Here is a 112,973-nt window from a genome sequence, read left to right as displayed (position 1 = left end):
CGCGCCCTTGCCGAGCATGCGGATGAGGCGGTACTTGCCTGCGAACAGAGGCTGGGAGCCAATGGAGCCGATGCTCATACGCGCCTCAAGGTGCCGCCGGGGGCTCGGGCTCGGGTAGGATGGCCATGCGGATCGTGGCCGACGTTTCGTCCGTCTCGAGCCAGCCGACGAAGAGCTTGCCCGAGCTGAGGACCGCATGGAGCGCGCCGATGGTGCGCGTCGAGAGCCGCGGAATCGAAGCCACGCGTGTCGTCGCGGCGCTCGCCGGATCCACGAGGTAGACCATGAGCTCGGGGGCATCGACGGCCTCGCCGGGCGTCACGAGGATCGGCTTTGCGCCTTGCCGTCCGATCCACGCGGGGCGCGGCGTGTCGCGCAGGCCCGGCAGCGCGCCGATCGAGGTCTCGGCCGGCGGCATGGGATCCCCGATCACGGGCGCCGCGACCGTGCGCAGCGCGGCCGGCCCCGACACGGGATCCGTCGGCTGTTTGTCTCCCGTGCGCGCCGAGGGCTCGATGTACGTGAGCGACGTGTCGTCGGCCCCGACCGGCACCGCGAGGCGACCGAGCTTCACCTCCGCCTCGCCGCCGCCGTCCGGTAGCAGCACCGCGCTCGGCCGCTCGTTGTCGAGGATCCACCACGCGCCCGTGCTCGTGCCGAACCCGCCGAGGACCCCCACGGCGACGGGCAAATTCGCGCGGGCCGGGTGGTACGTGGGATCGGGCGAGAAGAGCGTCCCGTCCTCCTGCATCGAGAAGATCGCGAGCTCCGCGATCGTCTCGAGGTTGTTGTCGATGGTCGTGGTCCGTGATCGGACGTAGCCGAGCTCGACACGATTGCTGCGGTGAAGGAGCTTCGGAAAGCTCACCGCGCCGTAGCCCACGGTCGCGAGGCGCTCCTCCTTGGCCCACGCGGATTCGAACGCGGCCGGTTGATCCTCGCGCCCCTCCGGCGGCAGATCGACGCGGTACGTGACGAGGCGCGGCTCGACCGAGGGATCCTCCGGGAGCGAGGGCGAGCTGATCGCCACGAGCACGCGATCCCCGCTCACGGGCAGGACGTCGAAGTAGGGTTCGAGCGAGTCGCTGTCCGCGACGAAGCGGCCCACGATGTCCATGCGCGGGCTCACGGCGCCCGCGGGCGAGACGCGCGCGCCCACGAAGCGCTGCCCGTCGTCGGAGTACGCGTACGTCTCCCACACGACGAGCACGCCCGACGCTTGCGGCACCACGCGCATGTCCGAGCCACGCAGGTAAGGGACGGAGCCGACGGTGACGGGCACCGGCGTGCCCGGCAGCGCGCAGACGCCGTGGATGCAGTCGTATCCCTCGGGGCAAGCGCCGTCCTCTGCGCAGAGCGCCGGCATCTCCCCGAACGAAGGTTCCCCGCAACCTGCCCCGAACATCCCGAGCGCGGCCACCATCGCGCCCGAAAGAACCCGTCCCCTCGATCCCCTCAAGGTGCCCCCTGCCCTTCCGCCTTCTCGACCTGCGGCCCTCCGACCGGCCGCGAGAGACCCCGCACGTGGTTCGATCGACCGAGGAGCATCCCCATGCCCTCGCGACGCAGATCCGACACGCCGATCCAGAGGTCCATGTTCGACTCGTAGAACTCGGTCCACGCGACGTATGCCTTGTCGCCGAGCCCATACGCGCGCGACGAGAAGATCGATCCGGTGCTCGTGCGCGGCACGCTCGCCACGATCCGCAGCGGCTCCGTCGGCGAACGCCACGCGACGTCGACCGTCGGCAGCTTCGGATCACGCGACACCGGCGCGACGAGCGCGCCTCCCTCGAACGGCGTGCCCACGAAGGGCGTCGTCGTCTCCGGCATCGTGAAGCCCTTGTCCTCCGTGGGCATGCCCATCGCCGGGGTGAACACGTAGCTCACCGCGAACGCCGCGTTCGCCGGATCGTAGTCGCCGCGCCGCATCGCAAAGACGCCGTCTTTCCAGCCGAAGAGCGGCTCGTCGGTCGTCGGCGCGAAGGTCGTCATCGAGACCATGCCGTCCATCGCGGTCGCGGGATCCAGCGTCGAGAGCGCGTAACTCTCGAAGCCCACGCGCACCGTGAGCACGCCGCCGTCGTCGCGGAAGAGCTGGCAGTCGCCGGAGAGCGGCGGCACGTCGGGCGGCAGGCTCGCCGACGCCTTCCACGTGGGGTTCCAGAGCGAGCCTTGCCGTTCGAGGTGCAGCACCTCGACACGCCCGCCGCCGGAAGGCACGGTCCACGCGATGTTCAGCGTCGTCCCGTCGATCGCGGCGCCGACGTATGGAGGCTCCACGCCGCCGAGGAACGGCGTCGTCGTGGAGAAGAGCTTCTCCACCGCGGGCGTCGATCCGCTCGCCGACGTGCGCTCGATCCCGAGCAGCTCGAGCGTCGTCTCGTCGGAGTCGACGTTCGGGAACCGCACGAGCACCACGCCGTAACGACCGTCCGGCAGCGGCACCACGGCCGAGGAGATCACCGCGCCGCCGTAGGTGAAGATCGCGCGCGGCTCGGACACGTTGCCGTCGGGCGCGACGTGGATCTCGTAGATCCCGCGCGCGCCCGGGGTGAAGCCGTCGTTCACGAGGAGCGTCGCGCCCCCGCCCGGGGCCGAGAGCCAGAACATCTCGGGCGGGTTGATCCAGGCGACGCGCTTTGGCCTGCGGCTCGTGGGGCTCGCGCCGTCACGCACGCAGACCGTGGCCTGGCACGAATACCCTTCCGGGCAAAGCCCGCCTGTGCCGCACGCGAACGGCACATCGCCGAGCTCGGGCGTGCAGCCCGCGCCGAGGAGCGCTGAAAGGACCCAAACGTAGCGGGCCGTCCGCCCGATCATGCGAGCAGTCTACCCCCGGACCCGGCCGATTTGCGTCGGAAATGCGCGCTGTCTGGCTCAGCCTTCGTGCGCGCCGCCGGACGCGGGGGCAGCGGAAGCAGGCTGCTTCGGCCCGCCCGCCTCGCGTTGTGGCCCATCGAGGTGGGGAAACCACTCGAAAAACTGGTGCAAATGGGCGTGCCTCGCGGGCTCGATGTACTCGAAGACCACACCCCGATCGTTGATCTCCCAAAATTCGTTGGTGGTCACGGCGAGCATCTCGTTTTTGATCGAGCGCAGCCGATCGGGCCGCTCGTCGCGCATGTCGCGATGGATCCGCCGCGCCAGATCGATCTCGCCCTTCTGCAGGTAGTACGTCGCGAGCTTGACCTGGGCCTTGCGCACGCCGCGGAGCGACTGCTCCTGCTGCGCCACCTCCGCCTCCTTGTCGACCTCGAGGAAGTTGTGCAGCAGCTCGTCGCGCACGTCCGCGCCGAGATCGTAGGCGAGCTCGTTCAGCGCGCAGAGGTCGAAGGCCACGGTCTCGGTGACGAACGCGAGCTTCATCGCGTGCGCCGTCTGCGCGTAGTACTTGAAATGCCCCGCGATCCGCAGCGCCTCGTCGCCCCATCCTTGCGAGAGGATCTTCTCGCCGAGGTAGCGGTACTGGTTCAGGCAGTTGTAGGCCGCGGGCACGTCCCGCGCGTTCAGCGCGCGGCGCATGTACGTGTTGAAGAACTTGATCACCGTCGCGAGCGCGGCCCGGTCCTCCGCCGCGAGCGCCGCGAGCCCGATGTACCGCGTGCCGATCGCGATGCGGTTGACGATGTCGGGCATCTCCGTGAGCGCCTCGCGGAAGACCATCAAGAACTGCCGCAGCGCCTTGTATTCGAGCCAGGTGCGATCGCTCTGGAGCTTGCCGAGCGCGACCTCGTTCATGCTCACGAAGTCCGCGTCCTTGAGCAGCCGCCCGCGGATCGAGAACCAGCGATCGTCGAGCTCGCTCTTGTGCGGCATGTACGCGACCACGAGGTCGCAGATCGCGTCGACCGTGTTCGAGGCGATCCCCTTGTCCTTCTGCTCGATCGCGTTGAGCCCGATGTCGGCGAGGTGTTCGAGCGCCGAGAGCGCGGTCATGCGCCGGCCGTCGACCTCCTCCTCCGACTCGCCGCGTGAGCGCCGGAGCGCCTGCGCCACGCCGCCTCGTCGGATGCGCTCGACGATCTTGTCGGGTTCGAGGAAGTCGAAGACGTAATTGAAGTACGGCGCCATCACGAGCAGGCTCAGCGTGAGCAGCACGATCGAGCCGATCACGCCGAAGCGCGGGACGAACGATTGCGCCGGATCGGCCGCCTGCCGGATCGCGTAGTTCACCCAGAGCGAGAAGACCGCCGAGACCACGAAGAACGCGATCACCGCGCGGTTCGTCCGGTCCCGGAAAAACATGTCCGTGATACGCGGCGTGTACCGCGTCGCCGCGAGCTGCACGATGATCGACGCGACCGTGATGACGATCCCGAGGATCGCCGCGATCACCTCGCCCGTGCCGCCCATGATCCGGCTCGCGTCGTCGGGCGACATCTCGCCGAAGAGCGCGGTCACGCCGCCGGGCTGTGCGTGCGAAAGATCGAAGAGCCGAAGCGCGACGAACGCCGTCACGCTGACGATCGCGAGGATCGACAGCGGGTAGAGCCACAAGCTGTTCGAGAGCGCGAGGCGAGCTTTGCGCACGAGCCTCCTCGAAAGGACGAGAGCGCGGCTACGGGCTCTCGCCGCCCTCGAGGTCCTCGGCCAGGTAGCTCAGGATGACCTCGTCGAGCGATTTTTCGCTGATGAGATCTTCCCCGAAGATCGAGGTTCCCTGCGCGGGACGCGCGGTCGCGAAGATGGCCGGGGGGCGCGTTTGCGCGTATCGACCCGCCGACGACGACGGCGACGACGCGGGCTCCGGCGTGCCGAGCGCGCGGTAGACGCCCGCCGTGAAGAGCGCGCCGCCCTTCTTGATCGACGCGGGCGGCGGCGGGACGTCCTGCGTCTGCTGCACGAACGCCGGCGTTTCAGGCGCCTTCGTCTGCTGTTCGAGCGCCGCGAGCTGCAGATCGATCTCCGCGCTCGACGGCACCGCGGCCTGCGACGCGGGCGGTTTTCCGCGGAGCGCGGCCTGCAGATCCGCCGCGTTCATGAGCACGGAGGGGCGCTGCGGCAGCGCCGGGTTGTAGCTCGGCGGAGGCGCAGGCTCGGGCGGCGGCGGCGGTGCAGGCGCGGGCGCAGCAGCGGCCGGCGCAGGCGCAGCGGCGGGGGCCGCGGCCTCCACCTTGTCCTCGAAAATGTGGTCGAACTGCCCGTCTCGCAAAGCGACGAACATCGCTTTGTGCTGATCCTTCATCAGTTGACGGACCGTCTCCTGCACGTTCGCCTCGTTGAGGTGCTCCGCGTAGGAGGTCTTCAGGGTCTTCAGGATGCGCCCGCCGTCCGCAAAAAGATGCGTGATCACGTGCGGGTGACGGTGCCCCGAGTCTTCCGTTTGAATATGGAAGACACGCCCCTTGTGCTTGACGTTGTTGTTGAAGCCGAGAAGCGGTGAGATGACTTTCACGGCGATCGATGAGGCTCCTGAAGGCCCGAACAGAACCTACCATAGGGGCCGCCGATGCGACCAGGAAACGACGTGTAGATCGACACGACCGCTGGAATCCTGCGCGCCCACGGGCGCCATTCTTCTGGCTTGTCGGACTTCATCACGGAAGACATCGCTCGAACTCGTCGGCATTGTTCGCGCGCATCGCGCACTCGGCCTCGTCGACAGTGAGGTAGGTCGGGCAGCGAGCGAACGTGGGATCCGTGGAGGCGAGCGTCCGCGCCTGCGCCTTGCGCGTGGCGAGCTCGGAGGCCGGCGGCTTCTCGTCGATCGCGTGGATGATGTGCTCCACGTAACGGTCGAGCAGCGCCGCGCACGCGTCCGGGGAAGGATGCGCCGAAAGCGAGCGACGGACCGGCTTCGACACGACGAACCCCACGACGAGGAGCACGATCCCGAGCGTCGTGATCACCTCGGCGCGGGTCGCCGGTTTGCTCATTCGAGACACCGATCGACCTGCTCGGCCGTCGTGGCCTTGCGCACGCACTCCATCGCGCGCTGCGTGATCCGGCGGCCGACGCACTTGCTGACGAGCTCCTCCCCGCGCGCGGCGCGAACGGCGGCCGTCCTCTTCTGCACCTCGGCCGGGTCCGTCACGTTCTGCGAGGCGAGCTCGATCGCGGCGCTCTTGTCGAGGATCTCGTCGCACTCGGCGCGCGTCGCCGGGCGACCACACCCGACCCCGACGAACCCGAGCGCGAGCATCAGGGAGGCCCCGGCGAGGCCCCTCCTCGCGCTCGAACCACCCTGCTCCGTTACCCGCTGGCCCATGGCGTCGAGACCTTGGCGTGCCTCCGCCCGAGGCGCAACCTCGCCGCGCGAGGGGGCACGGCCTCGTACAGAGGTGCTGTCGAATTCTGGACGCTTGGATGGGCCTTGCTAAGCTCGATCCGTGAGCAAGGCGAAGGACAACCCAGCTTCCTTCGCGCCCGCAGGAGCGGGGAAGACGGCCAAGCCAAAGGCGCCGCGCCGCACCTCGCGCGAGCGCGCGCCGAAGGCGGACATCGCCGCTGCCGTCGCGAAAGAGCCCTCCGCGCGTCGCGAGCGCGCCAAGGCCCCGGCGAAGAAGCGCCCCGCGCGGCCGAAATCCGTGCTCGCCGAGGACATGCTCCGCCGCGCGCTCGAAGCGCCGACGCCGCGCTCCCGCGCGCTCTGGGCCCGCCGCGGCCTCGCGACCCGCGCGCAGCTCGATCGCACGACGCAGGCCATGTTGCTCCGCCAGCTCTACCTCGCCTACTACGAGGAGGGCCGCTTCCCGCAGGCCGCCGCGATCGCCGAGCAAGCGCTCACGCTCGACGTCTTGCCCGACGTCGCCCACCAAGACGCGGCGCGCGCCAAACAGGCCCTCGGCGACGTCGAGGGCGCGGCCGCGCACCTGCGCCTCGCCGCGCGCATCGGCCCCGCGAGCCGCAAGGCGTTCCACTACTGGACCCTCGGCAGCCTTTTTTATCTGCATCACCGCTTCGCCGAGGCGATCGCCGCGATGTCGCGCGCCGCGCGCTGGGGCACGACGGACAAGCCTCTCTACCAGGGGCACCTCGCGCTCTCGCGGCTCGCGCTCGGGCAGGACGTCGATGGGATCGGCGATCTCATCGAGCGGCTCGCCGTCGCGCCCGCGGGCAACGGCTACGGCCGCTTCGTGCTCGGCCTGCTGGCCTTGCATGCTGGCCGACCGGACGACGCCCGCCGCTGGCTCGAGGCCTTCGTCGAACGCACCACGTCCGGCCGGAGGGCCGCCGCCATCGCGCTCCGCGACGAGGTCGAGGCGGCCCGCCAGGCCCTCGCTCGCCTGCCGGCCGATTGACGCGGACGTTGCTCGCGGTTCGGGCCGAACGCCCGACCCTTTGGTAACATACGCGCCGTGCGACCCGCCTTCCGACGTGCTCAACCTCCTCTCCCTGCGCCTCGATCGCTCGCGCCGCTCGCCCTCGCCGTGCTCGCGCTCGGGGTGCTCTTGCTCTCGCCCTCCGCGGCTCTCGCGGCGGAGGACAGCCGCGATCTCTTCACGCGCCTGCGCGAGGACTACGGCCTCGTCGGCGGCGCGGTGGGTGCGTTCGCCGGCGGCCTCCTGACGTGCCTCACGCCCTGCGTCTACCCGATGATCGCGATCACGGTCAGCGTCTTCGGGGCCAAGCAGGCGTCGAGCCGAAAGCAGGCCGTTCTGCTCTCGCTCTCGTTCGTCATGGGCATCGCGGTCCTCTTCACCACGCTGCTCGTCGGCGCGGCGCTCACGGGCAACCTCTTCGGCGCGGCGCTCCAGAAGTGGTGGGTCAACGTCGGGATCGCGATCGTCATGGGCGCGATGGCCGCGTCGATGTTCGGCGCCTTCGAGCTCACGCTCCCCGAAGGCTTGATGCAGCGGCTCTCCAGCGTCGGCGGCGTCGGGTATGGCGGCGCGTTCGTGCTCGGCCTCGTGAGCAGCCTCATCGCCGCGCCGTGCACGGGCCCCGTGCTCACCGGCGTGATCCTCTGGATCGGCAAGACGCAGAGCGTGCTGCTCGGCGCGCTCGTGGGCTTCTGCTACGCGCTCGGCCTCGGCCTGCCCTTCTTCCTCGTCGGCGCGTTCGCCGTTGGCTTGCCGAAGGGCGGCAAGTGGATGGTGTCTGTGAAGTCGTTCTTCGGCACCGTCCTGCTCGTCTGCGCGCTCTACTTCCTGCGCTACGCCATCCCGGCGATGACCAAGGTGGCACGCCATGACACGATCTTCATGGTCGCGGGCGGCGCTGCGATTCTGTTCGGCATCCTGCTCGGCGCGGTGCACCTCGACTGGAGCGACGGCGGCCTCGGCGTGAAGATCCGCAAGGCGCTCGGCATCACGGCCGCGACGGCCGGTGGCTTCATCCTCTGGATCAGCATCGAGCTGCCGCCCGAGATGCCGCACGTCGTGGCGACGGCGGAGGCGGCGGCCGGCAAGCAGCTCCTCACGTGGGAGCACTCCGAGAAGGAGGCGATGGAGAGGGCGCAGCGTGAAAAGCGGCCGCTGATGGTCGATTTCACGGCCGACTGGTGCGGTGCTTGCAAAGAGTTCACGAAGCACACCTTCTCCGATCCGCGCGTCATGGAAAAGGCGGGCAACTTCGTCGCGGTCAAGGTCGACGCGACCAACGACGAGGATCCCGCGGTGGAGCAGGTGAAGGGCAAGTACAAGGTGGTTGGGCTTCCGACGGTCGTCATCTACGACTCGACCGGCAAGGAGCGGCAGCGGTTCACCGAGTTCGTCCCTGCCGACAAGTTCCTCAAGGCCCTCGAAGGCATCGACTGACGGACGCGCCCACGCCACCTCGCATCCTCTCCCGTCGCGAGGTCCGTCATGCCTATCGTCGTCCGACTTCTCTCCCTCCTCGTCCCGCTCCTCCTCCTCGTCTCTGGTTGCTCCGGCGGTGAGCCCCGCCGGGGCCACCTCGTCGTCGGCGTCACGAGTGATCTCCGTGTCGGCGTCGACGTCCTGCGCTTGCACGTGATCCGCAAGATCAACGGCGCCGTCGTCCGCGACGAGGAGCTCTTCTCCGACGGCGCGTCTCCCTTTCAGATCCCCCTCGAGATCGGCTTCTCGGACCTCGAAGACGGCGACGACGTCGACGTCGAGATCGAGGCCTTCGGCGGCACGAGCTTGCCGCTCGTCGTCCGCACCGCGGGCAGCACGATCCGCGCGGGCCGCACGCTCCTCTTGCGGGTCGACCTCGCGGCCGCGTGTGCCGGCTCGATGGCGCCGAGCTGCGAGGCGCCGCAGACGTGCACCGGCGGCGTCTGCGGCGCTTCGTACGTGAACCCCGCGATGCTCGAGGACTACAACGCCGGCTGGTCCAAGGGAAAGGCGGACATCTGCAAGCCGAACGATGGCCCGCCGACGCTCTTCGTGGGCAAGGGCCAGGCGGATTATCTGCCGACGAGCGACTACGAACTCGCGCAGATCGAGGCCGGCCCGCAGGGCGGCCATCACATCTGGATCGCCCTGCGCATGAAGAACCTGCGCCAGTCCGGGAGCATCACGACGCTGACGGGCCACGTCGACGAGCTCGATCTCGACATCAACCCGTTCACCGTGATCTTCACGTTCGACCCTGACGAGGGCGGGTTCTGCAAGCTCTACGGCCTGCGCTTCCAGATCGACGGCGGCACGGACATCGAGCAGCTCCTCGGCAAGACGCTGCTCGTGAAGGCCAGCGTGAAGGACAAGGACGGCGACGTCGGCACGGCCGAGCGCTGGGTGAAGTTGTCCTCGGACATCCTCTAGTCCCGAGGGGGACGCTTCGCGATCTCGGCGCCGACGCATCGGCGCACGATCACCGCGTCGCCGTCGCGTCCTCTCCGAGCCGCGCCGCCTTCCACCGCGACCAGAAGCCCCCCGTCAGCACGTCGAGCGTGCTCTCCGCCTCCAGCACCACCAGCGTCGCGCGCGTCCGCGCCTCCGGCTCAAGCGCTTCGTCGTCTCGCTCCACGCATGCGCGTTGCCACGTGAAGAGCGCTTCGAGGACACGCGCTTCGAGCTTGTGCCTCGTGGCGGCGCGCTCCTCGCGCAGCCGTTCGAGCGCGACCTCCTCGTCGGCGAAGACCAGCCGATCGAGGCGGAACGTCGCGCGTGCTTCGAGCCACAGGCTCGATCCGCCGGACGCCGTCACGCGATCCGGATCGTACTCCGTCGGCGCGAGCGCGCGTGCTTCGTCGAGCAGGCGCGTCACGCGCAGCCGAAGCTCGGGCAGGAGGGCGGACGCGCGTGCACGGGACGCCACGCGGTCGACGCGCGCGACGTGCTCTTCGAGGCGCGCATGCTCGATCGCCGCCGACACGACGGCGCGCGCGACGGACGGCGAGAGCACGAGCCGCGGCGCTTCCCGTGGCGCCACCGCCTCGGCCGCCGGTGCGGCAGAAGGCTCGGGCTCCGGTGCGGGCGCGAGCGCGACCGGATCCACGCTCGTCGCCTTGGAGACGCGGCCTCGCGCGCGCCGTGCCCCCGCAGGCTCGGCGATCCGCTCGATCGGGACCCCCACGAGCACCATCGCGCCGAGATCGTTTCTCCCCTCGTCGCGACGCACGAACGACGCCTGCAACGAGACCCACAACGATCCCCGCGACGCGCCGTCGCTCCAGAGCTCGTGCATCGAGGCGTCGTCGAGATCCGCGACCGCGTGGAACGCCCAGTCGTCGTCCGGCAACGTCGACGCGGCGCGCGCCGGCGTCACGTGGAGAAGCACGACGAGCGCGGCGGCGAGGGCCAGGGGAATGGAGGACCGTACTTCAGAGCCAACTCGTTGGACCATGCGCGTACATCGACGCGAGCCGCGACGAGTTGCGCACGATCCGACGATTTGTCGTCGTGACCTACCGTTCGCGGGGTCCGGGACGAACCTGCTCGCTCGCGCCGCCACGAGGCAGCTCGCTCGCGCCGCCGCGCGCGGGCGCGCTCGACCTCGGCGCCTCGGCGGGCGCGCCGCGGTCGCCGAAATCGAGCGTGGGCCATCGAGCGCCGATCGCCTCGATCCGCCCGGCCGCGCCCTGCTGCGCGGGGGCCATGGTGCCCGTGAGGATCGGCCCGAGCATCGCCTCGATCTCGGCGGGCGCGGGGGCCCCGGCCGCCGCGCGCACCGGCGCTGCGGCCGCGACACCGGCCGGGCCGTGTGCGCCTCGCTCGGGCGTCCATCGCGCGACGCGCGTCGAGACCGACGTCGTGGGCTCGCTGCGCGACGTCATCACCTCGGCGCCGATGGCGAAGGGCTCGAACATGCCGTGCGCGAGCCAGCCGATGCTCACGCGCACGTTGGACCCGTGCTGCAAGTTGCGGAGGTAGGCGTCGCCGAAGAGCGCGTCGATGCGCAGGTCCCGTTGCTCGATGATCGGACCATCCCAGCTCGGGGTGACTTGCACCATGCGCACCACGAGCGCGCCGTCGGTGTGCCGCGACCGCGCGCGCGCGAGGCTCACGGGCCGCACCTCCCAGTAGAGGTAGATCGTCGCGGGATCGACGGCGATGGCCACGATCTCGTCGACGTCGTAGCGCTCGGGCAGCGGCAGCTCCTCGATGGCATCCGCCTCGGGCGCCGACCACGCAGGCGCTTCGGCTTCCGCTTCTGCCTCCGTGACCGCTTCCGCCTCCGTGACCGCTTCCGCAACCGGCGCCGCTTCCGCTTCCGCGACCGCTTCCGCGACCGCTTCCGCTTCCGCGACCGCTTCCACAACCGGCGCCGCTTCCGCTTCCGCTTCCGCGACCGGCGCCGCTTCCGCTTCCGCGACCGCTTCCGCAACCGGCGCCGCTTCCGCCGCGACCTCGACCTCCGCGGCTTCCGTCGTTCTCTCGTCCTCGGTGGGCTGTTCCTCGCTGTCCGTCTTGCTCGGCGTGGTCACGGCTTCCCTCCGCATCTCTTCCTCGACTGCGGGCGCCGCTCCTCCTGCGACGAGCCGCTGCCTCAGCACGCGCGCCTCCGTGTGCTCCGGCTCCCGCGCGAGCACCTCATCCAGCACGCCGATCGCTTTGTCCACGAACCCCTGCGCCGCGTAGATCTCCGCGAGCGTCACGGTCGCGAGCGGCGGCGGCGCCGTCGGCCAACCTTTCGCCGGCGGCGGCGCGCTCCGCACGGCGCTCGCCACGTCGGGCAGGTGCAGACCTCGCTCGATCACGCCTGCGAGCAGATCCCTCGCTCGCCCCATCCATCCACGCGACCGCGCGCGGTCCCGCTCGCTCCGCGCCGTGCGCGTCACGATCTCGTCGACGAGCTCCGGCATCGTGAGCGCGCGCGGGCGGGCCATGCCGAGCTCTTCCGCCAGCGCGATCAGCTCCTCACGCGTCAAACCCTCGAGCTCGTGCCGCTCCATTTCGCGCGCAACCTAGCACGAAGCTCGGCGCGACGAGAGCGTCCAAGGCGGGGGGATTTCATGGCGTCCGTTCGTCCGGAGCATCTCCGCAGAATGCCTTCGGAAAAGCGCGGAGGCACGGCGGCCTCGCACTAGACTTCGAGCATGACGCCGCCGCACGTGCTCGCCTTCCGCGGCCAGGACCGCGCCGAACGCAGGCCGGGCACGCGCGCGTCCGGCTGGGCGCATTTCACGTTCACGAGCCTCGCCTCGCTCGGCGTCATCGTGTTCGCCATCGCCCGCGTCGAGCGTGTCCGCCTCCTCGAAGCGCTCGTCGTCCCGAGCACCTTCTTGTTCGCGAACCTCGTCGAGTACCTCGTGCACCGCGGCCCGATGCACCGGAGGAAGAAGCTCCTGCCGATCCTCTACGAGCGCCACACCCTGCGGCACCACCGCTTCTTCACGCACGAGGCGATGGCGTGCGAGTCCGCGGCCGACTTCTCCATCGTCCTCTTTCCCCCCGTGATGCTCCTCGTGGTCCTCGGCGGCGTGGCCCTGCCGGTCGCGCTCCTGCTCTTCGCCGTCGCCACCCCAAACGCCGGCTGGCTCTTCGTGGCCACCGCCATGGGCTACTTCCTGACCTACGAGTGGCTCCACTTCGCCTACCACCTGCCAGAGCGCTCGCGCCTCGCGCGAAGCCACCTCGTCCGCGCCCTGCGCGAGAGACACGCGCTCCACCACGACCTCGGCCGCATGGCGCACGAGAACTTCAACATCACGTTCCCGCTCTGCGACTGGCTCTTCGGGACGCTGGCGAGGAAGCACAACGACGCGTGAGGGGGTCGCCACGAGGCGACCCTTCCGCGTCACGATGACGCGAGCCCCCTGACGCCGCGGCGACCCGCTCGCGTCACGGTGACCAGCGACCGTCGACGCGAAGCGACCCGCTCGCGTCACGTCGACCAGCGACCCTCGACGCGAGGTGACCCGCTCGCGTCACGTTGACCAGCGACCGTCGACGCCGTGACGACACCCTCGCGTCACGTTGACCAGCGACCGTCGACGCCGGGGCGACACCCTCGCGTCACGTTGACCAGCGACCGTCGATGCGCGGCGAGGGGCGCGAGACACGATGTTCGGGGGATCGGGGAGTGGAAATCAGCCCGCCGGGCGCCGGGAGGACGGGGCTCCGTCGTGGCGCCGCTCGTATTGCGCCATGAAGAGAAGCGCGACGAATCGGTACGGCCCCCTCCGGACGAGCGCGTCGAGGCGGGCGTGGTTGGTGGGGGGCTTGGCGACGTCGAGGAGCGTCTGCCAGACGTCGTAACGAGCCTGGCAACGCGTGGACTCGTTGAGGCCGAACATCCCGATCGTGAGGCGCACCCGCGCCTGCTCGGCGCGTTCGAGGTGCCGGGCCGGCGCGAGCTTGCCGCTGCCCGGCTCGAAGGAGAACCAGCGCAGGAACGCGTGGAGATCATCCGCCTCCGCGGAGGCGACGTCCCCGTCGGGCCGGAGCAAGCCACACGACCACTTCGACTTCTTCAGGCCGCTGTTGCAGAGGGAGCACGAGGGGTAGAGGTTCTGCCAGGAGAGGCCCCACGCCGGGACGGCGTGCTCGGGGACGAAGTGGTCGATGGTCTCCGGAGACGACTCGCGCAGGCGCGCGTCACAGTAGGCGCAAAGGCGCGGCTCGCCCTCGGGGCGGACTTCCTCGTGGAACCAGCGCGAGAGCTTCTTGTTCTGGTGCTGCCAGCCCTTGAGGGCGTCCTTGGCCGAGACGCCCGCGCGATCGAACAAGTACTTGCGCTCCTTGTCGCGCCAGAACGCGGGCGCGCTCCGGCGGCGAAACGCCATCATGGAGCGGCGTCCTCGGCCTGCTCGATCTTCTCGTCGATGGAGTCCTGGACCTCGACCTCGCGCATGGCCACGAGCGTGGCGACCTGCTCGTTGAGGTCCATCAGCCAGCGGCGAAGGGCCAGAAACGAGGGCCAGTCGATGGGGTGCCCCGCGGCGAGCGTGTTCACGGCGCGCTCGTGCTCTTCGAGCTTCCGCTCGGTCTCCTCGTCGAGGAACCGCTGCTCGATGCCGAAGACCTCTTTCACGACCCAGGCGAGCGACTGCCCAGGCTCCAGCTTGATCACGGTCTGCGGCCCGGCGACGAGGCGGTCCTTGCGTGGCCGGATGGAGAAGACGGTCCCTTCCCCTGCGGCGGCGACCGCGAAGGGCGAGTGGACCGTGGCGTAGATGCGCGCGTTCGGGAAGAGCTTGCGGAGCGTGGGGAAGAGGCGCGCCTGCATCGCGGGGTGCAGGTTGACCTCGACCTCGTCGAGGATGAGCCAGAACTCCTGATCGAACGGGGAGATGTCCTTGCGCTCCCAGGGCGTGAGTTCGAGGCGCACGAGCAGATCGGCGAGCCAGGAGAGCGTGCTCCGTAGGCCCTCGCCGAGCATGTCGAGCGGGATCTCCTGATCGTCGAAGAGGATACGCGGAGTGATGCGGCCGAGCTCGAAGCGGATCTCGACGCGACGATCGAGGACGCGGGAGAGGGCGACCTCGAAGCGACGGATGGCAGCGTCGAGCGACTGGTGTGAAGCTTCGAGCTTGGTGCGTTCCTCACCGATGGCCCGCGGGATGAAGGCGAACGTGCGGGCGCGGTCGTAGTCGAGGTTGATGAGGAGCTGGCCGAAGAACTGGGCGGCGGGGTCTTCGCCGAAGAAGAGGTCGCGTCGTCGGATGTGCTCGACGTCGAGTTCCCGCGGGCCGGGGCTATCGAGCACGGGTGTGGGTTGGTGTCCCCGGAAGGCGTAGGCGTGGCATCGCGGGACGGCGGGCCCCGGCGCCCCCTGCGTGACGCGATCATTACCCAGGTGGAAACCCGGACCCGACGCGACGCGCACGTAGTCCTGGTCGATTTGCACCACCCCGACCGCATCACGAACACCGAGCAGAACTTGCGCGCGCGCCTGGACGAGCCGCCGGAAACGCCGCATCCACGCGTTCGTCGGCAGCCGCAAATCCTGGCGCTCTCGATCGACGAGCACCCCCGGACAAGCCGCGAGCGCGATCGCCTGCGCGATCGTCGTCTTCCCGCAGCCGTTCGGCCCTTCGAAAAAAACAAGCTCGCCCGAGCTCCCCGCGGGTGGCTCGGGCACCTCGAAGACCGCGTCCTCGAAGGGCCCGATGCCGGAGAGCTCCAGGCGAGCGACTCGCATACGCGAGGAGCCTACCCCACCGACTTCATCATCGCGACCGGCGCCGTCGCCGCGCTCGCGCGGAACCCGCCTGCCGAGAGCGTGTCCACCGGCGTCTTCCGGCGCGCCGGCTGGGCGAGCTTCGCGCCGTCGAGCACGGTCTCGCAGAGCTCGCCGAAGTCGTAGCCCTTCGTCGCCGCCGCTCGGGCGAGCAGCCCGTCCGGCGAGAGCGCCGGCAGCGTGTTCACTTCGAGCACGTACTCGTTCTCGCCCGCCGTCACGAGCAGATCGACACGCACCGCGCCCGTGCAGCCGAGCGCGCGCGCCGCACGCTCCGCCAGGTTCTGCACGCCGCGCTCACGCTGCGGCGAGAGCTCCACCTTCACGAGCTCGGCCGAGGGATCCTCCAGCATCGCCGTCGGCGTCGCCACTTCCACCGAGCCGAGCACCTGCCCGTCCAGGATCGCGACGTTGATCTCCACGCCCGTCACGAACCGCTCCACGAGCGCGATGTCGTCGTACTCGAACGCCTGCTCCAGCGCCGCCCGCAGCTCGTCGAGGTTCGACACCCGGCTGACGCCCTGGCTCGACCCCTCGCCGCGCGGCTTCACGATCGCCGGGTACCCGAACGAGCCGTGCAGACCGTCGAGGTCCGAGAGGTCCGTGTCGACCGACACCGTGTAGTACGGCGGCGTGGGCACGTTGTGCAGGCGGAACATCTCCTTCGCCTTCAGCTTGTCCATCGCCAGCGCGCTCGCGAGCACGGACGAGCCCGTGTACGGGATGCGCAGCAGCTCCAGCAGCCCCTGCACGCAGCCGTCCTCGCCCATGCGGCCCGAGAGAGCCAGGAAGGCCACGTCGATCCGGGCTTTCTGAACCACGGACGCGAGGTCGGGGCCGTAGCTCTCGCCGAGCGACAGGCGGACCACCTCGTGGCCGCGCGCCGTGAGCGCCTCCGCCACGGCATGTCCGGCGGACAGCTCCGACGACGATCCACCCATGATCACGCCGACCCGCCTCCGCATCGATCGCCTCTTCATCGAATCTACCTCCGTCGACGTGAACGCTCGGACCACGTCACGACCTTCTTGCCGGCGGGTATCAGACAATCGAAGGAGGGGTCAACAAAACGGACAACTTCGGATCTGCACGGGATGATTCGGGATCTAGAACATCGGAACGATGTTCTAGGGAGATCGCAACGCGAGCTCCCTCGGGGGGTGAATCGGCCGGGCTCCGCCTGGCCGAGAGGGGGACGCGAGGCGTCCTCCTCCGGGACTACACAACCTCGACAAGAACGGCGGTGATGTTGTCTTTCCCCCCACGCCCGTTCGCGAGGTCGATGAACCGCGTCACCGCGTCAGCGCCCCCGAGCGCCGTGACCTCCGGGATCTCCTCGGTGTTCAGGTAGCCGTGCAGGCCGTCCGAGCAGAGCAGGTACCGATCCGCCGCCCGCACCGCGAGCACCGCCGTGTCGACCTCCACGTAGTCCCGGTTGCCGACAGCACGCGTGATCACGTTCTTGTGCGTGGCCTTCGCCGCCTCCGCGGGCGTCAGCAGGCCTTGCTTGATCTGCCAGGCGAGCAACGTGTGATCCTCGGTGAGCTGCACCGCGACCCCCTCGCGGATCTGGTAGATGCGGCTGTCGCCCACCTGCCCCAAGACCAGCGATCGGCCGAGGAAAAGCGCCGCGCTGATCGTCGTGCCCATCCCGATCTTGTCGCGCTCGAGCTCCGCCATCGCGTAGATGAGGTACGTCGCCGCCTGGATCGCCCCCTCCATGATCCGGCAGGCCGCGCGCGCCTGGGCCTCGTCGAGCTCCCCGTCGATCGGACCGAGCGTGCCGAGCCCGCGCTTCACCATCCCGTGGATCGTGTCCACCGCTTGATGGCTCGCGACCTCGCCCGCGGCATGGCCCCCCATCCCGTCCGCCACGATGTAGAGCCCGAGCTCGTCATCATGGAAGAAGGCATCCTCGTTGCCCTTGCGATGCTTACCGACGTCGGTGCGCGCCGCCGAGCGGACAGGCCACCGCCCTCGAAGCGTCGGCGCTTCATTTTGACGCAAGGCGTCGTTCCGGTCGTGCGGTGTGCCCATCGTGGAGCTCGTACCATTCCGACGATAATCCGCCCCGGCCCCCCCTGTCGAGAGGGCCGTCCGCTCGGGTAGACTCCGTCGTCATCCCTATGGCAGCGCGGAGCTTCTGCACCAGCGTGACCTCCCCCGACGGGCTCTCGCGCGTCCTCCGAGAGGCGCGCGGAGCCGTCACCTCCCCGACCGGGGGGCTCGTCTTCGTGACGGGCCCGCTCTTGCCGCACCTGCGCACGCTCGCAAGTCGCGTGGCGGCCGCATGGAGAGGCGTGCCGACCGTGCTCGTCCCCAGCGCCGGCGTGCTGCACGAGCGCGCCGAGCTCGAAGGGGTCCCCGCCGTGAGCGGCCTGCTCTGGAGCGGAGGGCAAACGACGCCGTTCGCGCTCGACGGCGCAGAAGACGCGCCCCGCGCGCTCGGCGAATCGATCGGGCACGCCCTCGGCGCGCGCCCCTCCTCGGCGCTGCTCTTCCACCGGGCCGAGGGCTTCGACACGAGCCTGCTCGAAGGCCTCGCAGCCGCGGCGCCCTCCGCGTGTGTCTTCGGCGCCGGCACCGTGGGCGCGGGCGGCATGGTGGTCACGGCCGACGGTGAAGAGCGCACCGCGCGCGCCGTGGGGATGGCGATCAAGGGGCTCGCCTCGCCGATCGTCGCGACCTCGCCCGCGTGTCGCCTCGTCTCCGATCTCGCGCCGATCGACGAGGTCCACGCAGGCCTCGTGACGCGCGTCGGCGGCCGCAGCGCGCTCGACGAGCTCTCGCGATGCGCGCCCGGCGCCGACAACCCCGGCGCGCCCTCGCCGCTCGTGTTCGCCGCGCTCGCCGAGCCGGACGACGTCACGGAAGACGGTCGCCCGCGCTTCATGATCCGACCCGTGCGCGGGATCGATCCCTCGCGGCGAGGCGTGATGATCGGCGCGGACGCGCGCCCCGGGCTGCGCATGGCCTTCGCGGTGCGGGACGCGCAGACGGCGAGGACCGAACTCGAAGCGATGGCGCGTGTCGTCTCCAAGAACGCGCTCGGCGCGGCGCCGCGCTTCGCCCTCTACGTGACGTGCGCGAACCGCGGCCAAAGCCTCTACGGCGTGCCCGACGCCGAGGTGCGGATCCTCCGCCAGCGCTTTGGCGATCTCCCGATCGCCGGCATGCACGCGGCCTTCGAACTCAGCCCACGCGAAGGCCGTCCGTCACGGCTCGACCTTTACACGAGCGTGCTCGCGCTCTTCCGCTCGCCGAGCTAGCAGCCTGTGGACTTATCTGCTGCGCGCCCCGAATCGTCGGTCGACATCGCTCGAAATCCTTGAGGATTCCTCGCTCCGTCGCCCTAGCTTCGGGGCGCTCGCGACGATAAGTCCACAGGCTGCTAACCGGCGCGCAGCGCTTCCAGCATCCGCGCCACGCGCTCGTCGACGATCACGCGCGCAGCTTGGAACTCTGGTGTCCCGCGGAGCGGCGCGAGCAGCGGGCAACGATCCATCCACAGGAGATCGATGAGCCCGCTTTGCGCGCAGGGCAGGATCGAGCCGATGGCGCGCGCCACGTCGCCCACGTAGAGCGCGAGCTCGACCTCGACCTGCCGGAAGTACGCGGTCCGCCGCCATCCGCCTTCGTTGTTCGCCATCGCCTGCTGAAAGGTCGGCGAATCGAAGGGCGAGATCTTGTCGAGCAGCGCGTCGCGGATCGCCCGCTGGATGGGCGCATCGATCTTCACGTTCCGCAGCCGCTCGGCGACGCTCCTCAAGAGCGCCTCGTCGCGGTACCAGATCGCGTACCGCGAAACGCCTGCGAAGTACGCGAACTCGCCCTCGACCGTCCGCACCTGTTCGAGGAGCTGCTGCGCGCCGTCCCGGTCGCCGCGCAGCATGGAGACACGCGCGAGGTTCCGGGACACCGAGGGCGCCGCCGGATCGAGCGAACGCGCCGTCTCGAGCACACGCGTCGCTTCGTCGAGCGGACCCGACTCCGAGAGGATCATCCCGATCAGCCCATAGGCCTCGGCGAGCGCGGGCGCGCGTGTGATCGCCTGGCGCGCGCTCCGCACCGCGCCGGCCCCGTCGCCGGCCTGGAAGAGCCCGTGCGCCATGGCGAGGTGCGCCTCGGCGAGGTGCGGGGCCGCCACGAGCGCGCGCTCGGCGGCTTGTTTCGCCAGCACGGCGTTGTCGCCGTTGAAGAACGACATCCGCGCGAGCGCGCTCGCGTAGCCGGACAGGATCGTCGGGTCCTCGGGCGCGCGCGCGAGCGCTTGTTCGAGCAGCTTCACGGCTTCGCGCACGTGCTCCACCCAGAACTTCCGGTACTCGACGCGCGCCTTCAGGTAGAGCTCGACGGCCACGGGGTCCGTCGGCGACTCGCGCGCGGGCTGGGCCATGTCGACCGTCAGCGCGTCCGCGATCGCCTTCGCGACCTCGTCGTTCACCACGAAGAGATCTTTCTCCGGCCGGTCGAATCGCTTCGCCCAGAGCTGGAACCCGTCGGCCACGCTGAGGACGCGCGCGCTGATGCGCACGCCCGCCGGCGTCCTGCGCACGCTGCCCTCGACGACGACCTGCACGGCGAGCTCGCGCCCGATCTCGCGCGGGTCCTGATCGACGCCCTTGAAGCGCATCACCACGCCGCGGGGCCGCAGCTTGAGGCCACGCGTCATCGACAGCGTGTCGATCAGATCGTCGGTGAGCCCTTCCGCGAGGTACTCGTCGTCCGGCGGCCCGCTGTTCCGAAAGGGCAACACCGCGACCGTCTTCTCGGCCGCCGCCGCCGCCTGCGCGGCCGGTGTCGGCGTGCGGGAGCTCGTCGTGGGCGCGACGAGCGTCGTCACCGGCAGCTTGTTCATGGCCGGCAAGGTCAGGCTCGTCAGCTCCTCGGCCACTTCTTGCGCCGTGCGATATCGCTCGTCGCGATCACGCGCCATGCACTTGAGGACGATCGTCCCGCACGCCGTCGGCAAATCGGCCCGTTTGACGCGAGGGTCCGGCGGCGGTTGCACGAGCCGCGCCGCGGCGACGCTCACGATCGACTCCCCGCGCCACGCTTTTTCGCCCGTGAAAAGCTCGTACAGCATCGCGCCGAGGGCATAGATGTCCGCGCGCGTGTCGATGTCGGCGAGCCCCTGCACCTGCTCGGGCGCCATGTACGCCGGTGTCCCGATCACCGCGCCGACCTGCGTCCGCGCGCCCTCGGGCTCGTGCATCCGCGCGATGCCGAAATCGGTGATCACCACGCGCCCGTCCTTCGCCAGGAGCACGTTTTCGGGCTTCAGGTCCCGGTGCACCACGCCGGCGGCGTGCGCGGCGGCGAGGCCCGCGCAGATCGCCGTCGCGATCTCCACGACGCGCGCGACCGACATCACGCCTTGCCGGGCGAGCGCCACGTTGAGGGGCTCGCCCTCGACGTATTCCATGGTCAGGTACTTGTCGGCGCCGTGCTCGCCAATGTCGAAGACGCGGGCGACGTTCTTGTGGGTGACGCGGCGCGCGAGCTTCACTTCGCGGCGGAACCGCTCGAGCATCCCCGGCTCGTTCACGAGGTCTTGCCGCAGCACCTTCAGGGCCACGAGCTCTTCGAGCTCCTCGTCGCGGGCGCGGTAGACGCTGCCCATGCCGCCGACCCCGAGCAGGCCGAGCAGCGTGTATCGACCGGCCACGCGATCGCCTGGGGCGCTCGAAAGGACCAGGCCTGTCGGCGCCTCGCTGAGGGGATCGGGAAACGTTGGGGTCGCCTTGAAGTCGGTCATGTACTGCTGCGACGGAGGCTAACCGATCTGGGCCGCGTTCGGTGCTACCCTCCGCCGCCCATGGACGCCGCCGTCGCGGTCCGCGCACTCACGAAGGTCTATCGTGTCCACGAGCGCCAGGCCGGCCTCGCGGCCGCGCTGCGCAGCGTTTTCCGCCGAACGTACAAGGAGGTTCGTGCCGTCGAGGACCTCTCGTTCACGATCGAGCCAGGCGAGCGCGTCGGCTTCCTCGGCCCGAATGGGGCGGGAAAAACGACCACCTTGAAGATCCTCTCGGGATTGCTGCACCCGACGAGCGGCGACGTGACGGTCTCGGGCCACGTCCCGCGGCGCCGCGAGGCCGGTTTTTTACGGGCGATCACGCTCGTCATGGGCCAGAAGCAACAGCTCCTCTGGGACTTGCCGCCGGCCGAGACGTTCGACCTGAACCGGGCCATTTACGGCATCCCCGACGCGGCGTTCGCGGAGACCCTCCACGAGCTCGAATCCCTGCTCGACATCGGGGCGCTCAAGAAAAAGCCCACGCGCCAGCTCTCGCTCGGCGAGCGCATGAAATGCGAGCTCGCGGCGGCGCTCCTGCATCGCCCGGGCATCCTCTTCCTCGACGAGCCCACGATTGGCCTCGATGTCTCCATGCAGCTCGTCGTGCGGGAATTCATCCGCAAGTACAACGAGAAGCGCGGGGCCACGGTCCTGCTCACGTCCCATTACATGGACGACGTCGCCTCGCTCTGCCCGCGCGTCATCGTCATCGACCGGGGCAAGCTCCGCTACGACGGCGACCTCGCCAAGCTGGTGAAGACGATCCGCCCTGACAAACGGATCGTCCTCGTCTTCGCCGCGCCGCCGGATCGCGCGGCCCTCGAACGTGTGGGGACGATCGTCGAGCTCGAAGGGACACGCGCCGTCCTGCGTGTCCCGCAAGCGGACGTGCGCGAGGCGGTGAGCCACCTCGTCGCGAGCGCGCCCACGAGTGACCTCACGATCGAGGATCCACCGCTCGAAGAGGTCATGCGGGATCTCTTCGCGCGCCCCGCCGAGGAGCCGGCCGAGGCGACCCGGTGAACCTGCTCCAGGTCTATCCGACGCTCCTGCGGGTGGGCTTCTCGGCGGCGCTCGCCTATCGCGCCGAGCTCGTGATCTGGATGCTGACGACGACGATGCCACTCGTCAGCCTCTCGATCTGGACGGCCGTCGCGCGCGAGGCGCCCGTCGGTCGATATGGCCCTGGCGAATTCGTGGGGTATTTCCTGGCCGCGCTCATCGTCCGCCAGTGCACGGGCTCCTGGCTCGTCTGGCAACTGAACCAGGAGATCCGCCAGGGCACGCTCTCCCAGCGCCTCTTGAAGCCGATTCACCCGCTCTGGATCTACAGCGCAGAGAACCTCGCCGCCTTGCCGCTCCGGGCCGCCCTTTGCCTGCCGGTCGTCGTCGTGGCCGTCGTGTATGCCGACATCACGCGGAGCGGCCCGCTCCTCGCGATCTTTTTCGCCTCCCTGCTCGGCGCGTGGCTCATCAATTTCTTCACGATGGCCATCATCGGCTCGCTCGCGTTTTTCCTGGAGAGCTCCACGAGCGTCTTCGAGCTCTGGCTCATCACGTTCATGTTGCTCTCGGGGTATGTCGTCCCGCTGGAGCTTTTCCCCGGCTGGGTGCGCGGCGTCGCAGAGGCCTTGCCTTTCCGCTACACCCTGGGGTTTCCCGTCGAGGTCGTGATTGGCCTCATGGACCTGAAATCCGCCCTGCGAGGCCTCGCCGTGCAATACACCTATGCCGCCGCCGCCGCGGCCACCGCCATCCTCGTGTTTCGCGCGGGCGTGCGGCGGTTCGGGGCGTTCGGCGGCTGAGCTACCCGAGAAACCCGCCCGCCGCCGCCCGCGAAAACCCCGCGTGCTGGCTCGCGCGCATCGCCGATTGCGAGAACATCCGAAACGCCCGCCGGATCTCCCCCACATCACTGCGCGGCGTCAGGATCCAGCGATCCTCGATGCCCATCGCCCGGAACACGTCGCGGAACGGCGTATGCCCATCGTCGATCCCCATCGCCGCCACGATGTGCTGCTCGCTCGCCAGCATGTCGCGCACGAGCACCCGCACGTCGCTCGCCTTGGCTTTGCACGAGCCCTGATCCGCCCCATCCGTGAGGATCAACGTCACGCTCCGCACGGGCACGCCGCTCTGCGCAAACTCCTGCGTTTTGGCGATCACCGTCCCGAGCAGCACGACCGTTTGATCGTAGAGCGGCGTCCCGAGCGTGGGATCGTAGTTCTTCACGGTCATTCGCTCGGCGAGCGCGACGGGCCTGTACGGATAAAGCACGAATCCATTCAGGTACCGCGTATGCGCCAGGATCGAATCCTTCTGCTTCGACGAAGCGAGCGCCTCGACCACCGTGTTGTGCCCTTCCCGCAGGAGATCGGCGTTCCCGGAGAAACGGATCGACCCCGAGTCATCCGGCATGATCGTCACGAGCACGACCTCGGACGCTTGCACGTCGTCCACGCCCACGCCGAGCCCGGCCTGGATCTGCGCCCCGATATCGAGCGCCGCGAGCGCCGCGAGCGCCTCCGGCGAGAGCGACCCTTCCTCCTCCGCCGCCTCGAACAGCCGCCGGATCTCGTGTCCCTTCCCATTCCCGTTCGTCATGACGTCCTCCTCTCCTATTTCAACCAGCGCCCGATCTCGTCCGTGCTCTTCACCAGGTTCATCCCCGCCGCCGCGAACTTGGCGAGCGCCTTGTCGGCCTCGGGCGTGAAATCCGCTGCGAGCCCTCCCTTGCCGTCCGGCACCGTCACGGCCGACATGCAATCGGTGAGCAGGTAGATCTTCCGCGCGAGCGCGGCGTCGACCGAGGCGATCTCGCTGAGGATGTCGTCGATCGAGCTCTTCACACAATGGCTCGCCGCCTGCCCGGCGATGATCACCACGTCCGCCGCGAGCAGCGTCTTCAAAAAGAGCGTGTTCTTCTGCCCGAGCGGCTGCCCGTCGAAGCGCGTGAGCACCTCCGGTGAGAGCACCGAATAGTTCTCCGTGAGCGGATTGCCGCCCTTCACCTCCACCCACGACTGCGCCCCGCGCACGTACGAATGAAAAAGCCTCGCCTCGTGGATCGCCCCCACGAGCGCGTGCCCGTCGCTCCCGAGCAAGCAATGCGGCGGCCACAGATAGAGCGTGTACTTCCCGGCCTTCTCCAGCTCCTCGCAATAATGCCGCACCTGCTTCACGAGCCACGGGTAGTTCCCGCCGCAGAGCCATTTCGCCATGGCCGGGTTCGGCCGCACCTCGCCCGCGTCGACGTCCCGCGTCGTGATCACCCGGTGCGCGGTCAGCGGCTTGCCCTCGCGATCCACCCAGAACGACGGGAAGAAGATCTGGTGCGAGAAATGCGTATCCATCGTCGTCGTGATCGCCGTGAGCACGTCGAGGTTCTTGTAAATGAACTCGGCGATGCGCCGGTTATCGTCGATCGCGCCCCGCCCGCTCCTCCCCGCCACGAAGAGCGCGCCCTCGGGGTGGCAAAAATCCTTCTGCACGTCGATGAGCAAGAGGTGCACGTTCGTCTTGTCCGCGCCCGCGGGACGGATGTCGAGCGCCTTGCGCCAGTCCTCGGCGGCCACGAAGAGCAGCTCCTCCTTGGGACGATGCCCCCATTTCTCGGCGCTCTTGTGATCGTAAAAGACCGGCAGCGGAAGTTCCTTGTGGTTCATGATGTCGCCTCTCGTTTCTTTCTTCGAATCAACCCATCCCGAGCGCCGTGATCTCGCGCGCCCCCACGACCCAGAGACCCGCGGATCCCGCGAGGATCCGCGCGCCTTCCTGCACGAACGGCTCGGTGTCCGGAAAACGCCGCGCCTCGGCCGGCCCGCCTGGGCCGAGCTCGACCCGCACGAGGCCGCTGTCCGTGGCCACGAGGAGCGCGCCCCCGATCGCCGTTTTCCCCGCAATCGACCCGAGCCACGAGCCGTCGCCCGCCTCGGCCTCGGCCACGCCGAGCAGCGCGCCGCTCTCGGCTATGACGGCGCACCGGTTCATCGTTCGACCGGCGCGCATATACGTCACGAAAAACCAGACCCGCTCTTTATCGATCGCGGCGTCCGCGGCCACGATCTGCCCGCTCGGCCAGGGCAGCTTCACCGAATCACGAATCCCGCGGCGCTCGGTGTCCCACGTGAACACGACCGAGACCGCGCCCGCCCGATAAAACCCGAACCCGAGCCGCTCGCCGGCCCAGATGCGGGTCTGTCCCGCCAGCACCTCGCCCCAGGGCTCCGCCGCGCCTTCCGCAAGGCCCGCGAGGGGCGAACCGAAGGGTCGCGCGGCGCGCCGGAACAGGCGCCCTCCATGGACGAACCATCGATATCGATCATTCACCACGAACGCGGGCTCCTGCCCCAGGACGTCCACCACAATCGCCTGCTCGGTTTGCCCGGCCTCGAATGCCACGACCCGCCCGCGCCGCCCGATGAACGTGGTTTTTCCCTGGATCCAGAATCGCAAGGCCCCGTCGAGGGGCCCCCGCGCGAGCTCCGCCCCGTCTTCCCGCTTGTACACGCCCCCCTCGTGCACCACGTACGCCGGCGCGTCGCCCACGAGCGACGCCGCGACCACCGTGCCGGACGTGGCGAATTTGCGAGACGCCTTCACGTGCCCCCGCACGACGATCACCTCGCGCGCCGCGCCGTGATCACAGACCGGACAACGCACCCGCGCATGCTCGGCCCCGCACGACACGCACGCCGTGAAGCGCAGGCTCTCCAGGAGCGCGAGCGGAAACGGCGCCCGCGCGTCGCGCTCGAAGATCGACGAGAGCGTATGCAAAAGGTCGTCCGGCAACACCCCGTACGGGATCGCTGGCTTCGGATAACGCACCTCCGGGTCGAACACCGTGATCCGCCGGAGCGGCCGCGCCGCCTCGGGGACACGTTTCGCCGGATCCCGCGGCCGATACACGCCGCCATAGGGCCCCACGCAGAGCAATGTGCCCATGACCATCACGGCGAACGCATACCAATCCGACGCGGCCGTGAAGGGCCGCGCGGGCCGCGGACGCGGCTCGCTCGTCTCGCAGAGCAGCGGATCGACGAAGCGCTCGGTGTACACGGGGCACGGAAACCGGCCGAATTGAAAGCTGTCCGCGTCCACGATGTGCGCCTCGTCGTCCCGCACGAGCACGTTCAGATCGTTGAAATCGCCGATCACCATACCGGCGTGATGCAATGCCGCCACGGTCGCCCGGAGATCCCGCAGAATCCTCGCCGCGCCCTCCCCCCCGAGCGCCCGGCGCCGCGCCGGCTCGCCGAGGCCCATGAGCGGCTCGGCGCCCGCGATCAAGCGCATCGTGTATCCGAGGATCGTGCTGCCCTTCCGATCCTTCGCGAGCGCCATCGGCGAAGCGACCCGCGCCGGCAATCCCGCCGGAAACAACGGCATCTTCTCCTGCACGAGCGCGAGCCTGTCCGCCGCCGCGCGCGCCTCGACCGAGACCCCGGCGACGTCCGGATGATCCGGGCCTTTCCAGAGCTTCAGCGCGAGGCCGCCGCCGAGGTCGAAGACGTCCGCCTCGCCGCCCTTGCCGATCGAGGCCTGCGGGCGCACGCGAAAGCGTTTGTCGTCGATGTACACTTCCATGGCACACGTCTCCCGTCCTCGCCTCGCGGCGAGCCCGAACGGCCATTTCATTGAAATCCCTCTGCTAGTCCGGGGCGCTCGTCTTCTTGCGGCGCACGACGAGCACCGTCGTATCGTCTTCGAGCAGCCCCGGCTCCTTGTGGATCCGCCGCTCGTCCCAGAGCGGCCGCGTCACGTCCCGATTGACGAGCGCGAGCGACCGCCGCACCGCATCGGCATTCCGAAAGTACCGATCCTCCGACCAGAACGCCCGGAGCGGCGGCACACGCTCCCCGTGCGCCCCGGGGATCCCCGCGCCTGCGAGCGCATCGAAATCGGCCGCGCCGTCCGTGCCGACGAGCACCGAAGTGAGCGCCGAGGCGGGCAAGACCCGATGCATCAAAAGTCGCGGCCCCGCCCCCGCGAGCCCATACCCGAGGTACGGCGGCGCATTGCCGGGGAAAGGCCCGAGCCGCACGACCTCGTCCCCGACGACGAAGATCCCGTCCCCGGCGCCGAACACGACCGCCCGCTCGGCGGAGATGGCCACGCCGAGCACGGTGAACAGGAAAAACTCGGCCACGCCACGCGCGTGCGCGATCCCCATGTCCTGCGCGGCCGAGGCGAGCGCCACGAGCAGACGCTCCCGCACACGCTCGAACGTCGCCTCCTCGCCGATCGCTGCGCCGGCCTCCATCTCGCGGAGCACCTGCGATGCGAGGATCCGCGCCCCGATCGCCGCCCCGATCTCGTTGTGCGCGCCGCTGCCGCACCCGTCACACACGACGCCGACGATCCCGCATTCGGCCGAACGAAACGCGAATGCGTCCTGATTCGGCTTCCCGGCGAGGACGTGCGAGCGCCCCGTCACGCTGCCCGCGGCCACCTCGAATCGCTCGTCGACGCGCATGACGACCTCCCCGGCCTCAAATCTCGAACAAAAAGCCCTCTTTTTCGAGCTTGCGGTACGTCTTTTCGTCGAACGTATAAAGCCGCGCCGCCCGGTGCGCGACGTCCTGCTCGACCTCGTCGAGCTCGACCAAGAGCCCCGTCGCGGCCACTTTCTTGCGGAAGTTTCGCTTGTCGAGCTCGTACCCGAGCACCTTCTCGTACACGCGCTGGAGCTGCGTGAGCGTGAACTTCTTGGGCAAGAGCTCGAACCCGATCGGCGCATACCGCACCTTGCCGCGTAGGCGCGTGATCGCCTTGTCGACGATGGTTTCGTGATCGAAGGCGAGCTTCGGCAGGTCGTCGATCGCGAACCATGCTGCCTCCCGCGCGTCCGTGGCGGCGCGGACCCTGTGCTCGGAGAGCTTCACGAGCGCGTAATAGGTCACCGAAACGACACGCTCGCGCGGATCCCGGTCGACGGCCCCGAACGTATAAAGCTGTTCGAGGTACACCTTTTCGATGCCCGCCTCCTCGCGCAGCTCACGCCGCGCGGCCTCGTCGAGCGTCTCTTCGAGGCGCACGAACCCGCCAGGCAACGCCCAGCGCCCGGCGAAAGGATCGACGCCGCGCCGAATGAGGAGGACCTTGAGATCCTCCTCGTCGAGGCCAAACACGACGCAGTCCACGGCGAGCGCCGGGCGCGGATAACGGTAGGTCACGCTCATGATTGGTCCGTGTAGGATGTACACGAACCTTAGTGTCGAATCGACACCACGTCAAGAGCGCGCGTGATCACGCCTGGAAGATCGGCGAGACGTGGAGGATCGTTCAGGTCTCGACCCGCTCCACCCGCCCATCCGCATGCCGCGCGAACCGCCCCTCCTCGCGCCCGTGCACCGGATCGTCGGCCGTTCACGGCCACGGGCTCGACCCGAAGTCGCGATCCCGACCTTCACCACGCGCCGACGCTACCACGGTCGCCCCACGACCACCGTCGAGCCCGCGTGGACGACGGACAGGACGGCAGGGTTCTGGCGGGTTCGCTCATCATCAAACGAAGGACGGTTTTGGGGAGTTCTGGACGCCAGGAAAGTCCGATACTGCGGCGATGAAACTACGACTCCGCGGTATCGCGTTCGGAGCCGCCACGCTCTTCGCGAGCATGGGCTCTGCACACGCAGATGGGCCGCCCCGTCTGACGAAGACGTATCCTCATGACGCGTTCCTGGTGACCGTGGCGGACGCTGCGACGTTGCAGGACGCCCTGGACACCCACGGCATCGTGCGCCTCGAGCGCGGGAGCTACCTTGCGTCGCCGCCCCTCGTCTTGCGCAGCGGGCAGCAACTCTACGGGCTGCGGAGCGAGCTGCCTCTGCTCACGATCGAGCCGGGCGCCACGGGGATCATCCTGGCCAACGTGCTCCTGGACTTCGCAAAGGGGGCCGTGTTTCCCCCGTCGGATCTGGTCACGCGACACAACCTCTTCTTCGAGCTCCGCCGCGGCATCAGGGTCGAGGGCGCGACGCTGGAAGAGAACACCTTCCTCGGCATGGAAGGTGGGACGATCCACATCGACACGAGCGCGGGTGGGTGGCTGCGCAACAACCGCTTCATCCGCATTCGCACGCAAGGGGATGGGCCGCTCCTGACGATGCTCGGAGACCCCGGGCACAAGTCCTATGGAAACGTCTTCCTGTGGGGCAACCACCTCACCGGCCCGAACAATACGGCGTCGGTCTCGGGACAGCGAGACGTGACCCTCGTGGGCTGGGACGACGAACCCTACGCCTCCAACACGGCCGATCCGATGTATCGCTTCGGGGACGTCGAGACGCTGAGGCTCTGGGCGCTGGGCGGGTACAGCCCCACCACGAATCAGCCGCTGTTCGACATCGACGCGACCGAGGTGCAGCTCAGTTCGGTGAATATGGGTGGGGTATCTCCCACGCCCATCACGCTGCGCGCTTCCGTCGCGCGCGCCTTCGCGTTCGGCTCGCGCCCGATCGAGGACAAGAACCCTGCGGGCCTGCGCCTGTTCGGGGACAACAGCATCAACAACAACTCGGGCTCCACCCTGAAGGATCACGACGAGCTCGTCACCGGACCTCTGCCCCAGGCGACCGCGGACGCGCTGACCGCGATGTACACCACCCACACGGGAGAGGTCTGGGAGCGCCCCGTCTTCGATCCCATCCCCGATCCGGCGGGACCGAACTGGAATCACGATCTCGCATCGAAGCCCGACTCGACGGCGATGTTGCAGGAGCGCATTGACAACGAGGCCGCGGTGCTCCTCGAGCCTGGCATCTACTACATCTCGAGCCCGCTCCTGGTGCGCGGAGACACCACGATCATCGGAAGCGGTCCGGACGTCACCGCCATTGTCGCGAAGGACCCCAGCATCGAGGTCTTCGTCGACGACGACAGGACAGACCAAGAGTACCGCTACGGCATCACGATCGCAGACCTCACGCTCCAGGGGGGGCGCAACGGCGTGCACCATTACGGCCCGCCCGGTGTGCTCCGGCATTACTCTGAGTTTCTCTTCTCGAACCTGGTCTTCCGCAACTTCAGCCAAGCCGGCTTCTTCATCGACCAGACCGGCGGCTTCGACAATGGCGTCTTCTACAACGTCTCCTTTGTCGACTCGGATGTCGGGTTCAAGCAATACGTCGACCCGGCAGCCGATCAGGGTGGGGTGAACACCGGGTACATCGACAAGGTGATGTTCTATGGCAACCAGTTCGTGGGCAACCGCATCGGCATGGAGCTGCGGGCCCATCGCGCCAACAACCTCAACTCCGTCGTCAACAGCCGGTTCCAGGGCAACACCGAGGGCACCCTCCTCGCGCAGAGTAGCAACCACCTGCAACTGGTGAACAGCGACATCATCAACAACGGGGGCGCGCCGACCGTACAGGGCGTCGCCGACGTCATCAGCTGCTACTTCCGCGCCGATGAGCTGGGCGTCTCGATGCTGAACAGCGGAAACGTCGAGGGCACGCGCTTCGAGCGTGGCTCCTCCTCCACCGCCAAGATCTACGAGCAGCCGGAGGACCCGTTCTACGCGCCGAACGGCGCCTGGTTCGACTGGTCGTACAACTACGTCGTCAACTCCACGGCCGACGACATCGACGTCGGCAACGTCGAGTTCGGCATCTTCCTCAACAATGACCTGCCGGCGCGGCCCGACCTCAGCAAGCCCGCCGCGACGGTCTGGATTGGTCAGGTCACGACGGTCGCCGACGGAGCGGTCAACCCACGGGCGCAGCTCCTGGTCGGCGCCAACTACGCCGAGCCAGGCACCGGTGGCGGCGGAGGCGGTGGTGGCGGCGGCGGAGACGGTGGTGGCGGCGGCGGAGACGGTGGCGGAGGCACCGGAAACGGAGACAGCGGAGGCGCCGGCTGCGGCTGCGTGGCCCCCCGTTCCAGCGGCTCGCCCTGGTGGCTTCTGCCGGTGTTCTTGTTTGCGCTAAGTCGACGCCGCAGCCGTACGCACACTCCCCTGTCCTAGCGCGGCCGCGGCAATGGCCCGGGGGGGGTGATGGCGAGTAGGCTTGGAGCATGCAGCGATCACCGACCTCGGGCAGCACGACCGAGCGGACTCGTCAAAAGCAGTGCGCTCAAGACAAATAGCCCGCCCATTTCACTCTCGCGCATCGGGCCTGGAAAAGCGTCCTGACGTGGCTCCTCCGTCAGCTTCCCACCCGCTCCACCTGCCCATCCGCATGCCGCGCGAACCGACCTTCCTCGCGCCCATGCACCGGGTCGTCGCTCGGCCACGGCCACCCGCCGAAGCGGGTCCGCTGGTAATCCATCATCGCGCGCTGGATCTGCTCGCGGGTGTTCATCACGAACGGACCGTACTGCACGACCGGCTGCCCGATCGGGCGTCCCTGCAAGAGCAGGATCTCGGTCTCCGTGTCGCCGGCCTGGAGCCGCGCGTCCACGTCGCTCCGCACCCGCGCCGCCACGTGCCCCGCGAGCGCATGCTCGCCGATGCGCAACGACGTGCCTTTGAAGAAATACAACGTCCGCACCGATTGCGGGTGCGCCGCCTTCGGCAGCGTCCACGTGGCGCCCGGGGCCATTCGAATGCTCCAGATCGCGATGTCCGTGTCCGGCCGCGACGCCCACGATTTCGGCGGCGGCGAAGGCGCACGTTTCCCGTCGAGCGACCCCGCGATCACCGTGACCTCCGTGGATCGCCCCGCCTCGTCGAGGAAAACGCACCGCGGGATCGTATCACTCCACAGCATCGCGAAGTGCGGCGGCACGAGTTTGTCCTCCGCCGGCAGGTTCAGCCAGATCTGAAACAGCTCGGCCGGGTTCGGGTTCGTCCGGTCGAGCAGCGGGAACATCTCGGAATGGACGATGCCCCCGCCCGCCGTCAGCCATTGCACGTCGCCCGCGCCGAAGCGCGCCGCCGCGCCGAGCGAGTCCGCGTGATCGATGAGCCCACGCCGCACGATCGTCACCGTCTCGAAGCCGCGATGCGGGTGCTGCGGGAAGCCGGGCACGACCTCGCCGTGGTACATCCGCCAGCCGTCCTTGCCGGCGAAATCCTGACCGATGTTGCGCCCCGCGAGCGACGCGGCCGGCCCCATGCGCTCGTTGCCCGGGGGGTAAGCGTCGTCGTGGTGCACGCAAAAGAGGAAAGGATCGGCCGTCTCCCAGGGGAAACCAAGGGGGCGTGTCTCTTGCACGATGTCGTTCGCGGAGCTCATCTCAATACCCGATTCCCACGGCGGCGCGGACGTATTTCATCGCCATCATCTCGGCCACCATGAACTCGGCGAGGTCCGCCCGGCTGACTTCGTACGACTTGCCGGCGGGCCCGTCCTTCACGATCTTGTAATCACCCCTCTTCGGTCCGTCGAGGAGGCGCGGCGGGCGCACGATGGTCCAGTCGGAGTCGCTCGCGCGGAGGCGCTCCTCCGCCCTTCGTTGATCGGCGTACACGTGCCGCGCCATCCATCGACCCCCGGTCCGGTACCAGAACGGCTCGTTCGGATCCTCGATGGTCCCGGCCGACGTCACGCACACGAACCTGCGCACGTGGGCCTCCGCCATCGCCCACAGGATGGCCGCGAACCCGTCCGAAAACAGATTCGTCTCGCCGAAGTCCCTGCCGGTCCCGAGCGCTGAGATGACCGCGTCGACGCCGCGCATCGCGGGCCCGACGTGGCCCCACTCGAGTACGTCTCCTTGCACGAGCTCGAGGCGCGGCGACCAGGCGCCGACGGCCGCGGGCCTGCGCGCGAACGCCCGCACCTCGTACCCCGCGTCGATCGCCTGCGTGACGACCTCCCGACCGGTGGGCCCCGAAGCCCCGAAGACCAAGATCTTCATGCGCCGATCATCGTACGTCGGGCGCGACGTCGCAACGCGTATCGCCTACAATGCGGCCATGCGCAGGCTGCCCACGCCGCCCCCGAGCTCCGAGATCACGCCCGAAGCACGGTACCTGCGCCGCCGCGAAATCCTCAAGAGCGCCGGGCTCTTCGTGGGGACGGCCGCGGCGATGGGCACGGGCCTCGTCGCGCTCACGGGCCGAGGCCGCCGCGCGACGATCACCGCCGAGCCGCTGCCCGCGGGCCTCGTGGTGCCGTCCGCGTCCGCGGCGCCCACCGCGCCCTCGAGCTCGGCCGCTGCGCGCAATCCCTTCACCACCGACGAGCCGCGCACGCCTTACGAGGACGTGACGACGTACAACAACTATTACGAGCTCGGCCTCGACAAGGAAGATCCGGCGCGGAACGCGAAGACCCTGAAGCCCCGGCCGTGGACGGTGGTGTTCGAGGGCGAGATCAAAAAGCCCCAGCGGGTCGACATCGATACGCTCTTGAAATGGTTTCCCCTGGAGGAGCGCGTCTACCGCATGCGTTGCGTGGAGACGTGGTCGATGGTGATCCCGTGGCTCGGCTTTCCGCTGGGAAAGCTGCTCGAACGGCTCGAACCGACGTCGCGGGCGAAGTACGTCGCGTTCAACACGCTGATGGATCCGGAGCAGCTCCCGTTCCAGCTCACGGACGTGCTCGAATGGCCTTACCGCGAGGGACTGCGCCTCGACGAGGCCATGCACCCGCTCACGATGCTCGCGGCCGGGCTCTACGGCAAATCGCTCCCCGGGCAAAACGGCGCCCCGCTGCGGCTCGTCGTGCCGTGGAAGTATGGGTTCAAGGGGATCAAGTCGATCGTGCGGATCGCGCTCGTCGAGAAGGAGCCGCAGACGTCCTGGAACATGGCGGCCCCGCGTGAATACGGGTTTTACGCGAACGTGAACCCGCAAGTGGCCCACCCGCGCTGGAGCCAGGCGATGGAGCGGCGCATCGGGGACCTCGAAAAACGGCCGACGCTCCCGTTCAACGGCTACGCGGAGGAGGTCGCGTCCCTCTATGCGGGCATGGACCTCCGGATGTCTTACTGATGGCGACGAGCGTTCTCCCCACCCCGGACAAACCCGCCGCGCCGCGCGCCGGCGCGGGCAAGCTCGGCTGGCTCGTCCCTGCGATCGTCACGGGGGGCCTCGTTCCAGCCGTCGTCCTCGCGGCGCGCGCGGCGCGAGGCGACCTCGGGGCGAACCCGATCGCCGAGGCGATGAACCAGCTCGGGCTGCTCGCGCTCGTCCTTTTGGTCCTCTCGCTCGCCGCGACGCCGCTCCAGATCGTCACGGGCTGGAAATGGCCGATCCGCATCCGCAAAGCGCTCGGCCTGCTCGGCTTCTTTTACGTCTGCGCGCATTTCCTGGTCTACGCGGTCGTCGATCAATCGCTCGCCCTTCGCGCGATCGCCTCCGACATCACGAAGCGCCCGTTCATCCTCGTGGGGTTCGCCGGGTTCGTCTTGCTCCTCCCGCTGGCCGCGACGTCGACCGCGAAGGCCCTCAAGCGGATGGGGTTTGCCCGGTGGAAACGATTGCACAGGCTCGCGTACGTGGTCGCGATCCTCGGCGTCGTGCATTTCGTGATGCGCGTGAAGAAGGACGTGACGGAGCCGGCGATCTACGGGGCCGTGCTCGCGGGGCTCTTCCTGATCCGGATCATGAACTGGGCGAGGGAGCGCGGAAACAAGCGCGGTTAGGCCGGGCCTCCCGCCAATCGACCCACCCCGAACCGCCCTGCCACGGCGAGCAGGACGCCCACGTTCCGCACCTCCTCGGTCGGCAGCAGGATCCGATTGCCCGAGGTGAGCCGCACTTCGAGCCACCGGAACGAGAGCTGCATCGCGTCGACGTGGTTCCACGGCGACTCGCCCGGACCGTAGTGAATGCCGGATGCGCCGACCACCATCGGCCCGAACCGCAGGCTCTCGCCCGCGTCGATCGACGCCTCCGTCTCCGCGAGCACCCGCGCGATCGTCTCCGTTTGCACCCGCGTGGCCAGGTCCCGCGCGCCATCGAGCTCCGTCGGCAGTTCGATCACGCGGCCGTCGCGTGTCCCGATCCGCACGATAACCTCGGGTGCTCGTACGGGCTCGTAGAATCGCGCCCACAGGCCCGTCACGTCGTCCCAGGAGAAACAGTATTTCCCCCTGTGGCTGGTGATGCACATCCCCTCGTCGTGTACGGTCACGCGTCCGTGGACGCGACGCGCGTAGGTGCGCAGCGCGAACGCCGCGCCGGTCCCGACCACGCTCGCTTGCAGGAAGGCCAGAGCCCATATACCGGGATCCGAGCCGCCGCCGAGCGGCGAGAGCAGCAGCGCGAGCGCGACGAGGCCCGCGGCCGAACCCACGGCGAGGTACCCCACGCGCCCCAGCTTGCTCGATCGGTACGTCGCGACGGGCGGGCCAAAGGAGAGCGGAGCCGCGCGGTAGGGGCTGAGCGCGCGGGCTCTCGTATCGTTCGGGGCTTCGAGGCGCGGGGGCACGGGGAGCGTGAGTATAACCGCGTCCGGCCCGGGGCGTGCTAGCCTCCGCGCGGACGCGAGATGCGGTATCTCTCCCTGCTCGGCCTCCAGCTCCGCAAGTCCGCGACCCTCGCGATGCAATATCGCTGGGATTTCGTGGTCAGCGGGGTCCTCGCCCTGCTCTGGACGGTCGCAGGCCTCGTGCCGTTCCACGTGGCCTTCCACGGCCGGCCGCCCGTCGGGGGCTGGACGTACGAGACCGCGCTCGTCGTCGTGGGCTTTTTCACGCTGCTCCGGGGCGTGCTCGACGGCGCGGTGAACCCCTCGCTCCTCACGGTCGTGCAGCAGATCCGCGAGGGCACGCTCGATTTCGTGCTGCTCAAGCCCGCCGACGCGCAGTTCCTCGTCTCGACCACGAAGTTCGAGGTCTTCCGCGTGTTCGACGCGATCGCCGGGCTCGCGCTCGTCACGGTCGCATTCGTGCGCCTCGGGCGCGTCCCGAGCCCGGTCGGCGTGCTGACGGCGCTCGCCATGCTCGCGGCGGCCACGGTGGTCCTTTATTCGATCTGGATCCTCGTGATCGCCGCGGCATTCTGGGTGGTTCGCGTGGACAACCTCGCGTACCTCTTCGATTCGCTCTTCGATTTCGCGCGCTGGCCCGTGTCCGTGTTCAAGGGGGTCTGGAAGATCGTGTTCACCTTCGTCATCCCGCTCGGCGTGATGACGACGTACCCGGCCGAAGCGCTGCTCGGCGCGCTCGCCGGGCAGACCGCCGTGGCCTCGATCGTCGGCGCAGCCCTGCTCGCCGTGATGGCGCGGGCCGTCTGGATCCGCGCGATCGGCCATTATACCTCCGCTTCGAGTTGACCCCCCGATGCCCGCCGATCTCGCCCTCGACACCGCCGTCACGCCCGTCCCCGGCTCGCCCGGCCATTACACGACGAACCTCCCCGACGCCTGGAGTTGGCACCTGCCCTCGGGCGGCGTGCTCATGACCGTGGCGCTGCGCGCGATCGAGGCCACGATCGCCGATGCGACGTTTCGCCCCGTCTCGGCGACGACGGTCTTTTGCAGCCCCGTCCCCGCCGGTCCGCTCGACATTCGCGTCGAGCTGCTCCGGCGCGGCAATGCGGCCGTGCAGGCGCGCGCCGCGCTCCGCGCGCAATCTTCCTCGGAGACGGACCTCGAGGTGAGCGCGACGTTCGCCCGCGAGCGGCCAGGCTTCGACCTGCTCGACACGGCGCCGCCGCGCGTGCCGGATCCCGAGGAGGCGCCGTCGATCGTGGAGCCACGCCGCTCGGTCGCGGGACGCAGCGAATACCCGTTCCTCGATAATTTCGATTCGCGCCTCGCGCTCGGGCACGTCTGGTGGAAGCCGGGCTGGCCCGCGGGCTCGGCCCGTTATGCGCGGTGGATGCGGTACAAGATCCCGCAGCGCCTCGCCGACGGCACGCTCGATCCCTTCGCGATCCCGCCGATCGCGGACCTGATGCCGCCGGCCCTGCGCCAGAAGCTCGGCCCGGAGGGCCCACATTTCCACGCGCCGAGCCTGGACCTCACGGTGCATTTCCTCGACCCCACGACGAGCGATTGGCACCTCGTGAGCGTGTGGGCGCGAAGAGCGCGGGCGGGGTATGCGACGGCGGAGGCGGAGGTCTGGGGCGCGGACGGCAAGCTCACGGCGTACGCGACGCAGACGATGTTTCTGCGGAAGCCGACGCGGTAGCGGGCAAGAACGGCGCGAGGAGGAGCCCGAGGTAGCTCTTCGGCGCGGCGAAGGAGACGCCAAGGTCGTAGGCCTCGTCCTTCGCGGGGCAATGGTGTGTCCCGAAAAGCACGTCGAGGAAGGGCGCGACGTTCGCGAAGTTGTGCTGCGTGCGTTCGAGGCGCGCGTGGTGCCAGTGGTGGAGCTCGGGCGCGCCGAGGAGCCATTTCAGCGGGCCGAGGGGCAGGCGCACGTTGGAGTGGATGAAGATGGCCCACACGCCCCGGAGGACGATGAGGCCCGCGAGCGCCCGCGGCGCGAAGCCGAGCGCGAGCGCCGGCAGGTTCGTCGCGAGCTGCGTGAGGACGCCGTCGACCGGATGCTCGCGATGCGCCGCGACCCAGTCGAGGAGCTCGCTCGTGTGATGCACGGCGTGGAAACGCCAGAGGACATCGAAACGGTGGCATGCCCGGTGGTACCCATACACGCAAAGGTCGCCGAGCAGGACCACGAGGACGGCCTGGACGACGAAGGGTTGCGCCGCGAAAAACGCGCGGGGCCCTTCCGGCAAGTGGCCGCCGATCCACGCCGAGGCCGTGCGCGCGACGAAGATCGCGAGGGCGTTCCAGACGAGGTATTGGCCGAAGAAGAAGCAAAGATCGAGGACGAGGGCAGGCCGGAGGATGCGCTGGTGTCTGGCCGGAAAAACGCGCTCCAGCGGGACGAACATGACCACGAGCACAGCGAGGCTCGCGAGCGCGGCCCAGAGGGCGTCGAGCGCCTGCGAGAGCTCAGCGCTGGGCATGGGTGTTCGAGGGGGCTGCGTTGTTCGAGGGCGGTACGTCTTGAAGGATGCCCGACTCGCCCTTCGGGGCCGCGGAGCCTTGGGGTTTGGGCCGGAACAACTTCCCCGATTTCGTCGTGCCGAACATCTCGTCGCCCACGTCGAGCGAGCCCGTGGAATCCGGCGCGGCGGCGGGGTTTCCGGGCATGGGCCCCGGCGTGGTGGAAAGCGCAGGCGGCGGGACGGCGGCGCTGGGCTCGGGGAGGGTCGAGGACGCAGGGGGCCCGTTGCGGGCACATCCGGTCGAGAGCGAGGCCTGGGTCACGAGGACGCCGAGGATGCCGAGCGAGAGCAGCAAGGTGGCCACGCGGAGGAGGAGCGAGGAGCGCGGAGGAGCAGGCATGGTCCCTTCGACGTACGAGACCCCCGCGCGCGTTGACGAATCCTTCGAGGACCCGCACGATGCCTCGCCATGGAACGAACCAAGGCGCGCTCGGCGGCGCTCCTGTCGCTCGTGGCCGCGCTCGCTCTACCTACCCCCACGCGCGCGGACGCCGTCCCGCCCCCGCCGACCTCGTGTCCCAGCGAGACCCACGGCATCACGGGGCACGCCGGCACGGGCTGCGCGCCCGACACCTGCCCTCTCGGCTCGAACCCCGCCGTCTGCGACGCCAGCGCCCGGCCCTGCTGCTTGATGGAGGTGTGCAGCCCCCGCGACGCGAGGTCGTGCGCGCCGGGACAGGCATGCGTCGAGGTGCGGATGTGCGTGGCACCTGGGGTCATCCCGATGCGGGGACATCGCGTCGGCGAGTGGCGCGAGGCCGTGAGCTACGTGAACGAGGACAAGGGGTGCGCTCCGGGCTCGACGCAGGAAATCGTGGCCACGTGCATGACGAAGACCACGTCCGCCGTCAGCGCCCCGGGCCGCCGCCGCGGCGGCGGTATCTGCTCGATGGGTCTCGACGGGGCGGACGAATCCCCCGCGCTGCCGCTCGCCGCGGGCGGGATGGTTTGTCTCGGCGTATGGGCGAGGAGGCGCAAGGCCCGATGCTGAAATGGCTGATCCTCGGGCTCGTGGTGTTCTTGATCTACCGGCTCGCGATGAAGCGGCCGCGCTACGATCGGCTGTTCTCCCCGGACCACCTGATGGAGCTGTCGCGCGGGCTCGGTCGCGCCAAGGAGGCCGCGCTCGCGGGTGTGGGGCTAGCGCCACCCGCAGATCCGTTCGCCGCGGGCAATGCATTCATCACGTCCGCCGATATCGCGATCGCGTACACGGTCGCGAGGGAGGGCGAGGAGGACGGCCACGAGCACCACGTCTCGATGTCCTATCGCGGCGGCGCCTTCGCCCGCGCGGCCGGGGGATTTCTGGCCGCGGCGATCCTCCGCCTGCTCGGCGTGGAGGAGAAGCCGAACGTGCTCGCGGTCTCGAACAGCGGCGTCTATCACCTGGTGTTCAAGATCCCCGCCGCGGAAGAAGCGCGTTTCGCGGCGAAGAGCGTCCCGGTGCTCGACGAGGAGGCCGCGCGGGCCTTGCTCGGCACGGCCATGGACGAGCGGGGCCCGCTGCTCGCGCGCCTCGGCAAGCTCGACGTGAAGGTGCCGAAGGGAGGCGCGTGAAGCCGACGCACATCGCCGACCGAAGGGCGCGCGAGGAGCTGTCGCGGCTCCTCGAACGCTTCGCCCGCAGGCGCCGCCCGATCCGGGTCGTGAAAAAATCCGAATACTGGCACCAGCGGGCCGCGGGCGCGGCGCTCTGGGCCGTGACGTTCGGCGGCCAGAACAAGTACCTCACCCATTACGTGACGACGCTCGGCCACACGATCTACGTGCCCGACGATTTCGACGGCTGGGAGCCCACCCGCGCGCTCGAAATCCTCCGCCACGAGGCCGTGCACGTGGCGCAATTCGAGCGGTACGGCTGGGTCGTCATGGTCCTCTTCTACGGCGTCCTGCCCTTGCCGATGGGCCTCGCCTGGTTCCGCGCCCGCTTCGAGTGGGAGGCGTACGAAGAGACGCTGCGCGCCGTCGCCGAGATCGAGGGCCTCGCCGCGGCCCGCGCCCCCGCGCTGCGGGCGGAGATCGTGCGGCGCTTCACGGGGCCGGATTATGGCTGGATGTGGCCCTTCCCGCGCACGGTGGAGCGCTGGATCGACGAGGCGCTCGTGAGGATCGAGGGCGAGCTCGCGCGAAAGGCGCCCTCGACACCGTCGGCCGACACGCTGTAGCCTCTCTCCCCCGCGCCCCGGAGGTAGCCCGCCGTGTGGATCATCCTGGCCGTCTTCGCCGTCCTCGTCGTCGCCATCGCGATCTACGACGTGACGCAAACGAAACACGCGATCCTTCGCAATTTCCCGATCATTGGGCATTTCCGCTACCTGCTCGAAGCAGTGGGGCCGGAGCTGCGGCAATACATCGTCACGAACAACGACGAGGAGCGCCCCTTCAGCCGTGATCAGCGCCGGTGGATCTACTCGTCGGCGAAAAAGGAAAACAACTACTTCGGGTTCGGCACCGACAACGACCTGGAGCAGAGCCCGAACTACCTCATCGTCAAGCACGCGGCCTTCCCGCTGCCGGAGCTGCACGCGGGCGAGCCTGGCTACGACCCCGGCTACCGCGTGCCTTGCGCAAAGGTGCTCGGCGGCAAGCGGGGCCGGAAGAAGGCATTTCGCGCGAATTCGGTGATCAACTCGTCGGCGATGAGCTACGGCTCGCTCTCCGGCGCGGCTGTCGAGGCGATCAACCGCGGCGCGAAGATCGCGGGCGCCATGCAGAACACCGGCGAGGGCGGCGTATCGCCGCACCACCGGCACGGCGGAGAGCTCGTCTGGCAAATCGGCACGGGGTATTTCGGCTGCCGCGACGCGCACGGGCGCTTCAGCATGGAGCGATTCCTGGAGTCGGTCGCGTCGGCGCCGATCCGCGCGATCGAGATCAAGCTGAGCCAGGGCGCGAAGCCCGGCCTCGGCGGCGTCTTGCCAGGCGCGAAGGTGACGGCCGAGATCGCGAAGATCCGCGGCATTCCGATCGGAGAAACCTGCATCAGCCCCGCCGCACACACGGCGTTCGCCTCGGCCGACGAGATGCTCGATTTCGTGGAGAAGCTCGCTGAGGCGTCGGGCCTGCCGGTGGGGATCAAATCGGCGGTCGGTCAGGAGAAGTTCTGGCACGAGCTCGCGAAGCTCATGGGGCGCGGCGATCGGGGCGTCGATTTCATCACGATCGACGGCGGCGAAGGCGGCACGGGCGCGGCTCCGCTCGTGTTCAGCGACCATGTGGCGCTGCCCTTCAAGATCGGGATGAGCCGCATCTACCGCACGTTCGCGGAGGCCGGGATCGCCGAGGACGTGGTCTTCATCGGCTCGGGCAAGCTCGGCTTCCCGCACGCCTCGCTGCTCGCGTTCGCGCTCGGCTGCGACATGGTGAACGTGGCGCGCGAGGCGATGCTCTCGATCGGCTGCATCCAGGCCCAGGAGTGCCACACGGGCCGGTGCCCCACGGGCGTCGCCACGCAAAACCGCTGGCTCGTGCGCGGGCTCGATCCGACGGACAAAGCGGCCCGATTCGCGAATTACGTGACCAGCCTGCGCAAGGAGCTGCTGCAGCTCGCGCGGGCCTGCGGCGTGCCGCATCCGGCGCTGGTGACGCTCGACGAGCTGGAGATCCTCGACGACCGGCTGCACGCGCGCTCGGCGGCCTCGGTGTTCGCGTATGAGCCGGGCTGGGGCCGTCCCTCGGCGGCGGACATGGAGGCGATTCACGCGATCATGGTCGGCAAACCGGCGCCGGCGCTGCCCAGCGGCGAGGGGCTCGTCATCGCGCCGGCCTGACCCGCGTTTCTTCGAGCCTTCGAAAACGAAAGCGCCGCCCGGGAGGGGCGGCGCTTTTTCATTTCACGTGCGCTCCGGAGAGCGGCGCGAAAAACTCACTTCGCTTCGACGGGGATCGAGATCGTCTCGGTGAACGGCTCGCACGTCTTCTCCGTGCAGACCGCGCCCTTGAGCTCGGCCTCGATGGTCCTCTTCCCGGGCGCGGCGGCCGTCGCGACCACGCTGAAGCTCAGCTCTTCCTTCGAAACCTTCGCGTCGGCGGCGACGAGCTTCGCCTTCTCGAGCGTCACGCCGTCCGGCGCCTTGAGAATGAGCTTGTGCGGGTACTCGAGGTTGACGTGATAGTCGCCCTTCGCCTTGATGGTCACGGTCGCCGTGGCCTTGTCGCCGGACTTGCCGGACGCGGGCGAGATCTTGAGGTCGTACTTGTCGCCCGCGAATGCGGCGCCGGCAAACGCGAGGATAGCAACAGCAGCGAGCGAAAGGGCTTTCTTCATGACGACCGTCCTCCTACGTGATTTCGTTTCAGCACGTCCCGTGCCAGACGTCAACGCCCGCTGCACACCCGGAACGGTCGCGAGGAAGTACCGTATCCTTGCGATTTTTCGTCGTTACGGGCCGGGACGTCAGGAGACGCAACATACGGGGATGGATCAAGTACGGACCGGGTGGGGAAATATTCATCCACCCAGGGGGACGATCCGCTGTTCGGCGCGATAAAACTCGAACCGCTGGTCCGTGCCGTGCCAGTACGCGACGCGGACCCGCGAAGGGATGGTGAGGCCGCCCTCGGTGCGCTCCTCGTCGACGTCGACCCCGAACGGGATCCACGTGAAGCGCTTGTCCTTGGTCTGGTTCGACCAACGAAGCAGGCTCGCCGAGCGCACCGCGCCCGTGTCGTCGATCGTGATCGCCACGGTGTGCGGCTCGCCCGCGATCCGAAGCGTGGCGCGGATCGCGTCGGGCCCCTCGACCTCCCAGCGCACGCCGCGCGAAGGGAGCAACGCCGCCGGCGAGAGGATCGATTCGAGCGCGAGCCGGCCCGCCGCAGAGCGGCGCACGTCGAGGCCCCGCGCATGCGACACGGGGAGCGCGCCGATCGCATAAAACTCGCTGCCCGCGTCCTCGCCTTCGAGCCAGTCGGACCCCACGAAACGGCTGCCCCCCGTGCCGACCGCCGCTTTCCACACGAACCCGCGCGGCGGCGCGAGGAGCGCCTCGGCCTCCATCGAACGCCAGGCGTCCGTCGGCGACAGGCGCATCTCGCCGCGAATCGCGAGCCGCACGGCAGGATCGAGGGGCGCCCCCTCCGCGAGCGCATGCCGGAAGTAACGGGCCACGGGCTCGGGCAGGTCGTCGAGCTCGCGAGGATCGAAGCGACCTTCGCTCGGCCGGGGCAGGAGCGCGCGCCACCTTCGCTGCAGGACGCGGTCACCATAAAGCCGTCGGCCCGCGAGCAGAACCGCGCCGCCGAACAACGTGCCCGTGACCCCGTAGAGGATGCGGGGGATCAACCTGCCACCGCCACGAGAAGCCATCCGCTCCTTCGCCTTTCCTTTCAGGGCGTCGCGCCGGCGTCCATCTTCGCACGCGAGAGCAGGATGGCCACCTCCATCGGCGTGAGCGTGCCGCAGAGCTCGCTCATCGCAGGTTTCAGCGTCTCGGCGTGGGGCTCGAACCCCTCGGCCGTGACGAGCACGTTCACCGGGCCGCTCGTCCAAAGCTCGCACAGGAGGGTCGCGAGATCCGTGGGCGGTGGCTTGCTTCGATCGACGTTGCAAACGAAGTTCGCGCCGTCGTCGAGCGTCTTCCACGTGGTCGCGTCGGACAGATCGAACGGTGGTTCATCACCCGCGCTCCACTCGACGACGATGCGCAGATCCGGCGGGAGGGGCTCCCCCTCCGCGCGGACGTCGAGGACGAAGAGCGGCTCGGGAGGTCGTACGGGACAACCCCCCTCGCCGCCATGTCCTCCGTCTACATCGGGAGGTGGAGGTTTGGGATGCTCACACGCCGAAAGTCCTGCAAGGACGGCCCCCAGGAGCCCTAAGCTGAAGACGAACGCTCTGCGTGAAGACACAGTGCGTCGAAGAATAACTGATTTTCCCGACGATCACTTGGGCGGGGGCGGGGGCGGGGCGATGGCGGCGAGGTTCAGGCCACCGGGGTACTGGTAACTCGTCTGCGCGCCGTACCCCATCACCTGAATTCCCACGGGCTCCGTCGCGGTGAGCACGTGCGAGCCATTCTTTCCAGGCCCGAGCGGGAGACGCACAACGCCGTACCCCGAGCTGATCACCGTCGGCGTCTGGGCCACCGGCTGGCCATCGAGGACGAGCTGCGCCCCGACCGGCTGGACGACGTCGACGTAACTCTCGTCGTAATCACTCGGCGCGAGGAAGACGTATTTCAGGCGGTACTGCTCGACGGCCGTCGCGAGGCTCTGCGCGGGATCTCCCTTCGGCTCGGTGCTGAACGGGTCGATGAGCGAGGAGCCAAGCTGGAACATGCCGACGGCGAACTCGTGATCGCCGCTGATCTCGAAGTTGACGTTCACCTGGCCGAGATCGAAGACCTGACCCGCATTGATGCTGAGCGGCGCGCCCGGCGGGGTCTGGCCGGCATACGTGAGCTTCGTGCCGTTGACGTTGCCGTAGATACGCACGACGTGCCCGACGGGGCCGCCGCCCGGCGAGGTCGGGACCGTCACGATGTACCGCTTGCCGAGCGTCTCGGCAGGGAAGACGGACTCCTCGATGTGATCACAATACCCGCTCGTCAGCGGGACGTTGATGCACGGCACGCCCGCGATGACCTGCACAGGTTTCGTCGCAAAGACCTGCGAGCCGGAGGGGTCGGCGTTCGGCGAAAAGACGATCTCGACGACCTCGCCACGGTTCACCGTGAACGACGCGAGGCCGTTCGGGCCCGTGCTCGGCAGGCCGCCGCCACCGACGATCTCGCCGGCCCCAGAGAGCTTCACCTGCACGCTCGTGCCGTCCTCGGTGCCCGTGATTGCGAAGTACGAGCCGATGTTCGCATCCGGCCAGCCGGCGATGCCCGTGACGCGATAGTTGCCGGTCATCGCCGTGCTCGGCAAGAGGAGCGAGGCGTCGTTGGAGTAGGACAAACATTCGCCGAGGCACTCCGGACCGGGGCACGTGCTCCAGTCCTTGCCGGGCGGTCCACCCTGCGGGCCGTATTCGAGCGCGTTGAACTGGTAGACCGTGACGGGGCGCGTGGTCACGAGGTGATAGGCGCCGTCCGGCACACGCACCGTGTTCGAGAGCGGCGTGGCGCTGCCACACGAGTTGGCGTCCGGGCCCTTCAGCTCGGGCACCCACGGCAGGTAGATCTTCGCGAGGTCGTTCGGCGGGACGGTCGCGGTGGCGATGGTGTTGGCCCCACGCGTGACCGTGACCTCGGCAGGCTGATCCCCCGCGTTCGCCACGACGACCGCGTAGTCGAAGATCGACCAGACGTTGTTCGCGACGACCGTCGGCCAAAAGTCGCAGCCGATGTACGTGCGCGCCGCCGCGGCCTCTGCGCACGTCGTCGGATCGACGCCGGGATCCCCGCCGCCGAGCCCTCCCGAGCCCCCCGAGCCGACGAAGATGTCGCCGCCCATGCCGCCGCTGCCCGGACCGCCCGGACCGCCCGGTCCTTCCCCTCCCGCGCCGCCGTCGCCGAACTCGTTCCGGTTCGACGTCGCAGAGCAGGAGACTGCGAGGACTCCCGGAACGAGGAGGAGCGCAAACGCAACGAAAGCTGTGTGCTTGAGCCGGGCTGAAGTCATGCGCCCGATTATCCGCCCCGCGCCGCGTCAGGCACAAGGAGGATCGGGCGCGCCCTTCGGCTCAGTGCGCGGCTCGGTTCCGCTCGTGAATGCTCTCCAGGATGATGACCGCCGTCTCCTCGATCGCGCGGCCCGTGACATCGACGACGGGCCACTCGGGGTGCGCGCGGAAGATGTTGTGCGCGAAGTCGAGCTCCGTGCGCACGTGCTCCCGCATCGCGTAATTCGTCTCGGGGGGCATGCCGAGCTGGCGCAGACGCGCCTGGCGGATCTCGCAGAGCTGATCGAGGCCGATCGTGAGGCCGACGATGCGATCACTCGGCGCCTCCTCGATCTCGTGCGGGAGCGGGACGCCGAGCACGAGCGGGAGGTTCGCGACCTTGAGGCCGCGCTGCGCGAGGAGCGTCGAGAGCGGCGTCTTCGAGGTGCGCGAGACGCCGACGAGGATGATGTCGGCCTTGCGGAAGTTGCGCGGCTCCTTGCCATCGTCGCTCTTGACGGCGAACTCGACGGCCTCGATGCGGCGGAAATACTCGTCGCTGAGCGGGAGCATCGCGCTCGGCAGGTTGATCGGCTCGCGATCGAGGAACGTGCCGAGCTTGCCGATGAGCGAGCCGATGACGTCGATCGCCTCGATACGCAGCTCCGCCGTCGCCGAGTGGATGAACTCGCGCAGCTCGGGGCTGACGACCGTGAACACGAGCAGCGCGCCTTCCTTCGCGGCACGCTCGAGGACCGGCCGCGCGACCTCCTTCGTGCGCACGCGCGTGTGCAGGCGGATCTGCACGCCTGCCTGCGGGAACTGGAGGAGCGCGGCGCGGACGACCTTCTCGGCGGTCTCCCCCGTCGAGTCGCTCAGCACGTCGATGAACTTGGACATGGGCTTGCTCATTCTCGTCTTCGTCTCGGTCGGATCGCGGAGGGCTTCTGTGCTCGTTCGAGCCACGCCGCTCGAACGACAAGCCTACCCAAAAAGGCTCTTCAACTTGTCCATGAAACTCTCGCGTTCGGGCTCCTGCGGAATTTCGCCCAAGGTCGACGCGAGCCGGGCGATGAGCTCCTTCTGCTCGTCCGTGAGGCGCGTCGGCACTTCCACGCCGATTTCCACGAGTTGATCGCCACGACCGCCCATGACGCGGCGCACGATGCCCTTGCCTTTGACGCGCAGCACCGCGCCCGGCTGCGTCCCCGCGGGGATGCGCAACTTGCCCTTGCCTTCGAGCGTGGGGACCTCGACCTCGCCGCCGAGCGCGGCGACCGGGAAGGAGATCGGGACCGAGCAGACGACGTCGTCGCCGACGCGCCGGAAAAATTCATGCGGGGCGACGCGAATCGTGAGCTCGAGGTCGCCCGGCGCGCGATCGGGGCGCGTGCAGTTGCCGCCGCGCTCGACGAGGCGTGTGGCGCCGTTCTCGATGCCCGCGGGGATCGTGACCTCGATCGTGCGCGGCTTCGCGACGACGCCCGCGCCGCGGCAGCTCTTGCACGGATCGAGCACGATGCGGCCCGTGCCGCGGCAGCGCGTGCACGGCCGCTCGACGGCGATCGGAAAAACGCCCTGCTGCATACGGACGCGGCCGCGGCCGAGGCAGAGGCTGCACCGCTCGGTCTGCGTGCCCTTCGCCGCGCCGACCCCGCCGCAGTCATTGCACGGCTCGACGCGCTCGTAGGTGATCTCCTTGGTGCAGCCGAACGCCGCTTCCTCGAAGCTGATGCGGATCTCTTTCTGGAGGTTGCCGCGGTCGCCGACCTTGATGCCGAGCGCGCCGAGCAGGTCGCCGAAGAGCCCGTCGATGTTGAGGTCGTTCAGGTCGACGTAGCCCGCGCCGCCGAAGGGGCTGCCCGGCTGCGCGCCGGCGCCGCCGACGCCCATCGGGCCGAAGCGATCGAACGCGGCGCGCTTCTGCGGATCACTCAGGATCTGGTAGGCCGCGTTGATCTCCTTGAAGCGCTGATGCGCCCCGTCGTCACCCGGGTTCTTGTCCGGGTGGTGCTGCCCTGCGAGCTTGCGGAAGGCGCTCTTGATCTCGTCCTGCGTCGCCGAGCGGTCGACGCCGAGCACATCGTAGGGATCGCGCACGGAGGCCGGAATAGCACCGATCCGGACGAGGGCCCAGGGGGGTGAGGGCCAGAACGGACGGGGGCGTGCTCAGGGGAGAACTTTGCGCGTCGGGCACTCGCCGTCGCCCTGGTAGTCGCCGAGCGTGCGCGCCTGCGCGAGGACGTAGTCGTACGCGGTCTCGATGGGCACGCCGGCGAGGCTGTACTTGTCGGGCGGGAACACGGCGGCGGCCTGCGTCGCCTTCAGTTCGTCGAGCGTGGTCTCGCCATCGTCGTTCGCGTCGGCGTCGGCGATGTACTGCGCGTAGCGCGCCGTGACCTCGGCGCCGGCCGTGATGTTGTTGAAGAACCAGTGATCGCCGTGGATCGTGGGTTTGACCGGCACGCTGCCGCCGGCCGGGACCGCGAAGCCGGGGATCTCGTCCTCCGTCGCGCAGTCGTCGTACGAGGCGCCCGCGGCGAGGCCCCAGCGGAACGTCTTCTGCGTGGTGCCGTTGTCGAGGGTGCCCGCGATGTAGAGCGACCATCCGTTGTCGACGAGGAGCGAGACGTCTGCCTCGGTCGTGTTCCCGAGGCCCTTGGCGCCGGGTTTGGCGTTCGGCAGATCGAAGCCGAAGCGGTCCCAGCGCGTCGCGCTCACGCCCTCGAACGTCGCCACCACGTAGCCGCCCGCGGGGACCTTCTTCAGGTCGAGGACGTACACGTCGGGCGCGGAGAGCGCCTCGGTCGCGTCGGAGCGCGAGGCGCGGATGTTGCCGATCGCGACGAGAAAACGGTCGTAGGTGACGCTCCAGCCGTCCTGGATGTCCTCGTCGCCCATGCCGGCGGAAAGGCCGTTCGGGATGGTGTCTTCGGCCTCGACGAAGACCTGGGCCGAGCCCTTCTCGGCCGTCGCGCCGTCCTCGCCGCCGCATCCGACGACGAAGAGGGCCACGCTCCCGAGGGCGAGGAGCTGCGCACGAATCCCGCACATTTGCTTCACTTGACTCACCTCCGCAAAAGCAACGCGGACCAAGTAGCAAACGAGTTGCAGTAGCGCAAGGGCGAACGGGGGCCCTCGCGCGGCGCATCGGCGCGCGCGTGGGAGCGCCCGGGGCGGCGCGGCTCACTTCGAGAGGGTGATCATGTCGATGACCGGGTCGGTCTCGTCGGGCCGGATCTCGTGCGACTCGATGGTCAGCGAGGTCTTGTTGGCCTTGAGGAACGAGTAGAAGCCGAACACGGTCTTGCTGTCGTAGGCCGCGCTGACGCCGGTCCACGTGCTGACGCCTTTGCCGTACGCATCGGCGCCCGCGCCGGCGCAGACCATGTAGACCGTGCCCTTCGCGGGAGGCTCCTGGACCACGGGCTCGAGCGTGCCCTCGGCGAGCGGGCCGGTGAGCGGCTTCGTGCGCTCGTAGTTGTGGTCGTGGCCGAGGACGATGAGGTCGACCTGGTACTTGTCCCAGATCGGCACGAAGAACTGCCGGCCGAGCAGGACATCGGAATCGGTGCCGTGCGAGGAGGAGGAGAACTCGGCGTGGTGGTGCATGCCGACGATCCAAGGCACGTTCGCGCGATTCTGGTTCGCCGCTTCGAGGTCCTTCTCCAGCCACGCCTTCAACATCGGGGCGTAATCGGGTTTTCCGGTCGGGGACGTGACCCAGAAGTCATCGACGACCACGACGTGGACCGGGCCAATGTCGACCGAATAAAAGAGCTCGGGATAGTCGGCGAATTTCGTCGTGTCCTGGGGGAGCACGACGCTGCTGTAGAAATGCGTCGTGTGGTTCTCGTGGTTGCCGTGCGTCGAGAGCGTGAGGATCTGCCCGAGCGTGAGCAGGCTCCCGTCGGCGTCCTTCGCCGCGAGATCGAGCCATTTGTGCCATTCGCTCTGGTCGGTGGCGAAATTGATCATGTCGCCCGAAAAGAGCTCGGCCGTGACGCCGGCCTTCATCATGCGGCGCTGGATCAAGCGCCAGGCCTGGTTGTCCTGGCCGCGCGCGTCGCCCGAGACGCCGAGGACGACCTCGGCATTGGGATCCTTCGGCGTGGTCGTGAAGGAATGGACCTCGCTCCAGACCTCCTTGCCCGCGGGGCCGCCGCCGACGCGATAATAATAGGTCGTCGCGGGGGTCAGGCCGCAGAGGTAGGCCTCGTGCATGCGGTCGTCGCCTTGCGGGGCGATGAGGCCCTCGGGGGTCACCCACGTGACGCCGCCCTTGCGATTCGCCGCGGGCCAGGTCGCCGGGTCGGGCGTGGTGCCCCACTGAATCTCGCTGGCGAGCGTCTCCGGGTCGGTCTGCCAGCCAAAGCCCGCGGAGGTCGCGGGATCGGCGCGGCCCGGGGACCCGATCTCGACGTTGCCGCCGAGGCCGAGGCGAACGCGGCGGATGTCGGGCGCGGCCGAGGTCTTGGCGCTGCCGCGCTGGAAATTCAGGTATTCGGGGCGGGTGGCGATCTCGAAATCGCACCCCTCGGGCCGGAAACGCTCGATGTTCGGCTCGGGCGGCGGGGGCGGGTTCTGGTTCGGCTCGTCCGCGCAACCGACGGCGAAGAGCGCGCTCCCCACGAGCCCCAGGGAAATCAGCGTTCGTTTCATCAAGCGTTCCTCCACCCGAAAGACGGCGAGCGGAGGCAGCCTAGGCCGGCCCGGCCCCGGCGGGAAGAGTTACCCGGCGGCGAGGCGATAGCCGCCGTCCCCGGTGCGCAAGACGCGCCCCTCGCGCTCGAGCTTCACGAGGTGCGCTTCGAGGCTCATCCGCGCGAGGGGCCAGAGCAGAGGCGGCGTATCGGCGTAGGCGACGGGCAGGAGCGCGTCGAGGTTCGCGCCCTCGGCAGGCATCGAGGCAAAGGCCGCGACGACCTTGGCCTCACGCGCGAGGCGATGCGCGATGTACCGGCGGAAGAGCGTGGTCGGCTCATCGATGGGATCGCCGTGCGCGGGGAGCGCGACCGCAGCGGACAACCCCGCGAGGCGATCGAGCTGCGCGAGGTACTCGATCATGTCGCCGTCCACGGGCTCGATGAGGATCGTCCCCTCGCTCGCGACCATGTCCCCGACGACCGCGGTGCCCGTGTCCTCGTCGAAGAGGCAGACGTGACCCGGCGCGTGGCCCGGGGTGTGGAGCACGCGGAGCGGCATGGGGTGCGGCCCATCGAGCACGATCCGCTCGCCGTCCTCGATGTGGCGATCGACGCGCGCCTCCCCGGCGAGGCGCGCGGCCGTCTCGCGGTGCGCGAGCAGCGGCAGGCGCAGCTCGTTCGCGAAGAACCAGGCGCCGCCCACGTGATCGACGTGATGATGCGTGAGGACGATGCCGATGGGGTGACGGCCGCGGCTCGAAAGGGAGCGCGCCCACGCGAGCCACGCGCGCCGCTCGTCGTCGAACGGCGTCGCGGGCTCGATGAGCAGCACCTCCCGCTCGCCCAGCGCGTAGCTGTTCGTGTGGGTGGCGGGAGGCAAGGTGGGTGTGAGCGCGGGAAAACGCTCGACGCCCAGCGTGACGCGCCACGGCCGCCCCATGGCTCTACCGCTCGAGCACGACGGCGAGCGCCTCGCCGCCGCCGATGCACAACGTCGCGAGGCCGCGTTTGTCGCCGCGATCCTTCATGGCGTGGATCAGCGTGGTGAGCATGCGCGCGCCCGTGGCGCCGATGGGGTGGCCGAGCGCGACGGCGCCGCCGCGCACGTTGACGCGGGCGTTGTCGATGCCGACGAGCTTGTTCACGGCCAGCGTGACCACGGCGAAGGCCTCGTTGATCTCCCAGACGTCGATCTGCTCCTTCGTGAGCTTGGTCCGCGCGAGCGTGTTCTCGACGGCGGCCGCGGGCGCGGTCGTGAACCACTCCGGCTCCTGGGCGGCGCCGCCGTAGCCAGCGATCCGCGCGAGCGGCTCGAGGCCGAGCTCCTTCACGGCCTTCTCGCTGGCGAGCACGAGCGCCGAGGCGCCGTCGTTGATCGACGAGGCGTTCGCCGCGGTGATGGTGCCGTCCTTCTGGAACGCGGGCTTGAGCGTGCCGATCTTGTCGGGCCGCGCGGCGGGCGGCCCCTCGTCGAGCTTCACGACCACGGCGTCGCCCTTCTTCTGCGGGACGTTCACGGGCACGATCTCCGCGTCGAAGAGGCCTTCCTTCTGCGCGGCGAGGGCGCGGCGGAAGCTCTCCTTGGCGAAGTCGTCCTGGGCCTCGCGCGAGAACTCATACTTCTTGGCACACAGCTCGCCGGCGTTGCCCATGTGGAAGTTGCCGTAGGGATCCCACAGGCCGTCGTGGATCATGCCGTCGACGATCTTGTTGTCGCCCATGCGGTAGCCGCTGCGCGCCTGCGTGAGGTAGTACGGCACGTTCGACATCGACTCCATGCCGCCCGCGACCACGATCTCCGCGTCGCCGAGCGCGATGCTCTTGGCGCCGAGGATCACGGCCTGCATGCCCGATCCGCAGACCTTGCCGACGGTCGTCGCCGGCACGTTCTTGGGGATGTTCGCGTAGATCGCGGCCTGGCGCGCGGGGGCCTGGCCGACGCCGGCGCCGAGCACGTTGCCCATGAAGACCTCGCCGACGCGGTCGGCCGGGACCTTCGCGCGCACGAGCGCGGCCTCGATGGCAGCGGCGCCGAGACGCGGGGCGGGGAGGGCGGAGAGGGCGCCGAGGAAGGCGCCGATGGGCGTGCGGGCGGCGCCGACGATGTACACGGGAACGGGCAAGGTCATCGCATCCTCCGGGAGCTCGGGCGCAGCGCGCGCCCCGGAGAAGCGAACTACTCCAACATGTTGCACTGCACAAGCGACGCGTCCCGATCGGCCTCGAGGGCCTTGGCGAGCAGGCGCCTGCCGCGATGGAGACGGCTCATGACGGTGCCCACGGGCACACCGAGCTTCTCGGCGGCGTCCTTGTAGGTCATCTCCTGGAGGTCCACGAGGATGAGCGCCTCGCGATACACCTCCTGGATGGCTTCGAGCGCGCGGAGGGTCGGCGGCGAGAGCGCGGTCATCTCGGAGACCGCGGGCGCGGCCGTCCACGCGTTCGGGTCGGAATAGAGGACGTCGAGGGCGCGGCGCTCGCGGCGGTTTCGGCGGCACTTCGTGATGAAGACGCTGAAGAGGATCTGGTGGACCCACGCCTTCAGGTTCGTGCCGGGGCGGTACTGGTTCTCGAAGCGGAGGGCGCGCTCGACGGTGTCCTGCACGAGGTCCTCGGCGAGGGCGCTGGAGCGCGACATGCGGAGGGCGCGGCCGAAGAGCTCGGGGGCCAGCGCGGCGACACCTCGGCGGAGCTCCTCGATCGAGTTGGCCTGGGGGTTTGGGGGCGTAGCTCGGCTCGTCCGAGCGAAGCCCCCAAGCGTAGACCGCGACTTCGAGGGGACGGGCGTGGTGGCGAGGGCCTGAGCGAACATGGCGACGTGACCTCCTGGTGCTCGGGGCCTTTCGCAAGGCGGGTGCCCAGGCGTGGCACGTTCTAAGTGATTGGAATCATTGGGACGCCACAGGACGAGTGTCCCCCCGGCGTGTCAAATCGACACCGGGGCGTGTCCAGGCGCCAACCTGGCGTGGGAAGGCGGGGGATCGGTCGGGCGTTGGCGACCCCTTCTCGGCTCGCGGCCCCTACGTCACCGAAGGGACGGTGACCGCCGTCGGCGCGTGCTCCAGATGGAGAGGATGACGACGAGCGCCTTCGTCGGGTGGTACCGGTAGTACACGTAGAACTGCGTCTTTTCGAGCAGGAGCCGCCGAACGCCCGCGGGACCAGCCTGGTATTCGGCGCCTAGCTCGGGAACGGCGCGGAGAAGGCGAACGGCCTGCGCGAGCTCGGCGACGAACGTCGACCACAGCCCTGTCGCATTCGCCTGACACCACGCCTCGATGCGCTCGAGCTCTCCGAGCGCGCGCCGGGCGAAACGAACGTCCGTCATGAAGCGCGAGCGCGAAGACGAGCGATCACCTCGTCGGCGTCGACGGTGTCTCCGGCGTCGTCTTGCGCGATGCCCTCGGCGAGCGCCGCGTGGAGGGCTTCACGCGCCTCGTCGTCGAGGTCGTCGAGGGCATCCCCCCCGACCGCGACGAGCTCCACGACGGCCCCCTCCGGCAGCTCGGTGGGCTCATCCAGCACGAGGCGGCCGTTCCGCACGCTTGCTTTCAGGGCGAGCATCGGAGGGAGCCTAGCACGCAGACGCGCGCCCTTCGGTCAGCTCGCGAGCGGATCCGCCCCCCGGGCCAGGGCCGCGAGGATCTGCGGGACGAGGTCCGGGATCTCCCCGGCGAAGAGGCCACGATCGCAGCCGGTGCGGGCGCGCCACAGATCGCCGGCGAGCGCGTGCACGAGGACGCCCGCGCAGGCCGCTTCGTCGGCCGACATGCTGCACGCGAACGCCGCGATGAGGCCGGTCAGGACGTCGCCCGAGCCAGCCGTGGCGAGGGCCGGGTTGCCCGCCATGCAGATGAACAGGCGCCCCTCGGGCGTGGCGATGATCGTGCGGGCGCCCTTGAGGATGACCGTGGCGTTCGTGCGCCCGACGGCCTCGCGCACCGCGCCGAAGCGGTCCTGCTCGATCGCGGCGCCGCTGCGACCGAGCAGGCGGCCGAGCTCGCCCGGGTGCGGCGTGAGGACGAGGCGGCCTTTGGCTTTCGCGAGCGACTCGGGGCGGCCCGCGAAGTGCGTGATGGCGTCGGCGTCGACGACCTTGAAGCCGTCCCAGCCGAGCACGACGTGATCCACGGCCGCGCGCGCCTCCGGGCCGAGGCCGAAGCCAGGGCCGATGGCCACGGTGCGGCGGCCGGCGAGCGCGGCGTCGAGCGAAGGGCCGATGCGGGTCGGGTCGATCCGTGTCGTCATCACTTCGACGACGCGTGATTCGAGCGACGTCGCGGCCTCGGGCCAGGTGCCGATCGTGACGAGGCCGGCGCCCGCGCGCATGGCGGCCCGCGCCGTCAGCAGCGAGGCGCCGAGCTTGCCGGGCGAGCCCGCGATGACGAGCACGTCGCCGGCCTTGTGCTTGTGGACGCTCGCCTCGCGGGGCGCGAAGTACGAGCCGACCGTCTCGCGGCGGATGACCTCGGCGACGAAGCCGACGTGCGTGAGGATCGGCGGGTCGGGCACGCCGAGGTCGACGACGTGCACGTTGCCCGCGAGGCGCGCGCCCTCGGGCGTGAGCATGCCGATCTTGAGGTGGCCGAAGGTGACGGTGTCGTCGGCGCGCACCGCGATGCCGAGCGGCGCGCCGCTGTCGGCGTCGAGCCCCGAGGGGATGTCGAGCGCGACGCAGCGCGCGGCCGCGTCGTTGAGCACGGCGATCACGTCGGCGAGGTGGCCGGTGATCGGCCTGTCGAGGCCCGTGCCGAAGAGGGCGTCGATGACGAAGTCGGCGCGCGTGAGGGCCGTGTGCAACGGGCCGAGGCCCGCGCCCTCGGGCAGCTCGAAGAAGCGGCCGCCGAGGTCGATGTAGGCGTCGTGGTTGATGCGCGCGTCGCCCATCACCTTCTCGCTCTTGCCGGCGAGGTAGACCTCGACCTCGGCGCCGCGCGCATAGAGGTGGCGCGCCACGACGAACCCGTCGCCGCCGTTGTTGCCCGTGCCGCAGACGACGACGACACGCGCTTCGAGCGGATACGTGGCGGGCTGCCCCGGGCTCTGCACGTGGCGGACCGGGAACGAGCGGGCGCGGGCGGAGATCGCGTCGGTCTCGCGGCTCGGCGTGTGCCGGCGGCGCGCCTCGATCATCGCGGAGAGGACGTCCGCCGCGCCGCGGCCGGCGTTCTCCATGAGGACGACGCCCGGCACGTGGCAGGTCTCGATCGCGTACTTGTCGAACGCGCGCATCTGGGCGCGCGTGAGCACGGGGATCATCGGGACCGACCCCGGGCGTTGTCAGCGTTCGGGGGCTCCGCTCCGGCAAGCGGAGCTCTGCCCCCGAGCCCCCGATCGACGGCCCTTCGAAGGTCCCGCACGGCGCGATCGAGCCCGAAGAAGACGGCGTCGGCGATGACCGAGTGGCCGATGTTCACCTCGACGATGTCGGGGATCGCCACGACGGGCCCGACGTTGTGGCGGGTCAGCCCATGGCCAGCGGCGATCTCCAGGCCGAGCGCCGCGCCGCGGGCCGCGGCGCGCTTCAGCCGGTCGAGCTCGTGCTCGGCTTGCTCGCCCGAGGCGTGGCAGTACTCGCCCGTGTGCAGCTCGATCTGCGCGACGCCGAGCGCCGCGGAGGCCTCGACCATGGCCTCGTCCGCGCCGATGAACAGGCTCACCTTGATCCCGCGCTCCTTGGCCATCTTCACGGCGGCCTCGACGCCCGCGCGTTGCCCGATCACGTCGAGCCCGCCTTCGGTCGTGCGCTCCTCGCGGCGCTCGGGGACGAGCGTGATCACGTCGGGACGCACCCGCGACGCGATGTTGATCATCTCCTCGGTCACGGCCATCTCCAGGTTCAGGAGCGTCTGGACCGAGGCGCGCAGCCGCGTGACGTCGTCGTCGGTGATGTGACGCCGATCCTCGCGCAGGTGCGCGGTGATGCCGTCGGCGCCGGCCGCTTCGCAGAGGCCCGCGGCGAAGACGGGATCGGGGTAACGCGTGCCCCGCGCGTTTCGCACGGTGGCGACGTGATCGATGTTGATGTGCAGCCGAACCGCCATGGGGCGGGACTCTACGACGAACACGCGCAAGGTCGAAGCACGCGCACGAACGAAGCGCACCGAAGCGCGGACAAGCGCGGGCGGACGCGGAACGAGGTTTCAGGTCGAAGCGCTCGGGACAGCAGAACCAGGGACACGGCATCGGACGGCGTGCGATCGATCACATCGTGACGCAGGCCCGAGCTCGGCTCGACCCGGAGGGTGCTGCACGAGCGCGGCATCGCCGTCGCGTTTGCCCACGGAGGCGAAAGAGGCTCCGTGGGGCGTCGTCCCTCGGCAGTTCATTTGTACACCAATAAAAGTTGGTTCACGATCGGCCGTGATCTCTTGAATCGAGGCGCGTGAGCGCTACTTCTCGAAGAATGCAGGACGCGCACGCCTTCCTTCAGACCCTCGCTACCGTGCTCGGCGTCGCGGCGATCACGACGGTCGTTTTTCAGCGAATCCGGCAGCCGGTCGTCCTCGGATACATCATCGCCGGCCTCGTCGTCGGGCCTCACCTGCCCCTGCCGCTGAACGCCGACACGAGCACGGTCCAGACCCTCTCCGAGCTCGGCGTCATCCTGCTGATGTTCGCGATCGGCCTCGAGCTCAACATCGAGAAGCTCGTGCGCGTCGCGCCCACCGCGGGCGTCATCGCGGTCATCCAGGTCGCGCTCATGATGTGCGCCGGCGTCGTCGTGGGTCGCGCCTTCGGCTGGACGCAGATCGAGAGCATCTTCGCGGGCGCCGCGATCGCCATCTCCAGCACGACGATCATCGCCAAGGTCTTCGACGAGATGAAGATCGAGCCGCGCCTCCGCGAGCTCGTCTACGGCGTCCTCATCGTCGAGGACATCCTCGCGATCCTGCTTCTCGCCGTGATGACCACCGTCGCGACCGGCAGCGGCCTCGACGCGACCACGCTTCTGCTCACGACCGGCAAGCTCGTCGGGTTCCTCGTCGTCATGGTCGTCGCCGGCCTGCTCGTCGTGCCCAGGCTCATGCGGTACGTCGTGCGGCTCGGCAGGCCCGAGACGACCATCGTCACCAGCATCGGGATCTGCTTCGGCTTCGCGCATGCCTGCGCCGCCATGCATTACTCGGTGGCGCTCGGCGCGTTCGTCGCGGGCGTGCTCATCTCGGAGTCCGGCGAAGGGCACACCGTCGAGCACCTGATCGTCCCCATCCGCGACATGTTCGCGGCCATCTTCTTCGTATCGGTCGGCATGCTCATCGAGCCTTCGCTCGTGCTCGAGAACTGGGTCGCGGTCCTCGTCCTCTCGGTCGTGGTCGTCGTCGGCAAGGTCGTCGGCGTGGGGCTCGGTGGCATCGTGACGGGCTGCGGGATCCGCACGAGCGCACAGGCGGGCCTCAGCCTCTCCCAGATCGGCGAGTTCTCGTTCATCATCGTGGGCCTCGGCTCCACGCTCGGCGCGACGCGCCCGTTCCTCTTCGCGGTCGCCGTCGCGGTCTCCGCGATCACGACGCTGACGACGCCCGCGTTGATCCGTCGCTCGGAAGGCGCCGCGCGTTTCGTCGAGGACCATGTCCCTCGCAGGATCGGCACCTTCATCACGCTCTACAGCGCGTGGATCGAGCGCGTGCGCACGGCGCCCGCAGCCGCGACGACAGGCGCACGGCTGCGACGCCTCGGCGTGCTGCTCGTGCTCGACGCCGCCTTCCTCGTGGCGCTCCTCGTCGGCGGCGGGCTCTTGCACGAGCGCATCCAGCACGCAGCCGCCTCGTCCCTCGGGCTGAGCGAGGGCGCCTCGCAAGTGCTCGTCTTCGCCGCAGCCGCGCTCGTCGTATTGCCGTTCGTCTTCGGGATCGTCCGCCTGACGCGCGCGATCGGCCTCACGGTCGCGGGCGACACGAAGATCGGTCGTCCCGTCGCGCTCGTCGTGCAGCTCGGGCTCCTCGTGGCAACCGCGGCCGCCTCGGTCACGGCCGTCGAGCCCTTCGTGCCCCCGGGCGTCGGCATGTTGCTCCTCGTGGCGATCGCCTTCATCGCGATCGTCTCGTTCTGGCGGAACGCCCGGCAATTCGAGCTCGAGGTGCAAGCCGGAGGGACCGTCGTGCTCGACGTGCTCAAATCAAAGCTCGCCGGCGAGGCGACAGCGCACGCGGCGCACGGAGAAGGTCACGCCGCGGCGCCGCCCCCCGCTCCGAACGACGCGCCCTCGTTGCTCCTCGGGCTCGGCGCGCCGCGTCTCTTGCGCATCGCCCCCGGAAGCACGGCCGTCGGGCGAACCCTGGGCGAGCTCGACCTACGGGCCAAGACCGGCGCCGCGATCCTCGCGATCGTGCGCGACGGCAAACCCTCGATGATGCCCGGCCCGAAGGATCAGCTCGAGGAGGGCGACATCGTCGCCGCCGTCGGCTCGGAGGAGTCCCTTTCGAGCGCGGAGGCCCTGTTCACGGCACTGGAGGGGGACGTGCAGCCCGCGTGAGCCGCTCGCGCCGGGGCGCTGCCCCGGACCCCGCGGGGGCTGTCCGCCCCTCGACCCGGACCAGGCACGGCCTGGACCGGGGGTGGAAGAACTGCGCGGTGCGCAGTTCTTCCAACGGGCCGGTGGCAAGACCATGGAGGTGGGTTCCAAGCTGGCGACGGGTACGTTGCCAGTTGAAACGTCAGCGCTGCTGTCTTGGTCGGCAGTGTCGTCGCCCGTCTTGCCCCTGGCTGTTCGATGAACTGCGCACCGCGCAGTTCATCGACCCCGAGTCCAGCGCTTGCGCTGGTCCGGGTCCAGGGGTGGACAACCCCTGGTCGGGTCCGGGGTGAAACCCCGGCGCAACGCCTTCGACCCGCTGCCTTACCGCGCCACGGCCGCGTTGCTGGCCTGGACGAGCAGATCCTGGATGTGCTGCACGAGCTTGGCCGGGTCGACCACGACGCCTTCGGCGAGCAAGGCTTGCTCGTAGAGCAGCTCGGACCAGAGCTTGATGGGCTCTGCGCTCGGGTCCTTCTCGGCGAGCGCGCTCAGGTTCTTCACGATGGGGCTCTCGGGGTTGAGCTCCAGGATGCGCTTCGCCTGGGGCGCGTCCTCGCCCATCATGCGCATGATCCGCTCCATGTTGACGCCGAGATCGCCTTCGGCAGCGACCAGGCAGCTTGCGCTGTCGGTCAGGCGGCGTGAGGCGCGCACGTCCTTCACCCGCTCGCCGAGCGTGGCCTTCACGGCGGAGACGGCGCTCTTGATCTGCTCGTTCGCCTTCTCGTCGGCCTTCTCGTCCTTCTCGCCGAGATCGATGTCGCCGTGCGCGATGCTGCGCAGCCGGCGCTTTTCGTACTCGTTCAAGGTCTGCACGACCCACTCGTCGACGGGCTCCGTCATGAAGAGGACGTCGTAGCCGCGCTTCTTGAAGGCCTCGATGTGCGGGCTCTTCTCCAGCCCGCGGCGGCTCGTACCCGTCAGGTAGTAGATCTCCTTCTGCGACTCCGGCATCGCCGCGACGTACTGCTTCAGCGAGATGAGCTCCGCCTCCGGCGTGTTCATCGAGCCGAACCGGCAGAGGTCCGCGATCGCGTCCTTGTTCTTCCAGTCGACCGACACGCCCTCCTTGAGGACCTTGCCGAACTCGTTCCAGACCTTCTTGTACGTCTCGGGCTCGCTCTCCGAGAGCTCCTTCAGGCCCTTGAGAACTTGCTTCGTGATCTGCGTCTCGATCTGCTTCAGGGCCTTGTCCTCCTGGAGCATCTCGCGCGAGACGTTGAGCGAGAGGTCCTCGGAGTCGACTACGCCGCGCAGGAAACGCAGGTAAATCGGCGCGACCTTGTCGCAGTCCTCGACGATGAGCACCCGCTTCGCGTAGAGGCGGATGGCGCGGCGATCCCGCTGGAAGAGGTCCGGCGGCGCCTTCTCGGGCACGTAGAGCAGCGCCTGGAACTGCACGGGCGCGTCGATCGAGACGTGCAGGTGCCAGAGCGGCTTTTCGCCCTCGTAGCCGCCCGTCACGTGCCGGAAGAACTCGGCGTGTTGCTCCTCCGTCACCTGCGACTTCGGCAGCGACCAGAGCGCCGCCTTGCGGTTCGAGACCTCGCCGTTCACCGAGATCGGGAAGTGCACGAAGTCCGAGTATTTGCGGATGATCTCCTTGATCCGGTAGGCCTTCGTGTACTCGCGCGCGTCCTCCTTGAGGTGCAGCGTGATCTTCGTCCCGGGGTGCGCGCGCTCGCCCGTCGCGACGGTGAACGTGCCGGATCCCCCGGAGCGCCAGAGCACGGGCTCGGCCTCGGGGAGCATGGAGCGCGTCTCCACGTCGACCCGCGCGGCGACCATGAACGCCGCGTAGAAGCCCACGCCGAACTGGCCGATGAGCTTGACCGCGCCGTCCTTGTCCTGGCTCGCGCGCAGGGCCTCGGCGTGCGACTTGAGGAACTCGAGCGAGCCGCTCTTCGCGATGGTGCCGAGGTTCTGGACGACCTCGTCGCGCGTCATGCCGACGCCGTTGTCCTCGATGACGATCGTGCGGGCCTCGTCGTCGAGCTGGATCGAGATCGCGGGCTCACCTTCCTGCTCGGTCACGTCCTTGCGCGTGAGGCCGAGGAAGCGGGCCTTGTCGAGCGCGTCGGAGGCGTTCGACACGAGCTCGCGCAGGAAGACCTCCTGGTTCGCGTAGAGCGAGTTGATGACGAGGGAGAGGACCTGCTGCACCTCCGCCTGGAACGGCATCTCCACGGCGGGAGGAGACGCGGCCGGCGGCGCTTCGGGGGTCGGGGGGGCTTCTTGGGTCATGGCGACGACGAAATGGATCCGGTTTTTGGAAATGCAATCCCCCTCCCCGCACGAAATGAGGCGCTGCTAGAGTCCCTCGCGTGTTCCCGACCGAACGACCCCGCAGGCTCCGCCGCTCGCCCGCGATCCGGAGCCTGGTCCGCGAGACCTCCCTCGCCCCCTCGGACTTCATCCTGCCCCTCTTCTTCCACGAGGTGCTGGACGAACCCCGCCCCATCTCGACGATGCCGGGCGTCTTCCAGCTCCCGGTCGCCGCGGCCGCCGAGCAGGCGCGGCAGGCCCGCGCCCTCGGCCTCGGCGGGGTCATCCTGTTCGGCTTGCCCCGGACCAAGGACGCGAGCGGATCGTCCGCCTACGATCCGAACGGCCCGGTGCCGCGCGCGGTCGCGGCCCTGAAAGACGCCGCGCCGGACCTCCTGGTGATCACGGACGTCTGCGTCGACGAGTACACCGAGCATGGGCATTGCGGGATCCTGAAGCCGGGCCCGCGCGGCGAGCTCGAGGTCGACAACGACGCGACGCTGGAGGTCCTGGCGAAGGCGGCGGTCGTGCATGCGGCGGCGGGCGCGGACATCGTGGCGCCGAGCGACATGATGGACGGGCGCGTGGGCGCGATCCGCCGCGCGCTCGACGGCGAGGGGCACGAGGGCACGGCGATCCTGTCGTACGCGGTGAAGTACGCGTCGAGCTTCTACGGTCCGTTCCGCGAGGCCGCGGACTGCGCGCCGAAGTTCGGCGATCGCGCGGGCTACCAGATGGATCCGGCGAACACGCGCGAGGCGCTGCGCGAGGCGCGGCTCGACGAGGAGGAGGGGGCGGATCTCCTGATGGTGAAGCCCGCCCTGCCCTACCTCGACGTGATCGCGAAGGTGCGCGCGGCGTCGCCGCTGCCGCTCGGCGCGTACAACGTGAGCGGCGAGTACGCGATGATCAAAGCCGCGTCGGCCGCGGGGATGATCGACGAGAAGCGCGCGGTGCTGGAGCTCCTGACGTCGATCCGGCGCGCGGGGGCGGACTTCATCCTGACCTACCACGCCGTGGACGCGGCGCGCTGGCTCGGCTGATGGGCCGCGCGACACGCTGGGGGATCGTCGCGGCCGCGCTCGCGCTCGTGGGCTCGAGCGGCTGCAACGCGATCAACTCGATCGGCCCGAACTGCGACCGCTCCACCGAGACCAACACGCCCGTCCGGTACACGGAGGGCACGGTGGAGCACGGCGTCTACATGAGTGCGCCGTGGAACGGGGAGCTGCTCTGGTTCCCCGCGGGGATGCGGTACGAGCTCGAACACGGGCTCGGCGAAGTGCCGCGGTTCGTGGACATCTGGCTGTCGTTCAAGAAGTGCGGGACGGGCGAGAGCACCATCGCGCCCGCGGCGGGCAACCAGGCGGAGCTGCGCACGGTCGACACGAACAAGCTCGTGATCGTGAACGGGAGCTGCGTGGACTACTGGCTGCTCGTGGTGGCGGGGACCGGCGACGGAGAGCCGAACCCGCCGGCGGATCCGGACGCGATGCCGCAGGGGAGTTGCCCGGTCGAGGACGCGGGGATGTGAGGGGGTGAAGGGCTGTGCTGACCGAGCAGGAGATCGCGAGCTTGGCGGCCGACTTGGAGAGCTTTCGGGTCGAGCGGAAACAATCGTTTGCACCCGTAAAGAGCTCGATCGAGGAGGCGATTTGCGCCTTCGCGAACGACCTGCCCGGCACGGGAGAGCCGGGCGTTCTCTTGCTCGGCGTACACGACAAGACCGGCGAGCCCACGGGACTCGAAGTCACCGACCTGCTCCTCCAGCAGATCACGGGCATCCGCAGTGACGGCGCGCTCCTCCCCTTCCCCGTCATGCACGTGTACAAGGGGCCACGCTCTCGGGGAAGGACATCGTCGTCGTGGAGGTGCAGCCCTCCCACGAGCCGCCCGTGCGCCTGCGCGGTCGTGTCCGCGTCCGCGTGGGCCCCCGTCGGGATACGGCCACGCGGGACGAAGAGCGCATCCTGACCGAGCGTCGTCGCAACTGGGATGGACCGTTCGATCAGCGGCCCGTGCATGGAGCCACGCTCGACGATCTGGACCTGAAGCTCTTCCAGCAAGAGTTCCTCCCTAGCGCCGTCGCCCCGGAGGTCTTGCGTGAGAACGGCCGTTCGATCCCCGAGCAGCTCGCGGCGCTGCACCTCGCATCGCCAGACGCAGTCCCCAATGTGGCAGGGCTACTCGTCCTCGGGAGGGCCCGCGTATGAAGCGCGTGGCGTTCTTCAACAACAAGGGGGGCGTCGGCCAGACGACCCTCGTCTACCACGTCGCCCACATGCTGGTGGACCAGGGCCAGCGGGTGCTTCTCCTCGACATGGATCCGCAGTCCAACCTGACAGCCCATTGTCTGGACGAGGAACGTCTCGAAGAGCTCTGGTCCGACCAGGCAAACGAGCCACGAACCATCCTCGACGCCTTGCAGCGGGGCCTGCGTGGTGGCGGTGATGCCCATGAACCGCACGTGGAAGACCTGGGAGACGGGCTCGCGATCGTGCCCGGCGATATCGGCCTGTACGCTCTCGAGGAAGAACTCGCGGATGCGTGGGTACGGTCGCTCGATGGCAACGACCAGGCCTTGCGCACCCTCTCGGCCATTCATCGCATCGTCACCGTGGCCGCCGAGCGCCACCACGCAGACGTCGTCCTCTTCGACGTGGCGCGCGGCCTCGGCGCCATGAGTCGTGCAGCGCTCCTCGCAGCCGACTTCATGATCACTCCCCTGGCCCCCGACCTCTACTCCCTGCAGGGGCTTCGTGCCCTTGGGCCCGCGTTGCGCAACTGGCGAACGGATTGGACGAAACAGCTAGCTCGAGCTTCCGCCCCGGAGTTCGCTGGACCGGCTCTTCCCATGAGGCCGCTCGGCTACGTCGTCATGCAGTCGACCGTCCCCACGTGGCAGGGTCGCGCGCTCAAGGCGTACGATCAATGGTTGCACCAGATCCCGGTCGAATACCACCGGTCGGTGCTCGCAGAGCAGGGGCCTGCCCCCACGCCTGACCCCTGGTGCCTGGGGACCATGCGCAACTATCACAGCCTGGTGCTCCTCGCCCAGGACGCACGGAAGCCGATATTTCACCTGAAGCCTGCAAACGGTGCCATCGGCGCACGCATGGATGCGGTGCTGCGCTGCCGCGAAGACTTCGAGCGCCTCTCCACAGCCATCCTCGCTCGTGCCGACGAGCTGAGCGCCCAAGCCCCGTAGCCTCGTCCTCCCGCCTCGCGGTCTCGCCCTCGTCTCTCCAACCATCGACCTCGCGCCTCGCACACACGTGTGCACGCCCCGCCCCCTCGCCCTCGCGGAACGACACACCGCCCTTGCGGAACGACACCCCGCCCTCGCGGAACGACACCCCGCCCTCGCGGAATGACACCCCGCCCTCGCGGAATGACACACCGCCCTCGCGGAACGACGCCCCGCCCTCGCGGAACGACACACCGCCCTTGCGGAACGACGCCCCGCCCTCGCGGAACGGCACCCCGCCCTCGCGGAACGACATCCCGCCCTCGCGGAACGACGCCCCGCCCTCGCGGAACGACGCCCCGCCCTCGCGGAACGACTCCCCGCCCTCGCGGAACGGCACCCCGCCCTCGCGGAACGCCACCTCGCCCTCGCGGAACGCCTACTCCGCGGCGTGCGCCTCGGTCCGGCTGAACTGGAGCTGGTAGAGGCGCGCGTACGCCCCGCCCTGCGCGAGCAGCGTCTCGTGGCTGCCCTGCTCGACGACGCGTCCCTTGTGGAAGACGACGATGCGATCGACCGCGCGGATCGTGGAGAGCCGGTGCGCGATGATGAGCGCGGTGCGCCCCTGCATCGCGGCCCATACGGCCTTCTGCAGGCGCGCCTCGGTGTCGCTGTCGATGTTCGCCGTCGCCTCGTCGAGCACGAGGATCGGCGGGTCGCGGTAGAGCGCGCGCGCGAACGCGATGAGCTGACGCTCGCCCGCCGAGAAGTTCGATCCGCGCTCCTCGACCTTGGCTTCGAGCCCGCCCTCGCGACGCTCGAAAAGATCGAGCGCGCCGATGCGCTCCAGCGCGCGGACGACACGCGCCCGGTCGACCTCGACGTCGCCGGCCGCGATGTTGCTCGCGATCGTGCCGGGGAAGAGGAAGACCTCCTGGGGCACCACCGCAAAACTCTTGCGAAGCTCGTCGCGCGGCGCGTTCCGCACGTCGCGGCCGAAGACACGCACCGAGCCCTGCTTGGCCTCGTAGAGGCGCAGGAGCAGCGACGCGACCGTCGTCTTGCCCGCGCCCGTCGCGCCGACGAGCGCGATCTTCTCGCCCTTGCCCGCGTGGATCGAGACGTCGCGGAGGATGGGCACGCCGGGCTTGTACTCGAAGTCGACGTGATCAAGCTCGAACGCGAGGCTGGTCGACGCTCGGGGCTCCGGATCGCCTTCGGCGTCCTTCGCCCCGAACCCCGCGTCCTTCTTCTCGGCCTGCCCCTCGGCGGCAGCCGCGGGCACCGGCGCGTCCTCGTCCTTGTTGTCGAGGAGCTGGAAGATACGCTCCGCGCCGGCCAGCGCCGACTGGAGCTGCGTCATGCGCGCCGAGAGGTCGCGGATCGGGATGAAGAACATCTCGATGTACGCGACGAACGTGACGAGCGTGCCGAACGAGACACGATCCGAGAGCGAACGGACGCCCGCGTACCAGAGCACGGCCGCGATGCAGAGGCTCTGCACGAGCTCGATCGCCGCGTCGAGCGCCGCATCGAAGACGATCGAGCGGTTGTTCGCCTGCCGGTACGCCTCGTTGATGTCGTCGAACTCGAGCGCGCTCTGCTCCTCACGCGCGTAGGCCTGCACCACGGCCATGCCCGAGATCTGCTCGTTCAAGTACGCGTTCATGCGCGCCGTCTTGACGCGGATCTCGCGGAACGCGTCGCGGATCCGGCGCCGCGTCCACATGACGCCGAGCGCGACCGGCGGGACCGCGACGAACGTGATCAGCGCGAGCTGCCAGTCGCGGCGCAACATGACCACGATGATGAGGACGAGGCGCACGAGATCGCCGATCGCGTTCAACGTGCCCGAAGCGAACATCTCGTTGATCGCGTCGACGTCGTTCGTGACACGCGTGACGAGCCGACCGACGGGCGTGCGATCGAAGAAGCCGAGCTTGCGCGTGTGCAGGAAGCGGAAGACGTGCGCGCGCAGGTCCCCCGACGCGCGCGCGCCCGCGAGCTGCATGAGGTAGACCTGCGGGAACGCGATCGACTGCTCGACGAGCTTCAAGACGAGAATGAGGGCGCCCATCTGCATGAGCGTCCGCGCCGCGTCGGGATGCTCGAACGCGTCGAACGTGCGCCCCATCAGCCACGGCTGGAGCACGGCGAGGCCCGAGCCGAGGAGAAGCAGCACGAGCGAGAGGACGAGCCACTTCGCGTGCGGCCGCATGAACGGCCAGAGCCCCGCGAGGATGTTCGCGTCGAGGCCCTCGCCGAGGCGGTCCTCCTCGTGGAAGCGCGCGAGCGCCGTCTCGGCCCGGGTCTTGCCGGGCGCCGCCGCCTTCGCGCCGTTCGCCTTGGGATCCACAGACAAGGTCGTCATGCGGGCACGGCCTCCGGCGAGGGCATCGAGGAAGGCAGGTCTTCGGCGCCGAACGCAGCGAGCTTCTCCTCGATCTCCTGCTCCTCGGCGAACGACGCGTAGAGGCCGCCGGCCGCCACGAGCTCCTCGTGCGAGCCTTCCTCCACGACACGCCCGTGTTCGAGCACGATGATGCGATCACAGCGCTTCGCCGCGGCGACGCGGTGGGTGATCAGGACGAGCGTGCGGCGCGCAGCCTGGCGCTCGATGGCGCCGAGGATCGCGGCCTCGGTCTTCGCGTCGACCGCGGACATCGGGTCGTCGAGGACGAGGACCTTGGGCTCGCGCAGGAGCGCGCGTGCGAGCGCGACGCGCTGCCGCTGGCCGCCCGAAAGCTGCACGCCGCGCTCGCCGACGACCGTGTCGAAGCCGTCCGGCAAGGACTCGATCTCCTGGAGCACGCCCGCCTCGGTCGCGGCCGCGCGGATCTTCTCCATCGCCTCCGGCGAGTCCTGCTCTTCGAGCGAGTAGCCGATGTTCTGCGCGACGGTCGTCGAGAAGAGGAACGCGTCCTGCTGCGCGTAGCCGATGCTCTCGCGCACGACCTCGAGCGGCAGCTCGCAGATGTCCTTGCCGTCGAGGAAGACCGTTCCGCGCGGCGTCGGCAAAAGCCGCGGCAGGAGCGTGGCGAGCGTGCTCTTGCCCGATCCCGTGCGCCCCAGGATCGCGAGGGATCCGCCCGCGGGGATGTCGAACCGGACGTCGTCGAGGACCTTCCGCTCCCCGTGGGCAAACGCGAGGCCCTCGACGCGCAGCGCGCCGGAGACGGCCTCGGGCGCGGGGAGCGCGCCGCTCACGACCTCGGGCACGGCGTCGAAGATCGCCTTGAGGCGCACGTAACTCGCCCGGCCGCGGGCCACGATCGCAGTCACGAAGCCGAGCGCGAGCATCGGCCAGATGAGGCGGCCGAGCGCGGTCCAGAACGAGATGAACGCGCCCTTCGTGATGTCCCCCTGGAGCACGAGCGAGCCGCCGTACCAGAAGACGATGAGCGTCCCCGCCGCGAGGATCGCGCCCATGATGGGCTGCATCGATCCGCGGATGCGCGCGAGCACGAGGTTCTTCTCGACGTAGTCCCGGTTCGCCCGCTCGAACGTGGCGATCTCCGCCTCTTCGAGCGCGAAGCTCCGCACCACGCGGACCCCCGCGAGGCTCGCGAGGACGCGGTCGCTCATCTTGCCGAGCGCCTCCTGGTTCTCGCGCATGCGCTGGAACATTTTCCCCGAGAAGGTGCGCGTGGTCAGCATGAGCACGGGGAACGTCACGAGCGCCGCGAGCGTGAGCTTCCCGCTCACGCGCACCATGACGTAGAGCGCGCTCGCGAGCGCGAGGAGCGAGTTGACCACGTTGAGGATGCCGAAGCCGAGGAGGAGGCGGACCTGCTGGAGGTCGCTCGTCGAGCGGCTCATGATCTCGCCCGTGGGCATGCGCCGGAAGAACGCGGGGCCGAGCTTGTGCAGCCGCGCGAGCAGGGCCGCGCGCAGCTCGTACTCGACGTTCCTGCCGCCCGTGAACATCGTCCAGCGCGAGAGGACACGCACGACCGCGGCCATGACGACCACGCCCAGCATGAGCAGCGCATCCTGCGCCGCGTCGCTCGAGCGGAGCTGCTCGGCCGCGTCGACGGCATCCCTCACGAGGAAGTCGCGCTTCACCATGAGGAGCTGCTGCGCCGCGAGGAGGACCGCGCCGCTCAGATAGAGCCAGATGTTGCGGCGGAACTGAGCGCCGAGCCCTGTGGGGAACTCGGAGGGTGCGACCTTTTGCATCAGCGCGCTTTGCGGGGCATCGGGGCCGTGGGCCGCCGGTGGGAGCTCTGGATCGCCGGTCGCTCGCGCCCCTCGGGGACGAGCGCGAGATCCGTCACCTCGATCCGCGTCGACAAGAGACCGAGCAGCACACGCGCGCCGCCGCGTCCGTCGAGCTCGCCGACGATGCCGATCTTGTCCACGAACGCGCCGCTCAAGACACGCACGCGCGCGCCCTTTTCCATCGTGGTCGGCGCCGACGCGCTCGTGTTGCTCGAAGCCACGGGCGCAGGCGCCGAGGCCGCAGGCGTGGGCGCCACGCGAGGCGGCGCGGGCGTCTGCTCGCGCTCACGCGGCGCAGCCGGTGCTTGAGGAGCCTTCGCTTCGTGCGGCTTTCCGCCGCGCCGATCGCGATCGCCCTCGGCCTTCTGGCTCGGCTTGAACAACGTGTCGAGCGAGGGCTTGCGCGGCGCGCCATGCCCCGCGCGCGCGCCAAACCCGAACGGGAGCGAAGACACGCGCGGCCCCTCGGCCTCGCCACGGGCCTTCGCCTCCGCGAGGGATCGCTCCCGCGCAGCCGCCTGCTCGGCTTGCCACTTCTCGGTCTGCGCCGAAGCCTCCGCGTGCGTTCGGGCCCGCTCGCGCTCGATGCCTTCGAGGCGCCGATCGAGCGCGATGTGATCGTTCTGCCGCGACCAAGCGACGAGCGTGTAGATCGGCGCGAGCGCGAGGAGCGCATCCTCGAGCTGCTCGTCGAGGATCTCCGCATGCTCCAGCGCGACCTCGCGCGGCACGGCCCATCCAATCCAGAGCGGCACCTGCCCCTCGGCCGCGCGCTCCAGCATCGCCTCGATCGCCTCCGGCGTCGCCGCGCTTGCAGCCACGCGATCCGCGCCGACGCCCACCGCGAACTGTTCGGGGAGGGCGCGCAGCGCGGCCGTGAGCTCGGCAGCGAGCGCCGTCGGTCCGGTCCCGTCCGCCGCATCCTTCGCCGCGAGCCGCGCGCGAAGGTTGTCGATGTCAACCTTCGCCTCAGGGTGCACGGCGAAGCAAACCTCGACGCCGTGCGAGGCGATCCGGAGCGCGAGGAACGCATGCCGACCGTACGGGCTCGGATCATCGATCGCAGCCGAGATCGATCGTCCCGCGTCGAGCAGGCGCTCGAGCTCCTCGCGCGCCGCAGCGTCGCGCCAGAAGAAGACCCACTGGCACTCGACGCGTTTCTTGTTGCGCAGGGTCGGATGTTCGTCCGAGCCGTGCACGTCGACCGTGATCCCGAGCTCCGCGAGGCGCGTGATCACGCCGCGCGCCCAGGCAAGCGCACGCTGCTTCACTTCGAGGCGCGGGCGCGAGTAGGCGTTCGACGTCGACTTCTCCGGGGCATAGGCGTCGAAGTCGCTGTCCGTCAGATGCAAGGGGGCGTGGGTCATCACTCTGCTCGAAGGGCGCTCTTCACAACGTCACGAGGTGCACGCGAACAAGCGTCACGCGCGGTGCGTAGCGAAGGCGGAATGGCGTCGTGGCTCCCCTTGTAGCACTGGCCAAAACGCGGTGATATCCCCTCGCGTCTTCACGCGTCGCGCACAGCCGAGGCGGACCACGGACGGCCCGTGGAAGCGAGGAACGAGCGCCTTGACCCCGAGGGGCTCCATGTCACCTTGCTCTCCACGATCTCCGAGCGCTCGTCCCACAAAGGGCGGGCGTTTTTGCCGTGAAATCAGGGGCGTGCCGAGCACACCACGCGGGCACGCGGGTCCGAGCACCCGCGCCCTTTGCGAAGAGTTTCCGGAGTGTCCATGGAGCAGCATCGAGACGAGCAGATCAACTGCGCGAGCTGCGGCTCGTCGTTCCTCTTTTCCGCCGACGACGCGGCCGCGCGCGCCGAGCGAGGGCTTTCGTCCCCGCCAACGCTGTGCAAGCCCTGCTGGCGCGAGAAGCGGTCGAAGAGCACGAGCCGCAGCGAGGGCCCAGCCCGCAGCGCTCCGCGCGGGCGCGAAGGCCGAAGGCACGATCCCCCCGCGCGCCCCGGCCGATACACGGGCGACGTGAACGAATACCGGAGCCCGATGCCCGATCCCCACTTCGCCCTGTACCCTTCCTACGGCCGTCCCGCTTCGCCCGCTCCCCGCGGCGGCTTCTCTCCCCGAGGCCAAGCCCCGCGAGACGGCACCCAAGATCGCACGCAGAGCCCGCGCGCCTCCTCCAGCCCGCGTGGCCCGCGTGGTCGTGGTTTCCCAATCACGTGCGCAGCCTGCGGCGTCGCCGCCACAGTCCCCTTCAAGCCAGCCGAAGGCCAGAAGGTGTACTGCCGGGCTTGTTTCCAGGCCGAAAAGCCGTCCTGACTCTCCGGAGCCGGGGCGCTGCCCCGGACCCCGCGGGGGCTGCCCGCCCCTCGACCCGGACCAGGCACGGCCTGGACCGGGAATGGAAGAACTGCGCGATGCGCAGTTCTTCCAACGGGCCGGTGGCAAGACCACGGGCGTGCATGTCGAGCTGGCGACGGGGCGTTGCCCGTCAAGCCGTCCGCGCTGCGGTCTTGGTCGGCAAGATCTTTGGTGGTCTTGACGGCGGCTGTTCGATGAACTGCGCACCGCGCAGGTCATCGACCCCGAGTCCAGCGCTTGCGCTGGTCCGGGTCCAGGGGTGGACAACCCCTGGTGGGGCCTGGGGCAAAGCCCCAGCGCAACGCCTCTGCTAGACGATCTCGCAGGTCAGCTCGGGCGTGAACCCGACCTCGCCTGCGGTGATCGCGACGCGCACGTCGAAGCTCGCGGCGCGGCGCGCGGTCTCCTCGACCATGCCCACGACCCAGAGACGCAACGCGAGCGAGGCTGGCTCGAACTCTGCGATTTGCAGGACGACCTTGCCGCTCTGGCTCGCGCCTACCTTCCATGCGCCAAAGCTGAAGAGCCGCGACCAGATCGAGATGCCGCGGCGGATCGCGATCTGAAGATCCGGCGCGGGTCGGAGCACGCTGCGCACCGTGTTGTGGAGCTCGCCGCCGATCGCGAGACGGCCGAGCGCGCGCCATCGGGAAGGCTCGTGCAGCGAGATCGCGGTCGCGATCTCCATGTACGCGTCGAGCGCTTCGAGGTCGTACGCGACGAGCGCGTTGATCGAGTCGTTGAGGAAGTCTTCCGCGTAGCGCTGCGGGAGCTGCGCCACGACCTGCTCGCGCACGCGCGGCCCTGCGTCCTCGGTGAGGGCCTTGTCCACGGCGCGCAGCACGGCGCCGCGCACCTGGTACATCCCCGGGAACCGCGACGCTGCGCGCGGCTGGACGTACCGCGACGGCGGACCTGCGTTCGAAGAGGTCGCCGACGTGTTCGCGGAGCTCGCCGAGGAGGCCGTGCTCCGCGCCACGCCGAGGGGCTTCGGCATCGCCGGAGGCACGAGCGGCTCGACGTTGCGTGGCGAGGCGATGTAGTCGCCGCGCGGCGGAGGCCCGGGATCACTCGTACGGCCTGGGCTCCCCATGCTCGGCACGACACGCGTCGGCGCGTACGGCATCGACGAGGCGCCGGAATCCGTGAAGCTCGTCCGCACGCTGGGCCGGATCGGCGCGGGCACGGGGGGCGGCTCGCGGAGCGGCGTGTTCATGCGATCCGGCTCCGGCAGAATCGTGGCCGGCGGCGGGGGCGGAGGCGCGCCTTGGGATTGCGACACGCTCGCGTGCGCGACGCGTCGATGCAGGTTGATGATCCGGCCGAGCGCCGTCGAGCGCTTCGTCGGATCCGACGAGAACCGATCGAGCTCGCGCGCCACCTCCCCCGCAGTGGCGTAGCGCTTCATCGGATCCTTCTGCAGGAGCTTCGCGACCACGGCTTCGAGCCGCGGATCGACGTGCACGCCTGCCGCGGCGAGCGTGGGCGCTTCGGCGTGCACCACGCGGAACGCCGTCGCCACGGCCGTCGGCGCGCGGAAGGGACGCGTGCCCGTGAGCAGCTCGTAGAGCAGCACACCCACGGCGAAGAGATCACTTCGGCCGTCGATCGGCGCGTCGCCCGTGGCCTGCTCGGGCGAGAGATAGTCGGGCGTCCCGAAGACCACGCCGGTGCGCGTGCGCGGCGAGGGCCCGCTCGAGTCGAGCACTTTCGCGATACCGAAATCCAGAAGCCTTACGACGGCTTGACCTCGCGACACGTCGAACGCGACGAAGACGTTCTCGGGCTTCAGATCACGATGGATGATGCCGACGCGGTGGGCAGCGTCGAGGGCTTCGAGGACGGGGATGCACGTCGCGACCGAGGCGTCGACGTCGAAGCGCCCGAGGCGCTGCAGCGCGGAGCCCACGCCCTCGCCTTCGAGGTGCTCCATCACGATGTAGGGGCCCATCTCGCCCACGCCCGCGTCGATCACGTCGACGATGTTCGGGTGGCGGATGCGGTTGACCGCCTGGGCCTCCTGGAAGAAGCGCTGCGCGAGCTCGGTGTTCTCCGACAGCTCGGGGTGGAGGAACTTGATCGCGACCGCGCGGCCGGCGAGCACGTTCTCCGCACGAAAGACGTGGCCCATCCCGCCACCGCCGATGCGCTCTGCAAGGCGGTACTTGTTGTCGACGATCGCGCCGGGGGCGGGAGTTCGAGAAGCCATTCAGCCGGTGGACATGCTCGGATCCAGGGGGACTCGCCTCGGGGTTCGGCCCAAGGCCCCGCCACGAGGGAGAGCCGCTACGATACCCGTCTCCCAGGGCGAAGAGCCACTTCGGATGGTGCCAAGATAGCGAATCTCGGAGAGAGTGGGGGGCTCTTCGTTCCGCCTCCTCCTCCCTGTGCGCCGTTGCTGGTCCATCCCACGTTCCATCCCGCGGATCGCGTGACAAACTTCACATTGATGCGTTGCCGTCCCGCCTTCAACCGGGAGGAACGCGGAGATCCACGAGGGTTGTCGCGAGCTCCGCGAAACCTCGGCCCATGGCAGCTTGGGTCACATACTTCGGCGGAACGGGCAACATGGGCAAGTACGCGCGCACGTTCGCCACGCCGATCGTCGTCGTGAAGGCCGCGAAGGCCGCCGCGTCGTTGCCGCTGTCGCCCACGAACGCGTAGGTCAGCCGCGCGCGGGTCGGGTCCTCCCCGAACGCCGCTTCGAGGAGGCGGAGCGTACCCGTGGCCTTGTCAGCCGGATCAAAGGAGAGGTGCAGGTGCACGCTCGACGCGAGCGTGTGGACGTTGCGCCGCGAGGCCTCCGCGCGCATGGCCGCGACGTCCTCGGCCGGCGCGCGGCAGTGCTCGCCGATGTCGAGGGTCACGTCCGTGAAGCGGGCGCTGTTGTCGTCCGCGAGCGCCACGGTCGGAAAACGCCGGACGAGCTCCTCGGCGAGGGCCCGAAGCTCCGCGCGCCTCGCCCCCGCCGCCGCGAGATCCGCCGGGAACACGAGGCGCAAGCGGGGCGCGCCGAACGGGCGCCGCTCCTTGACGAAGGCCACGGCGCCGTTCTCGGCGATCGCCGCGTCGAGCGGCCACTGCCGCACGAGCACCTCGGCCCAGCCGGCGGGCCGCCCCGTACACGCCACGAGCCGGAGCCCCGCCTCCCGCAGCCGGAAGAGCGACGTATACGCGACCTCCGTGAGCTCGCCGTGCTCGAGCAGCGTGTCGTCCAGATCGAACACGAGCCCGGAGAGGCCACGCGCCTCCTCCGGGCGCATGGCGGCGAGCGCGCGCGGCGCAGCCGAGGGGGACACGCCGGTCACAGCACCTCGAGCCGCGCGATCACGCTCTTCAGGTAGAGGCCCTCGGGGAACGCCGCGCTCACCGGATGATCCGCGCCCTGGAAGTGCCGATCGAAAATGACCGCGTGCATGCGCGCCTCCCGCGCGCCGAGGGCGAGCGCGCGCGTCAGGTCGTCGATCGAGACGGCGCTCGAGCACGAGCTGAGCACGAGGATCCCGCCCGCCTTCGTGGCCCGGCAGCCCGCCGAGGCGAGCGCCTTGTACACGCCGAGCGCGCCTTCCTTCGCGCCGCGCGTCGGGGAGAGCTTCGGCGGATCGCAGAGCACGATGTCGAAGCCGCCCTCAGCCGAGGCCCGCGAGAGCGCCTGGCGCGCGTCGTCGCGCTGGAAGTGGATCCGCCCGAGCAGCCCGTTCTTACGCGCGCACTCCGCGCCGACCTCGATCGCGAGCGCGCTCTCGTCGACCGCGACGACCTCCTTCGCGCCCCCGCGCGCCGCGGCCATCGCGAACGTCCCCACAAAGGAGAACGCGTCGAGCACGCGCCGCCCATGCGCGAGCTGCTCGACCCGCGCCCGGAGCGTGCGCTGATCCAGATAAAACCCCGTCTTCTGCCCGAGCGCGAGCGGGATCTCGTACAGGAGCCCGCGCTCCACGAACGAGAACCGGTCGACGCTCGTATCGCCGCGGACCACCCCCGCGGCCGCCTCGAAGCCTTCCTTCTTCGCGAGCTCAACCGAGGTGCGGTCGACGATCGCGCGCGGCGAGAGCAGCTCGGACAGCGCGTCGAACACGATCCCCTCGCGCCGCTTCACGCCGATCGTGCCGATCTGCACCACGGCCACGTCCCCGAGGACATCAACGACGAGCCCCGGCAGCCCGTCGCCCTCGGCGTGGATCAGCCGGTAAGCCGTGGTCTCGTGGCCCGCGGCGTGGTTCGGCAGGCCGAGATCACGCCGGTGCTGGATCGCGCGTTCGATACGGCGGCGGAAGAGCGCGCCGTCGACGGGCGCGTCGTCGCGGGTGTAGATGCGGACCGGGATGGCCGACCGGGGGGTGTAGAGGCCGTGGCCCAAGGTCGCGCCGTGGGGGTCGATGACCTTGACCTCGTCGCCGGGGAGGGCGCCGCCTTCGATGCGGGCGATGGCCTGCGCGAAGACCCAGGGGTGTCCGGTCCAGACGGGCCTCACGTGGCCCGGCTTGAGGGTGACGACGGGGATGGGGGACCCTGGCCTACGCCCCTCGGGGCGCGCAGGACTCGGGTCGGGGGCATGGGCGGATCTCGCGCGCGCGTTCATGGGCGTCCCGCTCCCGGGGCGTGTCCGGTCGGAAGAACGAATGCCGAAGCCCCCCTCGGAAGGCATACCGATGGGCGGCTGACTGGGGTATTGTTTTCTGTAGGCAGGCGCTTGGCCACCGTGTGAACCTTTCATCACAGCCCGCCGTGGCGGACGATGCACGCGAGTGCACCGAGATCTCGCGGAAACCGTCTACCGAAGCGTGCTGGCCGATGGCACTCCGGTTGCTAGGCTGCAAGCACAAACGAGGAGTCGTCCCATGCGCCGCTTGACCCCTGCTTTGATCGTGGCTGCCGCTGCTCTGAGCCAACCCGCCGTCGCGTTGGCGGACTGCCCGCCGGGCTCGTGGTTCTGCGCGGATGAGGCACAAGCTCCCGCGCAGCCCCCGCCCGAAGCCGACACGCTCCCGCCTCCGCCGCCCGCCGTCGAGGTGGTCGAAGAAGAAGACGAGGCGCTTCCGCCGCCGCCCGCGCGGACCGCGCCCCAGGTTCGTCGTTCCCAACCGCCGGTCGTCATTTATCAACCCGCGCCGCAGCAGCCGCAGGTCGTGCAGCAGCAGCCGGCGCAAACGCAGATCATCATCGTCGCGCCGGGTGCCCGGACGCACGTGGTTCGTCGGCACCACCCGGCGGTCCGCGTGACGCCGCCGCCCGCGCCTCCGCCGCCGGTCCGCGTGATGGCCGCGCCCGCGCGTCTGCGCACGCCGATCGTGGTGCCCGCGAAGCGCCGCTGGCAGCCCGAGTGGGGCCTCAACCTGCGCCTGCAGGGCCTCTCGATCGGCGGCGGTGATCGTCGCGACAACGGCGCGCCGAGCGCGCATCCCGACGCCGGGATGGGTGGCTTCGGGCTCGGCCTGCGCTACCGGCCCGTGCCCGCGTTTGCCATCGAGGGCTCGTTCGACATCCTCGGCGGGACGGACTACAACGGCTTCGATCGCGTCGAGACCCCGTTCTCGTTGAACGGCATTCTCTACGTGAACCCGCGCAGCCGCGCGCAGTTTTACCTGACCGGCGGCGTGCACTGGTCGAGCGCGACGGTGCAATCGGAGGACGCGGACCCGCGTTTGTCGCCGACCCGCGACGGCAACAACTTCTCCGCCGAGTACAGCTACTTCGGCGGGCAAGGTGGCATCGGCCTCGAGTTCCGCGTCTCGCGCAGGCTCGCGCTCAACCTCGACGCGCTCGCGTTCGTCCGCCACCGGACGGACGACAACGCCGAGACGGGCCCGGCCGAGTTCATCGATCCGAACACGGGGCGCACGACGAACACCTCCGGCGGCGGCCTCTTCCGCGGCGGCCTGACGTTCTGGTGGTGATGCCCGCGCCGGGCCTCCCGGCGCGCGCCCCTCGCCGCTGCTAGATCTTCCGCACGCGGCCCGGCCCTCTCTGCCGCCGGGCCGCTTCCCCACCATGCAACGACTGCGGCGCCACAAGGCCCTCCTCCTGGCCATCGCCGGGGGGATCCTCTTCGCCCTCACCTCGCCCCCGACCGACCTCTATCCCGCCGTGTTCCTCGGCCTCGCGCTGCTCGCGTGGTCCCTCGAAGACGCGCCGACGGCGTGGCGCGCGTTCGGCCGCGGCGCGGCGTGGGCGACGGCCGCGGGCATCGTGGGCCTCCGCTTCGTGCCGAGCGTGGTGCAGCGCTTCACGCCGCTCGGCTCGGCCAATTCGTACCTCGCGCTCGTCCTCCTCGCCGCCGGGCAATCGCTCATCTGGGCGATCGGCGCGGCCGCAACGCACCTCGTCCATCGCCGCGCGCGCGCGCCGTTCGTCCTCGCGTTTGCCCTCGGCGTGTTCGTCGCGGTCTCGCTCCCTTCGGTCTTCGCGTGGACGCCGGCTGGCCTCGTGAGCCCATGGCCTGCGCTCGTGCAGCTCGCGGACCTTGTCGGAGAGCGTGGCGTGTCCGTGATCTTCGCCGTCTCCGCCGCGTTCCTCGCGCGTGCGCTCCAGGCGATGTTCGCGGAGGACGCGGCCTCCATGAAGGCGCGCTTCAGCGCGAAGACCACGGTCCCGCTCGTGATCGCCGCAGCCATCCCCGCGCTGCTCGTGATCCATGGCGCGCTCCGCATCCGCTTTCTCACGACGCAGCCCTCGGTGGTGCGCACGATCCGCGTCGCGCTCCTCAACCAGGCCGTTGGTCCGACGGAGCGCTGGGACCCGAAAAATCACGCGGGGATCCTGCGCGATTTGCGGCGCCTCACGAAGGACGCCGAGGCGGGCGGCGTGGACCTCACGGTCTGGCCCGAGGCGGCTTACCCCTACCCGCTCATGCACGGCACGACGCAGGCGCCGCGCGGGCCACGCGCGGTGCACGGGGACGGCGCGCGCGGGCCGATCCTGTTCGGGCTCATCATGCTGGAGAAGCCGACGGCCACGAGCCCCGGCGTCGTGGAGACGAACAGCCGCAACTCCGCGACCCTCGTCCTGCCCGATGGCTCGCTCCAGCCCTCGTACGACAAGCTCGAGTTGCTCTGGTTTGGCGAGACCGTCCCGCTCGGCGGCTACATCCCATGGTTACGCCGCATCTTCCAGGCGAGCGGCGGCCTCGTGCCGGGCACCGAGCCGACGGCGCTCGTGCTTCCCCACGCGGACGGCCCCGTGCGCATGGGCGTGCTCAACTGCTACGAGGACACGCTCGCCGGTGTCGGCCTGCGGATCACACGCGCGCTCCAGCCGAACTTGCTCGTCAACGTCACGAACGACGCTTGGTTCGTGGGGACCGCGGAGCCTGAACTCCACGCGCGGCTCGCGGCGATGCGCGCGATCGAGCATCGCCTGGACCTCGTGCGCGCCGTGAACCTCGGCGTGCTCTCGTGGATCGACGCGCGGGGCGTCGTCGTCGCGCGCGATGCCTCCGCGTCGACCTCCACGCTCGTCGCGACGCCCACGCTGCGCGACGGATCCCTCACGGTCTACGGCCTCCTCGGGGACAAGCCGCTCGGCTTCGTCTTCGTGGCCGCGATCGCCGCGTTCGCCTGGCGATCTCGTCGTGAGGCGCGTTCGAAAAACGAAACCGGCGCGAGCGATGAGGCTCGCGCCGGCTCCGGCGAAACGGAAACGTAAACCGAAGATTCGGTTACGCGCCCACCTGATCCTTGAGGCCCTTGACCGGCGTCGCGCGGACCTTGCGGCTCGCGGGCTTGCCCTTGATGGTCATGGGCTCCTTCGTGAACGGATTGACACCCTGACGATCGGCGGTGGCGGGCGTCGCCTTCGCCTTGAGCTTGACGAGCCCCGGTATCGTGATTTCGCCCGGACCATCCGATCCGAGTTGCTTGGCCACGAGCGCCGAGAGCGCGTCGAGGACGCTACCCACGGCCTTCTTGTCGAGGCTGGTGCTCTCGGCGAGAGCGGCCGTGATCTGGGCTTTCGTCAGCTTGCTAAGAGGCATCCTGCCCTCCTCTTGGATCGCCGCCCGATATCGGTGACGACCCCATGAAATGGCTCTGTCCGAGCACGTCCTGGACGCGAGCGGGCGACCGTTTAACAGGCGAAGAGTGGCCTCGCAAGGCAAAATCTCGGGAATGTCACCGGGGGGCGCCTGCTATCCGCGCGTTCGCCACCGCTTCGAGCTCCCGTGTCCGCGCCGTCATCTCGCGATCCTCGGCCGCCGTCCGGTGGTCGTACCCGACGAGGTGCAAGAGGCCGTGCGCGAGGAGCATCGTGAGCTCCGCGAGCAGCGGACGACCTTGATCCGCGGCCTGTCGCCGTGCCGTGTCGATCGAGAGGATCACGTCCCCGAGAGGCCCTTCGTGGGGCCATCCCGCGCCGATCTCCGCGCCCTTCGCTCCCTTCGGCTTCCACCCGGGGGGACGCTCGTGCAGCGGAAAAGAAAGGACGTCCGTGGGTTTGTCCTTGTGCCGGTACGAACGATTCAGCTCGTGGATCGTCGCGTCGTCGACGAGCGCGATGCTGAGCTCGACCGCCGTGAGGCCGAGGTGTTCGAGCATCTTGCCGGCGCGGCGACGGATCACCACGGGCGAGGCGCCTTCGAACGGCCCGCCCCGCGTCGCGACCTCCACCACGTTCGGTGCAGGCGCGGGCGGGGCGGGTTTGCCCTTCTTCTTCGTCGCCACGGCTACGACTGCGGGATCTTCTTCGCGTCCGCGAGGAACTGCGCGAGGCCGAGGTCGGTGAGCGGGTGCTTGAGGAGCTGCTTGATCACCTTGAGCGGCAGCGTCGCCACGTGCGCGCCGATCATCGCCGCCTGCACGAAGTGCACGGGGTGGCGCACGCTCGCGGTGAGGACCTCGGTCTTGAACTCGTAGTTCCGGTAGATCTGCACGATCTGCTGGATGAGGTCCATGCCGTCGCCCGAGATGTCGTCGATCCGACCGACGAACGGCGAGATGTACGTCGCGCCCGCCTTCGCCGCGAGCAGCGCCTGCGACGCGGAGAAGCAGAGCGTCACGTTCGTCTTGATCCCCTCGGCTGTGAAGACACGGACCGCCTTCAGGCCCTCGTCGATGAGCGGGACCTTGACCACGACGTTCTTGTGAATCCGCGCGAGCTCCCGGCCTTCGCGCAGGATCTCCTGGGCCTCGACGCCGACGACCTCGGCCGAAATGGGGCCGTCGACCACCTCGCAGATCTCCGCGATGGCCACCTTCGTGGGCTTGCCCCCCTTCGCGAGGAGCGAGGGGTTGGTCGTCACGCCGTCGACGACGCCCATCGCCTGCGCCTCTTTGATCTCCGCGATGTCACCCGAGTCGATGAAGATCTTCATGCACGCTCTCCGGCGAGGTGCTTAGCGCGCGCGGCGCGGCGCGTCGATAGTGGAGCGAGGGTCACCGGGCCGCCCACGACGGCTGCGTCGATCAGGCGTGACGAACGCGTGACGCCGTTCGTCAGGACGCGCGGACGAGCAGCCGAGCCGCTCATCTTCGCGTAAGATGCGAGCATGAGACCGCCGCGCTTCACCCGTCCCTCGCTCTTTCTTTGCACGATGGCCCTGACGCTCCCACTCGCCGCGATCGCGGCCGGGTGTGCCGAAGGGGGCACCAGCATGACCACGACGAGCAGCAGCAGCGCGGGCCCGGGCGGGGCCGGAGGGCAAGGCGGCGTCGGCGGACAAGGGGGACAGGGCGGCGTTGCGGGCGAGGGCGGTCAGGGCGGCGCTGGAGGGCAAGGCGGTCAGGGCGGCGCTGGAGGCAGCGGCGGCGCGCCGAGCGGCGTCGTGATCGAGTGTCCGGGCGCTCCGCTCACGCCGCCGCCTCAGGGCACGTGTGCGGTCGTGAAGCAGGGGACCTCGGGCACGATCTTCCGCGGCACCGTGCTCGCGCCCGATCAGACGTTCCACCGCGGCGAGCTCGCGCTCGACACGACGGGCAGCATCGCCTGCGTCGACTGCGATTGCAGCGCCTCGCCCGCCGCAGCCGATCCCACGATCATCGAGTGCGCGGACGGCGTCATCTCGCCGGGGCTCATCAACGCGCACGATCACATCGGCTTCGCGAACAACCCGCCGAAGACGCACGACGGCGTCCGCTACACGCACCGCCATCAGTGGCGAAAGGGCGCGCCGGGGCTGCCGAAGATCTCGGTGAACGGCGGCGCGAGCGGCGACGTGGTGCGGTTCGCGGAGCTGCGCTTCGTGATGAGCGGCGCGACGTCGACGCTCGGCGCGGGCGGCCAGGCCGGCCTGCTCCGCAACCTCGACGTGCAGGGCCGGATGGAGGGCCTGCCGATCCCGCCCGCGGACTCCGACACGTTCCCGCTCGGCGACAGCGGCGGCCTCATGCTCGAGTCGGGCTGCAACTACCCCTCGCCCACGGCCGCCACGGCCATCGCCGACCTCGAAGCGTATGTGCCGCACGTCAGCGAGGGCATCGACAAGGCCGCGCACAACGAGATCACCTGCCAGATCTCGGGCGCGAACGACATCGTCCAACCGCAGACGGCCATCGTGCACGCGATCGGCTTCAACGCCGACGACTTCGCCGAGATGCGCAAGGACTTCAGCACGGTCGTCTGGTCGCCGCGCTCGAACATCGATCTCTACGGCAACACCGCGAGCGTCACGCTGCTCGACACGCTCGGCGTGCCGATCGCGCTCGGCACCGACTGGGTGGCCTCGGGCTCGATGAACCTGCTTCGCGAGCTGCGCTGCGCGGACGAGCTCAACACGCTCCACTACGACGGCCATTTCTCCGACCTGGAGCTCTGGCGCATGGTCACCACGAACGCCGCGCTCGCCGCGGGCGCGGGGGACATCGTCGGCATGCTGAAGCCCGGCTACGCCGCCGACATCACGATCTTCGACGGCAAGGATCGCAAGGATCACCGCGCCGTGATCGGCGCCGGGGTCGAGGACGTCGTGCTCGTCCTGCGCGGCGGCAAGGCGCTCTACGGCGACGACAAGCTCGTGATCGATCCGGCCTTCGGGGGCTCGAACTGCGAGCCCTTGCCCGTCTGCGGGAGGGACAAGCGCGCGTGCGTCGCGAAGGACCTGAACGGCATCACGCTGAACCAGATCCGCACGGCCGGCGAGGCGTTCTACCCGCTCTTCTTCTGCAACGACGTGACGCCCAACATCGAGCCGAGCTGCGTCCCCTGGCGCACCGAGTACGCGAACGGCATCACGGCCGAGGACGACGACGGCGACGGCATCGCGAACGACGTCGACAACTGCCCCAAGGTCTTCAACCCGATCCGGCCGCTCGATCAGGGCGCGCAGGCCGACATCGACGGCGACAAGATCGGCGACGTCTGCGACGCGTGCCCCTTCGATGCGAACGACGGCTGCACGTCGCTCGACGCGAACGACATCGACGCCGACGGCGTGCCGAACGGCAACGACAACTGCCCCGAAGCGGCGAACAGCGACCAGGCCGACGCGGACGCGGACGGGCACGGCGACGTGTGTGATCCGTGCGCCGAGCCGAACTTCGGCACGCCGCTCTGCCCGCCCAAGCCCATGCTCATCGAGGTGATCCGCAACCCGGCGCACCCCGAGCACCCGGCCGCGGGCTCGGCCGTCGCGATCAAGGACGTCTTCGTCACGGCCCTCCGCCCGAACACGGGCAACAGCCGCGGCTTCTACGTGCAGGATGCGTCGCTGAAGCCCTTCAGCGGCATCTTCGTCTTCACGGGCAGCACGGCGCCGCAGGTCCAGGTCGGCAACCGCGTCAGCATCACGGGCGAGTACGAGGAGTACTTCGGCCTCGGCGAGATCACGACCCCGATCGTGACCGTCGACGAAGCGAGCACGACGCTGCCCTTTGGCCCGATCGACGTCGCGGATCCCGCCACCATCGCGACGAACGGCATGTTCGCCGAGGGCTACGAGTCGATGCTCGTGCGCGTGGTGAACGTGGCGATCACGGTCGTGAACTCGGACGGACCGGCCGGCGACTACGACGAGTTCACGGTCACCGGCAACCTGCGCATCGACGACCAGATCACCGACGCGGCGCTGAACATGGGCCTGAACAACACGTGCGCCGTGGGATCGAAGTTCACCTCGATCACCGGCGTCCACGGCTACTCGTTCAACCACTTCAAGCTCATGCCGCGCAGCAAGAGCGACGTCGTGTTCGTCGACTGCGATCCGTTCGTCCCCTGAACGGTCCGCCCCCGCGAGGGGGATGCACACCGCATCCCCCCCTTCCCCTCTCGTTTCAGCTCAAAGGTTCGTCGCGATCGCCACGCCGACGAGGTTCGTCCCGCCGACGAGCACGGGCGTCGTGAACGTGCCGTTCTGCAGGCGCGCATGGTGCGCCTTCCCGGTCGTGTCCACGTAGACGAGCTCGGCCTCCGCGTCCCCCGCGCCGAGCGCGAGCGCGGGCCGGCCTATCGCCTTCAGCGCGAGGTTTTCCACGGCCGAGAAGGCCACGCCGTCAAAGCGCGCCCAGTGCAGGTTCCCCGTGGCGACCTCGCGGTAGGCGAGCAGCGCCCCGCCCGAGGGCAACGCGAGCAGCGTGAGCTCCGTGGACTTCGCGCCCGTGATCTCGACCGGCGTCGTGCTCCACGTCCCGCCCTCGCGCGTGAGGAACACGAGCTGCTTGTCGTTCGCGCGCGTGAAGACGAGGACGAGCTCGGGACCTTGCGTCGAGGTGAGCGCCGCGATCGCGGGCGTGGTGTCGTCGACGTCGAACGCCGCGAGGTGCTGGGTCGCCGCTTCCCACACGCCGGCCGCGCGGCGCTGCGTGTACAGGTTCGGGTCGCCCCACCCGTCGTTCGTGATCACGGGATCCATGCCGAGCACGGTGATCGCCGCGGCCGCATCTCCCAGGCTGTACGTGTCGACTCCGACCTTCACCTCTTCGTTCGTCGGGGCGAACCCGCTTGCGGGCGTGTACGCCGCGTACCAGTAGCGGTTGTTGGTCACGTCCTGGTAGACGATGTGCGCCGCGGCGCTCGACGCCGCGATCCCGGGCGTGGCCCGCGTGCTCACGTTCGCCCCCACGTTCGTCACGAGCCCGAAGCCGCCCGCCTCGGTCCACGTCGACGCGCGGATCCGATCCTTCGTCACGCCTTCGCTGCTGCGCAGGAGCGCGACGCCGGCCTTCTGGCCGGGGAGGATCACGAACGCCGGCGGATCGGCGCTCTTCTCGCTCACGGCCGTCTCCATCGTCCAGCCGTCCTTCGACTGGAACCGCTTCGTGACGCCGCCCTGCGTCCCGGTCGCGAACATCACGAGCGTCGGGCACGCGGGGCAACCGGCCACGTCGCAGCTCCCGGGCAAGCCGGGTTCCACGGGACAACCGCCGCCCATGCCGCCGCTTCCGCCACCGGCGCCGCCCGTGCCGCCTCCGCCGATCCCGCCTGCGCCGCCGCTGCCCGAGCTCGACGACGCCGTCATGCCGCTGCTGCTCGACGATCCTGCCTCGCCGACCTGCGCGTCGTCGATCGGGCAGCCGGAGAGCGCGACGCCGAGCAGCGCGAGCGTGAGCCCTTGCGAGTGCCCCTTCGCCATCGTCAGAAAGCTCCCTGGAGCACGAGCCCGCCGTCGCCGCGCCCGACGTACGGCACGACGTGCAGGCTCTGCGCCTGCGGCTTCTTCTGCGAGAGCCCACGCGCGATGCCGACCACCGCCGCGCCGATCCCCACCGCGCCGACCGCCGTCAGGCCCACGAAGAGGTAAAAGCTCCGGTCCTTGCGCATGTTGTCGTCGTCGGGCCGGTACGCTTTCGTGGGATCACAAATGGGCGGCGTGCCCGGGCAGTTCGCCTGGATCCTCTCCTCGGCCGCCATCTGATCGAAGCGGAAGTACACGCCGACGCCGACCGCCGCGAGGCCGAGCCCGCCCGCGACGAACGCCCAGGCCGGCACGCCGCCCGAGGCCGGGGGCGGCTTGGGTTTGTCCGTGGGCGGCGAGGCCGGTGTTTTCGCGACCGCCGCGGCGGGCACGAGCGCGAGCTCCACCCTCGCCTTCTGGCCTTCCGCGATCTCGATGTTTCTTTCGATCGTCTCGAAGCCAGGCGCGCTCGCCTCGAACATGTGTTTGCCCGGATCGAGCGGGATCGTCTCGCCGAGCGCCGCCAGCGGCAGGCGGATGCCGTCGCGCACGACCTCGAGCCCCTCGGGCCGCGCGTTCACCACGAGCTCCACGTGCGCGAGGCGCGGCTCGATCTCCGCGATCCCGTCCTTCGCCACCTGTTCGAGCTGCTTCTTGCGCTCCTCGCCGAGCGTGTCCTGGTTGAGCTGCACCGCGCGGCGGTAGTCGACGAGCGCCTGCGTCAGCTTGCCCTCGTGCTCGCGGCATTTCGCGATGTTGATCAGCGTGCTCGCCGCGGGGTTCAGCTCCATGCTCGCCTCGAACTTCGCGCAGCCCTCGGCCCAGTTGCCGTCGGTCACGAGCTTGCGACCGCTCAGGTAGAGCGCCTCGGCCGCCGCGGGATCCCGAGGTTTGTCTTCACCGAGCGCGCGCCCGGGGCACACCGAGACGATCAAAAGCGCGGAGACGGCGAACGCGTGCTTCCGCGTCGCCAAGATCGGACGTTCAATATTCATCGAGCGGATTTTTCCCCTTGGGTGGGGTCTTCGACGTGCCGGTGCCCGCGGGCTTGCCACGGCTCCACCCGCTGGTCGAGGGGAGCGGAGAGGCGGGTTTGTCCGAGGACGCGGCCGATGCGACGGGCGTGGCCGACGACGACGAGGGCAGAGGCTCCCCAACCGGCGCGGCCGACGCGGAGGCCACAGGCTCGGGGATCGTGGTCGGCTCGGCGCTGGAGAGCGCCGCGGGGACGACGGCCGCGGGCGCCGGGGACGAGGACGTGGGCCCGGGCGTCGGCGTCGGCGCCATGGTGGGCGAGGGCAAGGGCAATGCTGCGCGCGGCCCGCCTTTGGGCCAGAACGCGAGCGCGGCGCCGACCGCGCCCACGCCTGCAAAGAGCAACACGAGCGCGAAGAGGGGCGTGACCGACGAGCGCCGCCTGGACCGCGGCTCCGCCGGCGAGCTCAGCGGCTCGCCGCTCGAACGGGTCAGCGCCGGCGCCGAAGGGTCCGCGCCGGGCGAGGTCGACTCGGGCGGCGGCTCCAGCGACGAAGGCAGGGGGGACGGCCCGCTCGCCTCGATGGCCGCGACGTACGCGGGGACGGGCGGCGCGGTCGCGGTGATCACGCCGTCGGCCGGCGGCGGCTGGGAGAGCGGCAGTTCGCGCGCCGGTTCGAGCACGATCGAGGGCAGCACCGCGCGCGTGCCGGGCGGCGGGGTCGAGGCCGCGGGCGGTTTGACGTCGAAGGCCTCCGCGAGCGCCGCGACCATGGCCACCGAGCCGTCGAACCGCGTGCTCGTGTCGAGCGCGGTGGCCCGGGAGAACCAGCCGTCGAATGCGGGGGGCAAGCTCACCCCGAGCTCCTTCGCGCGCTCGCTCGACGGCACCTGGGCGCCGCGCGCCACCAGCATCAGGTAGGGATAAAGCCCCTGGGCGGATTTGCGCTCGCGCGCCCAGTACGGCTTTCCGACGAGCATCGTGAACGCGATGTGGGCGAGCGAGTACCGATCGACGTGGGGCCCGATGGCCTCCCCGGCAATCTGCTCGGGGGCCATGTAGAGCGGCGAACCGACACTTTTCGTCGTGTTCGAGCTTCCCGTTCCGTCGGCCACGATTTTCGCCACGCCGAAATCGAGGATCTTGAGGCGCGGCGATCCATCGTCCCGGCGCGTCAGGAAGAGGTTCTCGGGCTTCAGATCGCGGTGGATGATGCCGGCGGCGTGCGTGCGATCGAGCGCGAGCGCGGCCTGGTGCAGGAGCGTGACGACCTCCTCGGGCGGCAGGCGCTTGCGCACCTTGAGCAGGGCGCCGATCTCCTCGCCCTTGAGGAGTTCCATCACGATGAACGGCATGCCGGTCGCTTCGTCCACGCCGGCGTCGAGCGTCTCGACGATGTGCTCGCTCTCGATCCCGGCCGCGATCTTGGCTTCGAGCTCGAAGCGGGCGCGCATCTCGGGGTCGCTCACGAGGCTCGGCAGCATCACCTTCAACGCGCGGCGTCGCTCGGTGTTCTTCTGCAAGACCTCGTACACCGCGCCCATGCCGCCGGCCTTGATGCAGCGCACGACCTCGTAGGCCCCGTGAAAGAGGGCGCCCGTCGCGAGGACGGCGATGTCCGCGTCTCGATCCCCGGCCATGGCCCCCCGAGGGTAGCAAAACGTCCCTCCTTTGGGCTCCTTTCCGACGACAAGAGCAAGATCCAACCCGATTGCTGCGTCGCAACAAATTTCGAGCGAAGCCTATGATCGTGATGCCAAACACTTATAGACCGAAGTGGCACACGCGTTTTCCAGGGGGCGTGACCAAGGCTATCGTCGTGGGCGTCGCGGGTGCTGGCTCGCGAAAGGAGAAATATGTCGCGCGTGCGGCCGCTCGTGGACCTGCGAACGATGATCGAGCTCGGGCGCTGGCTCGGCCCCTGGACAGACGGGCAGGCCGCGCCCCACGACGTCACGCGCGAAGAGCTCTCCCTCGAAGGTCGCCGCGCCGGGGAGCGCGGTTTTTCGGCCTTCGTGTATCGATCCCGGCGCCAAACGCCGGTGGGCTCGCTCTTGCTCGTGCCGGGCCTCCATTACCTCGGCCCGCTCGATCCGCGGATGGATCGCTTCGCGCGGATCCTCGCGAATGCGGGCCTCACGGTGCTCGCGCCGCGCCTGCCCGATTTCACGTCGCTCGTGCTCGGCGAAGGCGTCTTCGACGACCTCTCGCGCGCCTTCTCGGCCCTGCTCGCGCTCCCGGGCCGCCCGCCGGGTCGGCCGGGCGTCTTCAGCATTTCGTTCGGATCACTCCCTTCGCTTTGGCTCGCGGCGCGCTCGCGCCTCGCCTCCGAGGTGGGAACCTTGATCGTCTTCGGCGGATATGCCGATTTCGGGGACACGCTGCGATTCTGCATCCACGGTCGCCCCGGCGCGGCGCACGACCCGTTGAACCGCCCGGTCGTGTTCATGAACCTCCTGCCCTGGCTCCACGACAAACCCGACGATCCCGCGCCGCTCGTCGCCGCCTTGCGGAAATACGTGGAAGCGACGTGGGGGCGGCCCGAAATGAAGGTCGACGGGAAATGGCAAGCCATTGCGCGGGCGGTCGCGGACGAGCTCGCGCCGGCGTATCATCCCTTGTTTTACGCCGCGACGGGCGTCTCGGGCGACACGAAGGCGCTCGTCGACGCGGCGCTCGGCCGATCGGGCGACGCGTTCACGTGGCTCGATCCCAGCCCGCTGCTCGGGGACATCCGCTGCCCCGTGCATTTCATCCACGGCGCGGACGACGACGTGATCCCATACGAACAAGCGTTCGCCCTGGCCAAACGCCTGCCCGCGGGCGTTTGTCAGGGCATTCACGTGACGGGGCTGTACGGGCATACGCACAAGGCGGACGCGGGGACGACGCTGCGCGGCGTGCCGGCGCTCGTGCGGGAAGGGGCGACGCTTTTGAAGATGCTGTCGGCCGTGGCGCGATGTGGGCGCGGTTGACGAATCGAATCAGCGCGCCCGCCGCAGGGCCGTCTTCCACCGTCGATGCGTGCGCGCCGCCCGCGCCCGCGCGAGAATGCGATCACCCGGCAGCCACAACGATCGCGGCCGCTCCTCCTGCCCGCGCAAGAGTGCTTGCGTCGAGATCCCCAGATCCCCGGCAATCTCGTCCGCGGCGATGGCCCCCGAGAGCGCGCCACCTTCCATGTAGCCTTGCGCGTCGAGGCTCGTGTGCTCGCCGGCGAAATGGAGGTTCTTGACCCGCAGCGACTCGGACCCGGTGATCGTCGTGTATTGCCCGACCTTGTAGGCCGAATAACTCGCCAGCGTGAACGGGTGCGTCGGCCAGTGGAACCGCGCGACCTTGTCGTTGTGGGCCGCTTTGGTTCCAGGAAAAACCTGGTCGATTTGATCCAGGAACTCGGCCGCGCGCTCCTCGGGCGTGCCCATGCCGATCTGGATGCCTGGATTGCCGCCGGTGAAATTCGTCAGGATGCCGCTCGCGCCCGGCTGCAAGCGGCTCGTCTCCCAGGTCGACTGGTACGGCAGATCCGAGAACGTCTCGCCATTCGACCCGGCGTCGCGCCACGGGCGCGAGGAGAAACCCACCATCAGCTTCGCGTTCGTACCGTAGCCGAGCTCGGCGATGGCGCGCTTCTTCGCGTCGGGCAGCTCGACGTCGAGCGTCACCTCGCGCAGCTTCGTGAACGGGAGCGCGAGCACCACGTGATCCGCCGTGACCTCGAACGTGCCGCTGCCGCGCGAGAACGTGAGCACGTACCGCCCGTCCGCCTCTTCGCGGAGCGCGACGAGCGCCGCTTCGAGCTCGATCTGCTCGGGGTTCAGGTCCTCGGCGAGGCGCGTGGGGAACGTGTCGTTGCCGTCCTTCGCGTGGAAGAGCTCGTCGCTGTCGCCGAAGACGTCGAAGGACGAGGTGTCCGTCGAGATCAGGAACATCATGTTGAGCACGTTCGTCACGTCGGGCTCGAGGCCGTACTCGATGTTGTACGCGACCTCGAGCAACGTCCGCACCGGCCCGCTCGTCCCGATCTGATCGAGCCACGCCGAGAGCGAGAGCGCGTCGAGCGCCTCGCCGCCGTTCGGTTTGTCGTAATAAACGAAGAGGTCTTCCTGATCGGTGAGCGTCGCGAGGGCCTCGTCGATCTTCGCCGCGATGGGCTCGAATCCCGACAGGATCTCGGCCTCCGTGAGCTTCGTGCCCCCGAAGTGGGCGACGAGGTGCTCGAGGTTCGGATCGTCTTCCTTGTAATCGAGCAGGTCGATCCCGAGCTCGGCCGCGAGGTCGTGCATCGTCTCGTGGCCCGTGTCGATGAGCTCGCCGCCGAGCTCGCAGTGCTGGCCGTCGGGGAACGTCGCAAGGTCGGAGTACATGCGGCCGCCGATGCGCTTCGAGGCCTCGTACACGGTCGCCGTGACGCCGAGCTTCTTCAGCCGATACGCGCAGTGCAGGCCCGCGATGCCGCCGCCCACGATGGCGATCGTCGGCTCCCCCGCGGGCGGCGGCTTCGGCGGATCTTCGCCTCCGCACGCGCTCGCGGCGATCGGCAAGGTGAGCGCCGCGGCGCTCATCTCCAGGAAACGACGGCGCGGCAAGGTCGCGCGCTCGCGCTGCATCGCGAGGAGCTCGGATGCGGGGATGCCGGTCTGGCGCGCGGCCCGGCTGATCTGGAGGAGGCGGGACAAGGATCGAAAGAGCGGTGTTCTCGCCATGGATTCCCCTGGGAAAAACGCAGCGGCGAAGCGCCGCGGCGCGAAGAAAGCCCGCCGCAGGATACCTCGGACTTGCCCCCGAACCCAAGGCGCGCATAGTCACCGACCTCATGTCCGACACGATCTCTCAGGCCCTCTTCGAGCGCGCGCGCGCCGTCATCCCCGGCGGCGTCAACAGCCCCGTCCGCGCCTTCCGCGCTGTCGGCGGGAACCCCGTGTTCATCGCCCGCGCCAAGGGAGCGCGTGTCTTCGGCGAGGATGGCAGCGAGTACGTCGACTACGTGGGCTCCTGGGGACCGGCGCTGCTCGGCCACGCGCACCCCGACGTGATCCGCGCCGTGCAAGAAGCCGCAGAGGGCGGGCTCTCGTTCGGCGCGCCGACGTCCCGCGAGGTGCGCTTCGCCGAGGCCGTGCGCGCGCTTTACCCGGGCATCGAGAAGCTCCGCTGCGTGTCCTCCGGCACCGAAGCGACGATGAGCGCGATCCGCGTGGCGCGCGGCTTCACGCGCCGCGACGTCATCGTGAAGTTCGAGGGCTGCTACCACGGTCACGCCGATCACTTGCTGGTCAAAGCAGGTAGCGGCCTCGCAACGTTCGGCGTCCCCGACTCCGCCGGTGTGCCCGAGGGCACCGCGAAGACGACGTTGACGCTCGCGTTCAACGACATCCCGGCGCTCGAAGCGCTCTTCGCGGCCCGCGGCGGCGAGATCGCGGCCGTCATCGTGGAGCCCGTCGTCGGCAACATGGGCTGCGTGCCGCCCGAGCCCGGCTTCCTCGAAGCGATCCTCTCGCTCTGCCGCAAGCACGGCGCGATCTCGATCTTCGACGAGGTCATGACGGGCTGCCGCCTCGCGCGCGGAGGCGCGCAGGAGCGCTACGGCCTGCGCGCGGATCTCACGACGCTCGGCAAGATCATCGGCGGTGGCATGCCGCTCGCGGCCTACGGCGGCCGGGAAGACGTGATGAACGTGGTCGCGCCGCTCGGGCCCGTGTACCAGGCCGGCACGTTGAGCGGAAACCCCGTCGCGGTCGCGGCCGGGCTCGCGACGATCGAGCGGCTCGTGCCCGAGGTGTACGAGAAGGTCGAGAAGCTCGGCGCCGCACTCGAAGCGGGCTTCAAGGACGCAGCCGCGAAGGCGGGCGTGCCGGCCACGGTGCAGCGCGTGGGCTCGATGATCACGCTGTTCTTCAACGACAAACCCGTGCGGTCGTGGGCCGAGGCCTCGCAGAGCGACACGAAGCGCTTCGCGGCCTGGCACGCGGGCATGCTCTCGCGGGGCATTTACTGGCCGCCGTCGCAATACGAGGCGGCGTTCCTCTCGGCGGCGCACACCGACGAGGACATCACGCGCACGGTCGAAGCCGCGCGCGCGTCGCTCGGCTGATCGCCGATCCCCTCACCGCCGCGTCTTCTTGCGCGCCACGCGGGCCACGAGGCCGGCGAGGGCGAGCACGAGCGCGGCGGGAGATCCAGGCGCCGAAAGCGAAGCGCTGCAAATCCCGGACGGCTGGTTCTCCTGGAAAGGCGCGGGGCCGGGGCCGACGTCGTCCGGGATCGAGCCGCCCATGCCGCCGCCGCCTGCGCCGCCCGCGCCGCCTGCGCCGGTCGAGCTCGACGACGAAGCTGCCGTCGAGCTCGACGCGCTGCTGCCGCTCGCGTTCGGGTCGACGATGTTGATGGCGGCGCAGGAGTAGTAATAAGGCTTCGAGGCGCCTTCCATGTACTGGCGGAGCTGGATCACGCAGTTCTCGCAAGGCGTGTCGGGCACGGTGATCGTCGTGCTCACGAGCCCACCCGACTGCGAGTTCGCGTCGTTGCCTTCGTAAAACACCGAGGCGTCGAGATCGGCGCGCTTGACCGTGTCGATCCCTTTCGTCGAGATCGCCACGCGAAACTTGCCGTTGTGGTTGACCGTCTCCTTCCACGTGACCTGGACGGTCTGTCCCACGACGAGGTCGGTGACCTTGTAGCCCGAGGCCGGGCACGCCGAGGCGGAGCTGTCTTCGGCGGGATCCTCGGGCCCGGCGCCGAAGTAGCAGCCACAAGGGCCGCTCTTCGCGTTGTCGTCGTTCGTGAGGGGTGGCGGGTTCATCAGCACGGCGTGGGCAAAGGCGCTCGAACCGGCGAAAAGAACCGCGGCGAAGGCGAGAAGGGCAGAAGCTCGGGAATCCATGGTCACCTCGGACGCGTCGAGGGTACCCGAGTCACGTGGGCGAAGGGAGAGGCACCCCGGACGGGGCGCTCGCGGCGCGCGAACACATCGCGCAAAGCCGTCGCGAAAGGAAAAACCCAGCCGGGCGAGAACGCGGCGGGCTCAGAAAGAGCCGGGCGGCATGCTCGGCGGGATGGCCTTGACCTTGTAACGCATGCGGAAGGCCGCGATCGTGGCGCCAAGCTCGGCGCGCGAGACGAGGCGGCCGCGGCCGCGGATGCATTCGAGCAGCTCTTGATAGAGCTCGTAGAGGAGCATCTCGTCGACGAGCGTGTTCGTCGTCGCGGGGAAGAGCTGGTTGCGCATCGCGATCTTCGAGCTCGCCACGGCCTCGTCGGTCACGCGGACGAACCCGACGGCGTGGAAGTTGCCGGCCGCGTCGACGCCGATCACGGACGAAGCGACGGGGCTCTTGCATTTGCCCGACTCGTAGATGCGGCGGATGTTCTTGCGCACGTCGCCGAGCGCGCCCGAGGTCGGATCGAAATCCGCCGCGGAAGCAGCGGAGGTGGCCGAGAGCGACGCCGTCGAGCCAGGCCCCGCGGTGCCGAAGAGATCGATCTCGCCGCTGCGGAACGAGCGCGATTTCTCCCCGCCGCTCGGCATGCCCTTCGAGGCGAACCAGCTCTCGAGCATCAACGTCATGAGCTCGACGCTGTGGTGCTTCTTCGAGAGGTGGAAGGCGTGCACGCGGACGAGCGGCAGGAGCAGCTTGCGGCAGATCTCGTTCTCCTGCTGCTGCTTGACGCTCGCCACGTCGGTCGGGTGCGAGGTGCCGTCGAACTGGATGACGAAGAGCGGCGTGCGCTCGGCATCCACCGCGAGAAAGTCGAACGTGGCGCGGGAGACGAACTGGAGCAGCTCCTCCGAAAGCCCGTTGCCCTCCGTTCGAAAGACGTCCTGCGCTTTGACGCGCATCAGCACGCCGGCGCCGAGCCTCTTGCAAACGGTCGAAAGTCCGAAGCTTACTGCCTCTTCGGTGTGGTGAACGAGCTTCTTCAGGTTTCCGTTCATCGCGCGACCGCTTGCTTACGGTAGGCTGATAGCGCGGCTGACCGCAACCGGAGACGACAGCGATCCAAGGTGATTCTCTTTACAGGATCCCCAGAAGACCCACCTTGTCCCGGGGTTCGCCCGCGAAAGCGCGGCGTCATCACGTCGCGCGCGTACAGCCTTCACGTTGCACTCGTGCTCTTCGTTCTCTTCGTTCTTGCTCCATGCCTCACGCTCGGATGCAGGTCGGAGACGCCACGCGCAAGCACGTGCCCCGCAGGGTTTCGCGCGGACGACGCGCGGGCCGAGGCGATCCTCGCGAAGCTCGGGGAAGTGCCCGCGGGGGCGCGCGCGAGGGACCAAGCGCTCGCGAAGGGCGGGGTCTCGTTCTGCTTCGGCCGCATCGGCGTGTCGTCGGTGACGACGTCGGGCGCCGTGCTGATCGATGAGGCGCTTGGAACGGAAGAGTCCGCCGCGCGGGTCGGGCACCTGCTCACGCACGTGGCCGAGGGGCTGCGCGTGGAGCCACGCAGCGGTGAGGACGAGAGCTGCGAGGTGATCACGGAGCGCGCGCTCGCCGCGGAGTCCGCAGCGCTGTCGCTGGAGATCAACCTGCGCCGCGTGCTCGGCATCGGCGCGGCGTCGCGCGTGCGTTACGAGTTCGAAGGGGCCTACTGGGCAGCGCCGGAGGAGGCGCGCGAGGGGCTCGTGCTCGACTACCTGCGCACGCACCCCGACGGCGCGCCGGGCATCGACGCGCTCGCCTCGGGTTACGCGCGCCGCTGCCGCGAAGCGCGCGACGCCGCCTCCGCGCGTTGACGGCGGCGTGCGAAGGTCGCAGCCCCGAGCGCCCCGAGCGCGAGCGCCCCGAACGAGGCTTCGAGCGGCGCGCCCTGCGCGAGCCGACACCCGCACCCGCCGTCGCTGCCGGACGACGACGCCGAGCCCGAGGAGGACGCCGCGGGGACACACACCTTCTGCGTCTTGCATGTCGCGCCCTGGGTGCACTCGTTGCCGGCGGGACACTGGCTTTCGACCTTCGTGCGCTCGTAGTCCATGGGGTTCGCGTCGGGCGGCAAGAGGCCGGCGCAGGAGATCGTGGAGATACAAAGCGGTTTGTCCTTGCACGTCTCGCCGTTGCCACACTCCGCGTCGGAGGTGCACTCGACGGGGCTGCAATAAGGCCCGCCGTGGCAGGTCGCGCCTTCGGTGCCCTCGGGGCAGTCGTCCGGCGGCGGTCCGACCACGTCCGCACGCGCGGGCGTGACGAACGCGAGAGCCGAGAGCCCGAAGACCGCGATCCAGAAGGACGAACGTTTCATCGACGAACCTCCACGCCTTTTGCCCTACGCGATCCCGCGCGCGCCGTCGACAGCGAACGCGCAGCGTCGCAGCCCCGCGCGCCGCGCGCTACGTTCGGGGCGAGCCCCATGGACGCCCTCCGCGCACGCATCGCGCGACGCCTCGAGCGTGGGATCGAGCCTTCCCTGCCCGGCCGCGCGCTCGCGAGCGCGTGGGCCGCGATCGCCGCCGCGCGTGTTGCGCGCCCCGTGACGCTCCCCGAAGGCGCGCGGATCGTCGGCGTCGGCGGCGCTGTTCTCGGAGGCGCGGGCAAGACGCCCGTCGCGATCGAGCTCTCGCGCGCGCTCGCGCTCGAAGGCCACGACGTCGCGCTGATCGGACACGGCTACCGTGCGCGCGTGGCCTCGCCGCGCCGCGTCCTGCCGACGGACGCCGTCGACCTCGTCGGCGATGACGCGCTCTGCGCGGCGCGCGCGCTCGCCGCCACGAACACGCCCGTCTTCGTGGCGAAGCGACGCGCGGAGGCCCTCGCGCTCGCGGTACGGTCCGGAAAAACCTTGCTCGTCGTGGATGGCCTCCTCCAGACCTCGCCGCGTCGCCTCGACGATGCCGTGCTCGTGCTCGACGGCGCTTCTCCGTTCGGCGCCGGCGTTTGCCCTCCGCTCGGGGATCTCCGCGCCCCTGCCGCTGCGCTGCTCGAAGCGGCCGATCACGTCGTCGCGCTCGGCGACGCGCGCTCGCCTGCCCTGCCCGCGTCCGCCCTCTCGCTCGCCTCTTCGATCGAAGGCGCCCTCGACGCGACCGGCCGCCGCTACGACCTCGCTTCCCTCGCTTCACGCTGCGTCGGCCTGCTCGTGGCCATCGCGCGCCCCGATCGCTTGCTTCCTGCGCTCGACCGTGTGGGCATCCACCCGCGCGCCGTCGTTTGCCTGGCCGACCACGCCCGCTTCGACACGGCGACGCTCGATCGTGCCCGGGACCTTGGCCTCGATGCCTGGCTCACCACGGCTCGGTGCGCTACCAAGCTCCCGCCTCGGCTCGGCGGTGCCCCGGTCCTCGCCCTCGATCATCGGGTCTCTGTGGGCCCGCTCCTTGCTCGACTCTCGTTTCGAGGCTCGCGCGAGGGCGCACCTGCCTGTGCTAGGCTCCCGGCCCCATGAAATGGAAGCGTTCGCTCTGGTTGGTCGTGACGGCGATGGCGCTCGTGAGCGCTCCTCTTTCCACGGTGAGCTGCGCAGGTGGCTCGGGAGGCGCCAAAGCCCCGGATTTGCAGCCTGCTGACCTGCCGGCCGGCGCGAGCTGGACCGGCGTCTACTTCAGCGAGCTCTACGGCTACCTGCACCTCGTTCAGGATGGCAACGCGGTCGAGGGCAAGTGGATCCGCCCGCACAAGGACAAGTGGGGCAAGCTGAAGGGCGAAGCCACCGGCGATGTCATCAAGTTCGAGTGGACCGAGTACACCACGGGCCTCGTCGGCCCCAACGCGGCGAAGAACGGCCGCGGCTACTTCAAGTACAAGCGCCCCGCGGGTGACAACGTCGACGACACGTTCTCCGGTGAGATCGGCTTCGACAAGGACGAGGTCGGCGAGCCCTGGGACGCGGTCAAGCAGCGCAACGTGAACCCGGACCTCGCGTCGATCGGCGGCACGGGAGCCTCCGACATCGGCGGCGGCGACTGGGATTCGGAGAACAAGGAACAGGGCGCGCCCGAGGAGCCGGCGAACCCCTGACAGGAGGCTCGGGGACGTTCCCTCGCCCGAGCGAGATTGCGAAATGGCACGACCTCAACCGCAAGGAATCAAGTTCCGCGAGCCCCCCATTTTCGAGCGTGGGACGAAGGGGCGCTCGGGCGCCTCGCTCTCCCCGCTCGACGTGCCGGACGTCGATCCGGCCGCGCACTTCGGCGCGCTCGCGCGCAAGGAGGCCGCGGGTTTGCCCGAGGTGAGCGAGCCCGAGGCGTTCCGGCACTTCGTGCGCCTCTCGCAGTGGAACTTCTGCATCGACTCGCAGCTCTATCCGCTCGGGTCGTGCACGATGAAGTACAACCCCAAGATCAACGAGTGGGCCGCGCGCATCCCGGCCTTCTTGAAGATGCACCCCGAGACGCCGGACGAGCTCGCACAAGGCTCGCTCGAGGTCATGTGGCACGTGCAGCAGATGCTCTCCGCGGTGAGCGGCATGGACGCCTGCTCGCTGCAGCCTTCGGCAGGCGCGCAGGGCGAGCTGACCGGGCTCATGATGATGCGCGCCTACCACGCGTCGAAGGGTCGCAGCCCGAAGAAGGTCTTCATCCCGGAGAGCGCACACGGCACGAACCCGGCCTCCTGCGCGCTGAACGGCCTCGTCGCCGTGAAGATCGAGAAGAACCCCGGCGGCGTCGTCACGCCGCAAGAGGTCCTCGCCGCGATCGAGCGTGAAGGCGGCGACGACGTCTGCGGCCTCATGATCACGAACCCGAACACGCTCGGCGTCTACGAGAAGCACCTACCCGAGATCATCGAGATCGTGCACGGCAAGGGCGGCCTCGTGTACGGCGACGGCGCGAACACGAACGCGATCATGGGCCACGCGCGCCCCGGCGACATCGGCGTGGACGTGATCCACATCAACCTGCACAAGACCTTCACCACGCCACACGGCGGCGGTGGCCCCGGCTCGGGCCCGGTCTGCTTCAAGAAGCACCTCGAGCCCTTCCAGCCCGGCCCCGTGCTCGTGCGCAAGGACGACGGCACGTTCGCGTTCGATCGGGATCGCCCGCATTCGATCGGCCGTCTGCGCGCGTTCTACGGCAACTTCGGCATGTTCATCCGCGCCTACACGTACCTGCGCGAGATGGGCGGCGAGGGCCTCAAGATGGCGAGCGCGCTCGCGGTCCTGAACGCCCGCTACCTGTGGGCGATGCTGAAGGACACGTACGCCGCGCCGGTGCCGGAGGCGTGCATGCACGAGGTCGTGCTGAGCGACGTCGACCTGGAGAAGGCGACGGGCGTCAAGACGCTCGACGTGGCCAAGCGCCTGCTCGACTACGGCTTCCACGCGCCGACGATCTACTTCCCGCTCGTCGTCCCGGGCGCGCTCATGATCGAGCCGACCGAGACCGAGACGAAGGAGACCCTCGACGAGTTCATCGACGCGATGAAGGCCATCGCCCGCGAGGCCCAGGAAGATCCGGCCCTCGTGAAAGGTGCGCCGCACAACACCGTCGTCGGAAGGCTCGACGAGGCTCGCGCGGCGCGGCAGCCGCGGCTGCGCTGGCGGCCGCAGGCGGGCTGACCACGGGCTCCGGTTCGCCCCAAATTCGCGAACCGGGGTTGTCCGTGCGTACAATGTCGTCCGTCGGTCGCTCGCTCCCACCGCGGAGCGGGCGACGTATCAGAGCGTGAAGGCCTGAACGAGCAACGACGTGTCCCGGACCATCACCGACAACGTCGGAGAAATCGAGACGATCTGCAAGACCGACCCCGCGCGCGTAGGGGACCTGGTCAAGCTCGTCTTCCGCTCGGACGATGACGCGGATCCCCCGTTCAACGTCCGGATCAAGTCGCCCTCGGGCAAGGTGATCATCGAGCGGGTCCTGCGTGATCTCCCCACGGGAAAGCCGCAGAGCGCGCCGCCGATCGAGTTCACCGCCTCGGCCCCGGGCGCGTACAAGATCGAGATCTGGCAGCTCTACGGCAAGATTCGCGGAAACGCGGTGCTCAACGTGATCTCGGCGATGTAGCGAGCGCCGCGCGCCGCTTTCGGGAATAAAGGCGCCGCCGCGCCTGTCCACGCGCCGCGAGCCTTGCTATGTGCACGCCGCACGATGATCACGCGCGCGAGGCGCGGGATCGAGCCACGACGGCCATGCGGCAACGCCCGCCCAGACAACCTTCCCGGTTCATGCCATGCACGACGTCCGCGCCCTGAACGAGCTCGTCGCGAAAGAGAGTGCCTTCGTCGACAACCTGATCGCCGAGGTCGGCAAGGTGATCGTCGGGCAAACCTACATGGTCGAGCGGATCCTGATCGGCCTGCTCACGGGCGGGCACGTCCTGCTCGAAGGCGTGCCGGGTCTCGCGAAGACGCTCACGGTCCGCACGCTCTGCGACGCGATCCACGCGAAGTTCTCGCGCATCCAGTTCACGCCCGATCTGCTGCCGGCCGACGTGATCGGCACGGTCATCTACAACCACCAGAAGGGCGAGTTCTCCTCGAAGCTCGGTCCGATCTTCGCGAACCTCGTGCTCGCCGACGAGATCAACCGCGCGCCGGCGAAGGTGCAGAGCGCGCTGCTCGAAGCGATGCAGGAGAAGCAGGTCACGATCGGCGACTCGACCTACAAGCTGCCCGATCCCTTCGTGGTCATGGCGACGCAGAACCCGATCGAGCAGGAGGGCACGTACCGTTTGCCCGAGGCGCAGGTCGATCGCTTCATGCTGATGGTGAAGGTCGGGTACCCGACCCGCGCGGAGGAGCGGCAGATCATCGACCGCACGACGGGGCTCATCGAGGCGAGCGCGAGCAAGATCATCGAGCCCGAGACGCTCGTCAGCGCGCGCAAGGTCGTGCGCGACGTCTACATGGATGACCGCGTGAAGGACTACATCGTCGGCGTGGTCTTCGCGACGCGCGAGCCGAACCAGAAGGGCATGAAGGAGCTCGCGAGCATGATCGAATACGGCGCGAGCCCGCGCGCCTCGATCGCGCTGGCGCTGGCGGCGCGGGCGCACGCGTTCCTGCGGCACCGCGGGTACGTGACGCCCGAGGACGTGAAGGCCGTGGGGCCGGACGTCTTGCGGCACCGCATGGTGCTCACGTACGAGGCCGAGGCCGAAGAGGTGACGACCGAGCAGGTCGTGCGGCGCGTGTTCGAGGTGGTCGAGGTGCCGTGAAGGCCCGCGGCCGTACGAAGAAAGGGGCGACGAAGGGCCCGAGCTTCGGGGAGCGCCTCCGTGCGTTCTTCGGGCTCGGCGACGAGCCCCCGCCGGACGAAGCGGCGAGCAAGAAGGACGGCGCGAAGGCCGGCGCCGCGGACCTCCTGAAGCGGCTGCGCGTGATCGAGATCAAGACGAGCCACCTCGCGAACGAGCAGCTCTCGGGGTCGTACTCGTCGGTGTTCCGCGGCCAGGGGCTCTCGTTCCGCGAGGTGCGCGCGTACAACCCCGGCGACGACGTGCGCTGGATCGACTGGAACGTGTCGGCGCGCATGAACGAGGCCTTCGTGAAGGTCTTCACCGAAGAGCGCGAGATGACCGTGATGCTCGTGGTCGACGCGTCGGAGAGCGAGCTCTTCGGGACGCGGCGGGCCTCGAAGGCCGTGGTCGCGGCGGAGATCTGCGCGCTCTGCGCGTTCAGCGCGATCCGCAACAACGACCGCGTGGGCCTCGTGCTGGCCACGGACCGCGTGGAGAAGATCGTCCCGCCGAAGAAGGGCGACAAACACGTGATGCGCGTCGTCCGCGAGATCCTGGGGCACGAGCCGGAGAGCGCGGGGACGAACCTGCGGGTCGCGCTGGAGACGCTCTCGAAGGTGCAGAAGCGAAGGAGCGTCGCGTTCATCGTGAGCGACTTCTTCGACCACGGCTACGAGCGGGCCCTCGCGCTCGCGGCGAGCAAGCACGACGTGATCCCGGTGGTGATCGAGGATCCACGCGACGCGGAGCTGCCGGACGTGGGCTTGGCGACGTTCGAGGACCTGGAGACGGGCGAGCAGGTGCTCGTCGACACCTCGGATCGCAAGGTGCGGGAGCGATACGCGGCCGAGATGCGGAAGATGCGGCGTGATCGGGACAAGCTGTTCAAGAAACTCGCGGTCGACACGGTCACGATCCGCACGGACCAGAGCTACGTGGAGCCGCTGCGCCAGCTCTTCGCGAAGCGCGCGAGGAGGGCCCGGCGATGACGAGGACGAGGCGCCTCACGGCGTTCGCCTTCGCGGCCGCGGCAATGGCCTTCGCGGCGGCGCGCACGGCGCTGGCCGAGGAGACGGACGCGGACGCGGGCGCGCGGGTGTGGGCATCGTGCGTGGAGCGTGTCCCCGAGGGCGCGAGCCGGCCGAAGATCACGGAGACCTTCCCCGAGCGCGGGACGAGCGGCTGGGCCGCGCCGCTCGAAATCACGGTCGTGCACGGCAAGGGCGAGACCGTGATGCCCGGCGGTGTTCGGGTCGAGCGCAGCAGCGATCAGTACAAGGCGCTCGAAGAGGCAGGGTTCGTCCTGCCCGACCCGGACGGCGGCGCAGGCCCGATCGCTGTCACAGAGGCGGGCGAGACGTCCTCCACGACGAAGCTTTCGATCCCGTTCGTGGCCCTGCCAAAGAACCCCGGCCGCAACGTGATGATGCTGCCGCCCGTGCCGATCACGCTGGCGCGCGCGAGCGGTGATCTCGTCACGGTCTGCACGGCGCCGCATCCGATCTTGGTCGAGGATCCGATCGCGAACGAGCTCGATCCGAAGGTCCGACCGAACCCCGAGGGAAGATCGCAACGCGAGGAGTGGGTGCTTGCCAAGCAGCTCGCGGTGGGCGCGCTCGTGGGGGCGATCCTCACGGCGATCGGCGCGTGGCTCTTCCTGCGCTGGTCACGTCGCCCGAAGCCCGTGCCGTACGTGGCGCCCAAGCTGCCGTGGATCGCTGCGATCGAGGAGCTCGAAGCGATCCGCGCCTCGACGCTGATCGCCGAGGGCCGCAACGACGAGTACTTCGACCGCGTGAGCGACTGCGTGCGCAAGTACCTCGGCGCGCGGTATGGCTTCGACGGCCTCGAAAGCACGACCGACGAGATGCAGCGGACGCTCGCGCGCGTGCGGCCGCCGGTGCGCGGGCTCGACACGATCACGCGCTTCCTCGAAGAAGCCGACCTCGTGAAGTTCGCGCGCGTCGTGCCGAGCGAAAACGACTGCCTCGCGGCGCTCGATCGCGGCATCACGATCGTGCGCAACACGACCCCGCCCCAGGCGGGATCCGGGGAGGCCACGAGCCGCAAGGAAGCTGCGGGAGGGTCGGCATGAAACGGTTCGCCCTCGTCCTCCTGCAAACCCTCGTGGTGCTCGCGCTCGCGCTCGCGTGGCCTTTCCTCTCGCGACGTGACGCCTGGGAGAGCGCGAGCTTCGAGCTGCCGTGGTTGCTCCTCGGCCTGGCGATCGTCCCCTTCCTGCTCTGGTGGGGCACGGCGGGGCAGGACCAGCGCACGCCGCGGCTGCGCATCGGTACGGTCCTGCCGTTCGTCACGGGTCCACGCGGCGTGCGCGCAAAGCTCCGGGATCTGCCGGGCGTGCTGCGCGCGGTGTCGGTCGCGCTGCTGGTCACCGCGATCGCGCGCCCGATCTCGATCCTGCGCGACGAGCGCAGCGACGACAAAGGCATCGACATCGTGGTCGCGCTCGACCTCTCGGGCTCGATGCGCGCGATCCTCGACGCCAAGCCGGGCGACCTGCCAGGCCGGATCACGCTGCCGCGCGGCAAGCGCCTCACGCGGCTCGATACGGCGAAGATCGTCCTTCAGGACTTCATCTCGCGCCGGAAGACCGACCGTATCGGTGTCGTTGTCTTCGGCAAGAGCGCGTATGTCCTCTCGCCGCCCACGCTCGACTACCACCTCCTGAGCGAGCTCGTCGGCAAGATGACGCTCGACGTGATCGACGGATCGAGCACGGCGATCGGCGACGGGCTCGCCACGGCCGTCGCGCGCCTCCGCCGGAGCGACGCGCACTCGAAGGTGATCGTGCTGCTCACGGACGGCGACAACAAGGAAGGCCTGGTCTCGCCGCAGTACGCGACGCACCTCGCGACCAGCGTAGGCGCGCAGATCAGCACGATCCAGATCGGCAACGACGACGAGGTCGACGTCGAAGACGGCTTCGATCCCCTGGGCCAGCCGCGGTACGTGCGCCGCCGTTACCCCGTGAACCCCGAGCTGCTCAAGTGGATCGCCAAGACCACGAACGGTGAGGCGTACATCGCGACCGACGCACAGGCGCTCGCGCAGAGCATGCACGCGGTGCTCGACAAGCTGGAGAAGACCCGCTTCGAGGCGAGCCGCGGTTCGTTCGAGGATCTCTTTCCGTTCCTGCTCGTGCCCGGTGTCGTGCTCGTGGGCCTCGACGCGTTGCTTCGGGCGTGGCTGCTCCGGAGGTTCCCGTGATCTTCGGCGCGCCCGTCTTCCTCTTCTGCACGGCCCTCGCCGCCCTCGTCGCGGTCCTGCTCGCGCTCGGCGCGATCTACCGGCGGCGCGCGGCGCAAGCCTTCGGCGATCTCGAACGCATCGAAGCGCTGCGCACGAGTGATCCCTCCGTGCGCCGCGCATGGAAGGCCGTCCTCCTCGTCATGGCCACAGCGCTCGCGTTTTTCGCGGCGGCGCGCCCGCAGTACGGCAAGGGAACGCGCCTCGTGCCAGCGACGAACGTCGACGTGGTCCTCGTGCTCGACTACTCGAAGAGCATGTATGCGCGGGACGTTGAGCCCTCGCGCATCTTCCGCGCGAAGGTCGAGGTCGCGCGGCTCGTGAAGGAGCTCGAAGGCGCGCGTTTCGCCGCCGTCGCCTTCGCCGGCGAGCCGATGGGTTTTCCCCTCACCGCCGACGGTGCCGCGGTCGCGCAGTTCCTCCGCCAGCTCGATCCAAACGACATGCCCATCGGCGGCACCGCGATCGCCCGCGCCCTCACCCTCGCGCGGGACCTCTTGAAGCGGGATCCGAAATCGTCGGAGCACAAACGGATCATCCTGCTCGTCACGGATGGCGAGGATCTGGAGGGAGATCCGGCGGGCGTCGCGCGCCAGCTCGGCGCCGAGGGCACGACGGTGCACGTCGTGCAGATCGGCGGCCGCACGCCCGAGCGGATCCCCGAGGTCGGCGAGGACGGCCGTGTCGTCGGCTTCCGGACGGACCGGAACGGAAAACCCCTCACGACGGCGCTCACCGTGAACGGCGAGAAGCAGCTCGCGGCGATCGCCACGTCGACGCCCGGCGGCGAGATCATCGTGGCGGACAAGGGCACGACCGGGATCGATCGGATCGCCGCGGATCTGCGCAAGCAGATGAAGAGCGAGCTCGCCGAGAAGATCGAGACGGTCTACGCCGACGTCTACTACTACCCGCTCGGGCTCGCGATCCTCTTGCTCGTGGCCGAGGCGCTGATCACGGACGCGCCGCTCCGGATCCTCCGCCGGAGGGCCGCGCCGAAGCCGATCCCGCGCGCCGGCGAGCGCAAACGAAAGGAGGCGCGTCGTGTCCCGGCCTGATCGCAAAGAGCGCGTCGCCCGCGCCGCGCGTGCATCGAGCGCGCTCCGCGACCACGCCAAGACCGCGGCGATCGCCGTCTTCGCGCTCGCCTGCGTCGCCGGCGGCGCGACCTGGCTCGCGTCCGGGTGCAGCGGGTGGGATCCTCGCTCGCCCTTCGAACGCAACGCGCCCGCGGTCGATCAGGCCCTCGCCGATCTCGACGCGGGCCGCTTCGAATCGGCCGAGCAGGCCCTCGAAAGTTACCTCGGCACCGGGCCGTGCACGGACGCAGGCCTCGGGCTGCCGGACGCCGTTCGCCAGAAGTACAACGGCTCGTTTGATCTCGGCCTCGTGCTGTTCTCGGTCGCGGAGAAGTACGGCCGGCGCTTCGGCGAGGAGGAGCAGAGCGACGGCGGCCCCGAAGAAGAGCAGCTCGCCGCGATGCGCTCGCTCGAGGTCGACTGCGCGCTCATCGTCGTGCGGGCGATCGCCGAGGATCCGAAGGTCCCGATCGATCTCCGCGCCCGCGCGCACTACCTCGCGGGCAACCTCGAATTCTTGCGGAAGAAGTACGAGGAAGCCGTGCGCCACTACGACGACGCGCTCGCGCTCATCCCGGGTTTGCCCGAGGACGCGTCCGCCGACGGGATCGGGCGCGACGCCGCGTGGAACCGCGCCATCGCGCTGCGCCGCATCGAGGACCAAAAGGACGCGGGCCAGGACGCCGATCAAGACGCGAACCAGGACGCAGGCCAGGACGGCAGCGACGACGCGAGTGATGGCGCCGACGGCGACGATGGATCCGATGGCTCGGACGGGTCCGACGGCGGCGACGACGGTGGCAACGACGCGGGCGAGGACGCAGGCGACGACGGCGGGAAAGACGCGGGCGACGACGGCGGTGGCGACGGCGGAGAGGACGCGGGCCAGGATGCGGGCCAGGACGGCGGACAGTCGCCGCCTCCGCCGCCGCAACCAGCCTCGCCGGAGCCCCAGCCGGGCCAGGAAGATCGCATCCTCGATCGCTTCGAAGAGGCGCCGACCTACCAGGAGCAGGAGGCCAAGATGAAGGCCGGCACGCGGCGCGGGCGCGTGATGGAGGACAAGTGAGGGCCGGGGCGCTCGCGTGGGCTCTGACCGCGCAGGCCGCGATCGTTTCTGTCGCAACGATCGCGCACGCCGAACCGCAGGTCACGACCCGCGTCAGCGCGCGCAAGGTCGAGGTCGGCGAGCCCTTCTCGATCCAGCTCTCCGCGCTCGTCCCACCCGGCGAGCCCATGCCGAGTGATCCGCGCCTCGCGCCGCCCGCGGGCGCCACGATCCAGGGCGGCCCGGCCGTCGGCACCTCGATGGTCTCGATCAACGGCAACACGCGCCTCGGCATCGACGCGAGCTGGCAGCTCGTCTCGAACGCGCCGGGCCGCGTGAAGATCCCCGCGCCGAGCGTGCTCTGGTCGGGGAAACGTTTCTCCGGACAGGCCGTCGAGGTCGAGGTCGTCCCCTCGACGGGCCGCTCGCGCAGGCCGCAGAGCCCGTTCCTCTTGCCGGGCGGCCCTGGGATCTTCGGGCAGTTCGGGTTCGGCGGCGGCCACGATCCCTTCGCGGACGACGACGACGACGACGAGCCGCAGCCCGCGCTCGACGAGAAGCTCGAGCTCAAGACCGCGCCGGATCCGTACGTGTTCGTGCATGCGCGCGCCGACAAGAAAGAGGCCGTCGTCGGCGAGCAGGTGACGGTGTCGTTTTACGTCTACCAGCGCGTGAACGTGGAGATGGCGCCGGCGCACGACGCGTCGATGACCGACTTCATCCGCATGTCGATGATCTCGACGCCCGGCTTCGAGCCGCCGTTCCGCACGCGCGCCGGCGGCAAGACGTACATGGCGCGCCTCATCGATCGCGTCGCGCTCTTCCCGGTCCGCACGGGCGATCTGCACGTCGGCCCCATGACCATCAAATTCTCGGGCCAACGCGTCGGCCGCTTGGTCGATCGGTCGAGCGAGGACATCGTCGTGCGCGTGACCGAGCCGCCGCGCGCGGGCCGCCCGCCGGGCTACGTCCTCGGCGACGTCGGTCGGTTCTCGCTCTCGGCCACCGTCGAGCCGCGCCGCCTGACGCAGGGCGGATCGATCGCGGTCAGCGTGCAGGTGAAGGGCAACGGCAACTTCCCGCAGACGCTCGCGGTGCCGGCGCGCACGGGCGTCGAGTGGCTCGATCCCGAGAAGCGCGAGTCGATCGGCCCGCAAGGCGCGATCATCGCGGGGTATCGCTCGTTCGGCTACGTCGTCCGCATCCAGGAGGCGGGCCAGGTCGATCTCGGGAAGATCAATCTCCCGTACTGGGATCCCTCGTCGAAGCAGTACGAGGTCGCGAGCGTCGAGCTCGGCAAGGTCGACGTCACGCCCTCCGCCGCGCCCGATCCTCGGTCGTCCGCGAGCGCTTCCCCGAGCGCCGCGCCCGGCGCCGATCCCGCGGCGCCGAAGGGCGAGGCCGATCCTTTCGCGACCCTCCCTGCCCCGCGCGCTACGCTCGGCGCCTTCGTCGCGCCCTCCGCGCCCCTCTTCGACGGCGCGAGCCTTTACGTCGTGATCGCCGCGCCGCCTCTCGCGTACGGCATGCTCGCGGCTGCGGCCGCGGGCGCGCGGCGCCTCCGATCCCGCAGAGCCGCGGGAGCCTCCTCGCCCGAGCGCCTCGCGAACGTCGCGCTCGACGAGGCCGATCAAGCCCGCGAGCGAGGCGACACGAAGGCCCTCTCGGCGGCCGTCGAGCGCGCGATCCACCACGCAATCAAGGCCGCGACCACGCTCGAATCGCGCGGCATCCTGCTCGACGATCTCGCGACCGAACTCGAAGACGCGGGCGTCCCCGAAGACCTCGCGGCGCGCACGCGGAGCCTGCTCGACGAGGCTTCGGCGCTTCGCTTCGATCCCGGGGCGAGCGCGTCGAGCCTGGAAGAGCTTTCGACACGCGGACGCGCGGTCGTGCGTGATCTCCTCGCCGTCTCCGGGAGGGCGCGGGGATGAGGCGCGGGCAGGCCGCGGCGATCGCCTTCGTGCTCGGGTTCGCGTCCGCGAGCGTCGCGCGCGCGGCGACGCCCGAAGAACTCCATCACGAGGGCACCGAGGCCCTCGGCCGCGGCGCGTACGGCACGGCGATCGAGCGCTTCGAGGCCCTCGCCGACATGGGCTTCGTGCACCCCGACGCGAGCTTCGGCCGCGGCCTCGCCTATGTCGCGCGCGTGCGCGCCGGCGCCGATCGACCCGGGGATCTCGGCCGCGCCGCGGCGGCCTTCGAGGAGACGCTCCGCCTGCGTCCTTCCGACATCGAGGCCGATCACGCTCTCGACCTCGTGCGCGCGGAGGTCGTGCGGAGGCGCGCGCGGCACGGCAAGGACGCGACGACGGTGCGGCCCACGCTCGATCGTGCCGTCCTCGGCCTCGCGTCCGAGCGCGCATGGAGCTTGCTCGCGCTCGCGGCATCGATCCTCCTCGCGATCGGCCTCTTCCTCCGACGGAGCCGCGCCGCTGCGTTCTCCGTCGCGGGCCGCATCATGGCGCCGACGGCGCTCGTGCTCCTCCTCGTGTTCTTGCCGCTCACGATCGCCGCGCGCAGGCTTCGGCTCACGACGCGCGCGGGCGTCATCGTCGTGCCCGAGGTCCACCTCGTCGACGATCACGGCACGGCGCTCGGCGGCGATCCGATCCCGGAGGCGCACGCCGTCGAGGTCGGCGAAGTGCGCGGCGGGCTCGTTCACGTGCGGTGGGGCGCGACGGAGGGATGGGTCCCGGGCGGCAGCGTCCGCTTGCTCTCGCCCTAACGTCCGCCTGGCGACCGTGGACGATGTCGCGAGAACGCCAGGTCGCCGTGTGCTAGGTTTCCGCCGTGTGGGTCCGCCGCGCTGCCATCCGTCCGGTACCGTCCTTCGCGCAGGTCCCTTTACGGGCCCTCTCGGAGGTCGAGGAGCAGCTCGCGGAGGATGACGAAGAGGCGCGGCAGAAGCTCGACGAAGCGTTCGCCCGCTTCGAGCAGACGCAGCCTGCGATGGCCGATCGGATCGCGCAGGTCCTTGGCGGGCCTCTCGATGAAACCGCGCTCGCGCTCGGATACTTCCTGACGCTCGCCGTCTGGCTCGCCTTCGACAACGTCTTTGGGGAAGAGCTCGCGGAGGTCACGCCCCTCGCGCTCGCCGGCGTGGAAGAGTCGCTCAAGCTCGACGAACAGCTCCGCATGGCCGATCCGGCCGAGGCGGTCGACTCCGACGACGTCATCGCGATGGAGCAGCCCGATGTGCTCTCGTTCGTCCACGAGCACGTCGACGCGGCGCTCGAAGCGAACGCGAGCGAGGTGGACGTCGACGACGTGCACGAGATTTATCGCATCGTGCTGATCGAGGTCCTCGCGCTGAGTTATGCGGTCCGGCCCCCGACGAACTGGGGCATCCAGATGACGACCGAGTTCACGGCCTGATCGCCCCTGCATCCTCGGGTGACCGCGTTGACGCTCCGTCGGCGTCGGCTTACGCCCGTCTCATGCAGAAACTCGGCATTGTCTTGGGCATTGCAGGCGTCGTGTTCACGTCGGCTTGCACGGGCGGGGGTGACACCGGTCTCACGGGAGGGACGATCACGGGGCCGACGGGGAGCGGATCGGGCACATCGGGGCCAGGCGGCAGCGGCAGCGGCGGCGACGGTGGCACCGGCGGTGACGGTGGCATGGGCCAGGGCGGCGCGGGTGGATCGGGGCAAGGCGGCGCGGGCGGCGGCACGCCGATGCCGGTGTTCGATCCGAACAAGGACGGGCCGTTCACGATCGCCGAGATCGACGACAAGCAGTGGAAGGCGTCGACCGGCGACACGGTGCCGATGCACGCGGCGTATCCCACCGAGGGCCCTTCGAGCGGGCCTTACCCGGTCGTCGTCGTCGCGCACGGCTTCCAGATCGCGGCGAGCCAGTACTACGGCTACTTGAAGCGCCTCGCGAGCTTCGGGTACGTCGCGGTCACGCCCGACTATCCGACGTCGTTCTTGGGGAACGACAACACGAAGGCCACGCAGAACATCATCAGCGCCCTCGATTGGGTCGAGTCGAAGCCGAGCCTCCAGGGCGACACGAAGCTCGCGGGCGCCACGGGCCACTCGCTCGGCGGCAAGCTCGCGATCTACGCGGCGAAGCTCGACGATCGCTTTCAGGCTTCGATCGTGCTCGATCCGGTCGACGGCGCGCCCAGCAATCCGATCGACCCGAACCCGATGTGTACGGCGCCCGCGTGCATCGACGTGAGCGAGCAGCTCCCGATCGACAAACCCACGGGGTTCCTCGGTGAAACACTCGACGGCATGAGCGGCGGCTTCCAGCCCGCGTGCGCGCCCGCGGCGGAGAACTTCATCACGTTCTATGCGGAGACCACCTCGCCGAGCCTCGCCGTCACGATCAACGGCGCGAACCACGTCGGCTTCGTCGACAACACGCTGACCTGCGGCGTCGCCTGCAGCGCGTGCAAGATGCCCACGCTCGACAACGCCACGGTGAACGCCCTCTCCCGCGCCTACGTCACCGCGTTTTACGAGCGCTACCTGCGCGGCAACAAAGGCTACGACACCTATCTCACCGGCGCCAAGGCGCAGGCCCGCTACGTCGACACGGGCATCGCCTCGATCCAGTCGAAGCCCTAGCAACCTCGTGCGGCGCAGCCTTTGCGCGGAGCCGCACGCCTTGCATCACGACGTGAGCTTCTCGCCGTGCCGGACCACGAGCACCGATCGGTCTGCGTGGTTCACGACCTTCGCCGCCGTCGTCCCGATCAGCCGATCGAGCCCCTGATACCCGTGCGACCCGATCACGATGAGGTCCACGTTCTCATCCTTGGCCGCCTGGCAGATCGCCTGCCACGGCGTGCCCACGGCGACCCGCACCGGCCCGCGCAGCTCCTCGGGCACGCGCTCGAGCTCCTTCTCGACGTAACGCAGCGCCTCTTGTTCGAGCAGCCCTTCGAGCGACGCCGGCGGCAAGGCGTAGGCCTCCGGCGGCAGCTCGACCGGGATCCCGATCGCCCGCATCAGGATGAGCCGGCTGTTCGTTCGCCGCGCGAGGTCGATCGCCGCTTCGAGCACGTCCTTCGCCCGCGGGGAAGCATCGAGGCCAACCAGAATCCTGTGCATAATCCGTCGCTCTCCTTGTTCTACGCGGCACGGGCCTAACACGGCCCGTGCCATGCGCCCAGCACCCTCGTCGCGCCACACCGGCATAGATCTTCCAGGCAACCAGGGTCCACGATGCGATGGCTACGCGTCCCCGAGAGCTGGCCCCGCCGCCGGGTCTTCCCCGTCCTCGGCCTCCTCTTCGCCCTCGGCACGCCCCTCGGCCTGCTCGTGCTCCGCGCCCTCCTCGCCGGCGCGCCGCCCACGCCTGCCTCGCTCGTCACGGAAGCCAAGGCCGATCCCGTCACCCTCGGCTACCTCGTGTTCACCTCGTTGCTCGTGTTCGTCCTGCTCGGTCGCGCCCTCGGCGCACGCGAGGACACGCTCGCCGAGGCCAGCATGACGGACCCGCTGACGGGCCTCTCGAACCGGCGCCACCTCGATACGCGGCTCGCCGAGGAGATCACGCGCCTCGCGCGGTACGAGGGCTCCGTCGCGCTCCTCCTGCTCGACGTCGACCACCTCAAGGAGATCAACGACCGCGGCGGCCACGAGGCCGGCGACGTCGCGCTGCACGCCGTCGCCGAGGCCTTGCGCCGATCTTGCCGCGCGATCGACCTGCCTTCGCGGTACGGCGGCGACGAGTTCGCCGTGCTCTTGCCGGAGACGACGGCCGTGCAGGGCGTCGAGCTCGCCGAACGGATCCGTGCGTCCTTGCGCGCCGTGCCCGGCGCGCCGACCGTGTCGATCGGCCTCGCCGACCTCGACGCGGCGGCCGCGCCCCTGCCCCTCGCGCTCTTCGAGGCCGCCGACGCGGCGCTCTACGCGGCCAAGACGGCAGGACGAGATCGCGCGGTCGTCGCGCCGCCCGCGCCTCCGCGATCGTCGGCGCTCGACGAGGGACCCGCGGGCTGATTCTGCGCTACGCTGGGCGTTCGAAAGGACCCGCGATTGAGCCGAGGCGATCGTCTGCCGCTCTCTCCGAGCGTCGACGCCATCCTGTCCATCGACGCCGTGCCGCCGCCCACGACGCTCCTTCGCACGCCGGCCTTCTGCGACATGGTCGTGGGCTACCACCGGCTGCGCCTCCTCCACGACGGCGCGCAGACCTTCCCTGCGATGCTCGAGGCCATCGCGCACGCGCGCTCCACCATTTGCCTGGAGACGTACATCCTGCGCGACGACCACGTCGGACAGACCTTCGCGTATGCCCTCGCCGAGCGCGCGCGCGCGGGCGTCGAGGTCAACCTCCTGTACGACGCCTGGGGTTCGTCCGTCTCGGGGGACTACGTCGCGTCCCTGGAGGAGGCGGGCGTGCGGGTCGTCGCGTTTCGCCCCGTGCGCATGGCGCTCCAGAATCGCAAGCTCTTGCGCCACGTCGTCCGGAGAAACCACCGCAAATCGCTCATCGTCGACTCGCACATCGCATTCACCGGCGGGATCAACATCTGCGGCGATTACGCGCCGAAGGACATCACCAGCGCCCCGCCCTGGCGCGACACGCACCTCGCGCTCGAGGGCCCTGCGGCGCTCGAGCTGCAATACTTCTTTTTGCGCACCTGGACGAAGGCCAAGGGCCCGGCGATCGACGAGCCGCGCTACAGCGTCTCGGGTCGCCGCGCGGATCCGCGCGTCCGCGTGATCACGAGCGACATGCACCGCGGCCGCGCGAGCATCCGCGACGCCTACCGCGCGGCCATCAAGAGCGCCAAGCGGCGCATCTGGATCACGAACGCCTATTTCCTCCCCTCGCTCGGCCTCCTCCACGCGCTCAACGACGCGGCCAAGCGCGGCGTCGACGTCCGGCTCATGGTCGCCGGCACGACGGACGTCCCGGCGGTCCTGCACGCCTCGCGCTCGATTTACGGGCGCCTCCTCGAATCCGGCGCGCGCCTCTACGAATGGACGGGCCGCGTCCTCCACGCGAAGACGGCGGTCGTCGACGGGCATTGGTCGACCGTGGGGTCGAGCAACCTCGACATGCAATCGCTGCGGCAGAACCTGGAGGCGAACGCGATCATCGAGGACGAGCGGTTCGCGCTGGCGATGGAGGCCATGTTCCTCTCGGACCTCCCCCATTGCCACGAGGTCACCCGGACGAGCTGGGGAAAACGTCCCCCGTGGGAGCGGGCTGCCTCCTGGGCGGCCTATCTCTTTCGGGATTGGCTGTAACGACGAGGGATGGCAGCACGGGCGCGCAGGTCTGCCCGCGTTATTCGTCGTCGACGACGCGGATCGGGAGCCAGTCGAACCCGGTGACGCCTGCGCCCTGGAAGATGCGCCAGATCTTCGGGGTGACGAGGAACCAGGGGGCCGGGAAGAGAGCATCCCTCACGTCGCCGTCGAAGCGCGAATCGCCGAACCATTCCCAGGTCACGTTGACGTCGTGAATGTCGACCAGGTCCGAGGCGCGGTAGACGAGGCGGGTGGGGATCTCCGAGGGCGTATCGAAGCCGCTCCGCCCGCAAGCGCAGAGTTCGGAGGGTACGATCCCGGTCGAACGTGGTGACAGCGGCGGCATCGTGTGCGCAGCGCAGAGCTGCCGCCAGGGAAGCTGAATGTGGCCCCTCTTTTCGAAGGCTGCGAAGACACCTCGAAACGAGATCCCGGTCAGGCCACTTTCCGCGAGCGTGCGGGCCAGCTTCTCGTCGGCGAGTACGTCGTCGTAACTCGTCGAGGCTGCACGGCGACCTTCGAGTCGATGAAGATACTCGCCGTCGATGATCATGGCGGATGTCTGCCGGGCCCCGGCGCCGCAACGCTTGCACGCCTCGGACATGTCGTAGGTCGTGCCCACCCGCGGCCCCGCGAAGACCGTGGCATTCACATCGTACGACATGGCGATCAGCCGCGCGGATTCGAGCTCTTCATCCGTGAAGCAGTCGTTGCGCCCTTCCAACCAGGGAATGCCACGCTTCTCGAAGATGCCTACGAGGCGCGCTAGAGCAACAAACGGTTCAATTCCACCTGAAGTTACGCGGCCTTGGCCAGCTCGCCCTCACGACGCTGGATGACCTCCAGGTTCAGCAGGATCCCATATCGGCGTAGGTCGAAGACATTGTTTC

At 69.5% G+C, this 112,973-nt stretch carries 104 protein-coding genes (1 of these 104 running past the window's edge); 45 read left to right on the top strand and 59 right to left on the bottom strand.

Annotation, left to right across the window (positions count from 1 at the left end):
• The 7 genes from E8A74_RS53910 to E8A74_RS13995 all read right to left on the bottom strand — a co-directional run.
• Window positions 1–78 carry the start of a serine/threonine protein kinase gene (locus E8A74_RS53910; protein ID WP_211365355.1) on the bottom strand. Its footprint begins 1,770 nt before the window's first position, so the window shows 78 of its 1,848 coding nt (coding positions 1–78); it begins with the start codon at window positions 76–78; its stop codon lies beyond the left edge, outside the window.
• A gap of 7 nt (window positions 79–85) precedes the next feature.
• Entirely contained in the window at window positions 86–1,423 is a 1,338-nt protein-coding gene (locus tag E8A74_RS14020) for a hypothetical protein (RefSeq protein ID WP_136929495.1), read from the bottom strand.
• A 32-nt stretch (window positions 1,424–1,455) separates the two neighbouring features.
• Window positions 1,456–2,823 (bottom strand): hypothetical protein, encoded by a 1,368-nt coding sequence (locus E8A74_RS14015; protein ID WP_136929494.1) that lies wholly within the window; start codon window positions 2,821–2,823, stop codon window positions 1,456–1,458.
• Window positions 2,824–2,880: 57 nt separating this feature from the next.
• A complete protein-coding gene (locus tag E8A74_RS14010) occupies window positions 2,881–4,533 on the bottom strand; it encodes a DUF2254 family protein (protein WP_136929493.1) in 1,653 nt (550 codons plus the stop codon).
• A gap of 28 nt (window positions 4,534–4,561) precedes the next feature.
• A complete protein-coding gene (locus E8A74_RS14005) occupies window positions 4,562–5,398 on the bottom strand; it encodes a hypothetical protein (protein WP_136929492.1) in 837 nt (278 codons plus the stop codon).
• 142 nt (window positions 5,399–5,540) lie between these two features.
• Window positions 5,541–5,879 (bottom strand): hypothetical protein, encoded by a 339-nt coding sequence (locus E8A74_RS14000; RefSeq protein ID WP_136929491.1) that lies wholly within the window; start codon window positions 5,877–5,879, stop codon window positions 5,541–5,543.
• Window positions 5,876–6,211: a hypothetical protein gene (locus E8A74_RS13995; protein ID WP_136929490.1), complete on the bottom strand. Its 336-nt coding sequence runs from the start codon at window positions 6,209–6,211 to the stop codon at window positions 5,876–5,878. Before E8A74_RS13995 ends, E8A74_RS14000 begins: the two co-directional genes overlap by 4 nt.
• Window positions 6,212–6,332: 121 nt before the next feature.
• On the opposite strand from E8A74_RS13995, the gene E8A74_RS13990 reads away from it, so the two are divergent.
• The 3 genes from E8A74_RS13990 to E8A74_RS13980 are packed head-to-tail and all read left to right on the top strand — an operon-like array spanning window position 6,333 to window position 9,674.
• Complete coding sequence (locus E8A74_RS13990; protein WP_232379545.1) at window positions 6,333–7,244, top strand: tetratricopeptide repeat protein; 912 nt, start codon at window positions 6,333–6,335, stop codon at window positions 7,242–7,244.
• 57 nt (window positions 7,245–7,301) lie between these two features.
• Window positions 7,302–8,702, top strand: coding sequence for a protein-disulfide reductase DsbD family protein (locus tag E8A74_RS13985; RefSeq protein ID WP_136929489.1), 1,401 nt, complete (start codon window positions 7,302–7,304; stop codon window positions 8,700–8,702).
• A gap of 48 nt (window positions 8,703–8,750) precedes the next feature.
• Window positions 8,751–9,674, top strand: coding sequence for a hypothetical protein (locus E8A74_RS13980; protein ID WP_136929488.1), 924 nt, complete (start codon window positions 8,751–8,753; stop codon window positions 9,672–9,674).
• 49 nt (window positions 9,675–9,723) lie between these two features.
• Here E8A74_RS13980 and E8A74_RS13975 read toward each other — a convergent pair whose 3' ends face one another.
• Entirely contained in the window at window positions 9,724–10,698 is a 975-nt protein-coding gene (locus E8A74_RS13975; protein ID WP_136929487.1) for a hypothetical protein, read from the bottom strand.
• 61 nt (window positions 10,699–10,759) lie between these two features.
• Complete coding sequence (locus E8A74_RS13970) at window positions 10,760–12,247, bottom strand: DUF4912 domain-containing protein (RefSeq protein WP_136929486.1); 1,488 nt, start codon at window positions 12,245–12,247, stop codon at window positions 10,760–10,762.
• Between the two features lie 144 nt (window positions 12,248–12,391).
• Here E8A74_RS13970 and E8A74_RS13965 point away from each other — a divergent pair, with 144 nt between their 5' ends.
• Window positions 12,392–13,063: a sterol desaturase family protein gene (locus E8A74_RS13965; RefSeq protein WP_136929485.1), complete on the top strand. Its 672-nt coding sequence runs from the start codon at window positions 12,392–12,394 to the stop codon at window positions 13,061–13,063.
• A gap of 321 nt (window positions 13,064–13,384) precedes the next feature.
• Here E8A74_RS13965 and E8A74_RS13960 read toward each other — a convergent pair whose 3' ends face one another.
• From E8A74_RS13960 to E8A74_RS13945, 4 genes are all read right to left on the bottom strand, one after another.
• Window positions 13,385–14,083, bottom strand: coding sequence for an HNH endonuclease (locus E8A74_RS13960; RefSeq protein ID WP_136929484.1), 699 nt, complete (start codon window positions 14,081–14,083; stop codon window positions 13,385–13,387).
• The gene (locus E8A74_RS13955) at window positions 14,080–15,438 is read right to left on the bottom strand and encodes an AAA family ATPase (protein ID WP_136929483.1); all 1,359 of its coding nucleotides are present in this window, start codon (window positions 15,436–15,438) and stop codon (window positions 14,080–14,082) included. The genes E8A74_RS13960 and E8A74_RS13955 overlap by 4 nt, the downstream gene beginning before the upstream one ends.
• A gap of 11 nt (window positions 15,439–15,449) precedes the next feature.
• Window positions 15,450–16,457, bottom strand: coding sequence for a D-alanine--D-alanine ligase family protein (locus E8A74_RS13950; RefSeq protein ID WP_136929482.1), 1,008 nt, complete (start codon window positions 16,455–16,457; stop codon window positions 15,450–15,452).
• Between the two features lie 238 nt (window positions 16,458–16,695).
• Window positions 16,696–17,514: a PP2C family protein-serine/threonine phosphatase gene (locus E8A74_RS13945; RefSeq protein ID WP_136929481.1), complete on the bottom strand. Its 819-nt coding sequence runs from the start codon at window positions 17,512–17,514 to the stop codon at window positions 16,696–16,698.
• 116 nt (window positions 17,515–17,630) lie between these two features.
• Between E8A74_RS13945 and E8A74_RS13940 the strand changes: the two genes are divergently transcribed.
• Window positions 17,631–18,746: an FIST signal transduction protein gene (locus E8A74_RS13940; protein ID WP_232379544.1), complete on the top strand. Its 1,116-nt coding sequence runs from the start codon at window positions 17,631–17,633 to the stop codon at window positions 18,744–18,746.
• A gap of 122 nt (window positions 18,747–18,868) precedes the next feature.
• Here E8A74_RS13940 and E8A74_RS13935 read toward each other — a convergent pair whose 3' ends face one another.
• Entirely contained in the window at window positions 18,869–21,235 is a 2,367-nt protein-coding gene (locus E8A74_RS13935; RefSeq protein ID WP_136929479.1) for a protein kinase domain-containing protein, read from the bottom strand.
• A 60-nt stretch (window positions 21,236–21,295) separates the two neighbouring features.
• Here E8A74_RS13935 and E8A74_RS13930 point away from each other — a divergent pair, with 60 nt between their 5' ends.
• Both E8A74_RS13930 and E8A74_RS13925 read left to right on the top strand, forming a co-directional pair.
• Window positions 21,296–22,300, top strand: coding sequence for an ABC transporter ATP-binding protein (locus tag E8A74_RS13930; RefSeq protein ID WP_136929478.1), 1,005 nt, complete (start codon window positions 21,296–21,298; stop codon window positions 22,298–22,300).
• Window positions 22,297–23,082, top strand: a complete 786-nt coding sequence (locus E8A74_RS13925) for an ABC transporter permease (RefSeq protein WP_232379543.1) — start codon at window positions 22,297–22,299, stop codon at window positions 23,080–23,082. Before E8A74_RS13930 ends, E8A74_RS13925 begins: the two co-directional genes overlap by 4 nt.
• Before the next feature lies 1 nt (window position 23,083).
• On the opposite strand, the gene E8A74_RS13920 is transcribed toward E8A74_RS13925, so the two are convergent.
• From E8A74_RS13920 to E8A74_RS13900, 5 genes are read right to left on the bottom strand one after another with little or no spacing between them, the layout of a single operon-like run.
• Window positions 23,084–23,881 carry a hypothetical protein gene (locus E8A74_RS13920; protein WP_136929477.1) on the bottom strand — a complete coding sequence of 266 codons (798 nt, stop codon included), beginning with the start codon at window positions 23,879–23,881 and terminating at the stop codon, window positions 23,084–23,086.
• A gap of 14 nt (window positions 23,882–23,895) precedes the next feature.
• Entirely contained in the window at window positions 23,896–24,942 is a 1,047-nt protein-coding gene (locus tag E8A74_RS13915; RefSeq protein ID WP_136929476.1) for a cysteine hydrolase family protein, read from the bottom strand.
• A 28-nt stretch (window positions 24,943–24,970) separates the two neighbouring features.
• Window positions 24,971–26,914, bottom strand: a complete 1,944-nt coding sequence (locus E8A74_RS13910; RefSeq protein WP_136929475.1) for a hypothetical protein — start codon at window positions 26,912–26,914, stop codon at window positions 24,971–24,973.
• A gap of 13 nt (window positions 26,915–26,927) precedes the next feature.
• On the bottom strand, window positions 26,928–27,752 hold the full coding sequence (locus E8A74_RS13905) for a protein phosphatase 2C domain-containing protein (protein WP_136929474.1): 825 nt from the start codon (window positions 27,750–27,752) through the stop codon (window positions 26,928–26,930).
• A 16-nt stretch (window positions 27,753–27,768) separates the two neighbouring features.
• Window positions 27,769–28,458: an NUDIX hydrolase gene (locus E8A74_RS13900; protein ID WP_136929473.1), complete on the bottom strand. Its 690-nt coding sequence runs from the start codon at window positions 28,456–28,458 to the stop codon at window positions 27,769–27,771.
• 383 nt (window positions 28,459–28,841) lie between these two features.
• On the opposite strand from E8A74_RS13900, the gene E8A74_RS13895 reads away from it, so the two are divergent.
• Window positions 28,842–31,247, top strand: coding sequence for a right-handed parallel beta-helix repeat-containing protein (locus tag E8A74_RS13895; RefSeq protein ID WP_136929472.1), 2,406 nt, complete (start codon window positions 28,842–28,844; stop codon window positions 31,245–31,247).
• Between the two features lie 181 nt (window positions 31,248–31,428).
• Here the strand turns inward: E8A74_RS13895 and E8A74_RS13890 are convergent, their stop codons facing one another.
• Window positions 31,429–32,460 (bottom strand): pirin family protein, encoded by a 1,032-nt coding sequence (locus E8A74_RS13890; RefSeq protein WP_136929471.1) that lies wholly within the window; start codon window positions 32,458–32,460, stop codon window positions 31,429–31,431.
• 1 nt (window position 32,461) lies between these two features.
• Window positions 32,462–33,085 (bottom strand): NAD(P)-dependent oxidoreductase, encoded by a 624-nt coding sequence (locus E8A74_RS13885; RefSeq protein WP_136929470.1) that lies wholly within the window; start codon window positions 33,083–33,085, stop codon window positions 32,462–32,464.
• A 58-nt stretch (window positions 33,086–33,143) separates the two neighbouring features.
• On the opposite strand from E8A74_RS13885, the gene msrP reads away from it, so the two are divergent.
• Together msrP and E8A74_RS13875 are read left to right on the top strand one after the other, a co-directional pair.
• Complete coding sequence (gene msrP, locus E8A74_RS13880) at window positions 33,144–34,163, top strand: protein-methionine-sulfoxide reductase catalytic subunit MsrP (RefSeq protein WP_136929587.1); 1,020 nt, start codon at window positions 33,144–33,146, stop codon at window positions 34,161–34,163.
• Window positions 34,163–34,816, top strand: coding sequence for a protein-methionine-sulfoxide reductase heme-binding subunit MsrQ (locus tag E8A74_RS13875; protein ID WP_136929469.1), 654 nt, complete (start codon window positions 34,163–34,165; stop codon window positions 34,814–34,816). The genes msrP and E8A74_RS13875 overlap by 1 nt, the downstream gene beginning before the upstream one ends.
• Here E8A74_RS13875 and E8A74_RS13870 read toward each other — a convergent pair.
• Window positions 34,813–35,604, bottom strand: a complete 792-nt coding sequence (locus tag E8A74_RS13870) for a DUF6585 family protein (RefSeq protein ID WP_136929468.1) — start codon at window positions 35,602–35,604, stop codon at window positions 34,813–34,815. The two genes, E8A74_RS13875 and E8A74_RS13870, sit on opposite strands and share 4 nt — an antisense overlap.
• A gap of 60 nt (window positions 35,605–35,664) precedes the next feature.
• On the opposite strand from E8A74_RS13870, the gene E8A74_RS13865 reads away from it, so the two are divergent.
• Together E8A74_RS13865 and E8A74_RS13860 are read left to right on the top strand one after the other, a co-directional pair.
• The gene (locus E8A74_RS13865) at window positions 35,665–36,450 is read left to right on the top strand and encodes an ABC transporter permease (protein WP_136929467.1); all 786 of its coding nucleotides are present in this window, start codon (window positions 35,665–35,667) and stop codon (window positions 36,448–36,450) included.
• Window positions 36,451–36,457: 7 nt separating this feature from the next.
• Window positions 36,458–37,309, top strand: a complete 852-nt coding sequence (locus tag E8A74_RS13860) for an acyl-CoA thioesterase (protein ID WP_136929466.1) — start codon at window positions 36,458–36,460, stop codon at window positions 37,307–37,309.
• Here the strand turns inward: E8A74_RS13860 and E8A74_RS13855 are convergent.
• Together E8A74_RS13855 and E8A74_RS13850 are read right to left on the bottom strand one after the other, a co-directional pair.
• The gene (locus E8A74_RS13855) at window positions 37,260–38,093 is read right to left on the bottom strand and encodes a sterol desaturase family protein (protein WP_136929465.1); all 834 of its coding nucleotides are present in this window, start codon (window positions 38,091–38,093) and stop codon (window positions 37,260–37,262) included. The two genes, E8A74_RS13860 and E8A74_RS13855, sit on opposite strands and share 50 nt — an antisense overlap.
• Window positions 38,080–38,475: a hypothetical protein gene (locus E8A74_RS13850; protein ID WP_136929464.1), complete on the bottom strand. Its 396-nt coding sequence runs from the start codon at window positions 38,473–38,475 to the stop codon at window positions 38,080–38,082. Before E8A74_RS13850 ends, E8A74_RS13855 begins: the two co-directional genes overlap by 14 nt.
• Before the next feature lie 69 nt (window positions 38,476–38,544).
• Here E8A74_RS13850 and E8A74_RS13845 point away from each other — a divergent pair, with 69 nt between their 5' ends.
• From E8A74_RS13845 to E8A74_RS13830, 4 genes are read left to right on the top strand one after another with little or no spacing between them, the layout of a single operon-like run.
• Window positions 38,545–39,126, top strand: coding sequence for a hypothetical protein (locus E8A74_RS13845; RefSeq protein ID WP_136929463.1), 582 nt, complete (start codon window positions 38,545–38,547; stop codon window positions 39,124–39,126).
• Window positions 39,120–39,692: a hypothetical protein gene (locus E8A74_RS13840; RefSeq protein ID WP_136929462.1), complete on the top strand. Its 573-nt coding sequence runs from the start codon at window positions 39,120–39,122 to the stop codon at window positions 39,690–39,692. The genes E8A74_RS13845 and E8A74_RS13840 overlap by 7 nt, the downstream gene beginning before the upstream one ends.
• Window positions 39,689–40,300, top strand: a complete 612-nt coding sequence (locus E8A74_RS13835; RefSeq protein ID WP_136929461.1) for a hypothetical protein — start codon at window positions 39,689–39,691, stop codon at window positions 40,298–40,300. Before E8A74_RS13840 ends, E8A74_RS13835 begins: the two co-directional genes overlap by 4 nt.
• A gap of 33 nt (window positions 40,301–40,333) precedes the next feature.
• Window positions 40,334–41,905: an FMN-binding glutamate synthase family protein gene (locus E8A74_RS13830; RefSeq protein ID WP_211365354.1), complete on the top strand. Its 1,572-nt coding sequence runs from the start codon at window positions 40,334–40,336 to the stop codon at window positions 41,903–41,905.
• A gap of 95 nt (window positions 41,906–42,000) precedes the next feature.
• On the opposite strand, the gene E8A74_RS13825 is transcribed toward E8A74_RS13830, so the two are convergent.
• The 15 genes from E8A74_RS13825 to E8A74_RS13755 all read right to left on the bottom strand — a co-directional run bounded on the left by E8A74_RS13825 (window position 42,001) and on the right by E8A74_RS13755 (window position 56,371).
• Window positions 42,001–42,402, bottom strand: a complete 402-nt coding sequence (locus E8A74_RS13825) for a hypothetical protein (protein WP_136929460.1) — start codon at window positions 42,400–42,402, stop codon at window positions 42,001–42,003.
• 183 nt (window positions 42,403–42,585) lie between these two features.
• Window positions 42,586–43,443: a DUF6544 family protein gene (locus E8A74_RS13820; protein WP_136929459.1), complete on the bottom strand. Its 858-nt coding sequence runs from the start codon at window positions 43,441–43,443 to the stop codon at window positions 42,586–42,588.
• 20 nt (window positions 43,444–43,463) lie between these two features.
• Window positions 43,464–43,985 (bottom strand): hypothetical protein, encoded by a 522-nt coding sequence (locus E8A74_RS13815; protein WP_136929458.1) that lies wholly within the window; start codon window positions 43,983–43,985, stop codon window positions 43,464–43,466.
• A 33-nt stretch (window positions 43,986–44,018) separates the two neighbouring features.
• Complete coding sequence (locus E8A74_RS13810) at window positions 44,019–45,701, bottom strand: IgGFc-binding protein (RefSeq protein WP_136929457.1); 1,683 nt, start codon at window positions 45,699–45,701, stop codon at window positions 44,019–44,021.
• 61 nt (window positions 45,702–45,762) lie between these two features.
• Window positions 45,763–46,593: a pyruvate, water dikinase regulatory protein gene (locus tag E8A74_RS13805; protein WP_136929456.1), complete on the bottom strand. Its 831-nt coding sequence runs from the start codon at window positions 46,591–46,593 to the stop codon at window positions 45,763–45,765.
• Between the two features lie 72 nt (window positions 46,594–46,665).
• Complete coding sequence (gene dnaJ, locus E8A74_RS13800; RefSeq protein WP_136929455.1) at window positions 46,666–47,781, bottom strand: molecular chaperone DnaJ; 1,116 nt, start codon at window positions 47,779–47,781, stop codon at window positions 46,666–46,668.
• A 69-nt stretch (window positions 47,782–47,850) separates the two neighbouring features.
• Complete coding sequence (locus E8A74_RS13795; protein ID WP_211365362.1) at window positions 47,851–48,735, bottom strand: hypothetical protein; 885 nt, start codon at window positions 48,733–48,735, stop codon at window positions 47,851–47,853.
• 132 nt (window positions 48,736–48,867) lie between these two features.
• A complete protein-coding gene (locus E8A74_RS13790) occupies window positions 48,868–50,343 on the bottom strand; it encodes a purple acid phosphatase family protein (protein ID WP_136929453.1) in 1,476 nt (491 codons plus the stop codon).
• Between the two features lie 69 nt (window positions 50,344–50,412).
• Window positions 50,413–51,267, bottom strand: a complete 855-nt coding sequence (locus E8A74_RS13785; protein WP_136929452.1) for an MBL fold metallo-hydrolase — start codon at window positions 51,265–51,267, stop codon at window positions 50,413–50,415.
• 4 nt (window positions 51,268–51,271) lie between these two features.
• The gene (locus E8A74_RS13780) at window positions 51,272–52,456 is read right to left on the bottom strand and encodes a thiolase family protein (protein ID WP_136929451.1); all 1,185 of its coding nucleotides are present in this window, start codon (window positions 52,454–52,456) and stop codon (window positions 51,272–51,274) included.
• 47 nt (window positions 52,457–52,503) lie between these two features.
• Complete coding sequence (locus E8A74_RS13775; protein ID WP_136929450.1) at window positions 52,504–53,139, bottom strand: RNA polymerase sigma factor; 636 nt, start codon at window positions 53,137–53,139, stop codon at window positions 52,504–52,506.
• A gap of 213 nt (window positions 53,140–53,352) precedes the next feature.
• Window positions 53,353–53,655: a type II toxin-antitoxin system RelE/ParE family toxin gene (locus E8A74_RS13770; protein WP_136929449.1), complete on the bottom strand. Its 303-nt coding sequence runs from the start codon at window positions 53,653–53,655 to the stop codon at window positions 53,353–53,355.
• Window positions 53,652–53,891 carry a hypothetical protein gene (locus tag E8A74_RS13765; RefSeq protein ID WP_136929448.1) on the bottom strand — a complete coding sequence of 80 codons (240 nt, stop codon included), beginning with the start codon at window positions 53,889–53,891 and terminating at the stop codon, window positions 53,652–53,654. The genes E8A74_RS13770 and E8A74_RS13765 overlap by 4 nt, the downstream gene beginning before the upstream one ends.
• Before the next feature lie 36 nt (window positions 53,892–53,927).
• Window positions 53,928–55,586, bottom strand: coding sequence for an NAD(P)H-hydrate dehydratase (locus tag E8A74_RS13760; RefSeq protein WP_136929447.1), 1,659 nt, complete (start codon window positions 55,584–55,586; stop codon window positions 53,928–53,930).
• The gene (locus tag E8A74_RS13755; protein ID WP_136929446.1) at window positions 55,583–56,371 is read right to left on the bottom strand and encodes a pyridoxine 5'-phosphate synthase; all 789 of its coding nucleotides are present in this window, start codon (window positions 56,369–56,371) and stop codon (window positions 55,583–55,585) included. Before E8A74_RS13755 ends, E8A74_RS13760 begins: the two co-directional genes overlap by 4 nt.
• A gap of 362 nt (window positions 56,372–56,733) precedes the next feature.
• Here E8A74_RS13755 and E8A74_RS13750 point away from each other — a divergent pair, with 362 nt between their 5' ends.
• On the top strand, window positions 56,734–58,803 hold the full coding sequence (locus E8A74_RS13750) for a monovalent cation:proton antiporter family protein (RefSeq protein WP_136929445.1): 2,070 nt from the start codon (window positions 56,734–56,736) through the stop codon (window positions 58,801–58,803).
• 363 nt (window positions 58,804–59,166) lie between these two features.
• Here the strand turns inward: E8A74_RS13750 and htpG are convergent, their stop codons facing one another.
• A complete protein-coding gene (gene htpG, locus E8A74_RS13745; RefSeq protein ID WP_136929444.1) occupies window positions 59,167–61,089 on the bottom strand; it encodes a molecular chaperone HtpG in 1,923 nt (640 codons plus the stop codon).
• An 80-nt stretch (window positions 61,090–61,169) separates the two neighbouring features.
• Here htpG and hemB point away from each other — a divergent pair, with 80 nt between their 5' ends.
• Genes hemB through E8A74_RS13720 form a run of 5 tightly spaced genes read left to right on the top strand, consistent with a single transcriptional unit; the run spans window position 61,170 to window position 64,318 of the window.
• Entirely contained in the window at window positions 61,170–62,153 is a 984-nt protein-coding gene (gene hemB, locus E8A74_RS13740; RefSeq protein WP_136929443.1) for a porphobilinogen synthase, read from the top strand.
• On the top strand, window positions 62,153–62,644 hold the full coding sequence (locus E8A74_RS13735; protein ID WP_136929442.1) for a hypothetical protein: 492 nt from the start codon (window positions 62,153–62,155) through the stop codon (window positions 62,642–62,644). The genes hemB and E8A74_RS13735 overlap by 1 nt, the downstream gene beginning before the upstream one ends.
• Before the next feature lie 14 nt (window positions 62,645–62,658).
• The gene (locus E8A74_RS56010; RefSeq protein ID WP_136929441.1) at window positions 62,659–63,084 is read left to right on the top strand and encodes an AlbA family DNA-binding domain-containing protein; all 426 of its coding nucleotides are present in this window, start codon (window positions 62,659–62,661) and stop codon (window positions 63,082–63,084) included.
• Window positions 62,976–63,323 carry a hypothetical protein gene (locus E8A74_RS13725; RefSeq protein WP_170229108.1) on the top strand — a complete coding sequence of 116 codons (348 nt, stop codon included), beginning with the start codon at window positions 62,976–62,978 and terminating at the stop codon, window positions 63,321–63,323. Before E8A74_RS56010 ends, E8A74_RS13725 begins: the two co-directional genes overlap by 109 nt.
• Window positions 63,320–64,318: a ParA family protein gene (locus E8A74_RS13720; RefSeq protein WP_136929439.1), complete on the top strand. Its 999-nt coding sequence runs from the start codon at window positions 63,320–63,322 to the stop codon at window positions 64,316–64,318. The genes E8A74_RS13725 and E8A74_RS13720 overlap by 4 nt, the downstream gene beginning before the upstream one ends.
• A 418-nt stretch (window positions 64,319–64,736) precedes the next feature.
• Here the strand turns inward: E8A74_RS13720 and E8A74_RS13715 are convergent, their stop codons facing one another.
• Genes E8A74_RS13715 through E8A74_RS13705 form a run of 3 tightly spaced genes read right to left on the bottom strand, consistent with a single transcriptional unit; the run spans window position 64,737 to window position 69,885 of the window.
• Entirely contained in the window at window positions 64,737–66,668 is a 1,932-nt protein-coding gene (locus tag E8A74_RS13715) for an ABC transporter ATP-binding protein (RefSeq protein WP_136929438.1), read from the bottom strand.
• The gene (locus tag E8A74_RS13710; RefSeq protein ID WP_136929437.1) at window positions 66,665–68,476 is read right to left on the bottom strand and encodes an ABC transporter ATP-binding protein; all 1,812 of its coding nucleotides are present in this window, start codon (window positions 68,474–68,476) and stop codon (window positions 66,665–66,667) included. The genes E8A74_RS13715 and E8A74_RS13710 overlap by 4 nt, the downstream gene beginning before the upstream one ends.
• Window positions 68,476–69,885, bottom strand: a complete 1,410-nt coding sequence (locus tag E8A74_RS13705) for a transcription termination/antitermination protein NusG (protein ID WP_136929436.1) — start codon at window positions 69,883–69,885, stop codon at window positions 68,476–68,478. Before E8A74_RS13705 ends, E8A74_RS13710 begins: the two co-directional genes overlap by 1 nt.
• 366 nt (window positions 69,886–70,251) lie before the next feature.
• Between E8A74_RS13705 and E8A74_RS13700 the strand changes: the two genes are divergently transcribed.
• A complete protein-coding gene (locus tag E8A74_RS13700) occupies window positions 70,252–70,797 on the top strand; it encodes a CxxC-x17-CxxC domain-containing protein (RefSeq protein ID WP_136929435.1) in 546 nt (181 codons plus the stop codon).
• Window positions 70,798–71,149: 352 nt separating this feature from the next.
• Here E8A74_RS13700 and E8A74_RS13695 read toward each other — a convergent pair whose 3' ends face one another.
• The 3 genes from E8A74_RS13695 to E8A74_RS13685 all read right to left on the bottom strand — a co-directional run bounded on the left by E8A74_RS13695 (window position 71,150) and on the right by E8A74_RS13685 (window position 75,421).
• Entirely contained in the window at window positions 71,150–73,048 is a 1,899-nt protein-coding gene (locus tag E8A74_RS13695) for a serine/threonine-protein kinase (protein ID WP_136929434.1), read from the bottom strand.
• Window positions 73,049–73,307: 259 nt separating this feature from the next.
• Window positions 73,308–74,138 (bottom strand): HAD-IIB family hydrolase, encoded by an 831-nt coding sequence (locus E8A74_RS13690; RefSeq protein WP_232379542.1) that lies wholly within the window; start codon window positions 74,136–74,138, stop codon window positions 73,308–73,310.
• A 5-nt stretch (window positions 74,139–74,143) separates the two neighbouring features.
• Window positions 74,144–75,421, bottom strand: coding sequence for a class I SAM-dependent rRNA methyltransferase (locus E8A74_RS13685; protein WP_136929433.1), 1,278 nt, complete (start codon window positions 75,419–75,421; stop codon window positions 74,144–74,146).
• 259 nt (window positions 75,422–75,680) lie between these two features.
• On the opposite strand from E8A74_RS13685, the gene E8A74_RS13680 reads away from it, so the two are divergent.
• Together E8A74_RS13680 and lnt are read left to right on the top strand one after the other, a co-directional pair.
• Window positions 75,681–76,736: an outer membrane beta-barrel protein gene (locus tag E8A74_RS13680; protein ID WP_136929432.1), complete on the top strand. Its 1,056-nt coding sequence runs from the start codon at window positions 75,681–75,683 to the stop codon at window positions 76,734–76,736.
• 94 nt (window positions 76,737–76,830) lie between these two features.
• The gene (gene lnt, locus E8A74_RS13675; RefSeq protein ID WP_136929431.1) at window positions 76,831–78,483 is read left to right on the top strand and encodes an apolipoprotein N-acyltransferase; all 1,653 of its coding nucleotides are present in this window, start codon (window positions 76,831–76,833) and stop codon (window positions 78,481–78,483) included.
• Window positions 78,484–78,496: 13 nt separating this feature from the next.
• Here the strand turns inward: lnt and E8A74_RS13670 are convergent, their stop codons facing one another.
• The 4 genes from E8A74_RS13670 to E8A74_RS13655 form a co-directional block, all read right to left on the bottom strand.
• Entirely contained in the window at window positions 78,497–78,811 is a 315-nt protein-coding gene (locus tag E8A74_RS13670; RefSeq protein ID WP_136929430.1) for an HU family DNA-binding protein, read from the bottom strand.
• Window positions 78,812–78,947: 136 nt separating this feature from the next.
• Window positions 78,948–79,496: an rRNA maturation RNase YbeY gene (ybeY, locus tag E8A74_RS13665; protein ID WP_232379540.1), complete on the bottom strand. Its 549-nt coding sequence runs from the start codon at window positions 79,494–79,496 to the stop codon at window positions 78,948–78,950.
• 2 nt (window positions 79,497–79,498) lie between these two features.
• On the bottom strand, window positions 79,499–80,146 hold the full coding sequence (gene fsa, locus E8A74_RS13660; RefSeq protein ID WP_136929429.1) for a fructose-6-phosphate aldolase: 648 nt from the start codon (window positions 80,144–80,146) through the stop codon (window positions 79,499–79,501).
• Window positions 80,143–80,322 (bottom strand): hypothetical protein, encoded by a 180-nt coding sequence (locus E8A74_RS13655; protein WP_136929428.1) that lies wholly within the window; start codon window positions 80,320–80,322, stop codon window positions 80,143–80,145. The genes fsa and E8A74_RS13655 overlap by 4 nt, the downstream gene beginning before the upstream one ends.
• On the opposite strand from E8A74_RS13655, the gene E8A74_RS13650 reads away from it, so the two are divergent.
• Entirely contained in the window at window positions 80,321–82,984 is a 2,664-nt protein-coding gene (locus E8A74_RS13650; RefSeq protein WP_136929427.1) for an amidohydrolase family protein, read from the top strand. The two genes, E8A74_RS13655 and E8A74_RS13650, sit on opposite strands and share 2 nt — an antisense overlap.
• 60 nt (window positions 82,985–83,044) lie before the next feature.
• Here E8A74_RS13650 and E8A74_RS13645 read toward each other — a convergent pair whose 3' ends face one another.
• From E8A74_RS13645 to E8A74_RS13635, 3 genes are read right to left on the bottom strand one after another with little or no spacing between them, the layout of a single operon-like run.
• Window positions 83,045–84,337, bottom strand: a complete 1,293-nt coding sequence (locus tag E8A74_RS13645; protein WP_136929426.1) for a hypothetical protein — start codon at window positions 84,335–84,337, stop codon at window positions 83,045–83,047.
• 2 nt (window positions 84,338–84,339) lie between these two features.
• On the bottom strand, window positions 84,340–85,374 hold the full coding sequence (locus E8A74_RS13640) for a PEGA domain-containing protein (protein ID WP_136929425.1): 1,035 nt from the start codon (window positions 85,372–85,374) through the stop codon (window positions 84,340–84,342).
• Complete coding sequence (locus E8A74_RS13635; RefSeq protein WP_136929424.1) at window positions 85,364–86,995, bottom strand: serine/threonine protein kinase; 1,632 nt, start codon at window positions 86,993–86,995, stop codon at window positions 85,364–85,366. Before E8A74_RS13635 ends, E8A74_RS13640 begins: the two co-directional genes overlap by 11 nt.
• A 216-nt stretch (window positions 86,996–87,211) precedes the next feature.
• Between E8A74_RS13635 and E8A74_RS13630 the strand changes: the two genes are divergently transcribed.
• Window positions 87,212–88,330, top strand: coding sequence for an alpha/beta hydrolase (locus E8A74_RS13630; RefSeq protein ID WP_136929423.1), 1,119 nt, complete (start codon window positions 87,212–87,214; stop codon window positions 88,328–88,330).
• A gap of 9 nt (window positions 88,331–88,339) precedes the next feature.
• On the opposite strand, the gene E8A74_RS13625 is transcribed toward E8A74_RS13630, so the two are convergent.
• On the bottom strand, window positions 88,340–90,034 hold the full coding sequence (locus E8A74_RS13625; RefSeq protein ID WP_232379539.1) for a flavin monoamine oxidase family protein: 1,695 nt from the start codon (window positions 90,032–90,034) through the stop codon (window positions 88,340–88,342).
• A 137-nt stretch (window positions 90,035–90,171) separates the two neighbouring features.
• Here E8A74_RS13625 and hemL point away from each other — a divergent pair, with 137 nt between their 5' ends.
• A complete protein-coding gene (gene hemL / locus E8A74_RS13620) occupies window positions 90,172–91,446 on the top strand; it encodes a glutamate-1-semialdehyde 2,1-aminomutase (RefSeq protein ID WP_136929421.1) in 1,275 nt (424 codons plus the stop codon).
• 12 nt (window positions 91,447–91,458) lie between these two features.
• On the opposite strand, the gene E8A74_RS13615 is transcribed toward hemL, so the two are convergent.
• On the bottom strand, window positions 91,459–92,235 hold the full coding sequence (locus tag E8A74_RS13615; protein ID WP_136929420.1) for an SCE4755 family polysaccharide monooxygenase-like protein: 777 nt from the start codon (window positions 92,233–92,235) through the stop codon (window positions 91,459–91,461).
• Between the two features lie 141 nt (window positions 92,236–92,376).
• On the bottom strand, window positions 92,377–93,288 hold the full coding sequence (locus tag E8A74_RS13610) for a DUF2726 domain-containing protein (protein ID WP_136929419.1): 912 nt from the start codon (window positions 93,286–93,288) through the stop codon (window positions 92,377–92,379).
• A 174-nt stretch (window positions 93,289–93,462) separates the two neighbouring features.
• On the opposite strand from E8A74_RS13610, the gene E8A74_RS13605 reads away from it, so the two are divergent.
• Window positions 93,463–94,086 (top strand): hypothetical protein, encoded by a 624-nt coding sequence (locus E8A74_RS13605; protein WP_136929418.1) that lies wholly within the window; start codon window positions 93,463–93,465, stop codon window positions 94,084–94,086.
• Here E8A74_RS13605 and E8A74_RS13600 read toward each other — a convergent pair.
• The gene (locus E8A74_RS13600) at window positions 94,038–94,589 is read right to left on the bottom strand and encodes a hypothetical protein (RefSeq protein WP_136929417.1); all 552 of its coding nucleotides are present in this window, start codon (window positions 94,587–94,589) and stop codon (window positions 94,038–94,040) included. The genes E8A74_RS13605 and E8A74_RS13600 overlap by 49 nt on opposite strands.
• A 108-nt stretch (window positions 94,590–94,697) precedes the next feature.
• Between E8A74_RS13600 and E8A74_RS13595 the strand changes: the two genes are divergently transcribed.
• The 14 genes from E8A74_RS13595 (at window position 94,698) to E8A74_RS13530 (ending at window position 109,443) form a co-directional block, all read left to right on the top strand.
• A complete protein-coding gene (locus E8A74_RS13595) occupies window positions 94,698–95,729 on the top strand; it encodes a tetraacyldisaccharide 4'-kinase (protein WP_136929416.1) in 1,032 nt (343 codons plus the stop codon).
• Window positions 95,726–96,301 carry a hypothetical protein gene (locus E8A74_RS13590; RefSeq protein WP_136929415.1) on the top strand — a complete coding sequence of 192 codons (576 nt, stop codon included), beginning with the start codon at window positions 95,726–95,728 and terminating at the stop codon, window positions 96,299–96,301. The genes E8A74_RS13595 and E8A74_RS13590 overlap by 4 nt, the downstream gene beginning before the upstream one ends.
• Before the next feature lie 43 nt (window positions 96,302–96,344).
• Window positions 96,345–97,844 carry an aminomethyl-transferring glycine dehydrogenase subunit GcvPB gene (gcvPB, locus tag E8A74_RS13585; protein ID WP_136929414.1) on the top strand — a complete coding sequence of 500 codons (1,500 nt, stop codon included), beginning with the start codon at window positions 96,345–96,347 and terminating at the stop codon, window positions 97,842–97,844.
• A 130-nt stretch (window positions 97,845–97,974) separates the two neighbouring features.
• A complete protein-coding gene (locus E8A74_RS13580; RefSeq protein ID WP_136929413.1) occupies window positions 97,975–98,292 on the top strand; it encodes a p24 family protein in 318 nt (105 codons plus the stop codon).
• Between the two features lie 166 nt (window positions 98,293–98,458).
• Window positions 98,459–99,445, top strand: coding sequence for an AAA family ATPase (locus E8A74_RS13575; protein ID WP_136929412.1), 987 nt, complete (start codon window positions 98,459–98,461; stop codon window positions 99,443–99,445).
• A 146-nt stretch (window positions 99,446–99,591) separates the two neighbouring features.
• Window positions 99,592–100,455, top strand: coding sequence for a DUF58 domain-containing protein (locus tag E8A74_RS13570; RefSeq protein WP_136929583.1), 864 nt, complete (start codon window positions 99,592–99,594; stop codon window positions 100,453–100,455).
• A complete protein-coding gene (locus E8A74_RS13565) occupies window positions 100,452–101,561 on the top strand; it encodes a hypothetical protein (RefSeq protein WP_170229111.1) in 1,110 nt (369 codons plus the stop codon). The genes E8A74_RS13570 and E8A74_RS13565 overlap by 4 nt, the downstream gene beginning before the upstream one ends.
• Window positions 101,558–102,694 (top strand): vWA domain-containing protein, encoded by a 1,137-nt coding sequence (locus E8A74_RS13560; RefSeq protein WP_136929410.1) that lies wholly within the window; start codon window positions 101,558–101,560, stop codon window positions 102,692–102,694. The genes E8A74_RS13565 and E8A74_RS13560 overlap by 4 nt, the downstream gene beginning before the upstream one ends.
• Window positions 102,691–103,791 carry a vWA domain-containing protein gene (locus E8A74_RS13555; RefSeq protein WP_136929409.1) on the top strand — a complete coding sequence of 367 codons (1,101 nt, stop codon included), beginning with the start codon at window positions 102,691–102,693 and terminating at the stop codon, window positions 103,789–103,791. Before E8A74_RS13560 ends, E8A74_RS13555 begins: the two co-directional genes overlap by 4 nt.
• A complete protein-coding gene (locus E8A74_RS13550; protein WP_211365353.1) occupies window positions 103,778–104,881 on the top strand; it encodes a tetratricopeptide repeat protein in 1,104 nt (367 codons plus the stop codon). The genes E8A74_RS13555 and E8A74_RS13550 overlap by 14 nt, the downstream gene beginning before the upstream one ends.
• Complete coding sequence (locus E8A74_RS13545) at window positions 104,878–106,794, top strand: BatD family protein (protein ID WP_136929408.1); 1,917 nt, start codon at window positions 104,878–104,880, stop codon at window positions 106,792–106,794. Before E8A74_RS13550 ends, E8A74_RS13545 begins: the two co-directional genes overlap by 4 nt.
• A complete protein-coding gene (locus tag E8A74_RS13540; protein WP_136929407.1) occupies window positions 106,791–107,588 on the top strand; it encodes an outer membrane protein assembly factor BamD in 798 nt (265 codons plus the stop codon). The genes E8A74_RS13545 and E8A74_RS13540 overlap by 4 nt, the downstream gene beginning before the upstream one ends.
• Before the next feature lie 65 nt (window positions 107,589–107,653).
• Complete coding sequence (locus tag E8A74_RS13535; RefSeq protein ID WP_136929406.1) at window positions 107,654–108,238, top strand: hypothetical protein; 585 nt, start codon at window positions 107,654–107,656, stop codon at window positions 108,236–108,238.
• A gap of 62 nt (window positions 108,239–108,300) precedes the next feature.
• The gene (locus tag E8A74_RS13530) at window positions 108,301–109,443 is read left to right on the top strand and encodes a poly(ethylene terephthalate) hydrolase family protein (RefSeq protein WP_136929405.1); all 1,143 of its coding nucleotides are present in this window, start codon (window positions 108,301–108,303) and stop codon (window positions 109,441–109,443) included.
• A 45-nt stretch (window positions 109,444–109,488) separates the two neighbouring features.
• Here the strand turns inward: E8A74_RS13530 and E8A74_RS13525 are convergent, their stop codons facing one another.
• Window positions 109,489–109,929 (bottom strand): universal stress protein, encoded by a 441-nt coding sequence (locus E8A74_RS13525; RefSeq protein ID WP_136929404.1) that lies wholly within the window; start codon window positions 109,927–109,929, stop codon window positions 109,489–109,491.
• 114 nt (window positions 109,930–110,043) lie between these two features.
• Between E8A74_RS13525 and E8A74_RS13520 the strand changes: the two genes are divergently transcribed.
• Together E8A74_RS13520 and clsB are read left to right on the top strand one after the other, a co-directional pair.
• Window positions 110,044–110,823 carry a GGDEF domain-containing protein gene (locus tag E8A74_RS13520; protein ID WP_136929403.1) on the top strand — a complete coding sequence of 260 codons (780 nt, stop codon included), beginning with the start codon at window positions 110,044–110,046 and terminating at the stop codon, window positions 110,821–110,823.
• A gap of 36 nt (window positions 110,824–110,859) precedes the next feature.
• Window positions 110,860–112,080 carry a cardiolipin synthase ClsB gene (gene clsB, locus E8A74_RS13515; RefSeq protein WP_232379537.1) on the top strand — a complete coding sequence of 407 codons (1,221 nt, stop codon included), beginning with the start codon at window positions 110,860–110,862 and terminating at the stop codon, window positions 112,078–112,080.
• A 40-nt stretch (window positions 112,081–112,120) separates the two neighbouring features.
• On the opposite strand, the gene E8A74_RS13510 is transcribed toward clsB, so the two are convergent.
• Window positions 112,121–112,807, bottom strand: a complete 687-nt coding sequence (locus tag E8A74_RS13510; protein ID WP_136929402.1) for a hypothetical protein — start codon at window positions 112,805–112,807, stop codon at window positions 112,121–112,123.
• Between the last annotated feature and the right edge of the window lie 166 nt (window positions 112,808–112,973).

It is taken from the genome of Polyangium fumosum, from assembly GCF_005144585.1.
GTDB classification, from domain to species: Bacteria; Myxococcota_A; Polyangia; order Polyangiales; family Polyangiaceae; genus Polyangium; species Polyangium fumosum.
This window is presented reverse-complemented; position numbering and strand designations above follow the sequence as displayed.

Excerpts from the sequence above, each read along its gene's own strand:
- E8A74_RS14020 (WP_136929495.1), bottom strand. The coding sequence starts at position 1,423 with ATGGTGGCCGCGCTCGGGATGTTCGGGGCAGGTTGCGGGGAACCTTCG.
- E8A74_RS14015 (WP_136929494.1), bottom strand. The coding sequence starts at position 2,823 with ATGATCGGGCGGACGGCCCGCTACGTTTGGGTCCTTTCAGCGCTCCTC.
- E8A74_RS14000 (WP_136929491.1), bottom strand. The coding sequence starts at position 5,879 with ATGAGCAAACCGGCGACCCGCGCCGAGGTGATCACGACGCTCGGGATC.
- E8A74_RS13995 (WP_136929490.1), bottom strand. The coding sequence starts at position 6,211 with ATGGGCCAGCGGGTAACGGAGCAGGGTGGTTCGAGCGCGAGGAGGGGC.
- E8A74_RS13980 (WP_136929488.1), top strand. The coding sequence starts at position 8,751 with ATGCCTATCGTCGTCCGACTTCTCTCCCTCCTCGTCCCGCTCCTCCTC.
- E8A74_RS13975 (WP_136929487.1), bottom strand. The coding sequence starts at position 10,698 with ATGGTCCAACGAGTTGGCTCTGAAGTACGGTCCTCCATTCCCCTGGCC.
- E8A74_RS13970 (WP_136929486.1), bottom strand. The coding sequence starts at position 12,247 with ATGGAGCGGCACGAGCTCGAGGGTTTGACGCGTGAGGAGCTGATCGCG.
- E8A74_RS13965 (WP_136929485.1), top strand. The coding sequence starts at position 12,392 with ATGACGCCGCCGCACGTGCTCGCCTTCCGCGGCCAGGACCGCGCCGAA.
- E8A74_RS13960 (WP_136929484.1), bottom strand. The coding sequence starts at position 14,083 with ATGATGGCGTTTCGCCGCCGGAGCGCGCCCGCGTTCTGGCGCGACAAG.
- E8A74_RS13955 (WP_136929483.1), bottom strand. The coding sequence starts at position 15,438 with ATGCGAGTCGCTCGCCTGGAGCTCTCCGGCATCGGGCCCTTCGAGGAC.
- E8A74_RS13950 (WP_136929482.1), bottom strand. The coding sequence starts at position 16,457 with ATGAAGAGGCGATCGATGCGGAGGCGGGTCGGCGTGATCATGGGTGGA.
- E8A74_RS13945 (WP_136929481.1), bottom strand. The coding sequence starts at position 17,514 with ATGGGCACACCGCACGACCGGAACGACGCCTTGCGTCAAAATGAAGCG.
- E8A74_RS13935 (WP_136929479.1), bottom strand. The coding sequence starts at position 21,235 with ATGACCGACTTCAAGGCGACCCCAACGTTTCCCGATCCCCTCAGCGAG.
- E8A74_RS13930 (WP_136929478.1), top strand. The coding sequence starts at position 21,296 with ATGGACGCCGCCGTCGCGGTCCGCGCACTCACGAAGGTCTATCGTGTC.
- E8A74_RS13920 (WP_136929477.1), bottom strand. The coding sequence starts at position 23,881 with ATGACGAACGGGAATGGGAAGGGACACGAGATCCGGCGGCTGTTCGAG.
- E8A74_RS13915 (WP_136929476.1), bottom strand. The coding sequence starts at position 24,942 with ATGAACCACAAGGAACTTCCGCTGCCGGTCTTTTACGATCACAAGAGC.
- E8A74_RS13910 (WP_136929475.1), bottom strand. The coding sequence starts at position 26,914 with ATGAAATGGCCGTTCGGGCTCGCCGCGAGGCGAGGACGGGAGACGTGT.
- E8A74_RS13905 (WP_136929474.1), bottom strand. The coding sequence starts at position 27,752 with ATGCGCGTCGACGAGCGATTCGAGGTGGCCGCGGGCAGCGTGACGGGG.
- E8A74_RS13900 (WP_136929473.1), bottom strand. The coding sequence starts at position 28,458 with ATGAGCGTGACCTACCGTTATCCGCGCCCGGCGCTCGCCGTGGACTGC.
- E8A74_RS13895 (WP_136929472.1), top strand. The coding sequence starts at position 28,842 with ATGAAACTACGACTCCGCGGTATCGCGTTCGGAGCCGCCACGCTCTTC.
- E8A74_RS13890 (WP_136929471.1), bottom strand. The coding sequence starts at position 32,460 with ATGAGCTCCGCGAACGACATCGTGCAAGAGACACGCCCCCTTGGTTTC.
- E8A74_RS13885 (WP_136929470.1), bottom strand. The coding sequence starts at position 33,085 with ATGAAGATCTTGGTCTTCGGGGCTTCGGGGCCCACCGGTCGGGAGGTC.
- msrP (WP_136929587.1), top strand. The coding sequence starts at position 33,144 with ATGCGCAGGCTGCCCACGCCGCCCCCGAGCTCCGAGATCACGCCCGAA.
- E8A74_RS13875 (WP_136929469.1), top strand. The coding sequence starts at position 34,163 with ATGGCGACGAGCGTTCTCCCCACCCCGGACAAACCCGCCGCGCCGCGC.
- E8A74_RS13865 (WP_136929467.1), top strand. The coding sequence starts at position 35,665 with ATGCGGTATCTCTCCCTGCTCGGCCTCCAGCTCCGCAAGTCCGCGACC.
- E8A74_RS13860 (WP_136929466.1), top strand. The coding sequence starts at position 36,458 with ATGCCCGCCGATCTCGCCCTCGACACCGCCGTCACGCCCGTCCCCGGC.
- E8A74_RS13855 (WP_136929465.1), bottom strand. The coding sequence starts at position 38,093 with ATGCCCAGCGCTGAGCTCTCGCAGGCGCTCGACGCCCTCTGGGCCGCG.
- E8A74_RS13850 (WP_136929464.1), bottom strand. The coding sequence starts at position 38,475 with ATGCCTGCTCCTCCGCGCTCCTCGCTCCTCCTCCGCGTGGCCACCTTG.
- E8A74_RS13845 (WP_136929463.1), top strand. The coding sequence starts at position 38,545 with ATGGAACGAACCAAGGCGCGCTCGGCGGCGCTCCTGTCGCTCGTGGCC.
- E8A74_RS13840 (WP_136929462.1), top strand. The coding sequence starts at position 39,120 with ATGCTGAAATGGCTGATCCTCGGGCTCGTGGTGTTCTTGATCTACCGG.
- E8A74_RS13825 (WP_136929460.1), bottom strand. The coding sequence starts at position 42,402 with ATGAAGAAAGCCCTTTCGCTCGCTGCTGTTGCTATCCTCGCGTTTGCC.
- E8A74_RS13820 (WP_136929459.1), bottom strand. The coding sequence starts at position 43,443 with ATGGCTTCTCGTGGCGGTGGCAGGTTGATCCCCCGCATCCTCTACGGG.
- E8A74_RS13810 (WP_136929457.1), bottom strand. The coding sequence starts at position 45,701 with ATGACTTCAGCCCGGCTCAAGCACACAGCTTTCGTTGCGTTTGCGCTC.
- E8A74_RS13805 (WP_136929456.1), bottom strand. The coding sequence starts at position 46,593 with ATGAGCAAGCCCATGTCCAAGTTCATCGACGTGCTGAGCGACTCGACG.
- E8A74_RS13795 (WP_211365362.1), bottom strand. The coding sequence starts at position 48,735 with ATGTGCGGGATTCGTGCGCAGCTCCTCGCCCTCGGGAGCGTGGCCCTC.
- E8A74_RS13790 (WP_136929453.1), bottom strand. The coding sequence starts at position 50,343 with ATGAAACGAACGCTGATTTCCCTGGGGCTCGTGGGGAGCGCGCTCTTC.
- E8A74_RS13785 (WP_136929452.1), bottom strand. The coding sequence starts at position 51,267 with ATGGGGCGGCCGTGGCGCGTCACGCTGGGCGTCGAGCGTTTTCCCGCG.
- E8A74_RS13780 (WP_136929451.1), bottom strand. The coding sequence starts at position 52,456 with ATGACCTTGCCCGTTCCCGTGTACATCGTCGGCGCCGCCCGCACGCCC.
- E8A74_RS13775 (WP_136929450.1), bottom strand. The coding sequence starts at position 53,139 with ATGTTCGCTCAGGCCCTCGCCACCACGCCCGTCCCCTCGAAGTCGCGG.
- E8A74_RS13770 (WP_136929449.1), bottom strand. The coding sequence starts at position 53,655 with ATGACGGACGTTCGTTTCGCCCGGCGCGCGCTCGGAGAGCTCGAGCGC.
- E8A74_RS13765 (WP_136929448.1), bottom strand. The coding sequence starts at position 53,891 with ATGCTCGCCCTGAAAGCAAGCGTGCGGAACGGCCGCCTCGTGCTGGAT.
- E8A74_RS13760 (WP_136929447.1), bottom strand. The coding sequence starts at position 55,586 with ATGATCCCCGTGCTCACGCGCGCCCAGATGCGCGCGTTCGACAAGTAC.
- E8A74_RS13755 (WP_136929446.1), bottom strand. The coding sequence starts at position 56,371 with ATGGCGGTTCGGCTGCACATCAACATCGATCACGTCGCCACCGTGCGA.
- E8A74_RS13750 (WP_136929445.1), top strand. The coding sequence starts at position 56,734 with ATGCAGGACGCGCACGCCTTCCTTCAGACCCTCGCTACCGTGCTCGGC.
- htpG (WP_136929444.1), bottom strand. The coding sequence starts at position 61,089 with ATGACCCAAGAAGCCCCCCCGACCCCCGAAGCGCCGCCGGCCGCGTCT.
- E8A74_RS13735 (WP_136929442.1), top strand. The coding sequence starts at position 62,153 with ATGGGCCGCGCGACACGCTGGGGGATCGTCGCGGCCGCGCTCGCGCTC.
- E8A74_RS13720 (WP_136929439.1), top strand. The coding sequence starts at position 63,320 with ATGAAGCGCGTGGCGTTCTTCAACAACAAGGGGGGCGTCGGCCAGACG.
- E8A74_RS13715 (WP_136929438.1), bottom strand. The coding sequence starts at position 66,668 with ATGACGACCTTGTCTGTGGATCCCAAGGCGAACGGCGCGAAGGCGGCG.
- E8A74_RS13710 (WP_136929437.1), bottom strand. The coding sequence starts at position 68,476 with ATGCAAAAGGTCGCACCCTCCGAGTTCCCCACAGGGCTCGGCGCTCAG.
- E8A74_RS13705 (WP_136929436.1), bottom strand. The coding sequence starts at position 69,885 with ATGACCCACGCCCCCTTGCATCTGACGGACAGCGACTTCGACGCCTAT.
- E8A74_RS13700 (WP_136929435.1), top strand. The coding sequence starts at position 70,252 with ATGGAGCAGCATCGAGACGAGCAGATCAACTGCGCGAGCTGCGGCTCG.
- E8A74_RS13695 (WP_136929434.1), bottom strand. The coding sequence starts at position 73,048 with ATGGCTTCTCGAACTCCCGCCCCCGGCGCGATCGTCGACAACAAGTAC.
- E8A74_RS13685 (WP_136929433.1), bottom strand. The coding sequence starts at position 75,421 with ATGAACGCGCGCGCGAGATCCGCCCATGCCCCCGACCCGAGTCCTGCG.
- E8A74_RS13680 (WP_136929432.1), top strand. The coding sequence starts at position 75,681 with ATGCGCCGCTTGACCCCTGCTTTGATCGTGGCTGCCGCTGCTCTGAGC.
- lnt (WP_136929431.1), top strand. The coding sequence starts at position 76,831 with ATGCAACGACTGCGGCGCCACAAGGCCCTCCTCCTGGCCATCGCCGGG.
- E8A74_RS13670 (WP_136929430.1), bottom strand. The coding sequence starts at position 78,811 with ATGCCTCTTAGCAAGCTGACGAAAGCCCAGATCACGGCCGCTCTCGCC.
- fsa (WP_136929429.1), bottom strand. The coding sequence starts at position 80,146 with ATGAAGATCTTCATCGACTCGGGTGACATCGCGGAGATCAAAGAGGCG.
- E8A74_RS13650 (WP_136929427.1), top strand. The coding sequence starts at position 80,321 with ATGAGACCGCCGCGCTTCACCCGTCCCTCGCTCTTTCTTTGCACGATG.
- E8A74_RS13655 (WP_136929428.1), bottom strand. The coding sequence starts at position 80,322 with ATGCTCGCATCTTACGCGAAGATGAGCGGCTCGGCTGCTCGTCCGCGC.
- E8A74_RS13645 (WP_136929426.1), bottom strand. The coding sequence starts at position 84,337 with ATGGCGAAGGGGCACTCGCAAGGGCTCACGCTCGCGCTGCTCGGCGTC.
- E8A74_RS13640 (WP_136929425.1), bottom strand. The coding sequence starts at position 85,374 with ATGAATATTGAACGTCCGATCTTGGCGACGCGGAAGCACGCGTTCGCC.
- E8A74_RS13635 (WP_136929424.1), bottom strand. The coding sequence starts at position 86,995 with ATGGCCGGGGATCGAGACGCGGACATCGCCGTCCTCGCGACGGGCGCC.
- E8A74_RS13630 (WP_136929423.1), top strand. The coding sequence starts at position 87,212 with ATGTCGCGCGTGCGGCCGCTCGTGGACCTGCGAACGATGATCGAGCTC.
- hemL (WP_136929421.1), top strand. The coding sequence starts at position 90,172 with ATGTCCGACACGATCTCTCAGGCCCTCTTCGAGCGCGCGCGCGCCGTC.
- E8A74_RS13615 (WP_136929420.1), bottom strand. The coding sequence starts at position 92,235 with ATGGATTCCCGAGCTTCTGCCCTTCTCGCCTTCGCCGCGGTTCTTTTC.
- E8A74_RS13610 (WP_136929419.1), bottom strand. The coding sequence starts at position 93,288 with ATGAACGGAAACCTGAAGAAGCTCGTTCACCACACCGAAGAGGCAGTA.
- E8A74_RS13600 (WP_136929417.1), bottom strand. The coding sequence starts at position 94,589 with ATGAAACGTTCGTCCTTCTGGATCGCGGTCTTCGGGCTCTCGGCTCTC.
- E8A74_RS13595 (WP_136929416.1), top strand. The coding sequence starts at position 94,698 with ATGGACGCCCTCCGCGCACGCATCGCGCGACGCCTCGAGCGTGGGATC.
- E8A74_RS13590 (WP_136929415.1), top strand. The coding sequence starts at position 95,726 with ATGAAATGGAAGCGTTCGCTCTGGTTGGTCGTGACGGCGATGGCGCTC.
- gcvPB (WP_136929414.1), top strand. The coding sequence starts at position 96,345 with ATGGCACGACCTCAACCGCAAGGAATCAAGTTCCGCGAGCCCCCCATT.
- E8A74_RS13575 (WP_136929412.1), top strand. The coding sequence starts at position 98,459 with ATGCACGACGTCCGCGCCCTGAACGAGCTCGTCGCGAAAGAGAGTGCC.
- E8A74_RS13565 (WP_170229111.1), top strand. The coding sequence starts at position 100,452 with ATGACGAGGACGAGGCGCCTCACGGCGTTCGCCTTCGCGGCCGCGGCA.
- E8A74_RS13560 (WP_136929410.1), top strand. The coding sequence starts at position 101,558 with ATGAAACGGTTCGCCCTCGTCCTCCTGCAAACCCTCGTGGTGCTCGCG.
- E8A74_RS13540 (WP_136929407.1), top strand. The coding sequence starts at position 106,791 with ATGAGGCGCGGGCAGGCCGCGGCGATCGCCTTCGTGCTCGGGTTCGCG.
- E8A74_RS13530 (WP_136929405.1), top strand. The coding sequence starts at position 108,301 with ATGCAGAAACTCGGCATTGTCTTGGGCATTGCAGGCGTCGTGTTCACG.
- E8A74_RS13525 (WP_136929404.1), bottom strand. The coding sequence starts at position 109,929 with ATGCACAGGATTCTGGTTGGCCTCGATGCTTCCCCGCGGGCGAAGGAC.
- E8A74_RS13520 (WP_136929403.1), top strand. The coding sequence starts at position 110,044 with ATGCGATGGCTACGCGTCCCCGAGAGCTGGCCCCGCCGCCGGGTCTTC.